The 115343-nt window shown below is 46.4% G+C and carries 98 protein-coding genes and 2 pseudogenes (2 of these 100 running past the window's edge); 18 read left to right on the forward strand and 82 right to left on the reverse strand.

Annotated features, from left to right (window positions below; genetic code table 11):
• The 7 genes from yfcE to WKT10_RS00820 all read right to left on the reverse strand — a co-directional run.
• Positions 1-391, reverse strand: the 5' portion of a protein-coding gene (gene yfcE / locus WKT10_RS00790) for a phosphodiesterase (protein WP_066544546.1). It extends 164 nt beyond the left edge of the window; 391 of the gene's 555 nt are visible here — the first part of the coding sequence; it begins with the start codon at positions 389-391; the stop codon falls past the left edge of the window.
• 189 nt (positions 392-580) lie between these two features.
• On the reverse strand, positions 581-913 hold the full coding sequence (locus WKT10_RS00795; RefSeq protein WP_340274815.1) for a rhodanese-like domain-containing protein: 333 nt from the start codon (positions 911-913) through the stop codon (positions 581-583).
• A 172-nt stretch (positions 914-1085) separates the two neighbouring features.
• Positions 1086-1271, reverse strand: a complete 186-nt coding sequence (locus WKT10_RS00800) for a hypothetical protein (RefSeq protein ID WP_337434315.1) — start codon at positions 1269-1271, stop codon at positions 1086-1088.
• 321 nt (positions 1272-1592) lie between these two features.
• Positions 1593-2315: an NlpC/P60 family protein gene (locus tag WKT10_RS00805; RefSeq protein WP_296036135.1), complete on the reverse strand. Its 723-nt coding sequence runs from the start codon at positions 2313-2315 to the stop codon at positions 1593-1595.
• Positions 2316-2437: 122 nt separating this feature from the next.
• On the reverse strand, positions 2438-3085 hold the full coding sequence (locus WKT10_RS00810; RefSeq protein WP_096807399.1) for a C40 family peptidase: 648 nt from the start codon (positions 3083-3085) through the stop codon (positions 2438-2440).
• Positions 3086-3291: 206 nt separating this feature from the next.
• Positions 3292-3816: a DUF1700 domain-containing protein gene (locus WKT10_RS00815; RefSeq protein ID WP_337434316.1), complete on the reverse strand. Its 525-nt coding sequence runs from the start codon at positions 3814-3816 to the stop codon at positions 3292-3294.
• Entirely contained in the window at positions 3817-5754 is a 1938-nt protein-coding gene (locus tag WKT10_RS00820; protein WP_066544558.1) for a fructose-bisphosphatase class III, read from the reverse strand.
• A gap of 270 nt (positions 5755-6024) precedes the next feature.
• Here WKT10_RS00820 and WKT10_RS00825 point away from each other — a divergent pair, with 270 nt between their 5' ends.
• Positions 6025-6828: an MBL fold metallo-hydrolase gene (locus WKT10_RS00825; RefSeq protein ID WP_066544560.1), complete on the forward strand. Its 804-nt coding sequence runs from the start codon at positions 6025-6027 to the stop codon at positions 6826-6828.
• 100 nt (positions 6829-6928) lie between these two features.
• Here the strand turns inward: WKT10_RS00825 and WKT10_RS00830 are convergent, their stop codons facing one another.
• Positions 6929-8113 carry an iron-containing alcohol dehydrogenase gene (locus WKT10_RS00830; RefSeq protein ID WP_296036162.1) on the reverse strand — a complete coding sequence of 395 codons (1185 nt, stop codon included), beginning with the start codon at positions 8111-8113 and terminating at the stop codon, positions 6929-6931.
• Positions 8114-8293: 180 nt separating this feature from the next.
• Here WKT10_RS00830 and WKT10_RS00835 point away from each other — a divergent pair, with 180 nt between their 5' ends.
• Positions 8294-9511, forward strand: coding sequence for a M23 family metallopeptidase (locus WKT10_RS00835; RefSeq protein ID WP_340274820.1), 1218 nt, complete (start codon positions 8294-8296; stop codon positions 9509-9511).
• Here WKT10_RS00835 and WKT10_RS00840 read toward each other — a convergent pair.
• The 18 genes from WKT10_RS00840 to murC form a co-directional block, all read right to left on the reverse strand.
• The gene (locus WKT10_RS00840; RefSeq protein ID WP_340274822.1) at positions 9492-10730 is read right to left on the reverse strand and encodes a DUF1015 domain-containing protein; all 1239 of its coding nucleotides are present in this window, start codon (positions 10728-10730) and stop codon (positions 9492-9494) included. The two genes, WKT10_RS00835 and WKT10_RS00840, sit on opposite strands and share 20 nt — an antisense overlap.
• A 169-nt stretch (positions 10731-10899) precedes the next feature.
• Positions 10900-12063, reverse strand: coding sequence for a phosphoglycerate dehydrogenase (locus tag WKT10_RS00845; RefSeq protein WP_340274824.1), 1164 nt, complete (start codon positions 12061-12063; stop codon positions 10900-10902).
• Positions 12060-13151, reverse strand: a complete 1092-nt coding sequence (gene serC, locus WKT10_RS00850; protein ID WP_340274826.1) for a 3-phosphoserine/phosphohydroxythreonine transaminase — start codon at positions 13149-13151, stop codon at positions 12060-12062. Before serC ends, WKT10_RS00845 begins: the two co-directional genes overlap by 4 nt.
• A 267-nt stretch (positions 13152-13418) precedes the next feature.
• A complete protein-coding gene (gene ilvB, locus WKT10_RS00855; RefSeq protein ID WP_066544572.1) occupies positions 13419-15101 on the reverse strand; it encodes a biosynthetic-type acetolactate synthase large subunit in 1683 nt (560 codons plus the stop codon).
• Between the two features lie 42 nt (positions 15102-15143).
• Positions 15144-16811 (reverse strand): dihydroxy-acid dehydratase, encoded by a 1668-nt coding sequence (gene ilvD / locus WKT10_RS00860; protein WP_317437762.1) that lies wholly within the window; start codon positions 16809-16811, stop codon positions 15144-15146.
• A gap of 35 nt (positions 16812-16846) precedes the next feature.
• Positions 16847-17944: a 3-isopropylmalate dehydrogenase gene (gene leuB / locus WKT10_RS00865; protein ID WP_296036178.1), complete on the reverse strand. Its 1098-nt coding sequence runs from the start codon at positions 17942-17944 to the stop codon at positions 16847-16849.
• A gap of 178 nt (positions 17945-18122) precedes the next feature.
• Positions 18123-18758 (reverse strand): GNAT family N-acetyltransferase, encoded by a 636-nt coding sequence (locus WKT10_RS00870; protein WP_066544577.1) that lies wholly within the window; start codon positions 18756-18758, stop codon positions 18123-18125.
• Position 18759: 1 nt separating this feature from the next.
• Complete coding sequence (locus WKT10_RS00875) at positions 18760-20883, reverse strand: M28 family peptidase (RefSeq protein WP_337434323.1); 2124 nt, start codon at positions 20881-20883, stop codon at positions 18760-18762.
• A gap of 118 nt (positions 20884-21001) precedes the next feature.
• Complete coding sequence (locus WKT10_RS00880; RefSeq protein WP_066544581.1) at positions 21002-21997, reverse strand: hypothetical protein; 996 nt, start codon at positions 21995-21997, stop codon at positions 21002-21004.
• A 175-nt stretch (positions 21998-22172) separates the two neighbouring features.
• Positions 22173-23732 (reverse strand): ribonuclease Y, encoded by a 1560-nt coding sequence (gene rny / locus WKT10_RS00885; RefSeq protein ID WP_066544583.1) that lies wholly within the window; start codon positions 23730-23732, stop codon positions 22173-22175.
• A gap of 139 nt (positions 23733-23871) precedes the next feature.
• Positions 23872-24489 (reverse strand): regulatory protein RecX, encoded by a 618-nt coding sequence (locus WKT10_RS00890; RefSeq protein WP_337434324.1) that lies wholly within the window; start codon positions 24487-24489, stop codon positions 23872-23874.
• Entirely contained in the window at positions 24486-25640 is a 1155-nt protein-coding gene (gene recA, locus WKT10_RS00895) for a recombinase RecA (protein WP_340274835.1), read from the reverse strand. The genes WKT10_RS00890 and recA overlap by 4 nt, the downstream gene beginning before the upstream one ends.
• Positions 25552-26010: a hypothetical protein gene (locus WKT10_RS00900; RefSeq protein WP_340274837.1), complete on the reverse strand. Its 459-nt coding sequence runs from the start codon at positions 26008-26010 to the stop codon at positions 25552-25554. The genes recA and WKT10_RS00900 overlap by 89 nt, the downstream gene beginning before the upstream one ends.
• Positions 26011-26017: 7 nt before the next feature.
• On the reverse strand, positions 26018-27133 hold the full coding sequence (locus tag WKT10_RS00905) for an acyltransferase family protein (protein ID WP_340274839.1): 1116 nt from the start codon (positions 27131-27133) through the stop codon (positions 26018-26020).
• Between the two features lie 143 nt (positions 27134-27276).
• The gene (locus tag WKT10_RS00910) at positions 27277-28446 is read right to left on the reverse strand and encodes a ribose-phosphate pyrophosphokinase (protein WP_340274841.1); all 1170 of its coding nucleotides are present in this window, start codon (positions 28444-28446) and stop codon (positions 27277-27279) included.
• Between the two features lie 92 nt (positions 28447-28538).
• On the reverse strand, positions 28539-29519 hold the full coding sequence (locus WKT10_RS00915; RefSeq protein ID WP_340274842.1) for an ATP-binding protein: 981 nt from the start codon (positions 29517-29519) through the stop codon (positions 28539-28541).
• A gap of 45 nt (positions 29520-29564) precedes the next feature.
• Positions 29565-30641 (reverse strand): DnaD domain protein, encoded by a 1077-nt coding sequence (locus WKT10_RS00920; protein WP_340274844.1) that lies wholly within the window; start codon positions 30639-30641, stop codon positions 29565-29567.
• Positions 30642-30933: 292 nt separating this feature from the next.
• On the reverse strand, positions 30934-32319 hold the full coding sequence (gene murC / locus WKT10_RS00925) for a UDP-N-acetylmuramate--L-alanine ligase (RefSeq protein ID WP_066544595.1): 1386 nt from the start codon (positions 32317-32319) through the stop codon (positions 30934-30936).
• Between the two features lie 479 nt (positions 32320-32798).
• On the opposite strand from murC, the gene WKT10_RS00930 reads away from it, so the two are divergent.
• Entirely contained in the window at positions 32799-33290 is a 492-nt protein-coding gene (locus WKT10_RS00930) for a QueT transporter family protein (protein WP_066544597.1), read from the forward strand.
• Positions 33291-33349: 59 nt separating this feature from the next.
• On the opposite strand, the gene WKT10_RS00935 is transcribed toward WKT10_RS00930, so the two are convergent.
• Together WKT10_RS00935 and WKT10_RS00940 are read right to left on the reverse strand one after the other, a co-directional pair.
• On the reverse strand, positions 33350-34957 hold the full coding sequence (locus WKT10_RS00935; protein ID WP_419042914.1) for a xylulokinase: 1608 nt from the start codon (positions 34955-34957) through the stop codon (positions 33350-33352).
• A gap of 21 nt (positions 34958-34978) precedes the next feature.
• A pseudogene (locus tag WKT10_RS00940) lies at positions 34979-36300 on the reverse strand (L-arabinose isomerase family protein).
• Between the two features lie 198 nt (positions 36301-36498).
• Here WKT10_RS00940 and WKT10_RS00945 point away from each other — a divergent pair.
• Positions 36499-37542, forward strand: a complete 1044-nt coding sequence (locus WKT10_RS00945) for a helix-turn-helix domain-containing protein (protein ID WP_340274846.1) — start codon at positions 36499-36501, stop codon at positions 37540-37542.
• A gap of 22 nt (positions 37543-37564) precedes the next feature.
• Here the strand turns inward: WKT10_RS00945 and WKT10_RS00950 are convergent, their stop codons facing one another.
• The 11 genes from WKT10_RS00950 to WKT10_RS01000 all read right to left on the reverse strand — a co-directional run bounded on the left by WKT10_RS00950 (position 37565) and on the right by WKT10_RS01000 (position 53682).
• Complete coding sequence (locus tag WKT10_RS00950) at positions 37565-38485, reverse strand: AEC family transporter (RefSeq protein WP_066544603.1); 921 nt, start codon at positions 38483-38485, stop codon at positions 37565-37567.
• Positions 38486-38852: 367 nt separating this feature from the next.
• Positions 38853-39839 (reverse strand): aldo/keto reductase, encoded by a 987-nt coding sequence (locus WKT10_RS00955; protein WP_066544605.1) that lies wholly within the window; start codon positions 39837-39839, stop codon positions 38853-38855.
• A gap of 27 nt (positions 39840-39866) precedes the next feature.
• A complete protein-coding gene (locus WKT10_RS00960) occupies positions 39867-42065 on the reverse strand; it encodes a glycoside hydrolase family 36 protein (protein ID WP_340274849.1) in 2199 nt (732 codons plus the stop codon).
• A gap of 15 nt (positions 42066-42080) precedes the next feature.
• Entirely contained in the window at positions 42081-43523 is a 1443-nt protein-coding gene (locus WKT10_RS00965; RefSeq protein WP_066544609.1) for a serine hydrolase domain-containing protein, read from the reverse strand.
• Between the two features lie 7 nt (positions 43524-43530).
• On the reverse strand, positions 43531-45579 hold the full coding sequence (locus WKT10_RS00970) for a hypothetical protein (protein WP_340274851.1): 2049 nt from the start codon (positions 45577-45579) through the stop codon (positions 43531-43533).
• A gap of 16 nt (positions 45580-45595) precedes the next feature.
• On the reverse strand, positions 45596-46765 hold the full coding sequence (locus WKT10_RS00975; protein ID WP_066544612.1) for an oligogalacturonate lyase family protein: 1170 nt from the start codon (positions 46763-46765) through the stop codon (positions 45596-45598).
• Positions 46766-46889: 124 nt separating this feature from the next.
• Complete coding sequence (locus tag WKT10_RS00980) at positions 46890-48272, reverse strand: ABC transporter substrate-binding protein (protein WP_337932969.1); 1383 nt, start codon at positions 48270-48272, stop codon at positions 46890-46892.
• Between the two features lie 37 nt (positions 48273-48309).
• Positions 48310-49152, reverse strand: a complete 843-nt coding sequence (locus WKT10_RS00985; RefSeq protein ID WP_066544615.1) for a carbohydrate ABC transporter permease — start codon at positions 49150-49152, stop codon at positions 48310-48312.
• A 1-nt stretch (position 49153) separates the two neighbouring features.
• On the reverse strand, positions 49154-50056 hold the full coding sequence (locus tag WKT10_RS00990) for a carbohydrate ABC transporter permease (protein WP_340274856.1): 903 nt from the start codon (positions 50054-50056) through the stop codon (positions 49154-49156).
• A gap of 224 nt (positions 50057-50280) precedes the next feature.
• Positions 50281-51882 carry a response regulator transcription factor gene (locus WKT10_RS00995; RefSeq protein WP_066544619.1) on the reverse strand — a complete coding sequence of 534 codons (1602 nt, stop codon included), beginning with the start codon at positions 51880-51882 and terminating at the stop codon, positions 50281-50283.
• Positions 51883-51897: 15 nt separating this feature from the next.
• Positions 51898-53682 (reverse strand): sensor histidine kinase, encoded by a 1785-nt coding sequence (locus tag WKT10_RS01000; protein ID WP_066544621.1) that lies wholly within the window; start codon positions 53680-53682, stop codon positions 51898-51900.
• A 412-nt stretch (positions 53683-54094) separates the two neighbouring features.
• Between WKT10_RS01000 and WKT10_RS01005 the strand changes: the two are divergent.
• A pseudogene (locus WKT10_RS01005) lies at positions 54095-54259 on the forward strand (IS3-like element ISRgn1 family transposase); the annotation flags it as partial.
• Positions 54260-54417: 158 nt separating this feature from the next.
• Here the strand turns inward: WKT10_RS01005 and WKT10_RS01010 are convergent.
• Complete coding sequence (locus tag WKT10_RS01010) at positions 54418-55779, reverse strand: redoxin domain-containing protein (protein WP_340274859.1); 1362 nt, start codon at positions 55777-55779, stop codon at positions 54418-54420.
• Positions 55780-55957: 178 nt separating this feature from the next.
• Here WKT10_RS01010 and WKT10_RS01015 point away from each other — a divergent pair, with 178 nt between their 5' ends.
• Positions 55958-57223, forward strand: coding sequence for a S8 family peptidase (locus WKT10_RS01015; RefSeq protein ID WP_096807392.1), 1266 nt, complete (start codon positions 55958-55960; stop codon positions 57221-57223).
• Between the two features lie 103 nt (positions 57224-57326).
• On the opposite strand, the gene WKT10_RS01020 is transcribed toward WKT10_RS01015, so the two are convergent.
• The 11 genes from WKT10_RS01020 to WKT10_RS01070 all read right to left on the reverse strand — a co-directional run bounded on the left by WKT10_RS01020 (position 57327) and on the right by WKT10_RS01070 (position 69084).
• Positions 57327-58739 carry an oxaloacetate decarboxylase subunit alpha gene (locus WKT10_RS01020; protein WP_317439079.1) on the reverse strand — a complete coding sequence of 471 codons (1413 nt, stop codon included), beginning with the start codon at positions 58737-58739 and terminating at the stop codon, positions 57327-57329.
• A 40-nt stretch (positions 58740-58779) separates the two neighbouring features.
• The gene (locus WKT10_RS01025; RefSeq protein WP_066544627.1) at positions 58780-59925 is read right to left on the reverse strand and encodes a sodium ion-translocating decarboxylase subunit beta; all 1146 of its coding nucleotides are present in this window, start codon (positions 59923-59925) and stop codon (positions 58780-58782) included.
• Between the two features lie 50 nt (positions 59926-59975).
• The gene (locus tag WKT10_RS01030) at positions 59976-60368 is read right to left on the reverse strand and encodes a biotin/lipoyl-containing protein (RefSeq protein WP_066544629.1); all 393 of its coding nucleotides are present in this window, start codon (positions 60366-60368) and stop codon (positions 59976-59978) included.
• Between the two features lie 32 nt (positions 60369-60400).
• Positions 60401-61228: an OadG family protein gene (locus WKT10_RS01035; RefSeq protein WP_340274863.1), complete on the reverse strand. Its 828-nt coding sequence runs from the start codon at positions 61226-61228 to the stop codon at positions 60401-60403.
• A gap of 17 nt (positions 61229-61245) precedes the next feature.
• Positions 61246-62697: an acyl-CoA carboxylase subunit beta gene (locus WKT10_RS01040; protein WP_066544631.1), complete on the reverse strand. Its 1452-nt coding sequence runs from the start codon at positions 62695-62697 to the stop codon at positions 61246-61248.
• A 331-nt stretch (positions 62698-63028) separates the two neighbouring features.
• Positions 63029-64240 carry an aspartate kinase gene (locus WKT10_RS01045; RefSeq protein ID WP_296036250.1) on the reverse strand — a complete coding sequence of 404 codons (1212 nt, stop codon included), beginning with the start codon at positions 64238-64240 and terminating at the stop codon, positions 63029-63031.
• A gap of 454 nt (positions 64241-64694) precedes the next feature.
• Entirely contained in the window at positions 64695-65519 is an 825-nt protein-coding gene (locus tag WKT10_RS01050; RefSeq protein ID WP_066544635.1) for a carbohydrate ABC transporter permease, read from the reverse strand.
• A 14-nt stretch (positions 65520-65533) separates the two neighbouring features.
• Complete coding sequence (locus WKT10_RS01055; RefSeq protein WP_066544637.1) at positions 65534-66430, reverse strand: carbohydrate ABC transporter permease; 897 nt, start codon at positions 66428-66430, stop codon at positions 65534-65536.
• Positions 66431-66496: 66 nt separating this feature from the next.
• Positions 66497-67888 carry an ABC transporter substrate-binding protein gene (locus tag WKT10_RS01060; protein ID WP_066544639.1) on the reverse strand — a complete coding sequence of 464 codons (1392 nt, stop codon included), beginning with the start codon at positions 67886-67888 and terminating at the stop codon, positions 66497-66499.
• Positions 67885-68085: a hypothetical protein gene (locus WKT10_RS01065; RefSeq protein WP_066544641.1), complete on the reverse strand. Its 201-nt coding sequence runs from the start codon at positions 68083-68085 to the stop codon at positions 67885-67887. Before WKT10_RS01065 ends, WKT10_RS01060 begins: the two co-directional genes overlap by 4 nt.
• A 75-nt stretch (positions 68086-68160) precedes the next feature.
• Complete coding sequence (locus WKT10_RS01070) at positions 68161-69084, reverse strand: dihydrodipicolinate synthase family protein (protein ID WP_340274868.1); 924 nt, start codon at positions 69082-69084, stop codon at positions 68161-68163.
• Positions 69085-69237: 153 nt separating this feature from the next.
• On the opposite strand from WKT10_RS01070, the gene WKT10_RS01075 reads away from it, so the two are divergent.
• Entirely contained in the window at positions 69238-69879 is a 642-nt protein-coding gene (locus WKT10_RS01075) for a GDSL-type esterase/lipase family protein (RefSeq protein WP_296036262.1), read from the forward strand.
• A gap of 79 nt (positions 69880-69958) precedes the next feature.
• Here WKT10_RS01075 and WKT10_RS01080 read toward each other — a convergent pair whose 3' ends face one another.
• From WKT10_RS01080 to WKT10_RS01105, 6 genes are all read right to left on the reverse strand, one after another.
• Complete coding sequence (locus WKT10_RS01080) at positions 69959-70816, reverse strand: MurR/RpiR family transcriptional regulator (protein ID WP_066544647.1); 858 nt, start codon at positions 70814-70816, stop codon at positions 69959-69961.
• A 95-nt stretch (positions 70817-70911) separates the two neighbouring features.
• Complete coding sequence (locus WKT10_RS01085; RefSeq protein ID WP_066544650.1) at positions 70912-71817, reverse strand: ROK family protein; 906 nt, start codon at positions 71815-71817, stop codon at positions 70912-70914.
• A gap of 10 nt (positions 71818-71827) precedes the next feature.
• Entirely contained in the window at positions 71828-72526 is a 699-nt protein-coding gene (locus WKT10_RS01090) for an N-acetylmannosamine-6-phosphate 2-epimerase (RefSeq protein ID WP_337434268.1), read from the reverse strand.
• 217 nt (positions 72527-72743) lie between these two features.
• Entirely contained in the window at positions 72744-73517 is a 774-nt protein-coding gene (locus WKT10_RS01095) for an AIM24 family protein (RefSeq protein ID WP_066544655.1), read from the reverse strand.
• 54 nt (positions 73518-73571) lie between these two features.
• On the reverse strand, positions 73572-75308 hold the full coding sequence (locus tag WKT10_RS01100) for a DUF5722 domain-containing protein (RefSeq protein ID WP_340274873.1): 1737 nt from the start codon (positions 75306-75308) through the stop codon (positions 73572-73574).
• Between the two features lie 120 nt (positions 75309-75428).
• Positions 75429-76307 (reverse strand): YitT family protein, encoded by an 879-nt coding sequence (locus tag WKT10_RS01105; protein WP_066544659.1) that lies wholly within the window; start codon positions 76305-76307, stop codon positions 75429-75431.
• A 397-nt stretch (positions 76308-76704) separates the two neighbouring features.
• On the opposite strand from WKT10_RS01105, the gene thiW reads away from it, so the two are divergent.
• Together thiW and thiM are read left to right on the forward strand one after the other, a co-directional pair.
• Positions 76705-77421 (forward strand): energy coupling factor transporter S component ThiW, encoded by a 717-nt coding sequence (gene thiW / locus WKT10_RS01110; RefSeq protein WP_066544660.1) that lies wholly within the window; start codon positions 76705-76707, stop codon positions 77419-77421.
• Between the two features lie 48 nt (positions 77422-77469).
• Positions 77470-78288 (forward strand): hydroxyethylthiazole kinase, encoded by an 819-nt coding sequence (gene thiM, locus WKT10_RS01115; protein ID WP_340274878.1) that lies wholly within the window; start codon positions 77470-77472, stop codon positions 78286-78288.
• Here the strand turns inward: thiM and WKT10_RS01120 are convergent.
• The 5 genes from WKT10_RS01120 to rpsL form a co-directional block, all read right to left on the reverse strand.
• The gene (locus WKT10_RS01120) at positions 78275-78889 is read right to left on the reverse strand and encodes a thiamine phosphate synthase (protein WP_340274880.1); all 615 of its coding nucleotides are present in this window, start codon (positions 78887-78889) and stop codon (positions 78275-78277) included. The genes thiM and WKT10_RS01120 overlap by 14 nt on opposite strands.
• Before the next feature lie 130 nt (positions 78890-79019).
• Positions 79020-80213: an elongation factor Tu gene (gene tuf, locus WKT10_RS01125; protein ID WP_340274882.1), complete on the reverse strand. Its 1194-nt coding sequence runs from the start codon at positions 80211-80213 to the stop codon at positions 79020-79022.
• Between the two features lie 100 nt (positions 80214-80313).
• On the reverse strand, positions 80314-82431 hold the full coding sequence (gene fusA, locus WKT10_RS01130; protein ID WP_066544667.1) for an elongation factor G: 2118 nt from the start codon (positions 82429-82431) through the stop codon (positions 80314-80316).
• A 42-nt stretch (positions 82432-82473) separates the two neighbouring features.
• Positions 82474-82944, reverse strand: a complete 471-nt coding sequence (gene rpsG, locus WKT10_RS01135; protein ID WP_176255006.1) for a 30S ribosomal protein S7 — start codon at positions 82942-82944, stop codon at positions 82474-82476.
• A gap of 232 nt (positions 82945-83176) precedes the next feature.
• Entirely contained in the window at positions 83177-83596 is a 420-nt protein-coding gene (gene rpsL / locus WKT10_RS01140) for a 30S ribosomal protein S12 (protein WP_066544671.1), read from the reverse strand.
• Positions 83597-83867: 271 nt separating this feature from the next.
• On the opposite strand from rpsL, the gene WKT10_RS01145 reads away from it, so the two are divergent.
• From WKT10_RS01145 to WKT10_RS01165, 5 genes are all read left to right on the forward strand, one after another.
• The gene (locus WKT10_RS01145) at positions 83868-84596 is read left to right on the forward strand and encodes an RNA polymerase subunit sigma (RefSeq protein WP_340274887.1); all 729 of its coding nucleotides are present in this window, start codon (positions 83868-83870) and stop codon (positions 84594-84596) included.
• On the forward strand, positions 84593-85504 hold the full coding sequence (locus WKT10_RS01150) for an anti-sigma-I factor RsgI family protein (protein WP_340274889.1): 912 nt from the start codon (positions 84593-84595) through the stop codon (positions 85502-85504). Before WKT10_RS01145 ends, WKT10_RS01150 begins: the two co-directional genes overlap by 4 nt.
• Positions 85505-85651: 147 nt before the next feature.
• The gene (locus tag WKT10_RS01155) at positions 85652-86104 is read left to right on the forward strand and encodes a PepSY domain-containing protein (protein ID WP_340274891.1); all 453 of its coding nucleotides are present in this window, start codon (positions 85652-85654) and stop codon (positions 86102-86104) included.
• Positions 86105-86322: 218 nt separating this feature from the next.
• Positions 86323-87741, forward strand: a complete 1419-nt coding sequence (locus tag WKT10_RS01160; protein WP_340274893.1) for an MBOAT family O-acyltransferase — start codon at positions 86323-86325, stop codon at positions 87739-87741.
• Positions 87742-87786: 45 nt separating this feature from the next.
• On the forward strand, positions 87787-88704 hold the full coding sequence (locus WKT10_RS01165; RefSeq protein ID WP_340275173.1) for a GDSL-type esterase/lipase family protein: 918 nt from the start codon (positions 87787-87789) through the stop codon (positions 88702-88704).
• A 73-nt stretch (positions 88705-88777) separates the two neighbouring features.
• On the opposite strand, the gene rpoC is transcribed toward WKT10_RS01165, so the two are convergent.
• On the reverse strand, positions 88778-92629 hold the full coding sequence (gene rpoC, locus WKT10_RS01170) for a DNA-directed RNA polymerase subunit beta' (RefSeq protein WP_417045837.1): 3852 nt from the start codon (positions 92627-92629) through the stop codon (positions 88778-88780).
• 19 nt (positions 92630-92648) lie between these two features.
• Entirely contained in the window at positions 92649-96581 is a 3933-nt protein-coding gene (rpoB, locus tag WKT10_RS01175; RefSeq protein ID WP_296036301.1) for a DNA-directed RNA polymerase subunit beta, read from the reverse strand.
• 309 nt (positions 96582-96890) lie between these two features.
• Between rpoB and WKT10_RS01180 the strand changes: the two genes are divergently transcribed.
• Complete coding sequence (locus WKT10_RS01180; RefSeq protein ID WP_337434254.1) at positions 96891-97343, forward strand: hypothetical protein; 453 nt, start codon at positions 96891-96893, stop codon at positions 97341-97343.
• An 84-nt stretch (positions 97344-97427) separates the two neighbouring features.
• Here the strand turns inward: WKT10_RS01180 and WKT10_RS01185 are convergent, their stop codons facing one another.
• Both WKT10_RS01185 and WKT10_RS01190 read right to left on the reverse strand, forming a co-directional pair.
• Complete coding sequence (locus tag WKT10_RS01185; protein ID WP_337434253.1) at positions 97428-97853, reverse strand: DUF1934 domain-containing protein; 426 nt, start codon at positions 97851-97853, stop codon at positions 97428-97430.
• A 36-nt stretch (positions 97854-97889) separates the two neighbouring features.
• A complete protein-coding gene (locus WKT10_RS01190; protein WP_066544691.1) occupies positions 97890-98951 on the reverse strand; it encodes a D-alanine--D-alanine ligase family protein in 1062 nt (353 codons plus the stop codon).
• A 309-nt stretch (positions 98952-99260) separates the two neighbouring features.
• Here WKT10_RS01190 and WKT10_RS01195 point away from each other — a divergent pair, with 309 nt between their 5' ends.
• Complete coding sequence (locus WKT10_RS01195) at positions 99261-99911, forward strand: stage II sporulation protein R (protein WP_081422846.1); 651 nt, start codon at positions 99261-99263, stop codon at positions 99909-99911.
• Positions 99912-99947: 36 nt separating this feature from the next.
• Here the strand turns inward: WKT10_RS01195 and WKT10_RS01200 are convergent, their stop codons facing one another.
• The 7 genes from WKT10_RS01200 to WKT10_RS01230 form a co-directional block, all read right to left on the reverse strand.
• Positions 99948-100151: a hypothetical protein gene (locus WKT10_RS01200; RefSeq protein WP_317439270.1), complete on the reverse strand. Its 204-nt coding sequence runs from the start codon at positions 100149-100151 to the stop codon at positions 99948-99950.
• Positions 100152-100154: 3 nt separating this feature from the next.
• Complete coding sequence (locus tag WKT10_RS01205; RefSeq protein WP_066545276.1) at positions 100155-100859, reverse strand: GntR family transcriptional regulator; 705 nt, start codon at positions 100857-100859, stop codon at positions 100155-100157.
• Between the two features lie 21 nt (positions 100860-100880).
• A complete protein-coding gene (gene ispE / locus WKT10_RS01210) occupies positions 100881-101792 on the reverse strand; it encodes a 4-(cytidine 5'-diphospho)-2-C-methyl-D-erythritol kinase (protein ID WP_066544694.1) in 912 nt (303 codons plus the stop codon).
• A 157-nt stretch (positions 101793-101949) separates the two neighbouring features.
• Entirely contained in the window at positions 101950-102717 is a 768-nt protein-coding gene (locus WKT10_RS01215) for a GntR family transcriptional regulator (protein ID WP_340274901.1), read from the reverse strand.
• A 96-nt stretch (positions 102718-102813) separates the two neighbouring features.
• Positions 102814-104112 carry a uracil-xanthine permease family protein gene (locus WKT10_RS01220; RefSeq protein WP_340274903.1) on the reverse strand — a complete coding sequence of 433 codons (1299 nt, stop codon included), beginning with the start codon at positions 104110-104112 and terminating at the stop codon, positions 102814-102816.
• A gap of 19 nt (positions 104113-104131) precedes the next feature.
• A complete protein-coding gene (locus tag WKT10_RS01225) occupies positions 104132-104611 on the reverse strand; it encodes a nucleoside deaminase (RefSeq protein ID WP_066544700.1) in 480 nt (159 codons plus the stop codon).
• A 142-nt stretch (positions 104612-104753) separates the two neighbouring features.
• A complete protein-coding gene (locus WKT10_RS01230) occupies positions 104754-105488 on the reverse strand; it encodes a YesL family protein (RefSeq protein ID WP_066544701.1) in 735 nt (244 codons plus the stop codon).
• Between the two features lie 173 nt (positions 105489-105661).
• Between WKT10_RS01230 and WKT10_RS01235 the strand changes: the two genes are divergently transcribed.
• Complete coding sequence (locus WKT10_RS01235) at positions 105662-106345, forward strand: hypothetical protein (RefSeq protein ID WP_066544703.1); 684 nt, start codon at positions 105662-105664, stop codon at positions 106343-106345.
• Here WKT10_RS01235 and WKT10_RS01240 read toward each other — a convergent pair.
• From WKT10_RS01240 to WKT10_RS01260, 5 genes are all read right to left on the reverse strand, one after another.
• Positions 106278-107063: a GNAT family N-acetyltransferase gene (locus WKT10_RS01240; RefSeq protein ID WP_066544705.1), complete on the reverse strand. Its 786-nt coding sequence runs from the start codon at positions 107061-107063 to the stop codon at positions 106278-106280. The genes WKT10_RS01235 and WKT10_RS01240 overlap by 68 nt on opposite strands.
• Before the next feature lies 1 nt (position 107064).
• Positions 107065-107583, reverse strand: coding sequence for a peptidylprolyl isomerase (locus tag WKT10_RS01245; protein ID WP_340274907.1), 519 nt, complete (start codon positions 107581-107583; stop codon positions 107065-107067).
• A 117-nt stretch (positions 107584-107700) separates the two neighbouring features.
• Positions 107701-108162, reverse strand: coding sequence for an Hsp20/alpha crystallin family protein (locus WKT10_RS01250; RefSeq protein ID WP_066544708.1), 462 nt, complete (start codon positions 108160-108162; stop codon positions 107701-107703).
• Positions 108163-108510: 348 nt separating this feature from the next.
• Positions 108511-109734, reverse strand: coding sequence for a tyrosine-type recombinase/integrase (locus WKT10_RS01255; protein WP_002578393.1), 1224 nt, complete (start codon positions 109732-109734; stop codon positions 108511-108513).
• A 224-nt stretch (positions 109735-109958) separates the two neighbouring features.
• On the reverse strand, positions 109959-110153 hold the full coding sequence (locus WKT10_RS01260) for a hypothetical protein (RefSeq protein ID WP_066544710.1): 195 nt from the start codon (positions 110151-110153) through the stop codon (positions 109959-109961).
• A 653-nt stretch (positions 110154-110806) separates the two neighbouring features.
• Between WKT10_RS01260 and WKT10_RS01265 the strand changes: the two genes are divergently transcribed.
• Positions 110807-111367, forward strand: a complete 561-nt coding sequence (locus tag WKT10_RS01265) for a helix-turn-helix domain-containing protein (protein ID WP_066544712.1) — start codon at positions 110807-110809, stop codon at positions 111365-111367.
• 167 nt (positions 111368-111534) lie between these two features.
• Here WKT10_RS01265 and WKT10_RS01270 read toward each other — a convergent pair whose 3' ends face one another.
• The 4 genes in view from WKT10_RS01270 to WKT10_RS01285 are tightly spaced (at most 29 nt apart) and all read right to left on the reverse strand, a layout consistent with a single transcriptional unit that may run on beyond the window.
• On the reverse strand, positions 111535-113001 hold the full coding sequence (locus tag WKT10_RS01270) for an RNA-binding domain-containing protein (protein WP_066544714.1): 1467 nt from the start codon (positions 112999-113001) through the stop codon (positions 111535-111537).
• A gap of 29 nt (positions 113002-113030) precedes the next feature.
• Positions 113031-113759: a TatD family hydrolase gene (locus tag WKT10_RS01275; protein WP_055220281.1), complete on the reverse strand. Its 729-nt coding sequence runs from the start codon at positions 113757-113759 to the stop codon at positions 113031-113033.
• A complete protein-coding gene (gene qatC, locus WKT10_RS01280) occupies positions 113756-115126 on the reverse strand; it encodes a Qat anti-phage system QueC-like protein QatC (RefSeq protein ID WP_066544715.1) in 1371 nt (456 codons plus the stop codon). The genes WKT10_RS01275 and qatC overlap by 4 nt, the downstream gene beginning before the upstream one ends.
• 2 nt (positions 115127-115128) lie before the next feature.
• Positions 115129-115343: the 3' portion of a hypothetical protein gene (locus WKT10_RS01285; RefSeq protein WP_066544717.1), read on the reverse strand. 469 nt of this gene lie beyond the right edge of the window; 215 of the gene's 684 nt are visible here — the last part of the coding sequence; the start codon falls outside the window, past its right edge — the gene reads right to left on this strand; its stop codon occupies positions 115129-115131.

Here is a 115343-nt window from a genome sequence, read left to right on the forward strand (position 1 = left end):
TTAACAGATGGGTATGGCCGTGTATGAGAATATCACCTTCCTGCATAGGCGGAAGATTGTCCTGATTAAAAATGTGTCCGTGGGTAGCATAAAGGGTCTTTCCCTCCACAGAAAAAAGGGCATAATCTGCCAGAATGGGGAATTCCAGAACCATCTGATCGACCTCCGTATCACAGTTTCCCCGAACAGCATAGATCTGGTTCTTTAATGGATTCAGCATGGCAATGACTTCTTTGGGAGCATATTCCTTTGGAAGGTCATTTCTTGGGCCATGATACAGAATGTCTCCCAGCAGCACCAGCCGGGAGGCACCGGATTCTTTATAAATATCTAACAGTCTCCTGCAGTAAAAAGCAGAGCCGTGAATATCAGATGCGAACAATAATTTCATGAGATGATGGTTCCTTTCTTTTTTAGTAATAAGGTGAGGCGTTTCAGGATGGGGCTTCTTATCCGGCTGTGGGCCGGACAAGAAGCATCGAATGTTCATCCGATGTGAAAACAGGCGGGAACCCGTGCTTACAAGCAAGCTTGACGCACGGGCTCCCGCCTGTTTTCACGCCGTCCTGAAGTGTTTCCTCTATTTTAAATCCCACATAGGTCTTCTGTCAACGTATTTCCCCCTGTAATCCAACATTCCTCCTGCCAGATCAGACACCTCATATCCCAGGCGCCAGAGGTCTCTGCAGACCACCATGCTCTTGGCGCCGCGGTCGCAGTAACATACGATCATGCCCTGTCTGGGGAACTCTTCCAAACGTTCTCTTACCTCTTCATATGGTATATTCACACTGCCCAAAATGCGGTTCTCACCATACATCCACGGTTCTCTCACATCTGCCAGGAGGCGGACGTTTCCCTGCTCCAGCCATTGATCAAGCTGTTTGTACGAGATCATCGGAAAATCATTCATCACTCCACCCCGCTTTCTGTTTTCCTTCTGTCTGTGGCGTGTCCTACTGTAGTATATGCGTCTGCTCCGGACAGGTTCCTCACGAAGAAGCCTAAAAAAACGGCATCTGCAAAAAGAGTTCTCTCTGCAGATGCCATTTTTATGCGGATGCCTATCTTTCTGATCTCAAAGATCAGTCGTTAGAATCGTTTCTTGCGTTGTTTCTTCCGCAGTTCTCGTACTTATTCTCAGCGGAATTCTTCATGTTATTTTTAGAACGGCCGTTTGATGCGTTGTTTGAAGAGTTATTTCGGCTGTTGTTCTGTGCGTTATTCTGGCTGTTGCTGTAGCTGTTCATGTTGTCATTTCTGCTTGACATGGCAAATACCTCCTGAAATGATTTTCCTGACAGGCGAAACAATTTCCGCCGCCGGGATGGTTTACGATACACCCTCTAGTATGGCGGAAAACTGTGGTTTTATACAAATTCCTCAAAGCGGTTGCTTTTTTGAAATTTTTGTATTATAAATGAGTATGAGGTAATGCAGTTTCCCTTAAGCTGCACCCTCATCCTTATTAATTATTTATACTCCCCTTTGAGAAAAGGCCAGGATAGCTCCCCTATCCCGGCCTTTCTCTCTATCTTTTTATCCTAATCCTTTGCACGGAATCCGAACCGTGCGTGGGTTTCCCCCGTAATCTACTCCATAATACTTCTGATCTTTACCGGATTTCTGTAATTCCAGTTGGAAATCGTAATGCCTGTGCGCTCCGTAGAAGCGTGGACGATCTTTCCTTCTCCAATATACATGGCAACATGGTCAATGTTGCTTTTGCTTCCGTAAAACAAAAGATCTCCCGGACGCATCTGATCTGCACTGATTTCTTTTCCCTGAAGAGCCTGTCCTCTGGAAGAACGGTTTAATGTAATGCCTGCACCGTGCTGATACACATATCTGGTAAAGCCGGAGCAGTCCACACCTGTATGAGGATCGCTCCCTCCGTATTGATAGGGGCCTCCTACAAACTGCAGGGCATAGTCTGCAAGCTGCTGTCTCTTATAGGAAGCGGATGACTCCCTGGCCTCTTTCTGGATCATGGCGATCTCGCCTTCCTCTGCCTCTTCCACCACTGCATTTTCAGAAACCGGAAGATATCCTTCTGTATCGTGAACCCGAACCTTCATCCAGCCGTCTCCGCAGTCCTCTAATACTTCATATGTACTGCCGGCCTTCGCTGTAAAAAGAACCTCCTCGCTGTCGCGGTTCTTATTGATATTTACGCTTTCCGCTGTCACGGTCGCCACATACGTACCTGCTGCAAACCCCGGCCCAATGGCTGCCATAGAAGTAAGAGGAGCCGCAAATACCAGCATCCCGCACACAACACCTGTTCCAACCAGTTTCCTGAAAAAATTATGCATGTTCTTCGTCATCCCCGTTTATTACAAATCCGATTTGAATTGTTACATATTTGTTACGTTCATTACGATTTTATTATAACATACATAAGATTTTCGTCAACCTGTTTATATTTTTTTAAGATTTACTCCAAAACACTTACAATCTTCACAGGCTCCCGGTAATTATAAGGAGACAGCTTAATGCCTGTTTCTTCTGTAGAAGCATGAACAACCTGCCCGTTTCCCGCATACATAGCCACATGATTGATCCTGCCAAAGGGACTGCTGTAAAAGATCAGGTCTCCTGGCTGCATCTCTTCTTCGGAAACTTCCGTTCCGCAGGCAGCCTGTCCTGTGGAAGAATGAGGAATCTCCACAGAAGCGCCATACTTCATGACATATCGTGTAAAACCGGAGCAGTCTACTCCCTTGTTCGGATCGGTTCCGCCGTATTTATATTCGCCTCCCAGAAACTGAAGAGCAAATTCCACTACTTCCCGCCGCTGTCTGGCCCCGCTGTCCACAGTCTGACGGTTCTTTTCTACCAGAGAGGCATTTCCTGCCGCAGAAATGTATCCCTCCCGGTTTCCCATGCGGATCTGTACCCAGCCGTCCTGTTCCTTTTTAAGCACCTCATAAGTCTGTCCTCTTTTTACCTGACCTACGGTTTTGGAATCCTTGCTTTTATATGTATATACATCCACAGATGGAGCCTCAATGGTCACCATATAAGAGGATCGGGTCTGCACCTCTGTCCTGGCCGCCGCCATGCTCTCCTGCGGATCCATCATCATAAGTCCTGCGAAAATAAATACTCCTGCTGCAGCCTTCACTGCAAGCCTGCGAAATACATCCAGCTTCAAATCTTAACTCCCCTGACTTTTAGAATACCTGAATCGGCTGTAATTGTTACAAAATTGTTACACAACGTAATAAAGTATATTCTTTCTGTCAGGATTTGTCAATGGAAAATGGTGGAATTACCTCTATTTTCCATCTATCTCCTCGGCCCTCTGAACATCCATATGATCATAAGTATCACAAGAACCGGCCAGATGTGGGCCAGTATAAAGCCGGCCAGGCCTACGATGCCGAAAAAGACGCTCATTATAAGAAAAATCACACAAAATACTACAAGGCCTGCGCCCAGGCGCACATACCACTTACTGAAATCCAAAAAATGAATATGGCTGTGTCCGGTATAGGGGTTTTCCTGACCGTTTCCCTGACTGCCAAAGGGACTCCGGGAACCGGTGCCTGCTTCCCTTTCCTCTGCCGGACCGGAGCCGTATTCATCATAGCCGTCCGGACGATCCTCCGTATCATATGCCGCATCCACAATGGTTCTGGCAATAATCCTGGGGCCTCCCAGGCTTTCTGTCACTTCCTCTTCCGTACTTCCCTTTAACACCTCCTGAGAAATATAATCATCATAGTATCGGATATTTTCCTGAATGGCTGAATGGGTCACACGTCCCTCAAGCTCTTCCTTTAATCCCTGTAAAAATTCATTTTTGGTCATCTATTCTGCCCTTTCTTTTATTAAGCCTTCCCGGTATGCTGCCACCAGTTCTTTTAAATCCGCAATCTGTGCCTTGAGCTCCCGTCCCTTGTCCGTATCTGCCACCATAATCCGGCGAGGCATCCTCTCAACCATAGATACCTTGGGCGTACTGTCCTTTTTAGGATCAAAGGGCATATGCTCTGCCAGCGACAGCTGATGGGAATTATAAATCAGCGTATAGCCCGCAATGCCTGTGGTGCTCTGATAAGCCTTTGACAGCCCTCCGTCAATGATAAAGAGCTTTCCGCCTGCTTTTACCGGCTTTTCACCGTCCTTCAGCTTTACAGGCACATGGCCGTTGATAATATGGGAGCCCTCCACCGGGAGACCGAACTCCTCTAAAATACGGCAGCAGACCTCTTCGCTCTCGCTGAGCTTATAGTAAGGATTCATATTTTCCTTATGCGCTGCCTTATCTTCTACAAAATAATGTTCAAATGTGGTCATCTTATCCTTACCGAACACAGGAGACTTGGCTCCGCACCAGAGGTACCACATAAGATCCAGTGCTTCCTGCTTTTCCTGCTGTCCGTCCGGCATAAAATAGGCGTTGTGGATCTGACGGCCCAGGTAATCCATCAGTTCTTTTCCCCTGTATTCCTTTCCTCCAAAGGTAAGCCCTTCAAAGGTACCATCCTTTCTCATGGGAATACAGCCATGGTAAAGAAGGTTGGAATTGCAGCAGGTGTAAATGCTCCCGTGGGAATAGAGGAAGCGCACATGACGATGGAGAACCTCGCTGTGGCGGAAGGAGGCGGACAGCACCCGCAGAAGCTCCTTCTCCCCCCTTGTAAGTTCCAGCGGATTTCTTGGATCGATCGTCGGGAAATTGATATCCAGCATGGGATAGGCCCTTCCTCCGATCGTTACGGTTCCCATTTCATAATCCACAGCCGGAAGTAGGAGCCGGTCCTCCATCCCATACTCCGGATGGCGCATGATCATAGCTCCTTCCACCTTGAATTGAATGACAGCGATCGCCTTGTGCATCCTGGCAGCCAGTCCGGAATCCACTGCGTCGTAAAGATTTTCATCCAGGATCCTGGGCATAAAACGCTCGCACGGATCATCCTGATATACCCGCGCCGCAAACATAGAAAGCGGGCGCAGATTGATACCGTAGCCATCCTCCAGCACATCAAAGCTGTTGTAGCTTATAGCGATCCGCAGTACATTGCAGATACAGGCCAGATTGCCCGCAGCAGCCCCCATCCAGGAAATATCGTGATTTCCCCACTGGATATCCACATCATGGAAGCTCATCAGCTCCTGCATAATGATATCCGCCCTGGGGCCTCTGTCAAAAATATCCCCAATAATATGGAGATTATCAATGGTAAGATTCTGGATCAGCCGGCAGAGCGCTGCTATAAACTTATCCGCAATACTGGTGTCTATGATCGAATGGATAATCTCATTGTAATAAAGCTTTTTATTTTCATCATTTCCATCCACATGAAGCAGTTCATCAATGGTATATGCATATTCCTTCGGCATCTTTTTGCGGACCTTGGAACGGGTATACTTGGATGCCACCTCCCGGCAGATCTGTACCAGCCGGTAAATGGTGATACGCTGCCAGTCCTCCGTATATCTGCCCTGCTTCATCATCCTGGGCAGATGGCGCTCCGGATAATAGATCAGGTTTGCCAGCTGCAGCTGCTCCTCCTCCGGGATCACATATCCAAAAGTTTCCTTGATCTTCTCCCTGATAATGCCGGAGGAAGACCGAAGCAGATGAATAAAGGCTTCATATTCTCCATGAAGATCGCTGAAAAAATACTCCGTTCCCTTAGGCAGACTGCAAATTGCCATCAGATTTACGATTTCCCCTGTCGCTTCCTTCACAGAAGGAAATTCCCGCGCCAGAAGCTGCAGATATGCCACGTCTCTCATAATACATTCCCCCGTACGTCGATTGTTTGAGTTTCCGCATTTTGCAGTGTGCCCTGGAGTCTGGTGTGCAGGGTGACTTTGTAGGTCATTAGAAAACCGGAACCCTGCACACCAGACTCCAGGGTGCGGTGCGAAATGCGGAAACTCAAAACTGTACACTTATTGCAATTTCGCTAGGATTATAGTACCATATTTGTAGCATATTTTAAAGTTTTTCCCATAAAACATGATTTAAAAATTTATGACAAACTCTTTTGGAAAGGAAAATCTATGGAAAAATTATATGTATTCGGAACCGGAAACGCCCAGGCAGTGCACTGCTACAATACCTGCTTTGCCTTAAAAGATGAGGATGAATTTTTTATGGTCGACGCCGGAGGCGGAAACGGAATCCTTAAGATTCTGGAAGAAATGAATGTGGATCTTTCTCATATCCACCATATTTTCGTGACCCATGAGCACACGGATCACATTTTGGGGATCGTATGGATGATCCGCATGATTGCTGCTGCCATGAAAAAAGATGCCTATCGGGGACAGCTTCAGATCTACTGCCATCCGGATCTTACCGAAACTATTTCCACCCTCTGCCGCCTGACATTGCAGGGGAAATTTTACAACATGATCGGAGAACGGATTTTCCTTGTTCCTGTAGAGGATGGAGAAACCGTACACATTCTGGATTATGATGTGACATTTTTTGATATTCTCTCTACCAAGGCAAAGCAATTCGGCTTCACCACGGTTTTAAAAAACGGGAAAAAGCTTACATTCGCCGGAGATGAACCATTAAACCGCGAATGCGTATCCATTGTAAAGGGAAGCTCCTGGCTGCTCCACGAAGCCTTCTGCCTCTACAAAGACAGAGACCGCTTTAAACCATATGAAAAGCATCACAGCACCGTAAAGGAGGCCTGTGAACTGGCCGAAGAGCTTAAAATCCCCCATCTGCTTCTGTGGCACACCGAAGATAAACAGATCTCTGAACGCAAGGCGCTCTATACGGCAGAAGGACATACCTATTACCGGGGAGAACTGTATGTGCCGGATGACCGTGAGATCATCGCACTGTAAATCCGGCTGCAGGATCTCCTTGATACAAGTTACAGCAGCGAAAAAATGCTCCGGCAGTCTCATAAACTGCCCGGAGCATTTCCTATATCACTGTACGGTCTCACTCACCCATAGCCATCTCATAGATGCGGATCATGTCTTCCTCATCCAGTTCCCGGATGCCTGTCAGCCTGCGTGCTCCACCTCCGGAGCATTTTTCTGCCATCACCTTAAAGGATGCAGGATCCACGCCCAGTTCCTTTAAGCTCACCGGCATATCCAGGGATTTAAAGTAATCTTCCGTTTCCCGGATACCGGCCTGCGCCGTACGCTCCGGATGTTCAAAATCCATCTCCTGATTCCATACATTCACTGCATACTGCGCAAAACGGTTCACATCATTCTGATATACATATCTGGCCCAGGAAGCCCAGAGCGCCGACAGGCCTGCACCATGGGCGATCCGGTCGTCCATTCCCGACAGTTCATGCTCTAACTGATGAACCGGCATAAATACCTGTCTTCCTGCTCCGGTCAGGTCATTGTGGGAAAGGCTTCCAGCCCACATCAGTGCCGCTCTTGCCTCATAATCCTCCGGATTTTCATGGACAATCCTTCCTGCCTCGATCACAGCCTTTAACAGTCCCTCCGCCATACGGTCTGTAAGGCTTGTATCATGTCCCAGACTGAAATACCGCTCCAGAGTATGCATCATAATATCCACTGTGCCGCAGCCTGTCTGGAAGGCATTTACGGTATAGGTCAGCTCCGGGTTACAGATGGAAAATAAAGGCCTGTGAGTTACACTGTTAAAACCTCTCTTTAGGCCGTTTTCCTCGTTAGTGATCACGCAGGAGGCGCTCATCTCACTGCCTGCGGCAGCCAATGTAAGAATAACACCAACAGGGAGGGCCTTCTTCGGAACAGCTTCCTTCATATGGAATTTCCATACATCCACATCAGGATTCCCTACGCCGTCTGCTATGCACTTGGAGGAATCGATCACGCTTCCTCCGCCTACTGCTAGGATAAAATCTACCTGTTCCCTCCGGCACAGCTCAATACCCTTTCTTGCCATGGAAAGAACCGGATTGGCCTGAACGCCTCCTAGCAGCACATATCCGATCCCTTCTTCCTCCAATGACCTGCAAACCGTATCAAGAAGACCCGTCCGCTTCACGCTTCCTCCGCCAAAATGAATGAGAACCTTCTTAAAGCCATACTCCCGGATCAGCTTTCCCACCTTAAGATGGGTATCCTTTCCAAAAATCATCCGCGTCGGTGCATAAAATTCAAAATTTTCCACGTTTACTCCTCCTTGTCCTATGCCGCCTCATACAACCCCACATGGCTCGCATTCTGTCCTTATTTTACCACATACGCATCATTTTCTCAATTTAATTTGGCCGTCTCTTCCCCACCATCATATTTTCCCATCCCACCCCATAGACTGTTCTCAGGACCTTATTCTAAAGAGGTACTTTTGATGAAGCTTTTCCCTCATTTTATTTCCCATATTTCCAGTTTTTTCCACAAGCACTCCCAGGCGGTCATTTGGGCGGAGCTTGCAGCACTTGTATTTCTGTTCTCCGGCCTTTTTCCGGCCTTTCACCAAAAAGCCTTAAACGTTCTTTCCGGCCGCCCTTTGGCATCTTCCTCCGATGCCTCAAAAGCCCCGGCAAAAAGCAGTATAAAGTGGGTGGATTTTAATGTAACAGCCGAAGCCTTAAATCAGGCCTTCCGCTATGATGTAGATACCGTTCAAAGCCCGATCCATCTAAACTGGGTCGATCTTCTTGCTCTCCTTGGCAGCCGGTACGGCGGAGATTTTTCCTCCTACCGGCCAAAGGATATGGAAGCCATGGCAGAAGCGGTATTAAAGGGTGAAACGACAATGGACACACTGAAAGAAAAATCGAAGAACTTTGACTACTACAGAGAAGCATACGGAGCCGTCCTGGACGGAATGGTAGGAGTATTTAAAGCGGAAATCCCTGTAAGCGAAGCCCCGCCGGAATATGTCTCTGAAAATCAGGATCAGGACTCTGGCACCATCTGGGTCACAAAATACGGCCTGAAAGCCTTTTCTCCCATCGCCAAGGGCTTTCCCTACAATGATTATGATGATTTCGGGGCAGCAAGAAGCTATGGCTTTAAGCGCCAGCACCTGGGCCATGACATGATGGGGCAGGTAGGAACCCCCATTATCGCCGTAGAGTCCGGCTATGTGGAAGCCATTGGCTGGAACCCCTATGGCGGCTGGAGGATTGGGATCCGCAGCCTGGATCAGAAACGTTACTATTACTACGCCCATCTGCGCAAAAACTACCCCTACCAGTCCAATCTCTCTCAGGGTTCCTATGTCCAGGCCGGAGACGTGATCGGCTATCTGGGCCGCACCGGCTACAGCACTACGGAAAATACCAACAACATCGACACACCACACCTCCATTTCGGACTGGAGCTGATCTTTGACGAAGCCCGCCGCCAGGAGGGAAAGGAGGTGTGGATCGACTGCTATGGGCTGATCCAGTTTCTGGAACGCAGCCGCTGTGAAACAGTCAAGGTAGAGGGCACCAAGGAATGGATCCGCGTCTATGGCATGAAGGAAGCGGATCCACAAAGGGGCGGCAATCTCCCCGAAGAAGGCAGTTCCCCGGAAGAAGGCAGTTCTCTGGCTCCTTCTATGACAGGCGGTGGATAAACAGCCCGCTTCTGAGTTTTGGCTCAAACCAGGTGGATTTAGGCGGCATCAGCTGTCCTGCATCCGCCACCGCCAAAAGCTCTGTAATGGAAGTGGGATACATGGAAAATGCAAGCTTCATATCGCTGTCCGCTCTGCGTTCCAACTCCTTTAATCCCCGGATTCCTCCGATAAAATCAATTCTGCAGTCTGTTCTCGGATCACCGATTCCAAGAACAGGTCCTAAAAGCTGATCCTGAAGAATGGATACATCCAGCCCTGCGACCGGATCTTCACTCTCATATTCCGGCCTTATCTTCAGACCGTACCATTCTCCCTCCAGATACATTCCAAAGGTTCCCTTCTGATCCGGGGCAAAGGCCTCCTTTCCCAAAAGATGAATCTCAAATTTTTCTTCTGCCTTCTTTAAAAATCCCTCTTTTTCCAGACCGTTCAAGTCCTTTACCACCCGGTTATAGGGCAGGATCATCAGCTCATCATCGGGGAACAGAACAGACAGAAAATAGTTAAAGGGCTCTTTTCCCGTGTAGTCCGGGTTTTCCTTCCGTCTTTTAAGTCCCGCCTTGACGGCTGAAGCCGCTCTGTGGTGGCCGTCTGCAATATAGGCCGCAGAAAGCTTCTCAAAGGCCTCCTCTACTGCCTTTACCATCCCGGGATCACCTATTTTCCATACCCTGTGGCGGATACCGTCCTCTGATACAAAATCATACAGAGCCTTCTCATTTTTTGCCTGCTCCACTAGGCGTTTTAATTCCTCCTGCCTGCGGTAAGTCAGAAAAATAGGGCCTGTATGGGCGTTGGTGGCATCCACATGGCGGATGCGGTCCTGCTCCTTGTCTTCTCTGGTATTCTCATGCTTTTTGATGACCCCGTTTATATAGTCATCCACTGCGCAGCAGGCCACGATCCCGGTCTGGCTGCGTCCATCCATGGTAAGCTCATACAGATAGTAGGCAGGATCGGGATCTGTTACATATATGCCCTCTTTGATCTGGCTGTCAAGAAGCTCCCTGGCCTTTTCATATACCCGGTCATCATATGTGTCTACCTCTGCCGGAAACTGTGTCTCCGGACGGTCAATATTTAAAAATGAATATGGGTTCCCCTTGACGGCCTCACAGGCCTCCTGCCGATTATATACATCATAGGGGAGGGCCGCTGTACGGGCCGCCATCTCCCCCCTGGGTCTGATACAGATAAATGGTTTTACTGCTGCCATAATTTTTCTCCTCTTTCTATTCTCCCTGTCCGCAGAGGCCAGAGACTCAAAAAGCCCTCACAGCCATCCGGCTGATCGCAGAGACCAAAAAGCCTCCACAGCCGGCCGGCCATGAAGGCTCTTACAATTCACACTGCCGATGCCTTAACATCACAGGCTTCATTATCACTTATTTTACCTTGCGCACCCTGAGCACACCCTCGATGGCTTTTAATTTCTCAATGGTAGCCGCTTCCAGCTTATGCTCCAGATCCAGAAGCGTATAAGCATACTTATCACGGCTCTTATTTGTCATGTCCGTAATATTTACGCCCTGGGCTGCCAGAATTCCCGTAATCTGTCCGATCATATTTGGGATATTCATATGAAGCACCGCGATCCGGCTTTCTGCCTGGCATACACCCATATCGCAGGCCGGGAAATTCACGGAATTGCGGATGTTTCCATTTTCCAGATAATCCGTCAGCTCTTTAACAGCCATCACTGCACAGTTATCCTCAGACTCCTTTGTGGATGCTCCCAGATGAGGCGTCAGGATCACACGATCCATATTGGCTGCTTTGGGATTGGGGAAGTCGCTTACATAGCGGGCCACCTTACCGGATGCCAGCGCCTCTGCCATATCGTCATCATTTACCAGTGTGTCTCTGGCAAAGTTTAATACTACCACGCCATCCTTCATCATGTCCAGCTTTTCTTTATTAATCATGCCCTTTGTAGACTCCATAAGCGGCACATGAACGGTTATGTAATCACACTCCTGGAAAATGGTGTCCACATTGGTAATATGCTTTACATTTCTGGAAAGCCTCCAGGCGGCATTAACAGAGATATAGGGATCATAGCCATATACATCCATTCCCAGATGGGTAGCTGCGTTTGCCACTTCTGCGCCGATGGCTCCAAGACCGATGACACCCAATTTCTTTCCCTTTATTTCACAGCCTGCAAAGGCCTTTTTGCTCTTTTCCGTTGTCTTCGCAATCTGGGGATCTGCGGCATTTTCCTTACACCATGCAAGTCCTCCTGCAATATCTCTGGAAGCCAGGAAGAGCCCTGCCAAAACCAGCTCCTTTACGCCGTTTGCATTGGCTCCCGGAGTATTAAATACCACGATTCCCTTTTTGGCACATTCATCCAGAGGGATATTATTCACACCGGCTCCGGCACGGCCTACGGCCAGAAGTCCTTCCGGAAGCTCCAGCTCATGCATGGAGGCGCTGCGCACCAGAACCGCATCTGCCTCTGCCATCTGATCGGTAAAGGTATAATCTGCCGGGAACAGCTCAGTTCCGCAGGCAGCAATTGGATTTAAGCACTGAATCTTTTTCATTTCCCCTGCCCCCATTTCTTCTCAAACTCATCCATAAAGGCTACCAGCTTCTCCACGCCCTCCATGGGCATTGCATTGTAAATGCTGGCTCTCATGCCTCCTACGGTGCGGTGTCCCTTTAAGTTTTCAAGACCCGCTGCCTTAGACTCCTTTACAAAAAGCGCGTCCATTTCCTCATTTCCCGTGATAAAGGGCACATTCATAAGGGAACGATCCTTCTTTTCCACAGTCCCCTTAAAGAGACGGCTCTGATCCAGGAAATCATAGAGAAGCTTTGCCTTCTTCTCGTTGCACTTTTTCATTTCCTCCAGACCGCCCATTTCCTTTAGCCACTTAAATACCTTGCCGCAGATGTAAATGCCGTAGGTAGGGGGGGTGTTGTACAGGGAGCCTGCATCCGCATGGGTTTTGTAGCGCAGCATGGTGGGTGTTCCATCCAGCACATCCTCTCGGATCAGATCCTCTCTGATAATGGCAATGACCGTTCCTGCAGGTCCTACATTTTTCTGGGCACCTGCAAAAATAAGGCCGTATTTCGTCACATCCACCGGCTCAGATAAGAAGCAGGAAGACTGGTCTGCCACCAGATCCTTGCCCTTTGTATTGGGAAGGGTCCAGAACTTGGTTCCGTAAATGGTGTTGTTCTCACAGATATACACATAGTCCGCATTTTCTGAAATGGGAAGATCGGAACAGTCAGGAATATAGGAAAATGTCTTGTCTGCACTGGATGCAACAACATTTGCCTGTCCGTACATCCCGGCTTCCTTATGGGCCTTTTTCGCCCACTGTCCGGTGATAATGTAATCTGCTACCCGGTTCTTCATCAGGTTCATGGGAACCATGGCGAACTGCTGGGATGCGCCGCCCTGCATGAAAAGCACCCGGTAATTATCAGGAATCTGTAAAAGGTCCCGCAGATCTGATTCCGCAGCCTTGATAATGTCATCGTATGATTTTGAACGGTGGCTCATCTCCATCACTGACATTCCAGTGCCTCTGTAATCCAGCATCTCTGCTGCAGCTTCCTTCAGAACAGCCTCCGGCAGCACAGCCGGACCTGCGGAAAAATTATAAACTCTGCTCATCCTGTCTCCTCCTTATTCTGGGTACCTTTCATTTTTTGCCCTGCACCTGTATTTATATATATGCAGACAGTTTTTCACTATGCAAACTGTCCGCCTATATTCGCTTTATCATGATGTAGTGATAATGCATTGAAAACACTATACTCCTTTTTTACGAAATTTTCAAGCATAAATTTCAGAATATTTTTTCTTTTCTCTTAGTATTTCCAAAAAAATACAGCCAGATCAGGAAGGCGACTTAATACCTTCCTGCCGGCTGTATATTTACTATCCAATTTTCAAATCTGTATCATCAAAGGCATCTGCAATGGGTGCTCCCGGAGATACCATGGGAAATACCTTGTCATCACAGCCGATCTGACAGTCGATCACAACGGGAATATTCAGGCTGATGGCCTCTCTTAAAACCGGCTCCAGCTCCTCCTTCTGGGTCACACGGTACGCCTTTGCGCCCATGGCCTCTGCAATCTTTACAAAGTCCACTGCATCATTGAGCACCGTCTGGGAATAGCGCTTTCCGTAAAAGAGCGTCTGCCACTGACGCACCATTCCCAGCACATGATTATTTAATATCACCTGAATCACAGGGATATTGTAACGGGTGGCAGTAGCGATCTCGTTCATATTCATGCGGAAGCAGCCGTCTCCGGCAATATTGATCACCGTCTTGTCCTTACAGCCCATCTTGGCTCCAATGGCTGCTCCCAGGCCATAGCCCATGGTTCCCAGACCGCCGGAGGTTAAAAGAGATCTGGGATAGCGGTATTCATAATACTGGGCCGCCCACATCTGATGCTGTCCCACCTCAGTGACGATCACAGCGTCTCCCTTTGTCATCTCATTGATGGTCTGTATGATAAACGGCCCTGTAAGCACAGACTTGTCGTAACGCAGAGGATACATATCCTTCATCCGCTCAATATGGGCGATCCATTCGTCATGGTTGATGGGATCCAGCCTGGCATTGAGCTTTCTCAAGATGACCTTGGCGTCTCCGATGATCCGGGCATCCACATGGATATTTTTATTGATTTCCGCACGGTCAATATCAATCTGGAGAATTTTGGCATTTTTTGCAAATTTGGAGGCATTTCCCGTCACGCGGTCGCTGAAGCGTGCTCCCACTACGATCAGCAGATCTGCCTCTGTGATACCGAAATTTGAGGTTTTTGTGCCGTGCATGCCTACCATGCCTGTATAAAGCTCATCGGTGCCGTCATAAGCACCCTTTCCCATCAGGCTGTCCGCCACTGGAGCCTGTATTTTTTTGGCAAATGCCCGCAATTCCTCCGATGCATTGGAGATCACAGCTCCGCCTCCTACAAAAATAAAGGGCTTCTGAGCTTTGCGGATCATGGAAATAGCCTGCTCCACATCCTCCTCTAAAATGGAATCGCTCTGACGCACAATAGGCTCCGGAGCCTGAGGCTCATATTCACATACAGCCGCAGTCACATCTTTTGTGATATCGATCAGCACCGGGCCGGGACGGCCGGTCTGGGCTATCGTGAAAGCACGGCGAATCACCTTTGCCAGCTTATTTATATCTTTTACAATGAAATTGTACTTGGTAATGGGCATGGTAACGCCTGTAATATCAATCTCCTGGAAACTGTCCTTTCCCAGCAGGCTGTTAGCTACGTTGCAGGTAATGGCAACTACGGGAACGGAGTCCATATAGGCGGTGGCGATTCCTGTTACCAGATTGGTCGCACCGGGGCCGGAAGTAGCCAGACACACTCCTACTTTTCCTGTGGCTCTGGCATATCCGTCTGCCGCATGGGAAGCGCCCTGCTCATGAGAGGTAAGAATATGGGTAATCTCATGCTGATGCTGATACAGCGCATCGTATATATTCAGGATGGCTCCGCCCGGATAGCCAAACACCGTATCCACTCCCTGTTCCTTTAAACATTCAATAACGATTTCTGCCCCCGTCAATTTACTCATAGTCCTGTTACTCCTTCTCAAAGGGATTTTGATTTTATCTTCTTACTGCTTTACCTGAAGGATAGCGCCCTTGTCCGCGGAGGTCACAAGGGAGGCATATCTTGCCAGATACCCCGAGGTCACCTTCGGTTCTCTGGGCTGCCATTTTGCCCTTCTTGCTTCCAGCTCCTCATCGGATACAAGGACATTCAGGGAATGATTGTCAATATCAATGGAAATCCGGTCCCCTTCTTCCACCAGTGCAATAGGGCCGCCCACTGCTGCCTCCGGGGATGCATGGCCGATGGAAGCGCCTCTGGAAGCGCCGGAGAACCGTCCGTCCGTGATCAGAGCTACCGTAGAGCCCAGTCCCATTCCTGCAATAGCGGAGGTAGGATTGAGCATCTCTCTCATACCGGGGCCGCCCTTGGGGCCTTCATAGCGGATCACAACTACATCTCCCGCAACGATCTTTCCTCCCTTGATGGCTGCAATAGCATCCTCCTCACAGTCAAAGACTCTGGCCGGACCTTCATGCTTTAACATCTCAGGCGCAACGGCAGAACGCTTTACCACGGCGGAATCCGGGGCCAGATTGCCCTTTAGGATGGCGATGCCGCCGGTCTGGCTGTAGGGATTTTCTACCGGGCGGATCACCTCTGGATTTAAGTTTGGACAATTCTTTATATTTTCTCCCACGGTCTTTCCCGTTACGGTCATGCAGTCCAGATTTAAAAGTCCCTTCTTGCTGATCTCGTTCATCACCGCATAGATGCCTCCGGCCTCGTTTAAGTCCTCCATATAGGTAGGGCCTGCAGGAGCCAGATGGCAGAGATTCGGGGTTCTGGCGCTGATCTCATTGGCAATATCCACGTTTAAATCCACGCCCGCCTCATGAGCAATGGCCGGAAGATGGAGCATACTGTTGGTGGAGCAGCCCAGGGCCATGTCCATAGTCATAGCATTCATAAAGGCTTCTTTTGTCATAATATCCCTTGGTCGGATATTTCTGCGGTACATCTCCATAACCTGCATGCCGGCGTGCTTTGCCAGCTTAATACGTTCGGAGTAAACAGCCGGGATGGTTCCGTTGCCCTTAAGCCCCATTCCCAGAACCTCTGTTAAGCAGTTCATGCTGTTAGCTGTATACATGCCGGAGCAGGAGCCGCAGGTAGGGCAGGTTTTTCTCTCGTATTCTTTTACGTCTTCCTCGGTAATGGTTCCGGCTGTATAGGCACCCACTGCCTCAAACATACTGGAAAGACTGGTCTTGTGTCCCTTTACGTGGCCTGCCAGCATGGGGCCGCCGCTGACAAATACGGTAGGCACATTGATCCTGGCTGCAGCCATCAGAAGCCCCGGCACATTTTTATCGCAGTTGGGAACCATAACAAGGGCGTCAAACTGGTGGGCCAGCGCCATGCACTCTGTAGAATCTGCAATCAGGTCTCTTGTTACCAGAGAATATTTCATGCCGATATGGCCCATGGCAATGCCGTCGCAGACTGCAATAGCCGGAAACACCACCGGAGTACCTCCTGCCATGGCTACGCCCAGTTTTACAGCCTCCACAATTTTATCCAGATTCATATGGCCCGGCACGATCTCATTATAGGAGCTTACAATACCCACCATGGGCTTTTTCATCTCTTCTTCCGTCATTCCAAGGGCATTAAACAGGGAGCGGTGAGGCGCCTGCTGCATACCGGTCTTTACTGCATCACTTTTCATATGTCCGATCTCCTTTTATGGGGTTATTTCTGTATTTAAGCCTCTGTCCGGCAGATGCGCGCTGCAATCTGATCGCCCATTTCTCTGGTACCCACCTTTTTGCAGCCTTCAGCCATAATATCGCCTGTGCGGTATCCGTCCTCCAGTACCTGGCGGACTGCCTCCTCCACTGCATCAGCCTCCTGATCCAGGTCAAAGGAATACCGCAGCATCATTGCGGCAGAAAGTATCGTCGCAATGGGGTTTGCAAGATCCTTTCCCGCAATATCCGGCGCGGAGCCGTGGCTTGGCTCATAAAGGCCGAAGCGGGTTTCATTTAAGCTGGCGGAGGACAGCATACCGATAGAGCCTGTGATCATGCTGGCTTCGTCGGAAAGAATATCGCCAAACATATTTTCCGTAAGGATCACGTCAAACTGCCCCGGATTCATCACCAGCTGCATGGCGCAGTTGTCCACCAGCATATGGGACAGCTCTACCTCCGGGTAGTCCTTTGCCACTTCCTCCACTACCTTTCTCCAGAGCCTGGAGGAATCCAGCACGTTGGCCTTATCCACGCTGGTAACCTTTTTGCGCCGCTTCATGGCGATATCAAAGGCTTTTACCGCAATACGGCGGATTTCCTTCTCATTGTAGGTAAGGGTATCCACGGCTGTCATAACCCCGTCCACCTCTTCTGTATGACGTGCTCCGAAATACAGGCCTCCCGTGAGTTCCCTCACGATCACCATGTCAAAGCCGTCTCCGATGATTTCTTCCTTTAAGGGACAGGCCTTTGCAAGCTGGCTGTAGAGATAGGCCGGACGGATGTTGGCAAAGAGTCCCAGTCCCTTGCGGATGGCTAACAGCCCTGCCTCAGGACGCTTATCCGGTGCCACATCATACCAGCGGGAATTTCCCACATCTCCTCCCACTGCTCCTAAAAGGACTGCGTCACTCTCTCTGGCAGTCTCCATCGCCTCATCTGTAAGGGGCACTCCATATGCGTCAATGGAACAGCCGCCCATCAGGATCTCTTTATATTGAAAGCAATGACCATATACTTCTCCCACACGATCCATCACCTTTTTGGCTTCTCTTACAATCTCAGGACCAATCCCATCTCCGGGAATCAGAGTTACATTATAATCCATTCCAGCATTCCCCCTTTATTACTATTCACTCAGGTTATATCTTTCCTATCGCTGACAATTTCTTTTTATCATATCTCATAAAGGGGTGTATTTCAACCGTTCTGTCTGAATTTTTGTACTTGCAAATATACAATTTTGGAATTGCCTGTATAATCAAAGGTTATACCGCATTTATCTTCTACCTGAATTCCCGGATCATGCAGTACTGCTTAAGGTCAAAGTTTTTCTGTACAATTCCAAAGATCTTAAAGCCGAAATGCTCGTACATGGGAACATTGGCCGGATTATGTGTTTCAAGAGACACCATCAGGTGATGAGACTGAGCATATGCAATCACCTCTTCCATGAGAACAGCCGCCAGCCCGTGGTGCTGCATAGTGGGGCGTACTGCCAGATAGATCACATGAAGGCGTTCCTCCTGATGAAGCTGATCGGTCCAGCGGGAATTTAAATAATCCCGCCCTTTTACAAAATTCCACAGTGTCTTTAAACTGGGATCTTCTTTTATCAGATACTCGTCCGTTCTCAGGCCGGCCCAGGCCTCTGCCAGATAAAAGGTCAGAGGATTATAGGGTTCCGATTCATCTGATACGACCAACAGAGCATTCATATCAGGACTTTCCGCAAAAATTTCACAGGTTTCAAAAAATTCCGTGAGATCGCATTCAAACAGCTCCGGAAGCAGCCTATTTCTTGTTTCCTGATCCGGGATCAGCTGGCAGTACAGAGGATCTCCAGAAAAACATTCCACCAAAAGCTCCTGAAGCCTGGGCAGATCCTCTTTTTTTACCCTGTATAATTTATCACTTTCCATATTACGAAAACTGCACCTCCCTGTCAAAAACCTTCAGGCACTCTTCCATCTGTCCGATCAGCTTTTCCACAGAAGCTTCCATATACCGGATATCATCCCGGTAGCACTGTTCCTGGTTTCCTGCTACCTTAAGAAGTCTCTCATATTCATTCTTCAGATCTGCCCCATGGCCTCCAACTGTTTCCTGAGCGTTCTTCAGATCAGTCACAAGTTCAAACAGATTTTCATGGCGTATGATACGTCCTGCTCCCCATTTCAGCCGGTCTGCCGGCTGATTAAGCACATATTCCGTAAAATACCTGAACACCTCACGGTCAAATTGGAAGGCATAACGATTATTGTCAATCCCATATACGGCATCCAGACTGCCCTGAGCATCTCCCTGGCGCAGACAATCCAGTGCCTTGTAAATAGCTTCCAGATTGCTTCCTGCTGCTTCCTGAGGAAACAGCACTTCGTCATGCCAGTTCAAACGCACAAAATAATCCTGTTCCTTTCTGAATATATAAAGCAGGCGGCGGTTAAACTCCCGGCAGCAGCGCTCTAATTTCCGCAGATCGTTCTCTGTTCCTTCCCCCTGTCCATTCTCCCTATCAGCTTCCAAAAGCTCACCATATCTGTGGTTCACAGCCTTTACTCTGTCGTACAAATCTTCTGCCAGTTTCCCTGCCCGGTTCAGCTTTTTTAAAAGTTCTTCCTCACCGGCTCCGGTTCTGCCGCACATATCCGGGTCTACACTGGCTTTTACTGCCTGAAACAATCGTCCAAAGTCCAGCGGAACCACTGCCGCCCGGTCAATGGCAAGTACCAGTCTGCCATAGAGCTCATGGTGGAAACGGAATACGTCCTCCTGATAATACTGTTCATTGTCAAACTGGGAATGGTAATGGGTCTCCATAAACTCTCCCGCACTAAATTCATTTACCATAGACGGGATTCCCGCAATAGCCATGGAAAAATCATCTGACCAGGTCTGGATGGGATATACCACTTCCAGCCCTTCCGGATAAGCAGTCGGTATGTTGTTAATGCGTTTTACAAATTCTTCCATAAACGAAGCATATTCATATGTACACCTCACTCCGTCTTTCGGGCCGTGAGCATGAGCCGGAAGTTCGAAATTTAAGTCTGCAAACACCTTTCCCTGCCATTCCGGCCGGGCTGTGAAGACCTGCTCATAGGCTCCGGCAGACCAGTCATATTTGGAATTCACTACGCCCCACTCCTCCGCAGCCAGCGCGCAGAACACCAGCGTCTTATTCGGCTTATATCCTGTCTTTAAAATAGCCCTTGCAATGCCAAACATCATGGCAACTGCCGCATTATCATCCTGAAAGCCCGTAAAATAGGAATCGTAATGGGCCGATAGCAGGATCATGGAATCCGTCTCACGCCCTGGGATGCTTCCTACAATATTAAAGGTTTCCTGATCTCTGATGACCGAAGAACAGGCGTCAAACAGCACCGTTGTCTCCCCATATGCCCGGTGTCCTTCCGCTGCCGCCAACGCCAGATCTGCTTTGAGCACAGCTGCGTCCGCCTGAGAAATAGAAAAAGCAGCAGCCTCCTTCGGTCCTGCGATATCCTGCGCATTTAAGGCCGTATTATGTATTTCCCCATATCCGTTATCCTGAACTGCGATCAGAGCCGCCGCTCCCTTTAAATGAGCCTGATAGACCGGAAAATTAATCCACCACTCTTCTCTCTGATTGATATCAATGAGGACCAGTTTGCCTGTGACATCTATATTTTCATACTGTTCTGCCGTTCCTCGGCCCAGATATACCATGGAAAACTTCTGAAAGCCTTCTGTATGAAACTCTGTCTGGTATGCTCCCAGCTGAAATTCATGCTCCTTTCCTTCACGGTCTTTATAGCGCAGCACTGCATGGTGGAAATCCCAGCTGTCCACGCAGATCTTATCCTTATGCACATCCGAAAGCCCCAGACGCTTCATTTCCTCAAACAGAATATCCCCGGTCTCAAGCTCTGCTTTGGATCCGGCAGTCCGGTATCCCAGTACAGGATTGGTTTTTGGTTCCTCCATCCTCTTTGCCAGACGGTAGGAATATTCTGTATCGACTGCTTCGATCAACTTCTGTTCCCAATTCTTCCATTTATCCATTTTCTGTTACCTCACTTGCTTCTTGCCTGTTTTGTAAACGCTTTAAGGAAAAAAGGCGCGGCCGGAGCTTCCTCCTGCTGCACCTGATGTTCCATTTTTGTTGACAGCCGCCTCTCTTCTACTGAGCAATTTTGGCTCCGTCCTCTCCTACCAGATAATGATCCGGAGTAATGCAGTTTGTGAGCATATCTCCATTTTCAGAGCAATAATACTCCTTTTCATTCCAGGGAATCCATCCTGTCTGCATATAGCCCTCTGCGTCAAAGAAATACCACTTATGTCCAATTTCCAGCCAGCCTCCAGCAGGATACGTTCCGTCTCCCTGATCATACCACCATCTTCCGTCTTCTGTCTGTTTCCACTCACCGGCTGCTCCTGATCCTCCCTCTACTCCTGCACCATCCGGATTCTCCCGGAAGGCAGCGGCCTGCCCACCATTTACATAGATGGTGTTGGAGGAAACCCACTCGCCCTTAATGGTCGGATCAAACTTATTCACAGCACGAACCTTTACCATGTAAGATTCATTTGGCTTTAACATGCGCTCCCGGCAGTTGATGCTGTTTGTCTCCGTTGTCAGGGAAGCTCCTACAATTTTATCTCCCCTGTATACTCTCACTTCATAACTTCCCGCTGTGCCGATGACAGGCCATGACGCAATCCCTTCCTGAGAAAGCGTTACGCCTTCCATATCCTTTAAGGAATTCTGCATGGAAGGAAGGGTAACATCCAAAAGCAGTGTTTCACTGGAATCCTGTCTGGTAGCCTTTTTAAACTCAGCTCCACCCTTCAGGGTAATCTTATCCGTTCCAAGAGATGTAAAATAATAATCGTCATTGGCAGTAAGCATAATCCGGATTTCCGGAACCGTATCCTCCGTCCATCCAAACCCTTCGTTCATTACCTCATAACCGTCTACATTGTAACGGCTGCTGCTGCTTTCAATTTCAATCGTCTCATCGCCATAATCTGTATCTGCCTCAATATCCGCCTTGATTGTCAGTGAAATAGATGTGATCTTTTTACGGCTTGCTCCATAAACAGGAACTGTTATACAGGCTGCCAAAAGTCCTGCAGCCAGTCCAAAGGCCAGCCTCTTTTTTAAATGTATCATATGCAAACCTCCCTGTTCTTGTATATATTAGATGCGATCCTATCACTAGAATATAAATTTTCACATGGAGTGTCAATGAATTTTTCCTTACAATTCCATTTGCCTGTCATTCCTTTTTATCGCGTTCCCACACAAAAAAAGCTCCGCCAGCTGTTCTCCTGACGAAGCTTTCTTCCTATTTCGCGTAATCGGTTACTCTGGATTCACGGATCACATTTACCTTGATCTGTCCCGGATATTCCAGTTCGCTTTCAATGCGCTTGGATACTTCCCTTGCCAGCAATACCATATCGTCATCGCTGATCTGCTCAGGAACAACCATAATACGAACCTCACGGCCTGCCTGAATAGCAAAAGATTTGTCTACTCCCTTAAAGGAGTTTGTGATATCTTCTAACTGTTTCAATCTGTTTGTATATGTCTCCAGCGTCTCACGTCTTGCACCGGGTCTTGCAGCAGAAATCGTATCTGCCGCCTGAACGATACAGGAGATAAGGCTGGTAGGTTCAACATCGCCATGATGGGATTCTACCGCATTTAATACAACTGCAGACTCCTTGTACTTTCTGCACAGGTCTGCTCCCAGCTGTACATGGGTGCCTTCCATATCATGGTCAACGGATTTACCAATGTCATGTAACAATCCAGCACGTTTTGCCAAACGCACATCCACCCCAAGTTCTGATGCTAAAAGCCCCGATAACTGCGCTACTTCGATGGAATGCTTTAAGGCATTCTGTCCATAGCTTGTCCTGAATTTCATCCTTCCAAGCAGCTTTACCAGTTCCGGATGAATTCCGTGGATACCAACTTCGAGACAGGCAGCTTCGCCCTCTTCCCGCATATTGTTTTCCACTTCTCTCCGTGCTTTTTCTACCATTTCCTCGATTCTGGCCGGATGGATCCGTCCGTCCACAATCAAACGCTCCAATGCGATTCTTGCTACTTCCCTGCGGATGGGGTCAAACCCGGATAAAACAACCGCTTCGGGAGTATCGTCGATGATCAATTCCACACCTGTCAGTGTTTCCAGAGTACGGATATTCCGTCCCTCACGGCCGATAATGCGGCCCTTCATCTCATCATTGGGAAGCTGTACCACAGATACTGTAGTTTCAGCCACATGGTCTGCCGCACAGCGCTGGATGGCTGTGACAACCAGATTCCTGGCTTTCTTATCAGCTTCTTCTTTTGCCTTGTTTTCAAGTTCCTTGATCAGTTTAGCTGTGTCATGTTTTACGTCTTCTTCAACAGATTTTAAAAGATAATCTTTTGCCTGTTCGGAGGTCAGACCGGATATCCGTTCCAATTCCTGTATTCCCTGCTCATACTGGGCTTCTACCTCAGCCGTTCTTTTGCCGAGTATATTCTCCCTTCTGATCAGATCTGCCTCCTTCTTTTCCATGGCATCTGCCTTCTTTTCAACGTTTTCTTCCTTGCTCAGCACACGCTTTTCATAACGCTGAAGTTCCGCTCTTCTTTCCTTGGTTTCCTTTTCCAGTTCATTCTTTGTCTTTAAAGATTCTTCCTTGGCTTCCAGGAGAGCTTCTCGCTTCTTTGTCTCTGCGGTCTTTAAGGCTTCGTCAATGATCTCTCTGGACTTTTCTTCCGCGCTTCCTACCTTTAATTCATACTGCTTGCGCTCATAGGAACGACCGGCGGAATGGGCAATAAACCAGGTGATCACAGCCGCGATTGCCGCACCGATCATCAAAGTGACCACTATCTGTAACACAGGAGCACCTCCTTATTTAGTTTTCATTGTACAAAATACAACATATTAATTTTATACTTTTTTGTAAAGAGTGTCAAGTCTTGATTTCCCCGGCTTTTGTGCATCCTGTAAAACATTTTTCCTGAAATTACGGCTTCTTCTACTCCTCTTGCCCACTTTGAACCTCTTGCATCACCCTGCGGATCACGTCATAGGAAAAGCCCCGTCTTCCCAAATACGCCCCCAGGCGATTTTTCTCTTTGAGATCAGAAAGATCTGCAGTTCGAAGGCGTTTTTTCAAAAGATTTCTGGCAGCCGCAAGGTCATCCTGAGCGCTTCCTTCCAGAATCCTAGAAATATCCTGGCGGTCCACTCCCTTTTGCTGCAGCTCAAACGCTATCTGGCGGCGGCTTTTTTTCTCCTGATTCATACGGATAAAATTCTCTGTATAGACTCTGTCATCAATCAGACGGTATTCCTTCAGAAATTCCATCACCCTGTTTATAACCTCTTTCGGATATCCGTCACCTGAAAGCTTCGTTTCCATCTGTGCTCCAGTCCTTCCCTGAGCCTGCAGAAGGTAAAGAGCCCGCTCTTTTGCCCTGGGAACCAAAATCTCTTCTAGGATCCGGAGATATACAGTTTCCGGCAGTTCAGAGCCTTCCTGAATATGAAACCGCTCTACCTCCCCTCTGTATAAAGGAAAAGCAAAGTCCTCCTCTTCCAGGAAGACTTTGCACTTTCTCTTATCCACAGGGGTCACCGCTGTGACCCTCATGCTTCTTCATCCGCTGCCGGTTCTGCCGCAGGATCTTCTTTTGCTTCACTTTGAGAGAATGCAGGCCGGACATTCTCTGCCTGCGCTGCCTTTCTGGCCTCTGCCTCAGCCTCCTCTGCTCCCGGAAGCTGATAGCGCACTCTCACCTGTGCCTCGATCTCTGCACAGATCGCAGGATGCTCTGCCAGATACTGCTTGGCATTTTCACGTCCCTGACCGATTTTGGAACCGCCATATGCAAACCATGCACCGCTCTTTTCCACGATATTTTCCTTTACGGCCAAATCCAGGATATCGCCCGTTTTGGAAATCCCCTTTCCAAACATGATATCAAACTCTGCCTCTTTAAAAGGAGGAGCAATCTTATTCTTCACAACCTTTACGCGGACCCGGTTTCCTACAACCTCCCCTCCCTGCTTTAAGGTCTCTATCCTGCGGACGTCCATACGGACAGACGCATAAAACTTCAGAGCGCGTCCACCAGTAGTAACCTCAGGATTTCCAAACATAACGCCGACCTTTTCACGAAGCTGATTGATAAAGATAACCACACAGTTAGACTTGCTGATAATGGCAGTGAGCTTTCGAAGGGCCTGAGACATCAGACGGGCCTGAAGTCCCACATGGGAATCCCCCATCTCTCCGTCAATCTCTGCCTTTGGAACGAGAGCTGCAACAGAGTCCACGATCACGATATCCACAGCACCGGAACGAACCATGGTCTCTGTGATCTCCAGAGCCTGCTCTCCGTTATCCGGCTGAGAAATATAAAGATTATCAATATCTACGCCAATATTCCGGGCATAAACCGGATCCAATGCATGCTCCGCGTCAATAAAGCCCGCAATACCGCCCCGTTTCTGTACTTCTGCCACCATATGGAGCGCAACCGTGGTCTTACCGGAAGACTCCGGACCGTATACCTCGATAATCCTTCCCTTGGGGACACCGCCCAATCCCAGTGCAATATCCAGACTGATCGAACCTGTGGGAACCGTTTCTATATTCATATTCACACCGGATTCCCCCAGCTTCATCACAGAACCCTTGCCATAGGCTTTTTCAATCTGTGTGAGGGCCGCATCCAGGGCCTTTAACTTTTCTTCCTGATTCATATCTCTGTTTACGCTCATCTTTTCTTCCTTGCCCATATTTTCCTCCTAATGAAATCTCTCTTTCCGTCTGAAACCGGAGACGACGCTTCGTTCCGAACAAATGTTCTTTTAATATAATCATAGTATAGAACCATCCAAATGTCAACGGATTTTTAGGGTGTATTATTACGTTCTGGTGCAGAATACCGGGGAGAGTGATCTGATTCTGCACGACAGAATGTACGGCTGCGTGCTGTATGGTAAATCCGGGCGAAGAACCCTGACACGGATGGTTTCTCCATCCAAAGACTGGAAAAGCTGTGAAATGATGCTGCAGCACAGGACAGATGGCCTGTGCTGCAGGTTCAGAATAGCATAGATTTCCTGTTTTTGCAAGGGTCTTCCCGACCGGAAGTTTTCCTTTCATCTCCCTTTCATCTTCCTCTGCCTCCAGAAAGGACAAAATAGGTTCCCGGAAAAATTTTTTTCATTGAGCTGCTTATGATACAGGTGATGATAATGATAAAAACAGGCATCAGGATGAACATAAAAAGAGCGCTGGCAGGTGTGGAGGGCAGAATGAGGGCCGCCGTTTTATTGAGCAGGCGGACCCAGGGAAAATGAACCGCATAAAGAAAGAAGCTGTTTTTTATGAGGTCTGCGGCAGGCGGAAGGGGAATGATGCGGATCAGGCATACCGCCGTGCATACCCCCCACAGGCGTGTAAGAACCGTGTGAAGAGGATGGCCATGGAGAGGAGCAGCCGGAAGGCCTGTAATCTGAAGCAGCCAAAAGAAAAACGACAGAATTGTGATCTGGATGAATAAGTGCTTCCACCGTTCCTTAAGAGACTCCGCAGGACGGCGCTCCAGATAATTTCCCAGCTGTTCCCTTCTCAAAGCAAAAAAAGCTGCCGCAGAATAATAAAAAAGAGCATCCAGATTAAGCCAGGGAAACGACACTCCCTTCCATAGACACAGGATCAAAAAGAGCAGAAAAAGGAGACCTCTTACGTTTTTTTTCAAAAGAACATACAAAACCGGAGCCAGGAGAATAAGCAGGATCAGCTGAAACAGATACCAGAACACAGGATTATAACCATAGTGCAGCAGAGCTTTAAGAAACTCCCCGGCAGTAAGCGGAACCGGCGGCTTTCCAATGATCTGACAGATAGCGGGAATCCTGGTTGCCGCAGCATAAGCCCCATAGTACAAACTATTCCAGAGAAGATAGGGACGCAGGATTGTTCTTGACCGGGATCTCCATTTGGAAAACAGGCTGTTTAGCTGGAAATTTCTGTAAAATAAATACGCAGATATCATAAAAAAACCCGGCACTGCAATCTGAGCCAGCTGACTGGCTGCCAGATGTTCCAGCTGCTGTACCGTTTCCAGTTCCTGTTCCCCCGTTACAAAAAGTTCTCCATTTAAAGAGTGGGCCCATACGACCAGAAGACTGAACAGAAAACTGAGCCAATACACCTTATTTCTGAACCAGTCTTCTTCTGAAATTGTGTTTTGAACCCGTTCCTCCATTTTCCCACCATCCATTTTCCCGCAGCCTCCTAAAGGTGTGTACAAAAGTCGATCAAAGTCAGCTCCTGTATCTGCTTCAAATAGATGAAATTCAGATACAGAACCAAAAAGGGCCGCTTCCCGCAGGAAACAGCCCCTAAACATTGCCGCCTTAGAAATCAGCTTCTATACTGCTCCAGCAGACGGTTAATACGGCTGGTAGGTGTGAGAAGCTCGCTTAAGGAAGCATCATGGTTCAGATTGTCAATGATAAGGGCAATATACTTGCTCATATCTACATTGATATAGTAAGGACGCTGTAAAAGATCCGGCGTCTGATATACCAGATTGGTTGTCAGGATCCGGTCAATAAAGCCCTTTTCATAATATTCGTCAAATCTGGCAAGTCCGTTTGTAAACAGGCCAAAGGTAGAGCAGATAAATACCTTTCTGGCTTTTCTGCGTTTTAATTCCTTGGCTACATCCTGCATGCTCTCGCCGGAGGAGATCATATCGTCAATGATCAGAACATCCTTTCCCTCTACGCTGGAGCCTAAAAACTCATGAGCCACGATGGGATTTCTTCCGTTTACGATCTTCGTGTAGTCGCGGCGCTTGTAGAACATACCCATATCCAGTCCCAGCATATTTGCGAAATAAATAGCGCGGCCAGTACCGCCCTCATCTGGGCTGATTACCATCATATGATCGCTGTCGATCTTTAAATCAGGCTCATTTTTAAGTAGATGCTTTAAGAACTGGTAGATCGGCTGTACCGTCTCAAAGCCCTTTAAATGGATTGCATTCTGAACTCTGGGATCGTGGGCGTCAAAGGTAATAATATTTTCCACGCCCATATTTACAAGCTCCTTCAGTCCCAGAGCACAGTCTAAGGACTCACGGCCAGAACGCTTGTGCTGGCGGCTCTCATAGAGGAATGGCATGATCACATTGATCCTGCGCGCCTTTCCTGCTGCAGCTGCGATGATACGCTTTAAATCCTGAAAATGATCATCCGGAGACATATGGTTTGTCATTCCGAAAAGGGAATAGGTCAGACTGTAATTACATACATCCACCATGATATAAAGGTCATCGCCTCTTACGGATTCCTCAATAATTCCCTTTCCTTCGCCGGAACCAAAGCGGGGGGTAGATGCATTGATAATATAAGAATCTCTCTGATAACCGGTGAAAGCGATGGTAGATTTATGCTCGCTCTCCCGCTCTCTTCTCCAGTCTACCAGATACCTGTCCACCTTATTTCCCAACTCCGTACAGCTCTTTAAGGAAATCAACCCAAGAGGGCCCACCGGAATGGTCTCAATGACTTTCTCTTCATATAACATGATTTCTTTATCCTCCTGTTTGTACTGCGCGCCAAAAACGCACCTGCCGTTCATTATTATCTTTATACCATCTTTGCATGCATTTCGTCAAGCTATCCCCTCTTTAAAACACGGATATCCCTGCCGTAAAGGGGAATGATCCGATAGCGCATGATCCGGGAGGTCACACGATCCGTGTAGGAATCCCGAAGCTGCTTTAAAGACAGATTGGTGGAAATAATGGTGGAACGGCTCATATTCATACGCTCATTGATGCAGTAAAAAAGCTGCGAAGAGGTAAAGCTGTTATTGAGCTCCGTTCCCAGATCGTCAATGATCAGCAGGTCGCAGTCCAGAATATAGCGATATGTGTCTCTCATATCCTCCGGGGTATCATAGTCGAATTTATTTCTGGAAAACACCTCAAACAGATCGCCTGCCGACAGATAGATCACCGAATGGCCTGAATCGATCAGCTCCTTTGCAATACAGTTTGTAAGAAAGGTTTTCCCCACTCCCGTACTGCCTGTAAAGAGTAGATTCTCCTTTTTTCGGTCAAAATCTGCAGCAAATTCCCGACAGCCTGCCACCACCCTGCGCATATAATCTGCATTGGTCAGCCCAAGCTCCGGAATGATTTCACTGCTGTCATAATAGTCATACGATAATCTGGAAAAATTTTCCTGATCCAGCACATGATCCAGATTGGACTGGGCATAGAGCAGCTTCATCTGAGCCCTGAGAAAGCAGTGACATTTGCGGCCCTGGCGCCAGCCTGTATCCTCGCAGTCCGGGCACCTGTAATGAAGCGTAAGATAGTCCTCCGGATATCCTTTGGCCCGAATTAAAATAGCCTTCTGCTCCCTTAAATCTGCCAGTTCTTCTCTAAGCTCCGCTAACGCTCCCGTATCCCCGGCCAAAAGCCGCTTTGCTCCGGCCACAGAACGGCCGGCAATCTCCGCTTCCAGTTCCCGGACTGCCGGAATCACCCGGTAAATTTCATTTCTTCGTGCTTCCAGCTGATGCTGGTTTTCAAGCTGCTGCCTGCCATATTCCCGCATGATTGCGTCGTACTGGGAATTACTCAGTGCCATCTCCTGTTCTCCTTCCAGTCTGTAACGCCCTCCCGGGGCGGTTCCTTATGTACGGGGTCTTCCTCCGCCCACCCATTCCTTTACCTGTTTCAACATCAGGGCATCGTAATCTGTATCCCTCTGTTTAAAATTATGGAACTGGTTTTGAGAGTTCTTTTTCCCTCCCCCATCCTTTGATGCGCTGTTATAGCGCTGAAGCCGCTTTTCCTTATCTCCGCCATTTTCCTGTACCAGAGCCTGACGTCTGGCATCCAAAGCACGGACATCCTCCATTTTCTTTACGCCGGCTTTCTTCCAGTCTCTTAAAATACGGTCTGCATACTGAAAGCTGGGGCTGTGGATGGCGGTAATGGTCCGGCTGCAGGCCTCTAAAACGATTTCTCTGGCAAACCCGTACTCCTTAAACCATTTGTCGATCATGGCCTGCTCAGGAGGCGCTGCCTTGCGGTTGTTAATTCCAAAGGCCCGCATGACCGCAAAGGAATCTTTCGAATAAGCTGCTCCCAGCTCCCGTGCCTCCTGAGATGTTTTAATCCCTTTTTCATGCCAGCTCACTGCTACCGTCTCCAGATACCGAACCGAACTGTGGCCGTTCTGGGCACAGTATTCCACAAGATATTCCAGGAGCTCACTGCTCATTCCAAGGCCCTCATAGAGCCATGCAAATACCTGACAGTCTCTTGGTGTAAAAACTTTATTTAAATATTTCTGCGCAATATAAAGAAGCTGGGAAAACTCCTCATCTCCGCAAAGCCGGTTTACCTGAGCCGCAGAATACACCGGAGCACGGTCTGCGCTGGCAGCCGTTTCCTCCTTAGCCTCTGCGCAGGAAGCAGCCGGATCCGCAGCCCAAGAAAGCTCCCCTTCCTGCTTTTTCTCATTTTCTGCCCCGGAAAGAATCCCCAGTTTTTCCCAATAGCTTACAGCACGCCGCACATCGGATTCCGTATGATCGAGAGCATCCGCTATAGACTCCACGGTAAGCTCTTCGCCCTGATGACGCAGAATATAAAGATATACTTTTACATATTCCCCATTGGCACCGGCCATATATTCATCTATAAACGCATCTGCCACCATGGTAGCCCCTATGCTCCAGCGGTCCTTCCAGTTCATACTCATTTTCACCACTCCTTGCTGCATTTTCCCTTTTTCTGTCCGGGAAATGTTTGCAGACAGTATATCATATCCACTGCTAAAAGAAAATAGGGCCTTCTTTCCACTGCTCATTCTGTGGATAATGTGGATATTGTGGAAAAACCATCTCCCATCTGGTCTCATTCCCCCATAAGCTGTCAATTTTCCGCATAAAACCGTGGTTTTCCAAATCTCCTATCATCCTTTCATATCAGATGATTCATCCACAGTTTTTAGCTCTGTTTCGTGTTGAAAACTATGTGGATATTGTGGATAACTACAGCCCAAGGAGCTTTTCTCCCACTTTTACAATATCTCCGGCGCCCATAGTTATCAACAGATCCCCGTGTATACAATGTTCCAGAATAAATGTTTCAATCTCATCAAAGGACGGAATATAATGGACGCTTGTACCCAGCTTTTCCAGCCGTTCTGCAATATCCCTTGAGCTGACTCCCAGTGTATCCGTCTCTCTGGCTGCAAAGATATCTGCCAGTATCACCTCATCAGCACCTGACAGAGCCTGAGCAAATTCATCCAGAAATGCCTTTGTACGGGTATAGGTATGGGGCTGAAATACTACCCAGAGGCGCTTATGGGGATAATTCTCTGCCGCCTTCAGAGTAGCACTGATCTCCTGTGGATGATGGGCATAATCATCAATCACCGTTACTCCGCCGATCTCTCCCTTTTTCTCAAACCGCCGGTCTGTTCCCGTAAATTTTCTGAGGCCTGCAATTACGCCGTCAAAGCCTACACCTAATTCCAGAGCGACAGCAATGGCTGACAGAGAGTTGTATACGTTATGCTCCCCTGTTACTCCCAGAGAAATCCGGTTTACTACCTCTCCCTGCACAATCAGGTCATAGGACGGTCTGCCAAGTTCGTCATATGTAATGTTTCCGGCTGTATAATCACTGGACGGATCCTTTCCGAAGGTGATTACGCGGCAGTTCAGTCCCCGGGTAATTTCCTCCACCCGGTCAATATCTTTGTTGATCACCAGAAGGCCTCCTGCCGGAAGCTTCTCTGCAAACAGACGGAAGGAATGACGGATATCCGCGATATCCTTAAAGAAATCCAGATGATCCTCTTCAATATTTAAAATCACCTCAATGGTGGGATAAAAGGATAAAAAGCTGTTTGTATATTCACAGGCCTCTGTGACAAAGAATTCAGGCCCGCCTACCCGTATATTTCCGCCGATATCCTTCAGGATACCGCCTACAGAAATCGTAGGGTCTGTGCCGCCGGCTAACAGAATATCTGTCAGCATAGAGGTAGTGGTCGTTTTTCCGTGCGTACCGGCTATGGCTATGGACTGCTTATAATTACGCATCAGTTCCCCTAAAAGCTCCGCTCTGGTAAGCTCCGGAAGCCCCTTTGCCCGCACTGCCATAAGCTCCGGGTTGTCGCCATGGATCGCCGCTGTGTAAACCACGGCCTGAATCCCCGGCTCCTGTTCAATATTGGCGGCCCGCTGGCCGTAATAAATCCGCGCCCCCTTCTCTGTCAGATGTCTGGTAAGCTCCGTTTCATGGGCGTCAGAGCCGGATACGGTAAATCCGGCGTCCAGCAGGATCTCTGCCAGCCCGCTCATACTGATGCCTCCGATCCCAATAAAGTGAATGTGTTCCGGTTTGTCAAAATCTATCTGATACATATATTATTCCCTTTCCCTGTGATACGGTATGTATTTGTCTGCTTTCCTTATAATTATATCAAAGTCCGCCGGAAATGTCATATGAAATTATAAAAGCATTCCATATACCCGATAGCCTTTTTACTGCCGCGTTTTATTTCATACAGCATCTGATCCACCTTATCGGCCAGATCTTTAAATGTCATGCTCCGGCACAGCAGCAATCCCAAAGGATGAAGATACTGCTGCCTTTGTTCATCCTATTTTATCATAAACATATTAAAAAACATAGTTTGCTGTGAGAATACCATAAAACATGTGATGCTGAACTGTTACTAAAACATTCCTCTTGACCTGCTCTGCAACTCATGCTAAACTAGGAGACGCTGTAAAGCCCAAAAATAAGGTCTAAAGGGGCTTTCCGCCGATTTCCGGCGTAAAATGAATCGAGTGTTCGAGACCTTCCACTCGTAAAACAAAACTAAAGGAGACAACTAAATATGAACAGGAAAAAAACAGATTTTCTGGTACACGGTGCATTGATCGCAGCCGTGTATGTGGCGCTGACTATGATGTTCGCTCCCATCAGCTTCGGACCGGTGCAGTTTCGCATCTCTGAAGCGCTGTGCATCCTTCCCTTCTTTACACCGGCAGCCGTTCCGGGACTCTTTTTAGGATGCCTGATCTCTAACCTCTTAGGTACAGCCGTGCTCATGGATGTGATCTGTGGCAGTATTGCCACACTAATCGGTGCAGCAGGCTCCTATGCCCTTCGGCATCACAAGAGGCTGGTATGCCTCCCCCCTATCCTGGCAAATACCCTGATCATCCCCTGGGTGCTGCGGTATGCCTACGGTTCCCCAGATCTGATCCCTTTTATGATGCTCACCGTAGGGATTGGCGAGATTTTGGCCGTTGGGGTTCTGGGAAATGGCCTCTTAGCTATACTGGAGCGTTATAAATATACGATTTTCCGCCAGAGCAGAGCATAAAAGAATGCCGACGCCTTAGCTTGTAATTTTACAGGTTAAGGTGCCGGCATTTTTATTATTTATAATGCATCTACAGCCGCTTTTTCAATCATCAGCCCTTTTTTATAATTTTCCATAAACTGATTAAAGCCCTCTATATCTTCCGGTTCCGGAGCTGCTGTTACGCTCTCTGCCTTTTGAAAAATCCGTTTTTCCAGATAATCCTCTAAAGCTTCCCCTTCTTTTTTATTTATCATATACAGTGCCAGAACTGCAATCCCCCAGGCGCCCCCTTCTCCGGCTGATTTCATAACAGATACGGGAGTGTTCAAAGCGGCCGCAAGGATTTTCTGAGCCGTTCCCTCCGTTTTAAAGATGCCTCCGTGGCCCCATATCACGTCTACCTTCACGCCCTCTTTGTCAAACAGCAGGTCATTTCCGATCTTAAGAGTACCAAAGGCTGCATATAAATGGGTCCTTATAAAATTTGCCAGATTAAACCGGCCGTCCTGCCGGCGCACAAACAACGGACGGCCTTCTGCAAAGCCGGCAACCGGTTCTCCTGAAACATAATTGCAGGCCACCAGTCCTCCGCAGTCCTTATCGCCCTCCAGAGCCTTTCGGAAAAGCCCTCCATACAGCTCATCCCCGCTTATATGAAAGCCAAAGGTATCGCTGAATTCCTTCAGAATATTCACCCAGGCGTTCAGGTCTGAGGTGCAGTTGTTGCAGTGTACCATAGCCGCCGGAGCCCCCTGAGGCGTTGCCACAAGGTCAATTTCAGAATATACATTTGAAAGCTCTTTTTCCAGTACAATCATGGAAAATATGGAGGTTCCTGCGGATACATTGCCTGTGCGCGCCTTTACGCTGTTTGTTGCAACCATCCCTGTTCCCGCATCTCCTTCCGGGGGGCACAGGGGGATTCCGGCCTTCAATGTTCCTTCCGGATCTAAAAGCCCTGCACCCTCCTCTGTAAGAACGCCTGCCTGCTCCCCTGCCAGAAGAGGCCGGGGCAGGATTTCCCTGATTTTCCATGGAAACGACCGGTCTGAAATCTTTTGGTCAAAACAGTCCAGCATATCCGTATAATAGTTTCCTGTTTTTGCGTCAACAGGAAACATTCCCGACGCATCATCCACACCCAGTACCCGTTCTCCGGTAAGCATCCAGTGCACATAGCCTGCCAGCGTGGTGATGTATTTAATATCTTTTACATGAGCTTCTCCGTTCAGCACCGCCTGATACAGATGAGCGATACTCCAGCGCTGGGGGATAGGGTAATTGAAACATTCTGTCAGTTCCCGTGACGCCTGCTCCGTTATGGTATTTCTCCATGTGCGGAATGGTACCAGAAGTTCATCATTTCCATCAAATGCCAGATAACCGTGCATCATGGCGCTGATTCCAATTCCGCCAATGGTTTCTATCTCTGCCCCATATGCTTCTCTTACCTTTGTTTTAAGATCGCCATAGCACTCCTGCATTCCCTTCCAGACTGCTTCCATCGAATAGGTCCATATCCCGTTTTCCAGCCTGTTTTCCCACTGGTGGCTGCCATCCGCTATTAATCCTCCTTCTTCTGTCAGAAGAACGCCCTTGATTCTGGTGGAACCAAGTTCAATTCCCAAAACCGTTTTTCCTGACTGAATCCTTTTTTTTATGTCCTCTATCCTGATTTCTTCCAATTTTCTGCTCTCCTTTAACGGTTATCTGTAAAATAATTCTCCAAGCATAAGATCCCGTTTGAAATTCCTGATTGTAGTATCCTTATCAATATATACTGCCTCTATTCCCATTGCAGCGGCCCAGTCTCCCATCTGCTCTGCTGTGAGGTCATAGGAAAACGCAGTATGATGGGCGCCTCCTTACAGGTAAATACCAGTCTTGCCGGATCTTCCCTGTCTCCCATAGACAGGGGCTGGCAGCGGATGCTGACCGATCCCTCTGCCATGGTGGGGCAAACCTCCAGCATATGAGCCTGCAGAATCCCTTCCTTTCCTTTTACGAAATTGTAGGTGTAATCCTCCAGCATGGACGTGCCCTTTGCGTCCTTCATATCCTCTGTCATAAGCTTCATCAAACGAACCATTCCGGCCACCTTCCAGTCTCCCTCCGCCCCAAAGCCATAGCCCTTCTGCATCAATCTCTGAATCGCCAGTCCCGGCAGCTGCTTTAATGAACCCAGATCTCCAAAATGGGTTGCAATGGCCTGATAGCCCTTTTCCTCCAGAAAACGCTCAAAGCCCAGCTCAATCTGTGCCTGAACGGCTGCATGACGCCTGAATTCCTCCGGATCTCTTCCATCCAGTAAGATATCATAGGTTTCATAATATTCATCCACCAGCATTCTGGTATCTGCCTCAGACACGCTGTCCACACACTCTGCGATTTCATTTACCGGATGTGTATCAATCTCCCAGCCGAATTTCAGCTGTGCCTCTACCTTATCGCCCTCCGTAACCGCTACATTTCTCATATTGTCAGCTACACGCATAATACGGATACGGCTGCTTTCAACAATTCCTACCGCTGTTCTCATCCAGGATGCAATCCGTTTCTGAACTTCTTCATCCTGCCAGTAGCCAGCAATCACCTTCCGTTCTATTCCCATCCTTGTTACAATATGGCCATATTCTCTGCCACCGTGGGCAGACTGGTTTTCATTCATAAAATCCATATCAATGGTATCATAGGGAATTTCTTCATTAAATTGCGTATGTAAATGCAGCAGCGGCTTTCTGTATTCCCGAAGCCCTAAAATCCATGATTTCGCAGGTGAAAACGTATGCATCCACGTAATTACTCCTGCACATTCCTCATCCAGATTGGCCTCGTTCAGCGTTCGCCTGATCTGCTCATTTGTAAGCAGCGTAGGCTTCCAGATCACTTTATACGGAAGGACTCCCGATTCATTTAAGCCCTCAACCATACGCTTTGAATGTGCAGCCACATGCTCCAGGCATTCATCCCCGTACAAATCCTGAGAGCCCGCGCAAAACCAGAAACTATAATTTTTTCTCTTCAGCATACTGTCACCTCATCTGTTTTTTATTATAAAACTCTGATTCTATTTTACAAAACAGGGCAGAAGGGCACAATTCCATAATCTTGCCACTCTTATTTTAAAGTTACCTGCTGCGACTGCTTACTATTGTCATTTTCCAGAAATACGCTATAATTTTATCAGAACCGCAGCATAAAACCTTCAAATTGCGAGGTGAAAATTTTGAATCTGGACGAAATATGCAGACAGCTTATATCCTCTGCCCCAAGACAGTTAGAGCCCGGTCATCCTCTGGGAACCAGACTGCTTTCTGTCGAATATTCCAAATCTGCAAAGGAAATCAAGACATATCCCCTGCTTTCTTCCCAGCGGATCTTCTTTCTGTGCTGGGATTTCTGCGGCAGAAATCAGCTTCGCGCTGCCATGTATCCTGCGCCTGACCGCTTCTGCTACCGCTTTGCCTTCGAAAGCGGAGCTAAAACACAGCGCCATACCCATGACTATATTGAGCTTGGATATGTTGTGAAAGGTAACTTCCGGCAGAATATTTCAGGAAAGGAGATCGTATTTCATGAGGGCGATGTCTGCCTTATTGACAAAAACTGTATCCATCAGGATTATCTCTCCTGCCAGGATTCCCTTGTGCTCTTTTTCGGAATTGAAAACCGTATGTTTGAGGAAGTGATGAATGAGCATATTACCACGGAAAAAATCATCACCTTTCTTCAAACTGCGCTGATGAAGCAAAATGACCTGCAGCAGTATATTCATTTTCACCTCGCTGCGAATGCCCGGAAGAAGATTGAGCCCTGCCTTTCCCTTCTTCTGACGGAGCTGTATGAAAATAAAATCGGAGCCGCCTACATCTGCCGCGGCCTTCTTCTGCGTATTTTTAAAATTTTAAGTACAGACTATGATTTTTCCCTTACCAGAGAACAGCAAAAAAACATCAGCTGGTCCGTCTTTGAAGAGGTATGCAGTTATATCCAGACCCACTATCAATCCGTCACAACCCACGAGCTGATGGAACGGTTCCATTTTCAGAGAGATTACTTCAACCGGCTGATCCGCAGCAAAACAGGGATGACCTATTCGGAGTACCTTCAGAGTATCCGTCTGGAACAGGCAAAACGGATGCTGATTGAAACAGACTTAACCATATCCGAAATTGCCGAACAGACAGGATACCATAATAAAGGATACTTCTACCGGATTTTTACGGAAAAATATAATATGACGCCTGGCGAATACAGAAAATTCATCTGAAATTACTGCCAAACTTTTCATCCTATACTTTCATAGTAATCGTAAGAAGGATAAATATAGCAATCGTAAATACTGAATACAAAGAAATGGTAGTAGATAGGTAAATACCATCCTCTTCCGTTTTTGCATAAGCTGGAATCACAAAGGTCGGCGGAAGGAACAGATACAATATAAGAGCCGTTTTCATTTCAGCCGTGGCAAACATATCCTTTAACAGAATCATAATCACCGCAAGTATAGCACCCTGAATTACCATACGGCCCGCCACGGCCTTTCCGCATTTTTTAAGCACTGCCCGGTCAAAGCTGAGCCCGTATCCCACTACAACCAATATAACGGCTGAAAGGGCTGACGTAATCATATCCTTAGCCGACGTATACAGCGCTCCTGCCATGGTATTTAAAAATGAACCGGCCACTCCCGTCACTCCCACTGCAATTCCCAGAAAAACGCCCCAGAAAACCGGTGAATGAAGTACATTGGAAATCATTTCTGACGGCTGTACCTTCCCGTTTACAGAGGCGGTAAGAAATGCCAGAAATACTGTAAATACAAATATGGTATTGGCAATATCCAGAGTAGCAATATTAGACAGCCGGGCTTCTCCGCATAAAACAGCATACAGGGGATAACCCAACATTCCTCCCTCAAAGCTGGTGACTAAAAAGGGGAAAAATATTCCTGCCGACGGGACAGCTCTTTTTATGAGCATTCCTATGATAAAAGCAGCGGAAAGCGCCAGAAGCATTATTCCTATGACGGCAATAGTAGCTGATGTGTATTCGGTGGTTGCAAGCGTATGAAACAGCAAAACCGGCAGCATCAGGCTGGTTGCCAGTGTCTTTAATCCCTCCATCCCCTCTGTGGTAATCATCTCTGTTTTTCTGCAGAAAAATCCAATTAAAACCATTAAAATAACCGGGGAAATTTTTATTAAAACCATAATGCTTCTCCTTTGATTCTTGATAGATAATAGGCGTTTGCGAAACACCATAAGCTGCATAAATACGGCATTTTTTGTTTCTAAAATAAAATATCTCCTCAAGATTTATGGTAAAATAGAGCTGCGAGAAACTATCAACCAATCCACCTAAAGGAAATATACCTATATGATAGCATATAAACAACTCACTTGGACATAAATTTTTGATTTTTGATAATTGTCAGAATAAATTCGACAATGACAACTATCAGTTTCTTTCACTTTTCGATGAAGCTATTGACGGGAAACAAGATTTCTGCTGTATACATAAATCCAGTAAAACAGGTTAAATTATGTTTTCAGGACAACTTTCATATGTGGCAGATCTTTAGGGAGTAGTTTTCAAAATTATCTCCCACTCTTCATCTGTTAGTTGCTTTTTTCCACAGTTGTATTGTCCCATAATTTCTTTCATCCTCGATTCATTGCTTCCTCCCATGATAAACATTGCGGGAAAAGAAGAACGGAGAACATATTCTGCCATGATCCACGAAAGAGAATACTGCTTTTTTTTCATCAGCTGTTTAAGACGATCTGCACGAATTCTGTTTACAGGCGTATCATATTTTTTTCTTGTATCAGAGCCTAGCGCGCCTGAACCGCCTCTTATATATAAAGGAAAATATCCCTCTGCCTGGGCAGAATAACCATAAACTGGTATTTGCAGCTTTTCGTAGGCCATGTATTCGCTATTATCCATACAGACAATCGTGGAATCTCCCCAATCAGAGGGAGTGCAGATACCTAGACCATACTGGATCTGGGATGCCACAGCTCCTGACAAACCATGGGATGCCGCATATTCATTCGCTTCCATGATACGTTTCGCCGTCCAGTTGGAAACACCAAAATAGCGAATGTATCCCTGACGAATCCACTGGTTCATCCTCTCTACGATTTCTCCCGGAGAAAAGCGAAGATCATCGCGGTGAAGCCAGTAAAGATCAATGTAATCGGTCTGAAGAGCCGTCAAACTGGCTTTCAGATCCTTCTCCAGATTCTCCTGACTCAGATCTCCTCTTGTTGCATTATATCCTCTGGGCTTGATGCCTCCCTTGGTTCCCAGAAAAACAGACTCACGTTTCTTGCCGGAAAGCCATTTTCCAATTGCCTTTTCGCTGGCACCGGCACCGCCTGGAATCCAGTCGGCGTAACATCTGGCAGTATCAATCTGATTTCCTCCCATGGATACAAATGTATCGAGCAGACGTTCGCTTTGCGTCTGAGAAATCCTGCTTCCAAAGTACATGGTTCCTAAAACAATGTTTGATACCGGGACACTGCCCGGAAGTGAAAGTTCATTCGTATCAGCCATAGTCTGTTCCTCGTTTAAATTTTTGTTTCAGGTATTTTTGTGAATTTCCTGAATTGGAATTTCTATCAGAGTTCTCCCTGTTTTGCGGACATGTATCTCAACCTCACGATTATGATCCTTTGTTTCATATCCTTCAGGAAGAAGCACATGATATATACTTTCCGTTTCAAAAAGGTATTGCATCTCAAAGATCAACGTTTCCTTTTCGATCTTTAGAACCTCTGTTTCCCCGCCTATAGAGTAATGTGCCGTACTTTTGACGATAAAAGGCATTGCAGGATCATATTCCTGAATTTTAAATACAGCACTGCCGTGAGGCAGTATTACGCCCATGGATACAGTATCCCCGTATTTTATATCTGTCTGATAACATCCAGAATAGAATTCTGCCACAAGATAAACGCGATCCTTTTTTAAACCGGATATCGTTTTTTCTGTCAGCTGAAATGCGGCAGGTATTTCTGTTTCATCATTCCAGTTTATGAGTACGAAGCTATGCCACTTTTTTTCCGGCAAATAGATATCAGCCATATTCGGAAAACGGCATTCGCCAAAAAGATTTCTCACCTCTACCTTCCGTTCCATAACAGGGAGTATATGCTCCAGCTGATAAAGCCGGTCATTATCAATGGATGCCAAAGGCTCTGTGGAACATATGAGACCACCTCCCAGGTACTGGTTAACTACAGTTGTCTTTACTTCTTCCTCATTCAGCAGTCCCAGAGTCAGTCTCAGCCCCCGCGTCATTTGCTTTTGTCTGCGTACCATCAGGGCGTCAGGATCATTATTCCACCAGCTGTTCATATAATAACGGAGCATATTTTGTTTTACGGTAAAGGGTTGGGCCTTACCATCCCGGTTGATGTTCGATTGCCACATAGACAGAACATCGGCGCTCATTCTCTGTCCATCAACCAGTCCAATAATAGGATCGTAAAGACCTCCGCACATCAGAAAATAAGAATCATTGCCCATCCCTTTGCGTACAGCCTCTGTCGCCCGGAAATATGCCTGTACCAGTGTAACTGTTTTATCAAAGAAATCTGCATCTTCATATAAAACGGCAGCTCTGGTAAAATCCAGTTTATGATAGGTATAACCCCAGTCAAAGGTTAGTTTTTTGTAAAGTTCTGTAAAATACGAATAAACCTCAGGGTTGGTAATATCAAAGACCTGATATACGGTATCATTCATATGGAACAGACAGGGAACTCCTGTTTTGTCACGTAAAATCCACTTTGGATGTTTCTTCCATACAGATGCCGTTTCATGTGCAATAAAAGGACTGGTCCAGATACCCGCCGTCAGGCCTGCATTACGGATTTCCTGTGCCACTTCTTTCATGGAGCGGGGAAATTTTTCATTTGGTTCCCATTCTCCCAAAGTAATTTCCCAGCCTTCATCTACCTGAAACACATCAAAGGGCAGCTGCTTTTTCTTTATTTCTGAAAGAGAAAGAGCCACATCTTCATAGGTCACTGTCAGTCCATAGTAATACCAGGTGCAAAATACAGAAGGTGCTTTTGAATGATATCTGGCATTGTATCGTTCTGCTTTTTCCATAGAAAAATCCCGGATGAGCCGGTTTTCATCTTTTCCGGAAGCGATAAGAAGCTCCTCTCCCTCAAAATTCTTTCCTGGTTCCAGCACAATATTGATAGAAGAACATCCGCAGACTATAAGACCTTCGTCAGCCTGCTGTTTATATTCTGCTGCAATACAACAGTCTACAAAACAGTTTCTTCCTGTCATAAACCCCCAGAGCATTGTTGTATCCTGATAATGAAATAAAGTCAGAGAATCGCTATGAATGATCTGCGATGCATTATTTTTCTGGTCTCCCGTTTCTGTCATACCGCCTGTTCCGTCTGCCAGCCGTCCATCCCGTATTCCAGGACAAAATACAGTGGGAACATCATTTTTGTGACGTCCCTGACGGTATACAAGAAAATTCTCAAGGTTCTGTTCGAAGAGTGTAAAATCCTTTTGATCCTGCACCCGAATGTAATTCATCTCTCTGAGAATAACAGGATGTGTTCCTGTGTTTTTCACTTTCATGCGCAGCCGCATATTTCCGTTCTTCTCACGTTCTGTCATACAAACTGCAAGAAGATCTTCATTCTGTCCGATCCCTTTCTCCAATGAAAGCTGTCTTTTCAATCCATCTTTTTCATACACTATATCCTGAGAAAAAATAAGCTTTATATTTTCGCTTTTATACTCCATATTAAATTTCTCCAGTTAAAGGGATGCTGTCAGCACACCCTGAAATTCGTTAAATTGGGTTTCCTCTGTTTTTTTCATCATAAGGGTAAGAGTCCCATTTTCAGAGAATACAAGTTTAAAATGAATGGCCGCCACTAATTCATCGGTTAGTTGGGAGCAGATGTAAAGGGTATCCCTGTCACACCAGGTGGCTGATGATACGCACAGCTGTCTGTATTCAGGAAACAGGCAATTCCTGTGTTTTCCTATGCCAAAAAAAATCTGATGAGTTCCACGCTCATTTTCATATTCCAGAATTCCCTGTTGCTTATTTTCAAAAATGACCCGCAGTCGCTTAAATCCGTTTTTGTTAGGATAAAAAAAGTAATTTTTTCTATCTATAGTTTCCTGAAGATTTTCTTTGTTTTGTACGTTCAATACCGGCAGTGTCAGATTTGCCAGCCTGTTTTTCATCATTTTCTGCAATCCGTCATCTTCAGGAAGCATATCATCTGATAATGTTTCAAAGATCTCTGTGCGGATACTATGAATAATCATATCATCACCGTTTGGAATTCCCTGGGTGTCAGAGGTCATTACAATAACCATATCCTGCTTGGGGAAACACAAGGTGTTCTGGCTTCCCATTCCCAACATGGCGAAACCATTATCCGGCATCTTCCAGAACTGATATCCGTATCCCCAATCTCTGGTGGAACTCATAATGGTAGGTGTCTGAAAAGCCAGAGCCTGATCCAGATATTCCTTCGGATACACCTGTTTTCCTTTTGACTGTCCATAATCATCCGGGTGTTTTCCTCCATTCAGGATCATCAGTCCCACCCGCATCATATCTATTGGTTTTGCCATTAGTCCTGTGCCACCCATAGAAACGCCAAATGGATCTGGCATAATATAGCTTTCTTCGGAAAAGCCGATCTGACGCAATAGCCTGTCCTTCAGAAAATCCAGCAGTTTCTGACCGGTTAGTTTTTCTACCAGAGCGCAAAGCGTATGGGAAGAAGATGTATCGTACATAAAAACAGTTCCTGGGCGATGAGTTGGAACGGTCTGGAAAAAACTTCTGACCCAGTTTTCCGTAGAGCTGGTTTTATTATAGGTTGTCATGTTATGGCAGGTTTCCATTTTCAGCATATCTTCTATCGTCATTTCAGTCATCCAGGGATGTACCTTTCCCGGAAGATATTCCGGGAAATAATTGCAAATTTTATCCTGAAGGCAAATTCGTCCCTCAGATACCAAAAGGCCAATAGCCAGAGAGGTATAGCTTTTGGTCTGTGAAAACATACGATGCAGCGTATGTCTTTCATAGGGCTTATAGTAGGCTTCCAATACTAAATATCCGTGTCTTGCAATGAGGATACTGTGAACGGGTATTTTCTGTTCTTCTAATCGGTCAATAAAACGGAGCAGGGAACGGGAAGAGATTCCCTGCTTTTCTGGTGTACTAATTTTCATGATACGTTCACTCTCCTTTTTGACGCTCTTTTTTACTGAAATCCAGATAGAAGTTATCTGGATAAGCATATTCGCCTCGATAATTAGACGCATTGTAAATCGGGAATTTTACAGGGTGGTAACTTTGGGGCCTGGGGCTGTCTTCCTGTGTATAGATATACATACTGTGGTAATCCCATACTACCAGTTCATCCCGTTCGTCACCGGTCAGATTGATTGCTTCACAGCACAAAGTCGGATGTCCATCATCAGGGAAGGAGACAGATCGAATACCCTTCCCATTCATCAATCCGCCATTGAAGGGATCTGCATTGATCAGGATTAGTTCCTGTCCGCTGCCGTCCCAATTTACAGGACACAGAATATTGCCGTTCATTTTATTTTCTATCTCCCATAATTCTTTCCCATCTGAATCATAAAGGTAAATTACACCCTGATGTCCCCAGAAATTTACCACCGCAAGCTCAAATCCAGGTCTTTCCGGACAATAATTGGCTACGCTGACTCTTTGGGCGTGGCCAATCAGATCTCTGGTTACTATATTTCCATAAAAATCACCAATAAAAAAACCCTGGGTTCCGGATACACAGGCAAAATATCCCGTTCCATCTCCGCGAAATTTTCCGGCTACTATTTCATCGGTATGATCTTCTGTGATGGGATAGGTCCAAAGCTCACATCCGTCTGCATCCAACATGGTATAACCCACCATCACTTCATCCCGTCCGTCTCCGTTAATATCCACTGGCAGCGGACAATGCCCCGTGTTTTTATGACTTCGGTATTTCCATAGAAGATTTAAATTTTCATCGAGAGCGTAGACACGGCAGTATCGATCCTTGATCAGAATATCTGCCGGTCGGTCTTTTCCTCTGAAATTGCAGATACGAATGCCATCCGGGTTGATTCTGTCAAAGGCGTAGATTTGATAGGGCACTCCGATTAGTTCACTGTCATTGTCATCAGAACAGGGGGTTTTTACTGATTTTTTTATTTTTCCGGTGGTTCCTTCCAGAATCTGAATTTCAAAATTTCTCCCTACAATTACCTCATCTTTTCCATCTCCGTCGATATCATATATCTGAAATGGCATATCAGCAGAAACCTTTCCCAAGATATTCGCATTAATCGAAGGCTCTCCCAGCTGCCACAGAACACGGCCTTCCAAGTCAATAGCTGTCAGACAGCTTATAAAACCGTAGGCATCCCGGCTGATACGCTTCTGCATCTGTGCCAATACCACAAACCATTCGTCTGTTCCTGTCAGATGGCCGAAACGAACCTGTCGGCTGGTGCCGAAATCCTGAAGGTCAATGGTTTTCCACAGTTTCATGGCCGGATGAGAAGACATCTCGTTTTCTTCCAATTCCTTTGCCTGTCTTGTACGTTCTTGGATTGCCTGAAATTCTTCCGTTGATACCAAAGTTTCAAAATCAGTAAATTGAGAAGGACAATCTGCGGTAATTCCTACCCTTCCGCCTCTTAAAGCCTGTTGTACAGAAACAGAAAACAGCAGATGTCCATTGATACGGCAATCCACATATCCTTCATGACAGATTGCCTCCAAAAGGTAAAATTCATCGCAGCCATGAGGAAATTCTGCTTCTGCCAAAGTCATTATATCTTCTTTGTGACGATAAGAAAGAACAGCCCTGTCTCTGTTTTCCAGACAGAACGCCAGTGTATCGATACTGTCTCTCATACAGAAAACGATTCCTGCTGTACCTTTCGTAGAAAGACGTCTCAATTTTACGGATACCGTATATTCCCCCCACTCTTTTTCTCCTGTTTCCAGAGTTGGAAATATTCTGTGAGGCCTGTTTTTTTCGATCCTCATAGATTCCATATAATGAACCCCCTGATATTCGGTAATAATCCAGGTGGGGCCCGTACCATTATAGGTATAATTGCAGACCGGATCATACCAGACTCCTCGGTACCCCTCTTCTACAATATAATGATATTCACCGGCAGCAGTATGATCTCTGTCATACGGAAATTCACCAATAGGAAAATCGTGAAAGTCTTCCTTTCTCAGTATTATATCTCGTTTCATTGTATTTCTCCGTCAGTTAAATGGATTCCGGTACATCTACCAGAAACAGGTTGTCATGCCATTCATCTGTATCTGCTGCATACAAAAGCTTCTTTCCATCCCAACTGAACGTAGGGTGACAGTGTGAACGCTGATAATGCCAAGTAGTATTATGATGTGCCAATATCTTCATTTTTGCCGTCCCATCTTCTGCTGGCTGGATCAGAAGAATGTCATCCACTGCATCCCCTGCAAACATGGACAAATCTCCATTGGCAAAATAATGGTTGCAGTAGAAGGGCATATTGATTTTCCGGTATACCTTACCGTCCTTATGGGCAAAACCAAAATAAGGTATCTCTGCGCTTACATGTTCCGACGCATAAACCTGGCTTTTTGAGTTTGAGATAGTTCCATCATGGCCGCCCCGCCGATTGTCAAAGATCACATCTCCGTTTTGCGCCCAGAATTCATGTCCCACACAGTCATCCTCTGTCTGTCGGAAACAAGGCCAGATATCACCTGTATTCATATTGATCATCCAGATTCTCTGCTGTACATAATTCCATGGGCCTTCGTGACAGAACATGGCAATATCTGGATTATCTGGAGAAAACTGAAAATGGCTTAACCAGTGCGTATCCCGGAATACATCATGAAATTCACTTCCATCCAAACGGATAACAGAAACACGTCCATCCTTTGTAGCAAACATTTTCTCTTTAAAACCGGCATAATTAGGACCACCGTCCGGCAGTGCATCCACATCTTCATTTCTGTTGAAGCCGATCCATTGCTTGTCACAGCTGAAGGAAAGATTCTGCAGCAGCATATGATTTTTTTCTTCGTACAGAAGTTTATTTTCTCCGGTCTTTGTATTGTAAAGACGCAGTTGGGAGCCGGTAACATAAGCCACATATTCTCCGTCAGGCGTCTTGGTGATTCTTCCTACCTCTACCCCCAGTGGGTCATCTGTCAGTTGTACCATTTCCCCGCTGTCCAGATCCATTTTAAACAGATTGCATATTTCTGTACCCTCGTGTTCTCTGTTGGACAGAAAATATATGGTTTTTCCATCTAGGTCAAAAGAATTTTCCGTAAAATAAAAATGATAATTTATCCCCTGATTTGTAAGCTGTGTAATCTGTGCACCGCTTTTTTCATCTGTATAAGTCCTCTTTTCGGATGGGTATACTGTTCCGATCATAGCTGTTCCTCCTATTTTTTCCTTTTGCCTTTTTATTTTTTGCGTAAAAGCGGGCGTGCCGGTATAACCGCCGGCGCGCCCGCTTTTTATATTTTGGGTAAAAATTTAAATCTGCTGCAATTTTTTAGTTTGCCATATAATTTGCATAAGCCTCATTTAAGTGCTCTGCCCACAAATCAAGCAGTTCCTTTGCTGTCATATCGCCGGACATTACAGACTGGATACCTGGCTCAATATAGGTAGAATTGATGTTGCCCCATTCAGGCAGATATGCCGGAGAGGTATATGTCAGGCAATTATCCTGACTGGTAGTTTCGATGGCGCACTGGATGTGCTGCATTTCGCTCATCCATTCATCTTCATAGCAGGCAGTATTGGTTGGAAGCTGTCCGATGGACTGATTCCAGAAGCTGTTTGCATAATGATCACACATAAATGTAATCCATTTCCATGCCGCTTCCTGATTCTCGCAGGTATCAAACATACAAAGACCAGTTAAAGCACCGCCGTAATTGATGTATTTGCCGTTGTCTGCTGTAGGAAGCGGATTGGCGGTAAAGCCTTCGGTTCCGCCGAATGCTGTTACATGGCTGCCATAAGATCCAAGGTTGTGTGTAAACATTGCACATACGCCAGAGTCAAAATTTGCAGAAATTTCCTTGTAACCTGCGGTAATATCACTTTCAGGCGTATATTTCCCATACAGTCCAAGATATTTTTCAAGGAAAGCAACTGCCTCATCGCAATTAATAGTTGTCTTTCCATTCGCGTCAAATACTTCATTTGTTCCCAGATAAGAATAAATAAAGTCAATTAATACCGCAGGTGAAGCCGCACCGCCGCGGATAGTATAGCCATACTGGTCATTATCCTTATCGGTTAGCTTCTCGGCTGCCTCAAAGAAATCATCCCAGGTCTTAGGGGCTTCTACTCCAGCTTCTGCAAGCATCTCATCATTTGTCCATAAAGTAATAAAATTGGCAGATGTAGGCATCATGTACAGCTTACCGTCCTTGTTATAGGTGCGGCAGGTTTCCATATACCCCTCTTCCATATCCTTGGAGCCTTCCCAGGAAGTGAACATATCATCCAGAGCTACGCAGTGACCCTGTCCGATTACTGTCGATGCCCAGGAGTTATTTAAACCGCCTACGTCAGGTGTTTCACCGGCTGCGATTGCTGTCTGGTATTTGGAAAGAGCATCGCTGGAGGAAAGTCCCAGATATTCGATATGGATATCCGGATTTTCTTCTTCAAATTTTTCAATAATTTCCATATAAAACTCGGTACGCTGATCACCTGCATTTTCGTCCCAGAAGGTAACAGTTACCTTATCACCGGAAGCTTCTGATTTTGCCTCTTCTGTCTTTGCTTCAGCAGCCTCTGATTTTGATTCGGATGATGCTGCCGCAGGCGTCTCACTGTCTCCGGAACCACCGCAGGCTGTCAGCGCTGCTGCCATAGCTGCTGCCATTGTGCATGCCAATACTTTTTTCATTTTTTTCATAGTCATCTACACTCCTTTTTATAAATCTGGGATGTCATTATCCCTTAACTGCTCCTGAACTGAGTCCGCCCACCAGATTTTTCTGAACATAGCTGAAAAGGATCAGAGTAGGTACAACAGCGATTACAGCACCAGCCGCCAGCTGTCCATAATTAATACTGAACTCGCCTACCAGATTTTTTAAACCTACAGGAAGGGTCAGCTTATTTTGCTTGCTGATAAACATAAATGAGAAGAGAAATTCATTCCAACAGGAAATAAATCCGTATGCAGCAATGGTAGCGATACCAGGTTTTAATACCGGAAGCAGTACATGCCAGATTGCCCCCAAACGGCTGCATCCATCAATCTGTGCGGCCTCCTCAATGGTATAATCAATTCCTCCTACAAATCCCCGCATCAGTATGGAATTAAATGGGAAATGGAAGGTAGTATTTACAAGCACCAGTGCAAACAGGCTGTTTAACATACCCAGATTCTTAAAAATAATGAAAATCGGTGTAATCAGCATGGCCCCAGGAATGAACTGCGTACAAAGAAGGATCAGCATAAATATATTTTTTCCTTTGAATTTAAAACGGGACAGTGCGTATCCCGTCAGTACGGAGATCACAACAATAAACATTACACCAAATGCTGAAATGAACAAACTGTTTTTAAAATATGTACTGAATCCGCTTTTCGTCCATGCTTCCGAATAATTTTTCAGGGTAAATGCTGCCGGCCAGTATGTAACGGTCTTGGAGGTAATCTCTGCAGAAGGTTTAAACGACGTGGCCAGACACCAGTAAATTGGAAACAGGATAAAAAGCAGTATAACAATAAGAGCTGCGGAAAATGCAAGTTTGAACCATATTTTTTTTGCTTTATGAGTTCCCATTTTATGCATCCTCCTTTCCGTAACCGGACATTTTCAGATAAACTCCAGCAAAGATCAGCAAAATGAAAAAAGCAATCACTGCTAAAGTAGAACCATATCCGTAATTTCCATTTTTTACAGACATATTAGTCATATACATTGTCAATGTGGTCGTTCGGTAAGAAGGACCGCCGCCTGTCAAAGTAAAGATCAGGTCTACATTGTTGAATTCCCACACTGCCCGAAGCAGGGTAGTCAAAATGATAGTATCCTTTAAAATTGGCAGCTTAACCAGAAAAATCTCCTGAAGGGTAGTTGCTCCATCTACAACGCAGGCCTCATGAAGATCGGATGGAATATTCTGCAGTGCTGCGAGAATGGTGATTGCAAAGAAAGGAATACCCCTCCAGATCTCAGCAACTGCTGTTGCCTTAAATACGGTTTTCATATTTCCCAGCCAGGCCATATTTTTAGAGATCACCCCCAGATCCCGGCAGATGGAATTTAAAAGTCCGATATTTTCATTATAGATCAGTGACCAAAGCATAGAAGTTAAAACACCGGATACTGCCCACGGAAAGAATACGATACAACGATAGATGCCTCTTCCTTTAAATTTCTTATCGAGGAGCAGAGCAAGCAATATTCCAAAAACAAGCTGGGAACAAACCTCTACCAGAACCCATTTGACAGATACGCCCAGAGAACGATAAAAAATCTTGTCTCCAAATAAGTTTTCGAAGTTTTCAAGTCCCACAAATCCTTTATCAGCAATTTTGGTTACATCATAGCTCTGCAGGCTGTAGAAAAACACAGTTACCAGCGGATATGCAAGAAATGCCAAGATAAAAAACATTGCCGGCATCAGAAATAAATAAGGCATCATGTCCTTTTTGGCAATGCCGGTCTTTACTTTTAGTCTCATGATTGTTCCTCCCTTCTGATGATTTTATTATATAAAACAGGACATCCTGTTTACAGATTCTTTTCTATATAAAATGTTTAATTTTTTATACTGTATGAGTGTTTTTTGTATTGTTTTTTATATTGTATAAAGTTGATTTGCACAAAATAGAGGCAATAAAAAGGGATGTATTTGGCAAAAAAAGAAGAGCCTTCCTGATCGGAAGGCAAGGTTGCCGAATATTTTTATATCTGATCCCGGTAGACTCCGGGAGAAATGCCCGTATATTTTTTAAAACATACAGCAAAATACTGAGAACTGTTATAGCCCACCTGCTCTGCGATTTCATTAACTGTGTATCCGGTTGTACGCAGAAGCTCCTTCGCCTTTTCCATTCGAACCTCCAACAAATGAGCGCTGAAATTCTGTTTCGTTTCCTGTTTAAACAGAACAGCCAAATACGGAACACTGATATTCAAAAAGGCTGCAATATCATTCAGGCTCAGATCCTCCTTATTATAATTGCGTTTTAAATATTCCAGAGCCTGTTCTGCAATTTTCTTTTTGTGATTCCCTCCTTTTTTGCGCTTTTCTGCGATGCTGACTGCAAAACGCAGGATATCATCCTCCATTTCATCCAGGGTATTCAGCTGTTGAATATGGTTTAAATAATATAGATAACTGACAGATTCATCTCCAGAAGAAGCTTCTCCCTTAAAGGCCGTGATTGCCAGTTCTGTTGTTACCATTTTAGCTGATTCCAGAGATATGTATTTTTTGTGGCGGAAGGGTTCATAAATATTTTTAATATCTGCCTCCACCTCTTCTGTCATTCCCATGCGGATGTGATGCAGAAAAGTATCTGTTGGAAGAACGATTTGTATTTCTTCTTTTCTTTCCTGAACGGAATCAGAGGCATAAATCACCTTCCAGCCTTTTCCTTTTAACATATGGCGATTATCTACAGCATGGCGAACTCTTTTGAAGGATTCGGGTAATTCTTCTATATATCTGCGGCTTCTTCCCACTGCCAAAGTAATGCGGCACCACAGTTCTTCTTTTTCCAGCTCCAAAATTCTGTCTATAAACATACGTATAAAAGCAGGATTAAACACATCTTTTTTCTGAGCTGCCAGTACCATCTGAATGTGTGTGCTTACATTTCTGGCAAAATATAATTCAAAATGCTCCCCTGTTTCTTCCGTTAACATATCTTTTTTCTGTAAAATTTTCATCTGAAGCTGTCGTTTTGACTCTCCTATCTCGCCCTCCAAAACCTTTTGGCTCTTCAATACATCTACAGCCGCCATCATTACCAGATAACATCCTACTTCTGTTGGAATTCCCACCCCCATAGCCTCTTTATTTATATCTTCCTTTTTTATTTTTCCATACAGCATCCGATTAATAAAATTGCTGCGGGAAAGCTCCTGGCTTTTTCCCACAGCTTCCGCTGCTGCCTCCTCCTTTTCAATATCGAAGGCTGCACGTTCTACTGCACTTAAAAGCTTTTCTGTTGTTATCGGTTTTAAAAGAAAATCAAAGGCCTGAAGCTGTACTGCCTTATGGGCATATTCAAAATATTCATATCCAGTAAGAAACAGTACTCTGGTTTTTAATTTTTCCATTCGAATATGTTCCAACAGATTGATTCCATTCATAAAAGGCATATTGATATCCGTAATAATAATATCTACCGGATGGGACTTTAGATATTCCCAGGCTGTTTCTCCATTTTTAAACGTTCCTGCAACATCAAATTGATGAGCCTCCCAGTCAACCAGCTGTAAAAAACTTTCTCTTATAAGCTCCTCATCATCAATAAACAGGATGCTATATCTTCTCATTATTTTTCTTCTCCTTTAGACTTGGACAGATTCCTTTTTCATGTTCTTCATGGCAAAACAGATTCTTACACAGGTATTCTGAGGCAGGGATTCGATTTCAAGACCATATTGTGTGCCAAATTCAAATTTGATTCGGGAATCTACATTTTTCAGTCCGAAGCTTACCGTATCCTCCCCAGAAATTCCATCGCGAAGGCAGGATTGGATCTTTTTCAGATGCGCCTCATCCATACCTGGGCCATCATCATGCACCTCCAAATAAGCGTTTTCTCCGTCGTAGGTTCCGCCTAAAATACATATATTTCCGAAGTCATGCTTTTGTTTGATCCCGTGGTAGATGGCATTCTCTACCAGAGGCTGCAGGGACATTTTCGGAATACGGCATTTTAAAATTTCCGTGTCACAGTCAATGGTATAATCAAAGAGATCCGAATACCTGAAATGCTGGATAAAGAGATAATTTTTCACATGCCTCAGTTCTTCTTCTACCGTAATAATATTTTCTCCTCTGTTCAGACCAATGCGATAAAAGGTAGCCAGAGCCGTAAGCATCTCACTGGCTTTCTCTGTTTTTTTCAATTCGCACAGTTGGATAATAGAATACAGTGTATTATACAGAAAATGTGGATGGATCTGTTCCTGCAGCAAAGCAACCTCAATCTGCCGTTTAGCCTCCTGTTCCAGTTCCACCTGTTTTAACAGATGGTTAATACGCTGGCGCATTTTCTCCAGACTGTTGCTCAGAGTAGTAATCTCTGCATAAGAATGAAGAGATATCTCATGATCCAGAATATCTGTATCCTCTACTTTTTTTGTCAATGCCCGAAGCGAATAACTGACTGCATTAGACAGAAGCCCCAAAAGTCCTGCCATGACTGCAATCATGGTTATCGTAATAATCATTACATCGCGCATAATATAATGGGCGTTGGAAATACTGCTTTCTTTGACATTATAAACAAGCTTCCATCCGGTCAGATCAATATTCTCATACATAAAATAATAATTATCCAAAAGCTCTGTTTGAATACCGCCGTTTCGCTCTGCATTTTCAATCAGATAATCCCTGTTGTCCTGCACCACATTCCATGCAGCCTGTTGTCCGAAATGCATACTTCCGTAATCAGTCAGTATGCTCAGGCTGGCCTCCTGATCCAGTGCAGTTACATCCAGTATATTTTCAAAAAAATCCTGTTTCAGTGCAATGAGGATGATTCCATTCTGCTTTCCTTCATATAGATGAAACAGTACAGCGCCAACCTCTTCATCTGGTATCAGATCTCTGCAGGAATCCGCATCTACCCAGTAATACTTATTTTCAGGAAATCGTTCTTTCCACGTCTGGTATGTATAATGAATTTTCAACAAATTTTTGTTATATGCCTGAGTCAATACCTTTCCATCCCCGAAATTCAGATATACATTATGGACGCAGGCAGAATTGACATTTAGAAACTGATTTAGGAGCTTATTCAGATAAATATAGCTGGCTGCCGCATGGGACAGCCGATATCTGTCAGATTTCATACTGCGCAGCCAAAGCAGGTTTTGATCGGATTCCAAGGCCAGAAAGCCCTTATATACGTTAGATATATAATTATCCAGATATACATCAAACTGTTTTACTACAATTGACATATTATCCTTTACATTCTGTCTTATTTTCGCTTCCGACAGATTTGTCACTATCATACTGAAACTTATAAATACGATACTGACAAGAGACACCATGGACAATGTCAGAAGCCGGTGGAAGGTGATTTTTTCATACCACTTTCGTAATCCTTCGTATTTTTTCATTTCTTCTCTCCCAAATATTTTATTATTTTGCTTTTGCCACAGTATTTTTGATTCAAATAAAATGACAGATATTTTTGACTATAGTTTAGATGATGGAAATCGAAAATGCAATCTGTATTTATTAATTTCTAACTATTCAGAACACCCCTTATTCAAAGGTGAACTCCGGATAACCCGATATTGCATGTTTGATTGCTATGAATGCATTGTATCCCTGCTTATGTGCTATACCAATGTAGGACATGATTTTCAGAACAGGAAAAACAATCAAATTCAGTTCAAAAAGCAGCTTGCAGAACTCCGGAAGGAAAGTGATTTCTAAAAAAAGCAACGGCATTCTTTGCGAAGGAAATCTATCAGAGGATCATCAATTTCCTTCAGAAATACAACAATTATTGGGGGCTCAGATGATTTCAACACATTGAAAAATGATCTTATTTACCAACATTATTATCGCACAGAGAAAGAACTCTACACAGCAATCAAAGAATTTGCATATGTACAATATAATCATGTACATCCGCATTCTTATAATGACTACAAAACGCCTTATGAGACTCGCTACGGGGTCGTATAAACCCTGTGATAGAAATTAGAGTGTTACAAACAACTTGACCATAACACCGATAACTGATTGATATAAGTTGTAACATAATATAAAAAATTACCGCAAAAGCAATTTCCCTTTAAAAACAGGATTTCATTGCTTTTGCGGCAATCTTATTTTATGCTGTTTTATCTTCCTTCCATCTTCCCGTCCAACGTCTGACGCACAATGCTGTCCATCATATCCGCTGACAGCATACCGCTCACATATCCAAATACATTTCCATCTCTGTCAATCATAAAGGTGGTTGGGAAGGACATGATACCATAGGAGGCAAACAGCTCTCCCTCTGTATCCATCAGTACCGGGTAAGTATACCCTTTTTCTTCCATGAATGCGGCAATTTCTTCCTCAGAGCCTTCCTGTCCCATATTGGGCGCAGCAACGCCCAGAACAATTACCGCATCCTCTCCCTCTGTGGCAGACTTTTCATACAGCTTCTGAATATCCGGCATCTCAGCCTTACAGGGCGGACACCAGGTTGCCCAAAAGTTCAGAAAAATCGTCTTTCCTCTGTAATCCTCCAGTCTGTGAATATTTCCGTACTGATCCTCCAGTTCAAAATCAACTGCCGGAATCACGGGACGCGCATCGGCTGCCGTTTCTGCAGGCGCTGTTTCACCGGAAGCCTCCTCTGAAGCAGCTGTGCTTTCAGGCCCGCCTGTCCCGGACTCTGTACTTTCTCCTTCGTTATCTGCTTCTGCTTTCTCCGCCACAGTGCCTTCTTCCATACGCTCCGTCCGGGGAACCTGTGTGCCGGAAATGCGTGATAAATATCCGGTCACATCATTCATTTTCCCGGTAAACATCAGAATACCCATAAGCACCATAAGGATACCGCCGATCTTTACCGTATACCGTACCACTCCCCTGTATTTCCTAAACAGTTCCAGAAGCCGGGTGGTAAAAAGCCCCACAAACAGAAACGGCAGCACAAAGCCCAGCGTATAAACGCCAATCAGGCCAAAGCCCTGTGATCTGGTCGCCGCGGAAGCGGCCATCAGAAGGACGCTTGTAAGAGCCGGTCCCACACAGGGCGTCCAGGCAAAGCTGAAGGTAAAGCCCATGAGCAGGGCAGTAACCGGAGACATGGCAAGGCGGTCCAGCTGAAACGGAAGACGGTGCTCCCTTCCCAGAACCGAGGATGTTCCAAATATCCCCAGCTGATACAGGCCAAACAGCATCACGAGAATACCGCCCACCCGTGCAAACATAGCCTGGTGGCTGTGAAAAAATCCTCCTACAGCCGATACGCCAAGCCCCAGAAGAAAAAAGGCAAAGCTGACTCCTGCCACAAAGAAAAGGGTATGAACCAACACTTTGCTTTGTTTATAATGAATCTTTCCGTCTTCGCCCTTTACGGCTGTTCCGCCGGAAAGATAGCCGATATAAAGGGGCAGCAAAGGCAGCACACAAGGGGAGAAGAAGCTTAGAAGACCCTGTAAAAATACGGTTACTGCAGATATACTTACATCCAATGTAAATCCCATAAATAACCTCCAATTCTAAAATGTACTCTTTTTATACCCTGATATCTGCCCTTTTGTCAAGTGAGCTTGTCACAGACAAATATTATTTCAAAAGTTCATAAAAAGTTCATCTGCGCCAATATTGGCATATATTTTAAAAATATGATATAATACAGCCTCAGGAAAGGAGTTTTCAGATATGAACCATTTTATGGCAGCAGCCCTTTCAGCGGCGCTTTCCATTTCTATGACAGCATCATCTTCCCCGCTTACGGCTTTAGGCGCAAAGAACGGCAGCCGGGATTTTTCACTTTTTTTCAGCGGACCCGGAGTAGAAGCTGTTTCTTCCGGCGACGAATATTCCGAATATCAATGGGCCCTGCGCAATATGGGTAACCTGCAGAGAACGGAACGAAAGCTGAATATCCGCACATTAGACAGTATCTATGTTCACTATGGAGAAAGCGGCATTGACGGCATTTCCCTGCCGCCTCTCGGTCCCAGCAATTACGACGCCATTCAGACGGACGCCGTATTGGGTATTGATATCAATATTAAGGAAGCCTGGCAGCTCTATGGGCAGCAGCCCGATAAACGCCCTGTCACTGTGGCTGTGATCGACACAGGAATCGACACCTCCCATAAGGATTTAAAGGACGCCATCTGGATCAATGAGGATGAAATCCCCGGAGATTCCATTGACAATGACGGAAACGGCTATGTTGATGATGTAAACGGCTGGAATTTCATTTCAAATACCAATCAGCTCTTTGCAGGCGATGAAGATACCCACGGCACCCACGGAGCAGGAACCATCGCAGCTGTAAAGGGAAACGGCGGCATAGCCGGCATCGGAGACAGCCATTATATAAAAATCATGGTATTAAAAGCCCTGGGAGGAGAAGAAGGAAAGGGATCTCCTGAAAGCGTAATCGAGGCAATCCGCTACGCAGAAGCCAATGGAGCGCAAATCTGCAATTTAAGCTTTGGCTCCGGACAAACCTCCCCTGAATTTGAGGCCGCCATCCGGGATTCCCATATGCTCTTTGTGGCTGCTGCCGGAAACGGCAACCAGTATGAAATCGGCTATGACATTGACAGACATCCGGTTTATCCTGCCAGCTTCCCCTATGATAATATTATTACCACGGGAAATCTTCTGTTTAACGGTCATCTGGATGAAAGCTCCAACTACGGACAGATAAACGTAGATCTGGCTGCTCCCGGAACCTATATCCTGAGCACCGTACCAGCCGATACCTACGCCTATATGACCGGTACCTCCATGGCTGCTCCCATGGTCACAGGCGCAGCGGCTCTTCTCTACTCCGGTCGTCCGGATCTCAGCCTTTCAGATGTAAAAACTGCCCTTCTTTCCACAGTTCATAAGCTGGCCCCCTTAAAGGGAAAAACCGCTTCCAGCGGTATGCTGGATGTGGCGGCGGCTATGAAGTGGGAAAAATAATCATTTATTTCCAAAAAAACAGCCTGCCGGCTGCCGGGACTCATCAAAAGCACCGTCAGCCAGAAGGCTGTTTTATTTTACATATGCAGTTTTATCCCGTCATTTACACAGGGTAAGCCTTATTTTCCTTATCAGCTACAGTCACATCTACCTTTTTCTGCTGTGCTTCTCTGTACTGGAAGAACTCCTTGGCTACAGCCGGGAACAGAGCGTAGCTTAATACGTCCTCATCCTGCTGCTTCCACTGAGCGCATTCCTTCTCAAACTGAGGAAGCTGAGGCTGGATCAGATCTGCCGGACGGCAGGTGATCGGCGTCTCGTCACCGATGATCTTCTTCTGTACTTCCGGATTAAATGGCTTTACAGTCTGTCCGAACTCACCAAGCATGATCTTCTTGGACTCCTTCGGAACCATCTTATAGCGCTCACCCATAAGCACGTTGAGAACTGCCTGTGTACCAACGATCTGAGAAGAAGGAGTTACCAGAGGTGGCTCTCCGAAGTCTTTTCTTACTCTTGGAATCTCCTCTAATACCTGCTGATACTTGTCTTCCTGTCCTGCTTCCTTTAACTGGCTTACAAGGTTGGAAAGCATACCGCCAGGTACCTGATACTGCAAGGTCTTGATATTTACACCCAGAACCTTCGGATTTAAGAGGCCGCTCTTTAAAGCTTCCTCACGAATCGGCTGGAAGTATGCCGCAATTTCCGCCAGAAGATTCTGATCATAGCCTGTATCATATGGAGTGCCTCTGAAGGTCTCAACCATAACCTCAGTTGCCGGCTGGCTGGTTCCCAGAGCCAGAGGTGACATAGCACAGTCGATAATCTCACAGCCTGCCTCTACGGCCTTCATATAGGTCATGGAAGCAACGCCGGATGTATAATGGGTATGCAGGTCAATCGGAAGCTTTGTGCCTTCCTTTAATGCCTGTACCAGCTCTGCCGCCTGATATGGAGTCAGAAGACCTGCCATATCCTTGATACACAGGGAGTCAGCACCCATATCCTCGATCTTTCTTGCAATGTCTCTCCAGTAATCCAGAGTATAGGCGTCGCCCAGGGTATAGCACAGAGCAATCTGAGCATGTCCCTTTTCCTTCTTGGTAGCCTTTACGGCTGTCTCCAGATTGCGGATATCATTTAAACAGTCAAAAATACGGATAATATCAATACCATTTGCAATGGACTTCTGTACGAAATACTCTACTACATCATCTGCATAATGGTTGTAGCCCAGGATATTCTGTCCGCGGAACAGCATCTGCAGCTTTGTATTCTTAAAGCCGTCTCTTAATTTTCTTAAACGCTCCCATGGATCTTCCTTTAAGAAACGCAGGCAGGCATCAAAGGTAGCGCCTCCCCAGCACTCTACTGCATGGTAGCCTACTTTGTCCATCTTATCGATGATGGGAAGCATCTGCTCTGTTGACATTCTGGTCGCAAGCAAAGACTGATGGGCGTCACGCAGGACGGTTTCCACGATCTTTACCGGCTTCTTCTCTATCTCTGCCATAGTTAAAAATCCTCCTTAAATACTGTGATAAAATTCCCTTTTATACGCCAAAGATTGCCATAAAAGTACCGGCTGCTACAGCCGTGCCGATCACGCCTGCAACGTTTGGTCCCATTGCGTGCATCAGCAGGAAGTTGGTAGGATCATACTCGGAACCAACCTTCTGGGATACGCGGGCTGCCATAGGTACGGCAGACACGCCTGCGGAACCGATAAGAGGATTGATCTTTCCTCCGGTCAGCTTGCACAGAAGCTTTCCTAACAGGATACCGCCTACGGTACCGAAAATAAATGCAACCAGACCTAAAAGAACGATCTTGATGGTAGTTACATTTAAGAATGCCTCTGCACTGGTAGTAGCACCTACGGATGTACCCAGCAGGATAACGACAATGTACATCAGGGCATTGGATGCTGTCTCTGCCAGCTGTTTTACAACACCGCTCTCACGGAACAGGTTTCCTAACATCAGCATACCTACTAATGGAGCAGTAGACGGCAGAATCAGGCAGACTACAATTGTTACAATGATCGGGAATAAAATCTTTTCCAGCTTGGATACGGAACGGAGCTGTTCCATCTTGATCTTGCGCTCCTTATCCGTAGTGAGCAGCTTCATAAACGGCGGCTGGATAATAGGAACCAGAGCCATATAGGAATAAGCTGCAACTGCGATTGGACCCATGATCTGGGTCTGTCCCAGCTTACTGCAAAGGAACAGAGAGGTAGGGCCGTCAGCACCGCCGATGATGGAAATAGCAGCCGCTTCCTTTCCTGAGAATCCCAGGAAAATTGCCAGGAAATATGCGGCATAGATACCCAGCTGAGCAGCAGCACCCATAAGGAAGCTGATGGGGTTTGCGATCAGCGGACCGAAGTCTGTCATGGCTCCTACGCCAAGGAAGATCAGGGACGGAAGGATACTCCACTCATCCAGAGTAAAGAAATACCACAAAAGACCGCCGATGCCGTTGGACGTTTCTTCCGGAGAATACATGATTTCCGGATAGATATTTACAAGCAGCATGCCAAATGCGATGGGGATCAGCAGCAGAGGCTCAAATCCCCGGCGGATTGCCAGGTATAAGAAGACCAGCGCCACACCGATCATCACATAGTTCCCAATGGTCAGATGGAAAAACGCCATCTGTCCCAAAAGGTTTGTTACTAAATTGCCAAAATCCATAATGTTACCTCCATAATGGAATCCAACTTACTGCGGATCCGTGTTTCTGCTTAGTTCAGAGTGGCTAAAACTGCGCCGGACTCAACGGAATCGCCTGTGGATACATTTATGCTGGCAACGGTACCGTCCTGAGGAGCAACGATGTCATTTTCCATCTTCATAGCCTCAAGAACAAGAACAGTTTCGCCTTTCTTTACTGCCTGGCCTGCTGCAGCCTTTACAGCTACGATTTTTCCAGGCATAGGAGCCGTTACCTTAACGGAGCCTGCTGCGCCTGCAGGTGCAGCAGGAGCTGGTGCCGGTGCGGCAGCGGGAGCTGGTGCCGGTGCAGGTACGGGGGCTGCGGGAGCCGGTGCGGCTGCAAAAGCGGCTGGTGCGGCTGCGCCTTCTTCAACGGTTACTGCATATGCTTTTCCATTTACTGTAATGGTATATGTCTTCATGATCTGTTTCCTCCTTGATTTGAAATGAGTCTTTATCTTCTTCTGGAACTGCTTACGCGGCGGATGGAGCGTACCACCAGACCGTTGGGTGAAGTTCCCTCATAGGCCGCAATCGCTGCTGCCATCACTGCTACAAGCTCTGCATCATCTGCCAGCTCCGGTCCTGTTGTCTGTACAGCAGAAACTGCCGGTGCAGCAGAAACAGCCGGTACAGGAGCTTTCGCAGGTTCTGCCTTCTTATCAGCCGCTTTATTCTTCTGTCCTTCTTCCCATGCATGGATGAACTTAAAGCAGAAAATCAGAAGACTGATAAATACCAGTACACAGAATACGGTTCCAAGACCGATGAGCGTATATACGCTGGCCGTCCTTAACAGGCCTCCGATGGAGCTGTCCTCCTCAACGCCTGCAGACATATCGGTAAACTGAGCCTGGATCTGCTGTGTTGCCATATTCAGGTTCATAACATACTTTTTGGTTCCCTCTGCAAACTCTACAGGAAGGATCACCGTATAGCTTCCGTCCTCCAGAAGCACCACAGAGCCATCCTCAATATCAACACTGCGGAGAGCGCCCATCTCTTCCCGCACATCAAGCTGGGCCTGATAAAGCTCTGCAGAAACGGTATCTCCCTGAGACTGGGCCAGCTTGCCCTGGACTACCAGCTGTTCATCGGAAGCGCCCAGAGTCTGAGCTGCGGATAAAAGAAGGGACTGTCCCATGGCGTCTTCCACAGGCGTACCGTCCATGCTGATGGATAAGCTTTCTGTTTCCTCCTCTGTTTTAGAGCAGGCAGACAGACTTACCAGGCAGGCAGATACTAAAACTGCTGCTGCCATCCTTTTAAATAATCGTCTCATATACATGTCACCCCTCTTTAAACCGTGCCATGCTTCTTTGAAGGACGGTCCTCACTTTTTGTATAAAGCATATCAAATGCAGCTGCCAGCCTCTGGCGGGTTTCCTCTGCCTTGATGATATCGTCTGCATAGCCTCTTCTTGCGGCAGCCACTGCTCCGGACTGAGTCTTTGTATACTCGGCAGTCTTTTCGCTGATCAGAGCCACTGCATCATCAGAAGCCTCGATTTCCTTTGCATACATGATCTTAACCGCAGCCTCAGGCTCCATAGTGCCGATCACTGCATTTGGCCATGCATATACCAGGTCGGTTCCCAGGCTCTTGCTTCCCATGGTAAGGCCTGCGCTTCCCAGTGCCTTTCCGGTTACTACAGTCACCTTTGGAACAGTAGCGTCTGCATAAGCGTAGGTTAAGCGGGCTGCTGCTCTGGCGATTCGTCTTTCGCTGCACATCTTTGCTTTATAGCCGTTTACATTTGTGAGGGTCAGCAGAGGAATACTGAATGCGTCGCAGAAGCTGATCAGCTCCACTGCCTTGTCACAGCCCTTGCCGGATAAAGCAGCCTCAAACTCATCTGCCTTCTTTCCATCCTCATAACGCTCTGTGCGGTTTGCCACACAGCCCACAGTCACGCCATTTAAACGGATGAATGCAGTTACCATAGAAGGTTCATAATCCTTCTTTACTTCCATTACAAAATGATTATCAGAAATCATGGATAATACCTGGATAGGATCTCCCGCCAGACCTTCAATGCCGCTGCACATACGGTTTAAATCATCCTGGCAGTCCTCCTCGGAAAGATCCTCTTCGTTATTAGCAGGAAGAATGGATACCAGAGTACGGATCTGAGACAGAATGGATGCTTCATCACCGGTAAAATCAACAACGCCGGACTCCTTGCTCTGGAATGCAGCTGCCGCTGTATCACATTTTGCCTTATAATTGCCCTCTAATGCATTGGGAGCATTTACAAAGAGCTGCGCGGACTTCTCTTCCATAAAGGTAAAATCTGCCATTCCGGCTGCCACAGCCATTCCGCCGCCGCAGGTACCGAATACTGCCATGATCTGAGGGATCACACCAGATGCCATTGCCTGGCTTAAATACAGCTTTCCAAAGCCATCCAGCGCATCTGTTGCCTCCTGCAGACGCAGTCCGGCACAGTCTACCAGACCGATCACAGGTGCTCCCATCTTCATAGCCATGGAATAAATGCTGCAGATCTTCTTTGCATGCATCTCACCCATGGAGCCTCCCAGTACGGATGCATCCTGGCTGTATACATAAACCAGGCATCCTCCGATGGTGCCGTAGCCTGTAATCACACCGTCAGCCGGTGTTTCCTGCTCAGCCATGTTAAAGTCCGTGTTTCTGGCGGTGATATACGCGCCGACTTCAACAAAACTGTTCTCATCAAGCAGGGATGCAATACGGCTGCTTGCTGAAGTTTGTGCTGAATTACTCATTTTCCAGTCCTCCATCATTCTAAAGTTTACAATACTGGCTGGAACTGCAAAAAAATCCCCTTACAGTTCCGCATAAAAACAAAAATATTGCCATATATGATTATAATAAGATTTTTGTCAAATGACAAGACCCCAGAACCATGAAATTGCCTGTTTTCGATAAATTATTAACAAATTTTTTCAAAAAAACGGGCGCAGTCCCCATGCCTGCATCCAGAGAGTTCCTCTCGCTTTATGCAGGTACATGAAACAGCGCCCATTTTTTATCTTTCATACTGTATATTTTGACATTTTTCAGCAAAACACATCTGCATTTTCCATAAAAATACAATTACACCGTGAAAAACCGGTCATGAATGGCCTGTACCGCCTGATCTGCATCCCTACGGTCTACCAGCACAGAAATTTTGATCTCGCTGGTGGAAATCATATTGATATTGATCCCCGCATCATACAGCGCCTCAAAGAGCTTTGCAGCTACTCCCGGATTATTGATCATGCCTGCTCCTACAACAGAAACCTTAGCCACATCGCAGTTCGTCTCCAGACGGCTGTAGCGCAGCTCCTCTTTATGCTCCGTCAAAAGCTCTGCCGTTTTATTCAGATCCTTTTCTGCCACTGTAAAGCAGATATCCTTCCCTTCCTCATGGCCAATGCCCTGGAGAATAATATCCACATTTACATGATTTCTTGCCAACAGAGAGAACACCTTAAATGAGGTTCCGATCTCATTTGGCACGCCAATAAGGGCAATCCTCGCAATATCCTTATCCTTTGCCACGCTGCTGATATATGAACGCTCCATACGCTTTGCAACTCCCTTCACTTTTGTTCCCGGATGGCCTGTAAAGCTTGACAGAACCTCCATTTTTACATTGTACTTTCTTGCCAGCTCCACCGAACGGTTATGGAGCACCTGCGCTCCCAGCGTCGCCAGCTCCAGCATCTCATTATACGTCACCTCATCCAGCTTTCTGGCTCCTGCAACCTTTCTGGGATCTGCCGTGTAAACACCGTCCACATCCGTATAAATCTGGCACAGGTCGGCCCCCAGAACCGCAGCCAGAGCTACCGCAGAGGTATCCGAACCGCCCCGTCCCAAAGTGGTAATATTCTTGTTCCGGTCGATTCCCTGAAATCCTGTAACAATCACTATTTTCTTCTGATTCAGCTCCGCCTCAATGCGCTCCGTATCCACCTTTCGGATACGCGCATCTCCCGAAACCGTATTCGTGCTGATGCCGGACTGCCAGCCGGTAAGAGAAATCACCGGATATCCCAAAGCCTCAATCGCCATCGCACAGAGCGATACCGAAATCTGCTCTCCTGTAGACAAAAGCATATCCATCTCTCTGGCCGAAGCCTTTGGGTTAATCTCCTCTGCCTTCTGAATCAGATCATCTGTCGTATCCCCCTGGGCAGACAATACTGCCACCACCTGATTTCCCGCCTTATATGTCTCTGTAATGATCCTTGCAACATTGCGCAGCCGCTCCGTGTCAGCCACAGAGGTCCCGCCGAATTTCTGTACGATCAAACTCATATCTGTTTTCCTTCCTTAACCCCAAACCAGGGTAAATATAAAGAGCCATGGCCAAACGGCCACCGCCCCAACCTATACCATATTTTACTCATATGAACCCTTTTGTCAACTTGTTTCCTCTTTGAGTTTCCGCACTTTACACTGTGTTCTGGTGTCTGCAAAATACAGAAACTCAAGTTTTCCTCCCCGGAACACCTCCGCCGGGGATTGCGCCCCCTGTGCCAGCCTTCCCATGCCGATCTGCCAGGGCGACTTTGGAGGCCATTTAGAAAGACTTAGAGGCTGGAATTTTTCGTTAAGCTCCATATCAAACCTGTCTGAGCACGGCGAGTTTTTGATATGGAGCTTGCTTTTAGAAAAATTTCAGCCTCTTAGACTTTCTTATGACCGGAAACCGGAGCCATGGAAGACCGGCATGAGAAGGATGGTGCAGGGGGTGCAATCCCCTCTCCCATCACCCCTTGACCGCTCCCATGGTAATACCCTGAGTAAAGTAATTCTGGAACATCAGGAACACCGCAACAATGGGAACCGCCGCCAGAGCCGCACCCGCCATGATGACTCCGTAGTTGGTGGAGAACTCCTGCTGGAGTGTCGCCACGCCCAGAGAAATCGTCAGGTTCGTTCTGGAATTTAACATTACTAACTGCATGAAATAGTCATTCCATGTATTAATAAAGGTAAAGATCGCAAGCGCTCCCAGACCCGGCTTTACGATCGGCATAACAATGCTTGTAAAGGTACGGATTTCACCGCTTCCGTCGATCTTTGCAGCCTCCAAAAGCTCTGTAGGAACATTTTCACTGAACTGCTTCATGAGGAAGATACCAAAGGGCCAGCCGCACAAAGGAAGGATAACGGCCCATGGAGTATCATGGATCCCCATAAAGGAAACCAGCTTCATCAGCGGCACCAGGATTACCTGCTTTGGAAGGGCCATTGCGAATACAAAAATACTGAACAGCAGCTTATCGCCGTAAAAGCGCTTCTTTGCCAGCACATAACCGGCCATAGAGGCTGCCACACAGACGATGATCAGCGTTACACCGGCGATAAAGATACTGTTGATCAGCCACTGGAGCGCCGGGTTCTGAAACAGCTTCTCAAAGTTTTCCAAGGTCGGGTGGAGAGGGAACCATTCCGGAGGCAGCTTGATCGTAACCTTCTGGGATTTAAAGGCTCCCGTCAAAATCCAGTAGAAGGGGAAAATAAATACCACACTGAGAAGGAGCAGAAGCACCATAGAGGCGGCATCCAGAATTTTCACTTTATTTTTCATCTTCTCATCCCCCTTTAATATTCAACGTCGCTGCCCAATGCCTTAAACTGGACAAAGCTGATAAAACCAATGATCAATGCAAGTATTACGCCCATGGCATTGGCGTAGCCATATTCGAACTTCTTAAATGCTGTCTCATACAGATAGTACATGATAGTAGTCGTTCTGTAATTGGGTCCGCCGGAAGTAAGCAGCTGGATCAAAGAGAAGCACTGGAAGGAGTTAATGGTAGTGATCACCACGATATACAGTGTGGTGGGCAGAAGGCTGGGCCATTTGATCTTCCAGAATACCTGAAAATCATTGGCGCCGTCTACCTGAGCTGCTTCTACATAATCCTTGGGAACATTTCCCAGAGAAGCGATATAGAGAATAATGGGCTGTCCTACGCTGGTAGTGATCAGTATAATCAGAATGGCCCAGAGAGCATATCTTTTATCTCCCGTCCACATAATGTTCTTTTCAATCAGATCCAGTGATTTTAAGATCCAGTTTAAAATACCGTTTAAAGGGTCGTAGATCCATTTCCAGACAACTGTTACCGCTACAGTACCCGTAACCACAGGCAGGAAGAACACACATCGGAAGAAGGATCTTGTAAATGGATTCTTCTCGTAAGTCATGGCTGCTACAAAAAGCGCAAACAGTACAGTAATGGGAACGGAGCCTACTACCAGAAGCAGGGTGTTCACCAGGGATTTCTGCCATACAGGATCTGCAAACATAGTCATGTAATTAGACAGTCCTGTAAAGGTCATTCCCTTCATATTATAACGGAAAAAACTGGTAACTACGCCCATTCCCATGGGAACCAGCACAAACAGCACAAAAAACAGCATGGCCGGCAGCAGGAATGCATAGGAAACCAGCGTTTCCCTCATTCTGATCTTATTGATTTTCCTTGACTTCATGGCAGTTCTCTCCTTCTAAAAATGACTCCCCATACTACAGGCTGTAATATGGGGAGAATACCTGTCTTATTGTGCGTTTACGATAGACTGGTTTGCCTTTGCTACAAAGTCGTCCAGAGCAGCCTTTGGCTCGGAATCGCCGTTGATCACTGCCTGGAGCATCGGGAACCAGTAGGTTCTCATCTCTGCAAAGCCCGGAATGGTGTTGTAGTATGGAGAATAGTATTTTGTAAGAGAAGCGTAGAAGGACATATCCTCATTTCCTTCATACAGATCGCCCATGGACTGGCGAACCGGGAATACGCTGGTCTTTACTACGTTCTTTGGTCCCCACTCTTCATCATTGCAGATGAAATCAATAAACTTCTTGGATGCCTCTGCTCTTGCCTCGTCGCCGTTGTCAAATACGCAGAAGCCGTTTACAAGATACTCTAATGCAGGTGTTCCGTCCTCAGATGGGAATGGAAGTGCGATTGCCTCGATTCCGTTCTCCTTTAATGTCTCTGCTCTCTGGCTTGCAAGTCCTGGAGACCAGAGGGTTGTAAATGCGGTATTTCCTGCTACAAACTGATCTACGTCCTCACCGCCGTTATACGCGGAGCCGTTTAACATATATCCGTTGTCTACCCACTCTTTGATCTTTGTCATGGCCTTTACGCCGCCTTCGTCATTGAGGGTGTATGTAGTAATCTCAGGATCTGTTACAGAACTGTCATACAGGTTTGTAACGAATGCGCGGATACCCTGGTCGCCTCCCTGTCCGGAGCAGTATACGGTGCCGCCCATAAAGCCTGCTTCAGAAAGCTTTTTCATCATTTCCTCAAACTGCTCTGTGGTCCAGGTGCGGTCGCCTTCCAGGTTGATGCAGTCCATAGCGCCTGCTTCCTCTAATGCATTCTTGCTCACTGCCATACAGAATGCTGCGCTGCTGATGGGATACATATAATAGCTGTCGCCGGACTTGCAGGAGTTGATCAGAGCCTCATTGTCTACGTCCTTTACAAATTCCTCTGTGAACATATCGTCCAAAGCTACCAGCTTGCCGTTCTGTGCGTAGGAAATGATACGTCCGGGAGCATCAAAGAGCACATCGCATACAGTGCCTGCCTCGATGGCTGCCGTGATCTTCTCCGGTCCTGATGTAAAATCGATGGTCTCCAGCTTCACCTTGATATCCGGGTTCTTTGCCTCAAATGCATCGATGATCTCCTGCTCATAGGTTCCTGCCGGATTGTCACCGTCCTGTGTAAAGGTCGGGAATGCCCACCATGTGATCTCTGTCATGCCTTCTGCCGTGGCAGTTCCCTCTGCCTTATCAGAAGCAGCTTCGCTTCCCTTTGCTTCCTCGGTCTTAGCATCTGCCTTTGTATCTGCTGTCTGCGCACTTCCCCCGCCGCAGCCTGTAAGTACGGATGCCGCCATAGCTGCCGCCAGTCCCAAAGATACTATTTTCTTCATACGAAAGTTCCTCCTTCTTGTTTCTCCCCGTTCCGTCTCTTACCCCCGGCGGAAACATTTTTTATTGTTAAACACATCATAGCATAATATTTTCTTTTTGTCAATTTGCCCGAAAAAAATTTCTTTTCTTTTTTTATTCCGTTTTTTTTCAGCAAAATAAATAAATTAAGGAGCTTCGTTTTTGCATTTTTATGCATCTAACGAAGCTCCTGTCTGATGTACTGCTCTATTTTATACAAATACTGATGCCGCCATCCTTTGGAAACGTCATTTTAAATCTCCTGCAGCGCGGCTATGGCAGCATCGATCATGGCAGCGCACTTCTTTACCTGCTCCATATCCTCAGGGATCAAACCGGGCATGGGTTTTCTCACGCTTCCCAGATCAAGTCCCTCACGAAGCTTTAAAATCTCCTTCATCACTGCATAAAGATTTCCATGGCAGGCGCACATGGCATAAATAATGGCATCCGCATCATACTGGATCTTTCTCGCCGCCTCATACTTTCCTTTCCTGCACAGCTCAAATATTTTTAAATACAGCTCAGGCATTACCCCGTAAGTACCGCCAATGCCTCCGTCGGCTCCCATGGCCAGGCCGGATACCAGCTGCTCATCCGGTCCGTTAAATACAACGAAATCCTTTCCGCCCTCCATCTTAAACATCTGGATATCCTGTACGGGCATGGAACTGTTTTTCACAGCAGCCACTCTTGGATTTTTGCACATTTCTCTGAACAGAGGCATGGTAAGAGCTACGCCTGCCAGCTGCGGAATGTTGTAAATCACAAAATCCGTATTGGGAGCTACGGCAGAAATGTCATTCCAATACTGAGCAATGGCATGCTCCGGTAAATGGAAATAAATGGGCGGAATAGACGCTACCGCATCCACGCCCAGGCTCTCTGCATGAGCTGCCAGCTCACAGCTGTCCTCCGTATTGTTGCAGGCCACATGGGCGATAACGGTCATCTTTCCCTTTACGGTTTCCATCACAGCTTCCAGAACTGCCTTGCGTTCCTCCTTGCTCTGGTAAATACATTCGCCGGAGGAACCGCCCACATAGACGCCCTTTACTCCTTTTTTCAACAGATGCTCTGCCAGGGCTTTGGTCCGCTCTGTGCTGATGCTTCCATCCTCCTCGTAGCAGGCATAAAATGCCGGAATAATCCCCTGATACTTTGTAATATCTCTCATAATGCTCCACCTTTCTTTCCTACCGGATATCTCCAGTATAACACTTTAATTATTTTTTTCAACAAAAATATAATGGTAAAAATTTTTTCTTTGGTCATTGTGTTTAAACCGTTCCAATGGTATGATAGGCGTAAGAAAAGGAGGAAATGCTTTATGAAAAAACATATTGTGTGCTTTGGAGACTCCAATACCCACGGATACTGCGCAGAAACCGGCGGACGCTTCTCTGAAAAGGAACGGTGGACTTGTCTTTTGCAGGAGCTTTTAGGAACGGAATATCTGGTTCTGGAGGAAGGCCTGTCCGGAAGAACCTGCTGTTTTCCCGATCCTCTCTATGAAGGGCTTAACGGCCTTGATTCCATCTATCCCTGCCTGATGAGCCACGAGCCTGTAGATCTGTTGGTCATCATGCTTGGCACCAATGATACCAAGGAACGCTTTGGCGCATCCTCTGCATGTATCGCACTTGGATTAAAACGTCTGATCGAAAAGGCCCGGTCCATTTCTGACTGTTGGAGAAACGGCCCCAATATTCTGATCGTAACACCCAAAAATATCGATCCTGAATACGCCGGTTCCAGTGTAGGAAATACAATGGGGCGGGGCTGTGCAGAAAAATCTGCCGGACTGGGTTCAGAATATGAAAAAATTGCCCTTCTTACAGGGTGCCGCTATTTTGATGCCAACACGGTTGTGACGGAAAACAATCACATCGATTTCATGCATCTCACTGCTCAGGGGCATCGGGAACTGGCAGAAGCTTTGGCAAAACAGATTCCCTGTCTGATTCCATAAACATTAAAACGCAGTAACGTACCTGTCTCCACAAATATTGTGCGAAAGGCAGATAGGTTGCTGCGTTTTTGTTCATTTACTAGCAGAGCTTTTCCAATACCGACCCTGATGTCTTTTCATTGTTCACACTGCACTGTTCAAAGTAACGGCGGTAATATTCCGTATAGATCAGATCCACCAGAAACAGCTGGCTGATCTCTGCCGAGGTAGACCCGCCCTGAAGAGGCCCCTCATTGGCTCCGGATAAAAGGGTGACATCCGAATAGGCGCTCAGAGGTGATTTCACAAAACGGGTAATACAAATAATCTTGGCGCCGGACCGCTTCGCTACCTCTGCCACATGGATGGTATCCTTGGTTGCTCCGGAATAAGAAAAAATAACCGCTGTATCCCGCTCATCCATAGTAGCCGCAGCCATGGCCTGCATATGGCTGTCCTGTATACAAAATACCTTGTTTTCAATACGCATAAACTTATTCATTGCCTTCATGGCGGTAAGCATACTGGCTCCTACGCCAAAGAAAAACACTCTTCTGGCCCGGTGGATCAGTGTGATGGCCCGGTCAATATCCTCCTCCTTTATCATGGAAAAAGTTTCATTCAGGGCATTGATATTGGTATTTAATACCTTTCTGGCCAGTTCCCCAAAGGAATCCTCCATAGAAATATTGTTCCCTGTAAACTGGTCTACCTGCTCCTGTCCCTTACTGATGCTTAAGGACAGCATCATCTTAAATTCCTGGTATCCCTTTAAATCCATAGTCTTGCAGAATCGGAACACACTGGTGTCTCCCACCTCACAGGCCTCCGCCAGATCTGTAATGGACATAAACAGAACGTCCCTTGGATTTGCCAGAATATAATCTGCCACTTTCTTTTCTGCCTTGGTAAACTGATTATATGCGGATTTGATACTCGTTATAAAATCTCCCTGCATACGATCCATTCCTCTCAATCTGTATAATTTCTTCCATTTTATCCAGTTTCTTTTGCCTTGTCCATACTTTTTCAGGCTTTTATCTGATTTTTCATTTATTGTAACTTTCCGTTTTCTTTTCTTTTTTCCTCTCTCCCCAGCCAGGCAGCTCCCAAAAGACCGGCTCTGTTTCCCAACTCGGCAGGAAGAATATTCACATCCCTGAAGCTTGGCATAATGCGCTCCATAGTACGCACTCTTACCTGCTCTGTTACATAAGGCTGGGCCATGACGCCGCCGCCTAAGATCACACAGGACGGATTAAAAATATGGATCAGCGTCTGCAGTCCGTTCACAATCTCATCGATCCACTCATCCACAGCCGCCTGCACCCCCGGCTGGTCGATAGCCGCAAATATCTTCCTCCCGTCTGTAAGCGCTGGATCAATGACCATGGCTCTGGCTGCAAGTGCTGTGGCTGAAGCGTATTTCTCATAGCAGCCGCTGAAAAACTCTCCCTCTTTCCGATCCTCAGGATGAATCAGAAGACCGCCAAATTCTCCTGCGGAAAAGGCGCAGCCATGGTACACCTTCTGATCCATCACAATCGCTCCGCCCACACCGGTGCCGTAGGTCAGACAGAGAAAATCCCTCTCTCCCCTTCCTGCGCCGAAGATTCCTTCACCCAGTGCGGCTGCATTTACATCATTTTCTACGGCTACAGGCACATGAAAACGCTCTCTCAACATGCGGCCGATCTCCATTCCCGTATAACCGGGAATGTTTTCATTGGCATAGCGTATCATTCCTCTTTGGGAATCTACCTGTCCGGCGGTGCTGATCCCAATGGCATCAAAACCATGATAGCTTTCCAGAATCTTTACAGCCTGTTCCACTACATGGGCACCTCCAAGCCGGGCATTGGTCGGAGTCTCCCTTACTTCTTTTATTTCGTCCTTTATTCCCGTCCATATCCCTGACTTAATGGCGGTTCCTCCGATATCCAGTGCTGCTGTCCCCATCGTGCTCCTCCTATCGGTTCTTCACTGCATCCATAAAACGGTTTGCAATCTCTAACGGTCTTGTGATCGCTCCGCCTACCACAATGGCAAACGCTCCCGCATCCAGCATTTTTACCGCCTGATCTGGGTAATGGATTTTCCCCTCTCCGATAACCGGAACGTCCACAGTCTTTGACAAACGGCTTACCAGCTCATAATCCGGGCCGTCCATATGAGGAGAATCTGCCGTATAGCCGCTCATGGTAGTTCCCACAATATCCATTCCCAGCTTCCAGGCATTGACTCCCTCCTCATAGTTTGATATATCTGCCATAAGAATGGCATCCGGATATTTCTGGCGCACCTCTTTTATAAACTCATTTACTGTCTTTCCGTCTCCCCGTGCGCGCAGCGTACAGTCTAACGCGATCACATCGCTTCCAACAGCGACAAGCTCATCGACCTCCTTCATGGTAGGAGTAATGTAGCTTTCAAAGCCGGGATACTGGATCTTTACCAGTCCGATAACCGGAAGTCCTGTCTCCTCCTTGATCGCAGCTACGTCCCGGATGCTGCTGGTGCGGATCGCCGGAGTCCCCGCCATCTTTGCCGCTCTCGCCATCAGGTACATCACAGATTTTTCCTCCACATACAGAGGTTCTCCCGGAATAGCCTGGCATGAGATGATCATCTGCCCCTTGATCTGCTCAAATAGTTCCTGCTTGTTCATGTATCTCCTCCTGTTCTGCAACCACCCTTACAGACATTCCCCATTTTGCCCAAAAGGTCGATGCCATGAAATATTTCTTTTATAACTATATCATAAAGAAATATTTTTTTCAATTATAAATGTGTTGAAATATTTTTTTATTACTCATTTTAAAAACAGGACTGCCCTGAGAATGGCATCTCACAGACAATCCTGTTTCCATTTCAAACGTGTTCCATCAGATATTCGGCATCTTTGCCGTTGGCATCATCAGCACCTTTCCTGTGCCGCGGTATACATTTACCAGGCCTTCGCCCGAAGCTGCGGAGCCGATCAGGCTCTTTCCGGAGCGCTCTACCGTAAAGTCCAGGCTCTTGCTCCAGGCAATGGCATAATTGCCGTCCACCTTGAGCACATCGTTCTGAAGCTCAATCTCGATCAACTCCTCTTTCGGGCATTCAGATTCGATACAGAACACTCCGTTCCCATTCAGGCTCAGGTTAAACAGTCCCTCTCCTCCGGCCACTGCAGAAGAGAAATTGGAACGCATCACTGCTTTGTGCTGCAGGGTAGATTCACAGGCTAAAAACAGACCGTCATCCAGCACCACTCCGCCGCCCCACTGGGCTGCATCCATCAGGATCAGATACTTATAGGTAGGTTCCAGCACCAAAACGCCGCTTCCCGTATACTCCGGCTTTATGGCGGATTCTCCGGTTGCCTTGCCCCGGACCGCTTTGCCGAGGAAATCTCCCACGCCCTTAATGCCGGTGGTTGCCTTTACATCTCCTAACATCCACTGCATGGCGCCTGCCTGAATGGTCACATTAGACTGATCCAGACTGCATACCAGCTGGCGCTTTCTCACATTCATCTGCGCGCAGTAATAAGCGGTTACTGCCGATCCGGGAGTCACGCTTAAGTCGCGCTGATATTCGATTACCTCAAAGGCTCCCAGCTTTGCAAGGACTTTTACATCATCATTGTCGGTGAAATTAGAAATACGGTACATAGATTTCCTCCTGTTCTCTCTGATATCGCAGCCTGCGGCAGATATCGTTTGATTTTATTTTTCCAGATTCTTCCACTTGAAGTTTGGAATCACATCAGACCACTTTTCAATTCCGATAATAGACTTGGCAAACTCTGAGGTTTCCAGAGTCGAATTTTTCTTGTCAATATCCCGGAATACCTGCCAGATCTTCTTGCGTTTCGTTGCTACGATCTTATCCGGCTGATTCATATCGCACTCCCACAGGCCGAACTTCAGTCCCTGCTTTGCCTCGCTGGGAGCATCCACCTGGCGGCTTACCGTATATGCGTCAATATATGGATTACTGTCTACAAGGTAGTAGGAGTACGCATAGGCAGCTGCCTGGATCTCAGGAATATCGCCTCTGGTGGGACTATAGGAGGTAAAGCCCTGCTCGGTCAGAATAATATGACGCACATTTCCCGAAGGAGCCTTCAGTGCCTCCTGGTTAAAGTAATCGGTAAGTACGTTCAGATTGGCAAAATTTATAACTGGTGAGTTAAAATCATTTGTAAAGAGCCCGGTAGCTTTGGGATCATCCCAGAATTCCGGCTCAATCATGGGACAGGGATACGGATGATAGGCCAGTCCCCAGTCCATCTGCCCCTGAACATTAGCAATGGAATTGAAGCTGTCTACGATCTCCTTGCCGCCGTATTTCAGTTTTCCGTCAATCTCATTCATCCAGTTGTAATCCAGTGAGAAATACACCCGGTCATTGGCATTGGTACTCTTGATGGCCGTGTAGAAAATACGGAACGCCTGCTGGTATACTTTTACATAATTTGTAAGATCCATAGAACCCATATAGTTCCACTGCTGATTATTGATCTCATTTCCAATGATCCAGTTGGAAACCTTTCCATGGTTGGAATCTTTTCCGCTGTAGTGGTCAGCCAAAAAGGCTGCAATGGCTCTGGTCTGCTCAAAACCGGCTTCGTTTGCCCCGTTGAACATATAATAAAAGGCATTGGAAGACTTCTTCGTACCCGGATAGATCAGATCCGGACGGTTGGGGTTCCAGTCATTTAAAATGATCACCGTGACGGTCATTCCCTTATTGGAAAGAGCGCTGATGGTCCTGTCATAATCATCCATGATGGCCTTGTTAAAATGATAGATCTTGCCGTCATATTCATATTCAATGCCTGTACCCATGATCTGTGAAAACGCAATATTGGTGGTTACATGCTTTACACCCAGGTCAAAGGCATCCTCCAGCATATCAATTTCGATGTTCAGTCCCTTTTTAGTCAGAGGATCCTTGAATGCTTCCGTATTTTTGGCCACTGCCTCAGGATTGGTAATGTAATGAGGCTCGCTGATGGCTTTATACTCTGTGCCGTCATAAGCAGCCAGTACAAATTTGCTGTACAGGCGGTCTGCTGTGCTTCCGAAATTTAACGGCACCTGAGCAGAGGATGATATAAGGGCGTCTGCCGAAGCAATATAATCGGTTCTTCCATCCAGACTGTTCTCATAGGTCTGCTGTTCAAATATATAGACCTTTCCATCGGTGCCGGCTGTATCGCCGCTGGTGGAAAAGGCGATTTCCACATTCTGCTTGTCTGCCGTCACCTTACAGGAACGGATCTGGCCTGTGAGCGCAATATCCTCTTTTGCTGCCTCCTGTGCAGCTTCACCTGAAGCCTGTGTTTCCTCCGCGGATACAGACCTGGAAAAAGCACCCAGGCTTACTGCTGTCACTCCAAAAAACAGCGCGGCTGCCAGAGCCATGCCTCTGCTTCTTTTAAACAGTTTATGCTTCATTTTGAGATCACCTCCAGAATTGATGTGTGTACTTACGGATGACCCGTTTTGATGTCAACCTCTATGATACATAATCTATCTTACAAATTCAATTACGATTTTATTACATTATCTTAAGTCTTACTTGTATACCTTCTTTAAAGTAAATCCCCGCCCCTGAACCTCATTGATCTGATTGATGATCATAAACGCTTCCGGATCCTCATCCAGCACCAGCTGGTTCAGCCTTGGCAGATCCCGCTTGGAAATCACAGCCAGCACCATATCCTGTTCCCGGTGAAGGTAACCGGTTTCCATGTGGAGAAGGCTGGTTCCGCAGTCCAGCCGCTGGCTGATCAGGGCATTAATCTGTTCATGGCGTCGGCTTACTATCTTCACCTGCATCTTTGTCATGCCGGCCATGAGAACCTTATCCAGCACCAGGGTATAAGTCACGATCAGAAGAATGCCGTAAAGCACTGCCTCTGCGGATGAAGTAATGAGCTGCATTGCCAGGATCACGCAGTCCAGTACATAAAGAGACAGGGATACATTGATGCCGCACTTCTTGCGCAGGATCAGACAGGGGATGTCCACACCTCCGGTAGAAGCGCCTGCCTTTATGACGATCCCGATTCCCGCTCCAATGAGAATACCGGCATAAATTACGGCTACCAGCCGTTCTTCCATGTAAAAGCCATGTATTCCCGTGCGCTCCATTACTGCCAGGGCAGCGGGATAAAACACGGTGCTTAAGGCCGTGGTAAGGGCAAATTCCTTTCCTAACTGCCACAGCCCCAGACCAAAGACCGCAATATTAAAGATACTTACAAAAAGGCTCACAGGGATTCCCCAGAGCCGGTTAAAAAACAGGCCCATGCCCGTAGTACCTCCGGTTACAAGCCCATTCGGCATGATAAACAGCACTACGGCCATGGCATAAATCGCATTTCCAAATAAAATGGCTCCCACCCGTGCGGTCATACGAAGCCATTTTTGTCTGTCATTCTTCTGTTCCATTACAAGATTCTCCCTTATTTTATTTCCTATCACCGAGGGTATCATTTTTCATGGGAGCTGTCAAGAAACTTGCACTTGACAATCTGCTTCCTGCGTTTATAATACATTTAGAACTTTTGTATCTGTTTCCTTTTTCGGATGCTGAGCCGGTGTGAGGGGGAGCGCCCTGATGCTGCGTACAAAAGGATAGCGATGGGAGTCCGTGTTTCGGATTGAGAGGATGCAATCGAGCATCGACCGCAGAGCGCATATTCTGCGCCCTATTACAGCTGTCTGGAAGTTGCCGTCGCTATGCCTGTATTCCGGGAACATAGACTTGACGCACGCAGGTGCGTTTTTTTGTACCCTGAAATGCTCCCTGCCGGCATTTCCCGCAGCAGAAAAGAGGAAGGAATCTATGAACAAAAACAAACACGCTGCAAAACTGGTCTTTCTTGCCATGATGACAGCCCTGGGAGTGGTCATTTCCCCCATTCTCCGGGTAGAGGGAATGTGTCCCATGGCACATTTTATCAATGTCACCTGTGCGGTCATGCTTGGCCCCTGGTATGCCTTTGTGTGCGCCCTTGCCATTGGCATCATCCGCATGACCTGTATGGGGATCCCGCCTTTAGCACTCACAGGAGCTATATTCGGAGCCTTTCTATCCGGTATGCTCTACCGAATGTCCCGTGGCAGGCTGGTATGGGCCTTTGCAGGGGAGGTCATCGGCACAGGCATCATCGGAGCCATACTCTCCTATCCTGTCATGACCTTTGTCTGGGGAAAAACCGGCCTTACCTGGTTCTTTTATGTGCCTTCCTTCATTGCAGGCACGCTCATTGGAGGAACCATTGCATTTCTGTTTTTAAAGCATCTGCAGAAAGCCAGACTCTTATCCATGTTCCAGGAAACTCTGGGTTCCCGGACGTATGATTCCGGAGAGGACGTGGTAAATGATGCGCTGGGAATCGCATTTTCAGGCTTTATCGGCTATCTGGCTGTGACGGTAGCTGTCCATCAGCTTGTACCTCAGGGCGGTTCTGTGATAAACAGTCTCCGCTATATAGTTCTGGTCGGCTTTCTGGCAGCCGCCCTGATATACTGGAGCATCAAACGGCCCAAAGCAGCCTGAAACGCGCATTTTCCCATTTCCATACTTACATCAAAGGAGGATCTCATCATGAATCCTATCTCCCTCTTGCATAAAGAAGCACCTTTAATTCACTGCATCACCCACCCCATTGTAGTCAATGACTGTGCAAATGCAGTTCTGGCTCTGGGCGCACGTCCTATCATGGCCGAGCATCCCGAAGAAGCAGCCTCGATTGCCCAAATAGCCCGTTCCCTTACTGTCAGCCTAGGAAATATCACCGATGCCAGGGCCGAATCCATTTTTCTGGCAGGAAATGTGCGTCCGGCTGTCATAGATCTGGTAGGCATCACCTGCAGTGATTTCCGTATGAAGCTTGCCAGACGGTTTCTGGAAGAATGCCGTCCCGCTGTGATCAAGGGAAATGTTTCCGAGATACGCGCCATTGCCGGCGCAGGCTTCCACAACCAGGGGATCGACGTAAGCCAAGAAGACGCTGTCACTAAGAATGACCCAATGGCACAGTTTCGTCTGGCCCGGCTGATGAAGGAGATTGCAGACCGCACACAGGCCGTCGTAGCTGCCAGCGGTGAGGTGGATATTATTGTATCTCCTCAGGATGATAAAGCCTATTTTCTTGAAAACGGTTCTCCATCCATGGCCCGCATCACGGGAACCGGCTGTATGCTTACCTGCATCATGGGAACCTTTATGGCAGTAGTATCCCCCCTTGAGGCAGCGGTCTGCGGAGCTGCTGTCCTGGGAATTGCCGGAGAACGGGCCGATGCTTCAAAGGGACTTGGAACATATCACATAAGCCTGTTGGATCAGCTTTCCCTGATGACAGATGAAACGCTGAAATCCGAAATCCGTCTGCATTCTGTTGATCTTTCTTCTACAGCTTCATAAAACCGGACATCATACATCCGCCTGCCGCTCCTGTACTCAGGATCTCCGGCAGGCGTTCTTCATTTACTCCGCCAATGGCATAAACAGGAACACTGCTTTCCATACAAACCTGTCTTAAGAAGTCCAGTCCTCTCCCCGGAAGCCCTTTCTTACAATCTGTCTCATAGATATTGCCTGCAAACAGATAATCTGCGCCCAGCCGGACAGCCTCTTTTACCTCTTCCACCGAGTGAATGGATGTTCCCACACACTCTGCATCCAGCGGTCTCCCTTCCCTTCTCAATATACTCATCGGAAGATGAAGCTTCCTCATGCCCAGCTGTGCGGCTGCTGCAGGAGCTGTGTTTAAAATCAGCATCTGATCCTGTTCCCGGCAGATCTGATCCACTTCCTCTGCCAGCTTCCTGTAAATCTCAGGGCTTAAGTCCTTTTCCCTGAGCACTACTGCTCTGGGTTTGACACTTACAATCTTCCGAATCTGATCCAGATAGCTCTCCCAGAGTCCCGTTCCCGGTTCAAAACAGCCATCTTCTGTCTGATCCGCCCCCTCCGGCATTCTGCAGAGCCTGTGATTGGTTACTGCTACCATACGTTCATACATAAGCTGCATTTCCCTTTCTGTATTATAAAAAGCCCCCGGAAACTCCGGGGGCCAACTCGTTTGGGCACAATATCCATTCAGATATATCATTTATCACGTTCGTACGGCCTGATGGCCTGTAACGATTTAATTACTCTACGATAGATACAACTCTACCGGAACCTACTGTACGTCCACCCTCACGGATAGCGAAACGCAGACCCTGCTCCATAGCTACTGGATGAATCAGCTCTACGGACATCTCTACGTTATCACCAGGCATACACATCTCTGTACCTGCTGGCAGCTCGCAAACGCCGGTAACGTCAGTTGTTCTGAAGTAGAACTGTGGACGGTAGTTGTTGAAGAAAGGTGTATGACGGCCACCCTCGTCCTTGGTCAGAACGTAAACCTGAGCGGTAAACTTGTTGTGGCACTTTACAGAACCTGGCTTGCACAGACACTGTCCACGCTCGATCTCTGTTCTCTGAACACCACGCAGCAGAGCACCGATGTTATCACCAGCCTCAGCGCTGTCAAGAAGCTTACGGAACATCTCGATACCAGTTACAACGGTCTTACGAACGTCCTCATGGATACCGATGATCTCAACTTCGTCGTTCAGGTTCAGAGTACCACGCTCTACTCTACCAGTAGCAACAGTACCACGGCCAGTAATGGTGAATACGTCCTCTACAGGCATAAGGAATGGCTTCTCTGTCTCACGTACAGGATCTGGAATGTAGCTGTCAACAGCCTCCATCAGCTCCATAACCTTGTCGCCCCATGGACCCATCGGATCCTCAAGAGCCTTCAGAGCAGAACCCTGGATGATAGGTGTATCATCGCCCGGGAACTCGTACTCATTTAACAGCTCACGGATCTCCATGTCAACCAGCTCAAGCAGCTCAGCGTCGTCTACCATATCGCACTTGTTCATGAATACTACGATATAAGGAACGCCTACCTGACGGGACAGAAGGATGTGCTCTCTTGTCTGAGCCATAACACCATCAGTTGCAGCTACAACCAGGATAGCGCCGTCCATCTGAGCAGCACCAGTGATCATGTTCTTAACGTAGTCAGCATGTCCTGGGCAGTCAACGTGTGCATAGTGTCTCTTCTCTGTCTGATACTCAACGTGAGAAGTAGAGATGGTGATACCACGCTCTCTCTCCTCTGGAGCCTTATCGATGTTCTCGAAATCTACCTTTGCGTTGCCTGCAACTCTCTCTGAAAGAACCTTTGTGATAGCTGCGGTCAGAGTAGTTTTGCCGTGGTCAACGTGTCCAATGGTACCGATGTTACAATGTGGTTTAGTTCTGTCAAACTTAGCTTTAGCCATTTTATAACGTCCTCCTTAATTTGCGCCCCTTTTAGGGCTGATATAGTTAGTCAGGCTATCAATCATTATATTCTATTTTACTTTGATTTACAAGCCTTTTTTACTTTTTGTGGTCAGCAAGAACCTTCTCCTGAACGTTCTTTGGAACTGGCTCATACTTCTCGAAGAACATGGAGTAGTTGCCGCGTCCCTGTGTTCTGGAACGAAGGTCTGTAGAGTAGCCGAACATCTCAGACAGCGGAACGTAAGCCTTAACCATCTTACCGCCGCCAATGTCCTCCATACCCTCGATACGTCCACGGCGTGAATTGATATCACCGATAACATCACCCATGTACTCCTCAGGCATGGTAACCTCTACCTTCATGATCGGCTCAAGCAGGATTGGATTACCCTTCTGCATAGCATCCTTGAATGCCATGGAACCTGCGATGTGGAATGCCATTTCAGAAGAGTCAACCTCATGGTAAGAACCGTCGTATACATCTGCCCAAACGCCCAGTACAGGGAATCCGCCCAGAACACCAGTCTTAGCTGCTTCCTCAATACCTGCGCCGACTGCCGGGATGTACTCCTTAGGAATAGCACCGCCAACAACGGATGAAGTAAACTTGAAGGTCTCTTCTGCGTTTGCTTCCATTGGTGTGAAGTGAACCTTACAGTGACCGTACTGTCCACGACCACCAGACTGCTTTGCATACTTGCTGTCAACGTCAACGGCCTTGGTAAAGGTCTCCTTGTAAGCAACCTGAGGAGCGCCTACGTTAGCCTCTACGTTGAACTCACGCAGCAGACGGTCTACGATAATATCCAGATGAAGCTCGCCCATACCGGAGATAATGGTCTGGCCGGTCTCTTCGTCTGTACGAACCTTGAAAGTAGGATCTTCTTCTGCCAGCTTGACTAAAGCGTCGCCCATCTTGTCCTGGCTTGCCTTTGTCTTTGGCTCGATCGCGATATCGATAACCGGCTCTGGGAACTCCATAGACTCCAGGATAACAGGGTTCTTCTCATCACAGATGGTATCGCCTGTACCGGTTGTCTTAAAGCCTACTGCTGCAGCGATATCGCCGGAGTAAACCTTATCAAGTTCATTTCTCTTATTAGCATGCATCTGAAGGATACGTCCTACACGCTCCTTCTTGCCCTTTGTAGCATTCAGTACGTAAGAACCGGAGTTCAAAGTACCGGAATATACACGGAAGAATGCAAGCTTGCCCACGAATGGGTCAGTCATAATCTTGAATGCAAGCGCTGCGAACGGCTCTTCATCAGAAGAATGACGAACAATCTCATTTCCGTCCAGGTCAACACCCTTGATCGCAGGGATGTCTAATGGAGATGGCATGAATTCGATAATAGCATCCAGAAGCTTCTGAACGCCCTTGTTTCTGTAAGCGGTACCGCAGCATACAGGAACTGCTGTACACTCGCAGGTAGCCTTTCTTAATACCTTCTTCAGCTCATCATTGGAAGGCTCCTCGCCCTCAAGATACATCATCATCAGGTCATCGTCCAGCTCGCAGATTTTCTCTACTAGCTCGGTACGGTATAACTCTGCATCGTCCTGCATATCTTCAGGAATGTCAACGATAGAAATGTCATCGCCCTTATCATCATTATAGATGTAGGCCTTCATCTCAAACAGATCGACGATTCCCTTGAAATCCTCTTCCTTGCCGATTGGCAGCTGAATGCAGATAGCGTTCTTGCCCAGACGGGTCTTGATCTGCTCTACAGCGCCGTAGAAGTTTGCACCCAGGATATCCATCTTGTTAATGAATGCCATACGGGGTACATTGTAAGTGTCAGCCTGACGCCATACGTTCTCAGACTGTGGCTCAACGCCGCCCTTTGCACAGAACACACCTACAGCGCCATCCAATACACGCAGGGAACGCTCAACCTCAACAGTGAAGTCTACGTGTCCAGGTGTATCGATGATGTTGATACGGTGCTCTAATGCGCCTGGCTTCGGCTTGCAGTTTTCCTGCAGAGTCCAGTGGCAGGTTGTAGCAGCGGAAGTAATGGTAATACCTCTTTCCTGCTCCTGAGCCATCCAGTCCATGGTAGCAGTACCTTCGTGAGTATCACCGATCTTATAATTTACACCAGTGTAATACAGAATACGCTCGGTTGTGGTAGTCTTACCAGCATCGATATGAGCCATGATTCCGATATTTCTGGTTCTTTCCAACGGATATTCTCTTCCAGCCAAGGGATTTTCCTCCTTAATTTAACGAAAAAAGCCGGTCTGCAATTAGAAACGGTAGTGAGCAAACGCCTTGTTTGCCTCTGCCATCTTGTGCATATCCTCTTTCTTCTTTACAGATGCGCCGGTGTTGTTGGCTGCGTCCATAATCTCATTTGCCAGTCTCTCTTCCTGAGTCTTCTCGCCTCTCTTACGGGAGTACAGAGTGATCCAGCGCAGAGCCAGAGCCTGTCTTCTCTCAGGCTTAACCTCGATGGGCACCTGATAGGTAGCGCCGCCGATACGCTTTGCCTTAACCTCAAGTACAGGCATAATGTTGTTCATTGCTTCTTCAAATACTTCGATTGCATCCTTACCGGTGCTTTCAGCTACACGATTGAATGCGCCGTATACGATTTTCTGTGCAACACCCTTCTTGCCGTCTAACATGATATTGTTGATCAGCTTTGTCACAACCTTATTGTTGTAGATCGGGTCTGCCAGAACGTCTCTTTTCTGAGTATGTCCTTTACGTGGCACGTTACTTCCCTCCTTAATATGCTGCCTTTTATCTGAAATGATACAGGCAGTTTCCATTAACTCAACGGTACTCACATGTTTCCATAAAATGTGTTCGTGCTCGGTCTATATATTTCCTGCAACCACAGGTACAATATCACGGATCCGGCACTAACAAATGCGGAAATATCTTCCGCCGTCACTTTACTGCTGTTAGTGGTACTAATCTGGTTTGTTCCAAACTGCTTTGAAATTACTTCTTGTCTTTCGGTCTCTTAGCGCCGTACTTGGAACGAGCCTGCTTTCTGTTTGCTACGCCTGCTGTATCCAGTGTACCTCTAACGATGTGGTATCTGGTACCTGGCAGGTCCTTAACTCTTCCTCCACGGATCAGAACAACGCTGTGCTCCTGAAGGTTGTGTCCCTCTCCTGGGATGTAGCTTGTTACTTCGATACCATTGGAAAGACGTACTCTGGCGATCTTTCTAAGTGCAGAGTTAGGCTTCTTAGGGGTAGCAGTCTTAACAGCGGTACATACGCCGCGCTTCTGTGGTGCAGATACGTCTGTTGCCTTCTTCTGTAAAGAGTTGTAACCCTTCTGCAGAGCTGGTGCAGTAGACTTCTTTGCGCTGCTCTGTCTTCCCTTTCTAACTAACTGGTTAAATGTTGGCATCCTTTTCACCTCCTGTGATATTGACTGTTGGTTGCTGTGTCTTTCAGCTTTTGTGCACCAAAACATAAGTGTTTTGAACACACTTTTTCATTATAGCATAAGGCGTAAATCTGTCAAGTATTTTTTGAGGGTGCTCTTTTGCATTTTTCTATAAAACATTTACGCAATTTTTATTGCATCATCTGGTATTTTCATGGATAATCAAATATACGCAGCCCCTGCCCCGTTTTTCATTTCTTTGTCTGCGTATTCTATCTTTGGGAGGATTACTATGAAATTCGAGGAACATAAAATCGTTCAGCAGGTCATGCGCTCCAGGCAGGATCCTGAGGCAGCGGATCAGCTGATCCGATCCTATATGCCATTTATCAAAGCAGAAACCGCACGCTTTATCCACCGTCCTCCGGTTGAGGGACGGGATGATGAGCTGTCTGTGGCCATGTTTGCTTTTTATGAAACAATGACGGTTTATAATCCGGACAGAGGTCCTTTTCTGCCTCTTGCAGCAGCCGGAATCCGAAACCGCCTGATCGACTATTTCCGGAAGGAGCAAAAGCACAGTGGGCAGCTCTCCTTAGACCAGCCTGCGGAGGAGGACGGCTGCACTCTTTTGGAAAAAACCGATCCGGGAGTTGATGATATTTCCGATTATCAGGATCTGGCTGCCGCTCAGTCAGAAATCGAAACATTTTCCGCAGAGCTTGCAGGTTTTGGACTTTCGCTCACTGATGTGGCAGACAGCTGCCCCCGCCAGGAGCGCACCCTGGACGCCTGCATGAAGGTTCTGGATTATGCAAAAAAACATCCGGAGCTTCTGGAACAGATGATCCGCAGCCGTAAACTCCCCTTAAGCCGGCTGGTTCTGGGCTCAGGGGCAGAAAAAAAGACGCTGGAACGTCACCGGAAATATCTCATTGCCATTCTTCTTGCTTTTACAAACGGATTTGAAATCATACGCGGTCATCTCTCACAGATGAAAAAAGGAGGCGCAGCAGAATGAAATATCTGATCATGGAATGTCATATGGCTTATGCAGTGGTGCTGGATGAGGACGGGCGTTTTCTGAAGGCCGCCAATATGGATTATGAGGTAGGACAGACGGTAGATACCATTATGGAAATCGTAGAACCCGGAGCCGCCTTTTCGGAAGCGGACTGCCAGTCTGATTCTTTTTACGATACAGTATTTGAGGAAGCGGTGGAAGTACAGCCTGCCGTCCGAAGGATCAGCCGCCTTTCCCGCTGGTTAAAGTCTGCTCTTCCCGCAGCCGCAGCCCTTTGCCTTCTGCTGTCTGGAGGCCACTATTTTATTATGAGCCCTTACGGAACAGTACGGCTGTCCATCAACCCGGAAGTAGAACTGTCTGTAAACCGGCTGGATTATGTGCTTTCATTATCCGGCATCAACCGGGATGGAGAGGACTTGATCCGGGGATATGACTATAAAAGGAAGAAAGTCGAAGAAGCTGCGGCAGATCTGGCCGAGCGGGCCATAGATATGGACTATCTGGCTCCAGGCGGGACGATCTATGTAGGCGTTTCCTCTGCTCATGAGGACTGGGTGGATGAGATGAAAAGAGATCTCACCTGGGAGCTTGACGGTCGCCTTGGATCGGATATCCATATAAGTGCTGATCCCAAACCTGATGAGAGTCCGGAATCTGGTACGGCGCGTGAAGCCGAAACCGCATTTCCTGCTGCTCCCCCCGTTTCCGAAACAGTGCCTGCCGCTGTGCAGACTGCCCCGGCGGCACATCAAACTGTCCCGACAGCCCACCCGAATGATAATTGGAATGAGGATTCAGATGAACAGCGGGATGAGGATTGGGATGATACCACCAATCATGGCTCAGACGATAATCAGGAGGACGACTGGGATGACGCAGCAGATGATGACAGCAATGATTAAAATCGACCTGATATCAGGGACATATTAAACTTTTAAAAAATTATATTTTTTCATTTCGACCCCGTTTTTTTCAAATGCACTCCGTATTCTGTCTATGTAAAGAAAAAACAATCCAAGCACAGGTGATAGATCAAGGAGGAAACTATAATGAGAAAGATGAACCTGAAAAAATCTATGATGGCAGCAGTTGTTGCAGCAATGGCACTTGTAACTGTAATCGGCAGCACGATTACCGCATCAGCATCCCCCAGAACTGCCAAAAAGATAATCGGCATTGAGCAGGCAAAGGAAGCCGCTTTAAAGGCTATGAAAATTAAAGAAGCGGATGCTGTGTTCACAGAACAGGAATGCGAACTGGACGACGGCGTATATGAGCTGGAATTCACTGCCGGAAAGTTTGAGTATGATGTGGAAGTAAACGCTTATACCGGTAAAGTGATCAAGGCTGATTACGAAAACAACCGTGACTGGGATAATCTGCGGGATGACTGTTGGGATGACGACCGCGATAACAGCTGGGATGATGACGACCGCTGGGATGACGACAGATTCGACGATGACGACAGATTCGACGATGATGATGACCACTGGGACGACTAATCCATTCTCTGTAAGACAGTGACCATCCCCGGCTCAAAGCCGCATGGCAAATGCTGACGCAGAAGCCTGCGGCTTTTTTCATGTGTTCCCACTTTCTTAAATTTTTTCTGTTTCTATGAAACTTTTATATGCTTCCGTTCGTCTAATTTATATTATATGAGGTGCAGAAGCCATTTGCATCCTAAACTTAAATATGATTTAGACAGGATGGACTACTAATGATATTTTCCAGCTTTGACTTTTTATTTCGTTTTCTTCCTTTATTTCTGATTCTTTATTTCATATGTCCGGAGAAATGGCGGAATCAGTGCCTTTTTGCCGGAAGCCTGATCTTCTATTTTTATGGAGCCAGACACTCCCCTCTTTATTTTGTCCTGTTTCTTCTTTCAATACCTGTAAACTTTTTCATCGGACAGCTTATTGGAAGAAAACGGGATGCAAAAGAACGCAGCTTCTGGCTGAATGCCGGGATCTTCTATAACCTGTTCTGGCTGATCCTTTTTAAATACAGCACATTTATAACGGAAAACTTAAACCTGCTCCTATCATATACAAAAACAGGTCTGCAGTTTCCCGTCATCCGCCTGTCCCTCCCCCTTGGAATCAGCTTTTACACCTTTCAGGCCATCGCCTATCTGGCCGATGTATATAGGAAGGAGATCCGCAGTGAACATTCCCTCCTTCGCTTCTGTACCTGGTTTTCCATGTTTACCCAGGTAACCTCCGGCCCCATTACCCGTTATCAGGAAATCCGCTCTCAGCTGATCCGGCGCCGTTTTTCCATGGACCGTCTGGAAACCGGTCTTAGAGAGTTTACTATTGGCTTAAGCCTTAAGGTGCTGCTTGCCAATCAGCTCGGCAGGCTGTGGAGCCAGGTCGGAGCCATTGGATACGAAAGCATCTCCACGCCGCTTGCCTGGATGGGAATTATTGCATTCAGCCTTCAGCTTTACTTTGACTTTTACGGCTACTCCCTCATGGCCCAGGGAATCGGCTGGATCCTGGGATTTCAGATTCCCAGAAACTTTGCCTATCCCTACCAGTCTCTGACAATGACGGAGTTCTGGCGTCGGTGGCATATAACCCTTGGAAAATGGTTCCGCGACTATGTATATATTCCTCTTGGTGGCAATCAAAAAGGCTTTGTCATTATGGTGCGCAATCTACTGACCGTGTGGCTTCTGACTGGTTTCTGGCATGGCGCTGACTGGAATTTTCTTCTCTGGGGTCTTCTGCTTTTTGCTCTGATCTCTATTGAAAAAATGGGACTGGGACGTATCTTAAACCGTTTTCCAGCCGCGGGGCACCTGTATATGGCTCTTGTGATTCCTTTAAACTGGCTGGTCTTTGCCATTTCACAGCCGCCACAGATCCTTATTTATTTACAGAGGCTCTTTCCGTTTTTCACAGCCCCCGGAACCTACACCTGGTTTGAGGGAGACTATCTGAAATACGGCCGCATCTATGGGTTGTCTCTTCTTGCAGGCCTGATTTTTATGACCGATCTGCCAAGGCGGATCTACAGCCGGCACCGCCGCAGTTTTCTGACTGCCGTTATACTTATAGTTCTGTTCTGGCTCTGTGTTTACTGTATTAAAATGGGAATGGATGACCCGTTTTTATACTTCCGGTTCTAAGGAAAGTTCTAAGAAACAGATAGAAAGAGAAATTGTGTGAATAAAATGAAAAAATACTGGTATACTATGATGCTTATTGGAAGTTTGATTGCCGTAAAAGGAAGTTCCCTTATTCCCCGGATATGGGAACTAGAAACGTTTTCAGGTGAACATAAAATCGAGCGGCTGGCAGAAACTGAGGATAAACAGCCATCTAACATCCCCCTATCCTCTGATTCCATTTCCGAAAGTGCTGCCTCCAAAGGCAGCACCGAAACTCCTACAGCAAAGTTCCCCGCTCCAGAGTCCTCCCCTGCGGAGCCGCCCACTGACGGGTCTGCCCCTGAAGCTCCCCCTGTCACAGAGTCCTCCACAGAAGCGCCTCCGGCGGAGACTTTGCCGCCTGCTGACACCTCTGTTCCCGTTGACCTAAGCACCTCCCTTTTTATCGGAGATTCACGGACAGAAGGCTTAAAGGAATACGGAGGTCTGGAAGAAGCAGAGTTTTTTGCCAATTCCGGCATGAGCAGCTTTAACCTTCTCTCAACCAATCTTACCGTAAAGGATGGAAGCAAAAAAACACTGGAAGAACTTCTCTCCCAACACAGCTATGAGCGGATTTACCTCATGCTGGGCATCAATGAACTGGGATACCCTCCTTCCTCCGTAACAAAGAAGTACGCCTCTATCGTAGACTGGATCCACCAGCTTCAGCCCCAGGCCAGAATCATTCTGGAGGCTAATCTCCATGTAACAAAAAAGAAGTCCGATTCCGACCCGGTCTATGGAAATGGAAAAATTGATTCTTTAAATCAAGCTATTTACCAGATGGCTGTAGAAAAAGGCTGCGGCTATATAGATGTAAACAGTCTTTTTGACGACGGCCAGGGAAACCTTGATTCCAAATATTCTGTAGACAATGCCCACATTATGGGAAAGTATTATACGGTCTGGGCCGAATGGCTCAAAACACAAAATGCATAAAAAACACCGGATGGCCAGTTTTCCCTGTCCGTCCGGTGTTTTTATGATTCAATCTGTCATTCAGACCTGTATTTTATTCTTCTGCATCCTCAGAGCTTTCTTCTTCCTCTGCATCCTCGTCCTCGATTACAGTATCGTCCAGATCCAGAACCTCTTCTGCTACATTATCTTCTGTAAGCTCGCTGCTTTCCTCAGCTGTCAGCTCTTCCTCTTCAGAAAGAAGGATCTCTTCCTCAGCTGCCGCTGCGATCTTATCATCCGTATCCAGCTTTACAGTTCTGTAGCGCTTCATACCGGTACCTGCCGGGATTGGCTTACCGATAATAACATTCTCCTTCAGACCAATCAGGTGATCTACCTTACCGTTGATAGCGGCCTCGGTCAGAACCTTGGTGGTCTCCTGGAAGGATGCGGCTGACAGGAAGGAATCTGTAGCAAGAGATGCCTTTGTAATACCCAGCATAACCTGCTTGCCCTCTGCGGGACGCTTGCCCTCTGCGATCAGAGCCTCATTCATCTCATTGAAATCCAGAACATCCATGGATACGCCCGGCAGTACATCACTGTCGCCGCTTTCCTCGATGCGGATCTTCTTTAACATCTGATGAACGATCATTTCAACGTGCTTATCGTTGATTTCTACACCCTGAAGACGGTATACACGCTGTACTTCCTGGATCATGTAATCCTGTACGGCACGAACGCCCTTGATCTTTAAGATATCGTGAGGATTTACGCTACCTTCGGTCAGCTCATCACCGGCCTCAAGAACCTGTCCGTCCATAACCTTGATTCTGGAACCGTAAGGAATCAGATAGGTCTTGGAATTTCCGGTTTCATTGTCAGTAACTGTGATCTCACGCTTCTTCTTTGTATCCTTGATAGTTACAACGCCGCCAAACTCAGTGATAATGGCAAGACCCTTTGGCTTACGGGCCTCAAAAAGCTCCTCAACTCGAGGAAGACCCTGTGTAATATCGCCGCCGGCAACGCCGCCCGTATGGAAAGTACGCATGGTAAGCTGTGTACCGGGCTCACCGATGGACTGTGCCGCGATGATTCCGACTGCCTCACCAACCTGTACCGGCTGGCCGGTTGCCATGTTGGCTCCGTAGCACTTGGCGCACACACCGATATGGGACTTACAGCTTAATACGGTACGGATCTTCACAGACTTGCGTCCCTGCTTATCCAATACCTTCATAACAGCTGCAGCACGCTTAGGCGTACACATATGGTTTGCCTTCATTACCAGCTCTCCCGTATCGGGATCAACGATATCTTCGGCAATATAACGGCCTGTAATTCTCTCCTGCAGATCCTCGATTACTTCATTTCCGTCTGTGAATGCCTTAATCTCCATAAATGGAATATCCTTGCCCTCACAGCAGTCTACCTCACGGATGATCAGATCCTGAGATACGTCTACCAGACGTCTGGTCAGGTAACCGGAGTCAGCCGTACGAAGAGCCGTATCAGACAGACCCTTACGTGCACCATGAGCGGAAATGAAGTACTCCAGTACGTCAAGACCTTCACGGAAGTTAGACTTGATAGGAAGTTCGATGGTGTGACCAGTTGTATCGGCCATCAGTCCTCGCATACCTGCCAGCTGCTTGATCTGCTTATCAGATCCTCGCGCACCGGAGTCAGCCATCATGAAAATGTTGTTGTACTTATCCAGTCCGGTCAGCAGATCGTGGGTCAGCTGATCATCGGTGGTCTTCCAGGTTTCGATTACTTCTTTATAGCGCTCCTCCTCGGTGATCAGACCGCGGCGGTAGTTCTTTGCAATGTGGTCTACAGTAGCCTGTGCATTTGCGATCAGTTCCGGTTTGCTTGCAGGCACGGTCATATCGGAAACGGATACGGTCATGGCTGCTCTGGTAGAGAACTTGTAGCCGATTGCCTTGATGTCATCCAGAGTAACGGCCGTCTGGGTAGCGCCGTGTACGTTGATAACCTTCTCAAGGATCTGCTTTAACTGCTTTTTAGCTACCAGGAAGTCAACCTCCAGCTTTAACTCATTTTCAGGAATGGAACGGTCTACAAAGCCAAGATCCTGAGGAATGATCTCGTTGAAGATCAGACGGCCGATGGTAGACTCGATAATACCAGTTTTTACCGTGCCGTCAGGCAGAGTCTTTGATACTCTTACCTTTACCCTGGAGTGCAGAGTAGCTTCATGGTTTTCATAAGCCAGAATTGCCTCATTTACACTCTTGAAAATCATTCCCTCGCCCTTTGCACCGGGACGCTCCTGGGTCAGGTAGTAAATACCGAGAACCATATCCTGAGACGGAACAGCCACAGGGCCGCCGTCAGAAGGCTTTAACAGGTTGTTCGGGCTTAAAAGCAGGAAGCGGCACTCAGCCTGTGCTTCTACAGACAGAGGAAGATGAACTGCCATCTGGTCGCCGTCGAAGTCAGCGTTGAACGCGGTACAAACAAGAGGATGAAGCTTAATGGCCTTACCTTCTACCAGGATCGGTTCAAAAGCCTGGATACCCAGCCTGTGCAGCGTAGGAGCACGGTTCAGCATAACAGGATGCTCTTTAATTACATCCTCCAGTACATCCCAAACCTCCGTCTGGAGCTTCTCCACCATCTTCTTTGCGTTCTTGATATTGTGAGCGGTGCCATTGGATACAAGCTCCTTCATAACGAAAGGCTTAAACAGCTCAATAGCCATTTCCTTTGGCAGACCACACTGATAAATCTTTAATTCAGGGCCTACTACGATAACGGAACGTCCGGAGTAGTCAACACGCTTACCTAACAGGTTCTGACGGAAGCGTCCCTGCTTACCCTTTAACATATCAGAAAGGGACTTAAGCGCACGATTTCCAGGTCCTGTTACAGGGCGGCCCCGGCGGCCATTGTCGATCAAGGCGTCTACTGCCTCCTGGAGCATACGCTTCTCGTTGCGGACGATGATATCCGGAGCGCCCAGTTCCAGAAGTCTGGCAAGACGGTTGTTACGGTTGATGATCCTTCTGTACAGGTCATTTAAGTCAGAGGTAGCAAAACGTCCGCCATCCAGCTGTACCATAGGACGTATATCCGGCGGAATCACGGGGATTACGTCCATGATCATCCACTCTGGACGGTTTCCAGAGTTTAAAAATGCCTCTACCACTTCCAGGCGCTTAATGATTCTTGCGCGCTTCTGTCCGGTAGCGTCTACCAGCTGCTTTCTTAAATCAGCTGAATCCTTCTCCAGATCAATGGACATCAGAAGCTCCTGAATCGCCTCAGCACCCATTCCCACACGGAAGGCAGTTGAGCCGCCGTACTTCTCTACTTCCTCACGGTACTCCTTCTCAGACAGAACCTGCTTATACTGAAGGCTGGTAACACCTGGATCCAGTACAACATAGGAAGCAAAGTAGAGCACCTTCTCCAGGGTTCTGGGGGAAATATCCAGAATCAGTCCCATACGGCTGGGAATTCCCTTAAAGTACCAGATATGGGAAACAGGAGCTGCAAGCTCGATACGTCCCATACGCTCTCTTCTTACACTGGCCTTTGTCACCTCAACGCCGCAGCGGTCGCAGATCACGCCCTTATAGCGGATCTTCTTGTACTTGCCGCAGTGGCACTCCCAGTCCTTGCTTGGACCAAAAATCCTCTCGCAGAACAGACCGTCCTTCTCCGGCTTTAAAGTTCTATAGTTGATGGTCTCTGGCTTCTTTACAACGCCGTGCTCCCACCACTCTCTCCACTCTCTGGAGGGAGCGCCTGAAGGCTCAGGCATACGGTTGCGCATGGCACCCTGCTCCCACCATTCTCTCCACTGCTTGCTGGGCTTGTCAGCAGGTTCAGGTGTCCTGTGGGTCCAGGATCTAATCTTTTCAGGGGAAGCCAGACCAATCTTAATGGCATCAAATGTCATTGGATGATAAGTTTCATTTGTTTCCGGCATGAGCTCTTACTCCCTTCTATTATTCGTCTTCACCATCATCTGTATAAGCGTCATACAGATCATCTGTGTCATTTCCAGCAGACTCGGAAGCCGATTCTACGCTTACAAATTCATTATCCTTGATCTCCTGCTCCTGATAACCGTAGGAAGCAAGGGATTCCTGATCGTTAAAGCGGCGGTCGCCCTCTAACATGGCGCGCAGCTCGGTATCACCGTAGTCGATATTTTCGGTCATCTCAACTTCGGTTCCATCCTCTCTCTGTACCTGTACATCCAGGCCCAGAGACTGCATTTCCTTAAGAAGTACCTTAAAGGATTCGGGGATACCCGGCTCAGGAATATTCTCGCCCTTGATGATAGCTTCGTAGGTCTTCACACGGCCTACTACATCATCGGACTTTACAGTCATGATTTCCTGCAGGGTGTAGGATGCACCATATGCCTCCAGAGCCCAAACCTCCATCTCTCCGAAACGCTGTCCGCCGAACTGAGCTTTACCGCCCAGAGGCTGCTGTGTAACCAGGGAGTATGGGCCAGTAGAACGTGCATGGATCTTATCGTCTACCAGGTGATGCAGCTTCAGGTAATGCATGTGTCCAATGGTAACGGCTCCATCAAAATACTCTCCGGTACGTCCATCTCTTAAGCGGACCTTTCCGTCTCTGCCAATGGGTACGCCCTTCCACAGCTCTCTGTGCGCTCTGTTCTCAGACAGATACCCGATTGCCTCCGGAACAAGCTGTTCTTTATAAAGCTGCTCAAAGGTTTCTCCATTCCATGGCTGTCCGGAAGGCGTCTCTGTGACACCGTCCTTTTCCCATTCTGCTTTCTCTGCCTCGTCAAAGGGCAGGTTTACATAGTGGTTTGCCAGCTCCAGGGTATCCTGTATATCATTCTCGTTTGCGCCGTCGAAGATCGGTGTGGAAACGTTAAAGCCAAGTGCTCTTGCGGCAAGGCTTAAGTGGATCTCAAGCACCTGTCCGATGTTCATACGGGAAGGCACGCCCAGAGGATTCAGTACAATATCAAGAGGACGGCCATTTGGCAGGAAAGGCATATCCTCTACAGGAAGCACGCGGGAAACAACACCCTTATTACCATGACGTCCAGCCATCTTATCACCTACAGAAATCTTACGTTTCTGAGCGATATAGATACGTACCGTCTGATTTACTCCCGGTGAAAGCTCATCGCCGTTTTCTCTTGTAAATACCTTTGCATCTACAATAATTCCATATGCTCCGTGAGGTACCTTTAAGGAGGTATCACGGACTTCTCTTGCCTTCTCACCGAAGATCGCACGCAGGAGACGTTCTTCTGCTGTCAGTTCAGTTTCTCCCTTTGGAGTAACCTTTCCTACCAGAATATCTCCGGCACGAACCTCAGCACCGATACGGATAATACCACGTTCATCCAGATCCTTTAATGCATCCTCGCCTACACCGGGAACATCTCTGGTGATTTCTTCCGGTCCCAGCTTGGTGTCACGGGCCTCCGCCTCATACTCTTCGATATGAATAGAGGTATATACGTCATCCTGAACCAGACGCTCGGAAAGCAGAACCGCATCCTCGTAGTTGTAGCCTTCCCAGGTCATAAAACCGATCAGCGGGTTCTTTCCAAGGGCAATCTCGCCGTTGGAAGTAGAAGGACCATCTGCGATCACCTCGCCGGCCTCTACATGATCATTCTTATATACGATCGGCTTCTGGTTGTAGCAGTTGCTCTGGTTACTTCTCTTGAACTTTGTCAAATGGTATACATCTCTGTTTCCATCGGAATCTCTCTTGATAATGATCTCGTTGGAAGCGGAGCGTTCTACCACACCGGCATTCTTTGCCACTACGCAGACACCGGAGTCAACGGCAGCCTTTGCCTCAATACCGGTACCTACTACAGGAGCCTCTGTACTCAACAGCGGCACGGCCTGACGCTGCATGTTGGATCCCATCAGAGCACGGTTTGCGTCATCGTTCTGAAGGAATGGGATCATAGCAGTAGCCACGGAGAATACCATCTTCGGGGATACGTCCATCAGGTCAATGGTTCGCTTCTGGAACTCGGAGGTTTCTGTCTGGAAACGTCCGGATACGTTATTGTGAACGAAATGTCCCTCTTCATCCAGAGCCTCGTTCGCCTGTGCCACGATAAAGTTGTCCTCTTCATCTGCAGTCAGGTATACTACATCATCGGTGACTCTTGGATTGGCAGGATCAGCGGTCTTATCTACTACGCGGTAAGGCGCTTCGATAAAGCCGTACTGGTTTACTCTCGCATAGCTTGCCAGAGAGTTGATCAGACCGATGTTGGGACCCTCAGGAGTCTCGATGGGGCACATACGGCCATAGTGTGTATAGTGAACATCTCGCACCTCGAATCCGGCACGGTCTCTTGACAAACCGCCAGGACCCAGGGCGGAAAGACGTCTCTTATGGGTCAGTTCAGCCAGAGGGTTGTTCTGATCCATAAACTGTGACAGCTGGGAGCTTCCAAAGAACTCCTTTACAGCAGCCGTTACAGGCTTGATATTGATCAGGGACTGCGGTGTGATGCCGTCTACGTCCTGAGTAGTCATACGCTCTCTTACCACACGCTCCATACGTGACAGACCAATGCGATACTGGTTCTGGAGCAGCTCGCCTACGGCACGGATACGGCGGTTGCCAAGATGGTCGATATCATCAGCCGTTCCCACTTCCTCTTCCAGATGCATATTGTAGTTGATGGAAGCAATGATATCTTCCTTTGTGATATGCTTTGGAATCAGATCGTGGATATTCTTTCGAATTTCTTCCTTTAAAAGCTCCTCATCCGAACCTGCTTTTTCCAGAATAGCAGACAGCACAGGGTAGTATACTAATTCTGTAACGCCAACCTCCTCCGGATCGAAGGAAACATGAGCGTCAAGCTCAACCATCATATTGGAAAGAACCTTCTGCTTTCTGTTTGGTCCTTCTACCCATACGAAGGGAACGCCGGAGTTCTGCAGACGCATCGCAGACTCCTTATCAAGCTTTGTGCCTGCCTCGGCTAAAATCTCACCTGTCTCCTCATTCACCACATCCTCAGCCAGAACCTGGCCATTGAGGCGGAACTTAAAGGACAGCTTCTTATTAAATTTATAACGTCCCACCTTTGCCAGATCATATCTTCTGGGATCAAAGAACATACTGTTGAGCAGGCTCTCCGCGCTGTCAACGGATAACGGCTCACCGGGACGGATCTTCTTGTACAGCTCTAACAGACCGTCCTGATAGTTATCGGAGGTATCCTTTCCGAAGCTGGCAAGAAGCTTTGGCTCTTCGCCGAACAGTTCTAAAATCTCTGCATTGGTGCCGAAGCCCAGAGCACGGATCAGCACGGTAACAGGAACCTTACGGGTTCTGTCCACGCGGACATAAAATACATCGTTGGAGTCTGTCTCGTACTCCAGCCATGCGCCGCGGTTGGGGATCACAGTACATGTATATAACTCCTTACCCACCTTATCGTGACCAATGCCATAGTAGATACCAGGGGAACGCACAAGCTGGCTGACAATAACACGTTCTGCACCGTTGATAACGAAGGAGCCCGTGTCTGTCATCAGAGGCAGATCTCCCATGAATATCTCATGTTCGTTCATCTCATCTTTATCTTTATTGTACAGTCTAACCTTTACCTTAAGTGGTGCCGCGTAAGTGGCATCGCGTTCCTTACACTCTTCGATGGTGTACTTGACATCATCCTTACATAATGTAAAGTCAACGAATTCCAGGCTCAGATGTCCTGCGAAGTCAGTGATCGGAGAGATGTCATCAAATGCTTCCTTCAGTCCTTCGTCTAAGAACCACTGATAGGAGTCTTTCTGAATCTCGATCAGGTTTGGCATCTGAAGGACTTCCTTCTGCCTTGAATAGCTCATTCTTACGCTTTTCCCGGCCGGTACCGGACGTATTCTGCTTTTCTCCATTGACGTTTCACCCCTGTTTTCTAATTTGGTTGCAATATCCCGTCCGGCTGGAGAATGCGCATCTCTTCCAGCACTCCGGGCCATTACTGTCGTTCTCGGTAATCGGGCGCCGCAGAATGGGCGCAAAAAGCCCACGTCGCCACAATAGTGCACACTCCATAATAACATAGGGACGTCAAGGTGTCAAGAATTTTTTCTTGCTTTTTTCTTACAAAAATGATATACTGTTATAGAATGTCTTCTGGCAGGTATGACAGGTTTTTACTGCAAAGGAGAAGGAAATTATTTACAGTCTGGAGGTATACCGATATGGTACAAACCATTCTAAATGTATTGCTGATACTTCTGGCGATCGCTGCAATCGTACTTGTGATCCTCTATTTTCTGGGAAGCAAGCTGCAGAAGCGTCAGGCAGAGCAGCAGCAGATGTTGGATGCTGCTGCACAGACCGTATCCATCCTGGTCATTGATAAAAAGAAGCTCAAGCTCACACAGTCCGGGCTTCCCAAGATGGTAGTGGACCAGACGCCCAAGTATATGCGCTGGGCCAAAGTTCCCGTTGTAAAAGCAAAGATCGGTCCCAAGGTGATGACTCTGATCGCCGACGCAGGAGTATTTGAGTCTCTTCCTGTAAAGACAGAGGCAAAAGTAGTCTTAAGCGGTATCTACATTACACAGATCAAAAGCGTTCGGGGAGGTGCCATCCCTGCTCCTCCAAAGAAAAAGGGATTTTTTGCAAGATTTAAAAAGAACAAGCAGTAATTCAAAAGCAGCCGGTATCTGAAGGTTTCAGACGCCGGCTGCTTTTATATTTCTTTTTTATGTTTCTGTTTTATCCAGACAGAACTATGCTGTACATGACTGCACATCCACGCAGATACGGCAGTCCGACATATGCTCATAGTTAATGTCCAGGGAATAATCTACATTGACCTTTATGCTGTTCTCCTGCTCTTCCACATAAAAGTGATTGGCCTGAATGCCGATCACCAGATTGCCCACAGGAGTGCTGTAGCAGGAAAGGTTCTTTTTATTCTTTTCAAACAGCATACGGCTGTTCGTAACACCCTTTTTTATAATATCCATGGAAGAAGGGGAAATTTTAATGACATTTTTCACCCGCTCCTCCGCTCCTTCCAGTATCTCTTCATAAAGGATATAATGCTTTCCGTTTTTCTGATAATAATCCCCGCGGATAATCATTTCCACATCGTTATCCTCATGATCCAGAGTATGAACACCACGGATGGTAATCAGTACATCTTTTGTCATGCCGTTCTCCTCCTTCTTTTATACCGGCTGTATCGTTTAAGCAAACCGTTTCAGGCCGTGCTCCAGAAGCATGTCTACCAGCTGCTCCTTGCCGATTCCTCTGGCCTCCCACAGCATGGGGTACATACTGATAGCAGTGAATCCGGGCATGGTGTTGATTTCATTAAATACCACTTCTCCATCTTCTTTTACGAAAAAGTCCACTCTGGACAAGCCGTAGCCGTCTACCGCCTTAAAAATGGCCGCCGCCGCCCTGCGGATCTTCTCCGCAGCGTCTCCCGGAAGCTCAGGGTCTGTCACTGTCTTTGATTCTGCGTTGTAATACTTTGCGTCAAAATCATAAAAATCTGCCGCAGCCAGGATTTCACCCACGCCGGAAGCCTTCACTTCCTCGCTTCCTCCTCCGAATACAGCACACTCCACTTCACGGCCCACGATCATCTCTTCTACCAGGATCTTGCGGTCATGGCAGGCTGCCTCTGTAAGTCCGGCCTCCAGCTCCTCCCGGTTATCCGCCTTGCTCACTCCCTTGGAAGAGCCTGCGTTGGAGGGTTTGATAAATACAGGATAGGCGAAGCGGCCTTCAATGCGGTTTACCACCTTGTTCATATCCTCAAGCTGCTCCTTCATCACCGGCACATAGGCCGCCTGCCTGATCCCCAGCTCATCTACAATGATCTTTGTATAAAGCTTATCCATGGAAACAGCGGATGCCAGTACTCCGCAGCCCACATACGGTATCTTTGCCAGCTCCAAAAGTCCCTGGATCGTGCCGTCCTCTCCGCAAAGGCCATGAAGAACCGGGAATACCACATCCAGCTTCACCTCTGTCATTGTCCCATTCTCCATAAACAGGGCGCACTTCTTCTCTGCATCCGGAAGGATTGCAGCAGAAACCGTTCCCTTTCTCCAGGACTCATCCCTGATTGCCTGGACAGAGTCCACCTTCAACCACTTTCCCTCCTGTGTAATTCCGATCAGAATCAGGTTATATTTATCTGTATTGATACGGTCAATCACATTGGCAGCCGACATACAGGACACAACGTGCTCCGAAGACTGCCCGCCGAAAATAACCGCTGCTGTTTTCTTTTCCATCGTCATTTTCACTCCTATTCCATCTTTCTGCCCCACAGGGCGTATACAGTATAGCATATGTGGAGATAAATAGAAATACCCCAAAACAATCAGGACGGCGGGAAACCAGAACCAAAAACCTGCGTCAAGCTCGCTTGTAAGCAGGTTTTCGGTTCTGGTCTCCCATCGGAGGGATCTCCGATGCTTCTTGTCCGGCCCAGCCGGACAAGAAGACCCCGCCGTCCGCAGCTTTCGCGACCTAAATCAGCTTTCGCGACCCAAATCAGCGATCGCGACCCAAAAATCCAAGAAAGGAGCCCCCAACGCCCTATGAAAAAACACCCTTCCTATTTTTTCCCATTCCCAATCTTCCACATCCTCCCCATCCTCCTTCTAACCCCCTTCCTGCTCCTGGCCTCCGCCCGCACCATCTCCCAGGAAACCATGGCCGCCAGAATCGCCCCGGACATCCTCCGTTTCCATGTTCTGGCCGAAAGCAACTCTCCAAAAGACCAATCCCTTAAGCTTGGCGTCCGCGATATCCTTTTAAGCCACATCCAGACACACGCCCCCAAAAACGCCACCAAGCCCCAACTGGCCCACTGGATCCTCCAGCAAAAAAACACCCTCACCCAGACCGCCGAAAGCTGGCTTACATCCCAGGGCTCCCCAGCCCCTGTATCCCTTACTCTGACCAAAGACTATTTCCCCACAAAAACCTACGGCGAAGCCTCCTTCCCCTGCGGCGTCTATGATGCCGTCCGGATTACCATAGGAAATGGAAAAGGACGCAACTGGTGGTGCGTCCTCTATCCCAGTCTCTGCCTTACCGATTCTTCCGCAAAAACTGTTCCCGAATCCTCGAAAAAAGAACTGGCAGAACATATGGCCCCTGATGATTACGAAACCATTTTCAATGAGCCTCCCAAAGTAGAGATCCGTTTCCGTCTCCTGGAACTTCTCACCCCAAAAAAGGACTGACCATCTCCCGGTCAGTCCCTCCCTGCATACAAAATCCTACTTTTTCTGATGATCCAGCATCTCCCTGAGCGCCTCGTCGCTCTCATCGATCCAGACGTCCTCTTCCTCTTCATTCAGCCCCAGATACTTTGCCAGCGTCCGCTCGTCATCACTGTTGTTCCAACGGCTGATGTACCGGTCGATTTCTTCAAACTCGATTTCCCCTGCCAGATAACGCTCCTTAAAATTCTTCTCTTCCATATTTTACCTTCTCCCGCGGACAGGAAGAACATTTTCCTCCTGCTCCTTAATATTTTTCGAAACAGTAATCTCCTGATTATCAATATGCTCTCTGGCAGCCATCCTGGCCTCAGCCAGATTTCTCACCTTTAAGGCGCTTAAAATATGCTCATGCTCCACCATCAGCACCTGGCGCTTATCTGCATCCTTTATATATTCCAGACGGTAGCGGTACATCTGCTCTCTCAGGTTATTTAACATCTGCACCAGCTTTTCATTTCCCGTACTCTGGTAGATCACATCATGAAATGCTTCATCACTCTCTGCCATCTCCATAGGACTTCCGCTGCGGATCGCCCTGCAGAAATTCTCCTGGCACTGCTCCAGCCTGCGCAGATCCTCCGCTTCCATACGCTCGCAGGCCAGTTCAATCGCCAGCTCCTCCAGAGAACGGCGCACCTCCAGTACATCCCTCAGACTTTTTTCCGAGATTTTAGCCACTTCCGCTCCCTTTCGCGGGATCATAAGCACTAGTCCCTCAAGCTCCAGCTTCCGGATGGCTTCACGGATCGGAGTACGGCTCACCCCCAGCTTCTCAGCCAGCTGGATCTCCATAAGCCTCTCTCCCGGAGCCAGTTCCCCCTTTAAGATCGCCTGGCGCAGCGTATTAAACACCACGTCCCGAAGCGGAAGATACTCGTTCATATTTACCTTAAAATTATTGTCCATCATAATACTCTCCCCTGTGTTTTACCGCAGTCTGCCGGCTGCGCCTTGATTCATGTTATAAAAATTGGTAAGGTAAACCTGCTTTGCCAGATCTATCCCTTCCCCATACCGAAGCGCCTCGTATGCCTTTCTGGCTGAAGACGGATTGGAAAACAGACCGAATACAGTAGGCCCGCTTCCGCTCATCATAGCATTGATGGCCCCATATTCCTTCATCAGTTCCTCAATCTGTCCGATCACCGGATAGCGGCCCGCCGTTACCAGTTCAAGAACATTTCCAAACCTTCCTGCCACCTCATAGAGATCCCTTTTTCGGATTGCCTCCACCATTCCGTCAATATCAGGATGATCCTCAGGCCTCAGCGTCCTGGCATCCAGCATTTCATATACGGTTTTTGTGGAAACGCTGATCCCCGGCTTTGCGATCAGCACCTGGCACTGAGGCATGGATGGCAGACGGGTAAGTTTTTCACCGATTCCTTCCGAAAGGGCCGTTCCCCTCATGATGCAGTAAGGTATATCTGCTCCCAGCTTCACCCCCCGCTCCATCAGCTGTGAGGTTGTAAGCCCCAGTCCAAACATCCGGTTTACGCCGTAAAGCACGGATGCAGCATCAGTACTTCCTCCTGCCATCCCCGCTGATACAGGGATAAACTTTCTTAAGCGGATCGAAAGTCCTTCCTCAATACCAAATTCATCAAACAGCAGAGCCGCGGCCCGGTAAGCCAGATTCTGCTCATTGGACGGCAGATAAAAAAGATTAGTTTCCAAACGGATTCCCGGCTCCGCTGTCCGGTACAGGTCAATCCTGTCATGGAGGCCCACTGTCTGCATGATCATGCGCACCTCATGGTATCCGTCCGGCTTTCTGCCCAGCACATCCAGAGCCAGATTGATCTTTCCGAATGCTTTTAAGCGTAAATGCGAAATCATTCTCCCCGCTCCCCTTTTTCTCTTTCTCGTTTATATGTCTGTTTTTATAATACATAACATTGTATACATGAAAATGCAAGGATTTTCAATATAAAAAATAAACAAAAAGTAATACTTACGAAAAAAGAGACGCCCATTTTCCAGACGTCTCCCATTTTTAATACTGTATATTCTTCTGCCGTATCAGATTAAACTGTATAATCCCTGTATTAAAATACTCATTTGCATATACAAGCGGCCTGTCCCGATCACTGTAATTTAATGTTTTAAGATACAGATAAGGTCTGGAACCCAGCTCCTTGACGGAAACGTATCCTTTCAGGCCCGGAATATCCGCCGGGTCTGCCGTATCGATCTCCACCTTGTCCCACTGGGCCTTTTCCCCGGAAAGGTCATAAATGTATCTGTAAATGGAATCCTCATAATGTGAAAACATCTCAAAGGATTCCTCTCCCCCGATCAGATCCATGCTAAAATAATCACGGCAGTAGGCGCAGATCTGATCATCTGCCAGAAACAGCTTTTCAGCAACAACGAGCTGTTTATCTGGCTGCATCTGTAAAAGAGAGCAGATTTCTTCCTCTCTTTTTATTTTCCGGATCTTCAAAAGACGGACTGAAGGCGTATATCCGCTTTTTTGGATCATCTGCGTAAGCTCCATACAGGGGCTGAAGGTAACCTTGATATCCAGAGAATCCACATTTACAAAGGTTCCCCGCCCCTGACGCCTGAAAATGATTCCCTCTGAGGCCAGGTCATTTAAGGCCTGGCGGATGGTGATCCGGCTTACGCCCAGCATTTCTGACAGAGCCTCCTCTCTTGGAAGCTTATTGTCCCTTTTCAGATCCATTTCTTCTATATATTGAAGGATCGCCTCCTTCGCCTGCCCTGACAATGGTTTTATGCGTAATTTCTGAGTCGCCAAGGTGATTCCTCTCTTTCCTGTTTCCGATGTGCTTAAACATACATTCTAACTAAGATGATAGAAGAATCACTTTTTTTTGTCAAGAAATACAGTATATCATTTACGAAAGGCTTTTTTTCCATTGAGAAGCAGATTTAAAAGAATCGCGCTGATGCTTACCATAAATAAGCCGTTGCTGAGGATCATCTGAAGTGTTCCGAGAATATTTACAAACGCATCGGATGCGAATGCTGCACCTACGCCGATGGCAATACTGGTTCCCACGATTTTAAAATTATTATCCTTTGAGAAATCCAGTCTGGAAAGCATGGAAATTCCCGATGAAGTGATCACTCCGAACAAGGCCAGGGTAGCTCCTCCCAGCACACACTTGGGAACCGCTGTAAATACCGCAGAAATCTTTGGGAAAATTCCTGCCAGTATGATCATGATCCCTGCGGTCGTTATGACCGAACGGCTCTTTATCTTTGTTAAACCGATCAAACTCACATTTTCATTAAACATGGTAGATGGGACGGAATTAAATGCTCCTGTGATCATCTGAGCTACTGCCTGCCCGCGGATCCCCCGCTCCTTAATCTCATTTTCTGTTTCCACATCTGCAATTTCATCCATCACGGAAAATACGCCGATGCACTGGATCATATTGATAATGCAGAAAATCGTCATAAGGAAAATAGGCCACAGCTTAAATTCCGGCACTCCGTAAGCAAAAGGCTGAACCGGCTGGAATATCTCTGCCTGCGCAATGGAAGCAATATCCACCATATGTAAAAAACATCCTGCAGCCGTTCCTGCGGTAATACCAAGAAGCAATGACATACTTTTCCAGATGCCTTTTCCATACTTGTCCACCAGCAGTATAAATATAAGCACTGCCAGACCCAGGATGAGATTTTCGACGGAGCCAAAGCCTGCGTTTCCCTCTCCCCCCGCCAGATCCCTCAGCGCGGTAGGCGCCAAAGTAATTCCAATCAGTGTTACAAAGGTTCCCACAACTACCTGCGGGAAAAGCTTTAAAATCTTATCCATGAAAAAGGATAAAAGAAAAATCACCGCACCGGAGGCAATTACTGAACCAAACAAAGCCGCCATCCCATATTCCTTACCGATCAGGATCATGGGACTTAAGGGTGCAAAGGACGACCCCAGAACAATCGGGTATCTGGATCCTGCCAGCTTTCCGATCCCCAGCACCTGGATCAGGATCGCAATGCCGCTTGTAAAGAAATTGGCTGAGACAAGAAAGGCTGTTTCCTTTTCATTCAATCCCAAAGCTCCTGCCAGTATCAGCGGAACTGCAATGGTTCCAGGGCACATGGTAAGCACATGCTGAAACCCCACTAACAGCATCCTGCCCCATCCCACTTTTTCGTCAAAACTCTCCTTTTTCATACCCACTCCTTACTGAATACTAATTCCAGTATCCCTCATGTACCTTTGCCGCTTCTACCTCTACTGCCTCTACCGGTCCGATGACCTTTATATCCTTCTGTCCTCTGGCGAACACCTCGCGGCACGGAAGATCAAAGGTGGGATTCTGTTCATTGCTTCCCGTAAGCTCCAACAGCCTTCTTTCTGTCATGCCGTAAACAACCCTTCCGATATTAGCCCAGTAAATCGCTCCCGCACACATCGCACAGGGCTCCGCAGTGGTATATAAGGTACAGTCCCATAAAAACTCTCTGGAATACTCATGGGAAGCCCTGGCTGCAAGGGTTGCCTCTGCATGGCCGGTGCAGATTTTTTCTGTAATCTCAATATTCCCCTGCTCCATGATGATTTCCCCATCCTTGTTTACCAGCAGCGCTCCAAAGGGAGTATTACCGGCCGCTCTTGCCTCCTTTGAAATCTCGATCGCTCTCCTTAAATAAAATTCATGGCTCTGATACATCGTTCCCTCTCCTTTTCAAAGTATTAAGTAATAGGTATTACCTTTTGTGTTTTTACTATAGCACACAATCATTTTTTTGTAAAGAGTTCACAGCAAAAAAAAGCTGTCGGATCATTTTCCGACAGCTTTCACAACATGTGAATCAATTTCCTTTTAAATTGTTAATGGCTTCTTCTACTTCTTTATTATCGTCATCCATAAGAGGAACCATGTCTGTTTCCTTATGCTCCTCTTTCTTTGGCATATATTTCTGGAAAATTGCCGTAAAGAAATAGGAATTGATAAAGGCAATCAGGGGAAATCCAAACAGAATTAACAGCATGGCTACCTGAGGCAGGAAAAACACACCGAAATAAGCAGCCGCAGCTGTAAGCACATCCAAAGCAATGATACCAATGGTCTGAAGCAGATGGCGCACGGACATGAAGAAGGCATTAAACAGCGTCCGCTTCACCGGATTATAAAACCGGGACTGAAGGGCAAACACATAGGTGCTGATAAAGATATACAGCATCAGAAAGCCTCCGAATACAGCCGTCATCAAAAGCTTGGGAACACCTGTAAGACTGTTCATCTGGCCTGTAAGAAAGAACCAGAAGTCAAATGCCAAAAGCGCGCCTGCAGCCAGCAGAATCACCCATATAATCGTAGACTGCACAAAATTCTCCTTAAAGGAATGGAAAAAGTTTTTGATCGTACCGTCATTTTCATCTCGGACCAGTTTCAAAGTCACATAGTACACAGCCGTTGTAGCAGCTCCCGCAGTGACAATTGGAATGGAACACACAATCCACAGAATGTTCAAAAGAATCAAATCTCCCAGCTTTCCGATAAAGCGCCAGACGGGATTGTCATAATTAAACAGGCCTTGAAGCATAATATACCCTCTTCTTTCTTAAAATAAAAATATCACAGAATATTGTACCATATCAGCCCCAAATGCGCAAACTCAAAATAGTTGCAGGAGGATGTGAAATAGCCTATAATAAATGGTATCATCAGCAACAGCCTGCTGACAGTAAAAATCTGCAAACGGAGGAAGCGACACGAATGACTTTACGGCAAGAAGCTCAGGAAGAAAAAGAAAAACTCAAACATATGTCCTGGAAGGACAGGATCTGGTATATCTGGGAATACTACAAATTCCATATGCTGTTAGCATTCATTGCTATGGTAATCCTCTGGGTGATCGGCACCTCTTTGTACCGGCAGTCATTTACCACCCGGCTTTCCATGGCGGTTATCAATGACCGTTCCGGCGGAAATTCCAGTACCGAGCCTTTGATGGCAGGACTGAGGGAAGCCCTGGACTGTGGGAAAAAGGATATTATCGAGATCAATGAAGGCCTGTTTCTGGATACAAATGAGGAAACCATGTCCCAGTATTCATATGCCAGCATGGCAAAAATCGCCGCTCTTGTATCCGGAGGAATGCTGGATATTATGATCGCTGATGAGGCTACCATCCGCCATTACGAAACTCTGGATGCTTACCTGGATCTTAGTGAGCTTTTGCCGAAGGAGCTTTGCAGCCAGCTGGAGGATCAGTTTCTCTATACGACAACCACAGACGGTGAAAAAATCCCCGCTGCCGTTTCTCTGGAAAAATCCTCTTTAAAGGATGATACGGGTATTATCATGGAGCCGCCCTATCTGGCTGTGATCTCTAACACTCAGCATAAAGAAGATATCCTTGGGGCCATTTCCTATCTGTTCCGTTCCCTTGAGCCGTAACATCCCTATGGCTTAATTTTCTTTCTTCAACCACTCTCATACCCAGGCATTCCGCCACTGCGCGGGAGGCCTGGTTTTTTTCATGGATCACCGCCAGAAGTTCTGCTGACAGTACCTCATGGGCGTACTCTGCAATGGCTGTCACTGCCTCCCTTGCATATCCCAATTTCCGGTAAGGTTCAAAAATATGATATCCCAGCTCCAGCCACTGGCTTTTTTCGGGAAGTTTCCTCAAAGCATACTGCTCAAATATTTCCGCCCCCGGCGATGATACTCCTGCCATCCCCACAAGCTCATTTGTTTCCCTGCGCACAAGCGCCCAGGTACCGTATTCATAAAAAGCATACTGACTGCGGATATACTGCTCCATAGTCTCTTCCGACCGGAAAACCGCCTCTTCCCCGGCGTATTCCTCCTCAGGAATCTGCTTAACATCCCCTTTTACAAACTCCCGTATCATCAGCCGTTCAGTGAGATCGATCATCCAGGGAAGCCCCAGATGACGCCGAAGGATCAGCTCCTCCAACTCTTCTGTATCATACTCCCAGCCAGGAACCACATAGGGGATCCCTCTCAGACTCCAATCGCCCTGCACAGCATTCTCTACACCCAAAACAGCCCTTCCGGCAGCTTTCGCCGCCAGAAGGGCCTGTGGTTCATCTGATATCAGAAGCCTGTGATCCGTTCCATCAATACGGATTCTGCGCTCCTTTGTCATCTCAGTACTTCTCCGGTTCCGGATATGTCTCTCCAAATGTATCAACTGTCATGGACTTGATCTTCTGCTCGTTTAACGGGCGGTCGCTGTAATCGGTGCGCTCATCTGCAATCCGGTTTACGACCTCCATGCCCTCTGTGATCTTTCCAAATGCCGCATATGCGCCGTCCAGATGAGGAGATGTTTTATGCATGATAAAGAACTGAGAGCCTGCAGAATCAGGATGCATTGCCCTTGCCATGGACAGAACGCCCTCTGTATGCTTTAAGTCATTTTTAAAGCCGTTCTGGGAAAACTCACCCTTAATGCAGTAGCCGGGGCCGCCCATGCCTGTTCCCTGAGGGCAGCCGCCCTGGATCATAAATCCGCTGATCACGCGGTGAAAGATCAGTCCGTCATAGTATCCTTTCGATACAAGGCTGATAAAATTATTAACTGTGTTGGGAGCAATCTCAGGATATAACTCTGCCTTCATCACATCGCCATTTTCCATGGTAATAGTAATAACTGGATTTGCCATTCTCATAATCTCCTTTTCATTTAATCTTGTTCCACTATACCAAATCACAGGGAATTTGTCCAGCAAAAGGAAGGCCGCCCGGCGTCTTCTCCGGACGGCCTTCCCACTGGAAAACCATTATTCAATCATAATATATTTCTTCTGCTCTATAGCAGGCTTTTCTTCCTTTTTCGGGATAAACAGCTTTAAAATACCGTGCTTAAACTCACCCTTTATATCTTCCTCAACCATGTTCTCTCCTACATAGAAGGAACGCTCACAGGCTCCTGCATACCGCTCCCTGCGGATATAGCGTCCAGTATCCTTTTCCTGCTCATCCTGATCCAGCCCTTTGGCTGCCTGAATGGTCAAATAGCCATTTTCCAGAGAAACCTTAACCTCATCTTTTGTAAATCCGGGCAGATCCATTTCCAGCTCATACCCCTGGTCTGTCTCTTTCACATCGGTCTTCATCAGATTTTTGCCTCTGCGTCCGTACAGCTTTTTTTCAGCTCTTCTTTCATCTCTTTCATCAAAAAACGGAAAATCTCTCATAAACTCGTCAAACATATCTTCTCCAAAAATACTAGGCATCAACATAAATCATCTCTCCTTTTCGTGAAACCTTTTTGGATCTGTGATCTGCGATCTTATATCTTCCAATCCGTCTGCCGATCCACTATGGGAACCTCCGGAATCAAGTTCCTGCTTCTGAACTCTTTCCCTTTGTTCTAGCTGTAATATAACACTTATTATTAGCAATGTCAAGAGGTGAGTGCTAATTATTTTGTGAAGATTTTGTGAAGCCTTGATTTTACGGGCTTCACAGGGATTTTTCACTTACTTTCGCACTCGATTTTCTTGATTTGACCACATTTTTACCACAAATTCTTGGAAAAATATATTCGTCTGATTTTCTTACCACATTTTACGACAACGACTTCTGGTTTATACCACAGCAGGTACGGTTTCTGGCAGATTCATTTTAGACATCTCGTTCTCCACATGAGACTTCTCTGCAATATGATTGTAGACATTCATTGTGATCTGTGCATCCGAATGGCCCATGACATACTGCATAACTTTAGGATTGACATTGTTCTCACCCAATCTGGTACATCCCGTATGACGAAGGGTATGCGATGAAATGGGAGGCATCAGCTCCGGCTCTCGTTTCTCTTCTTCTGCCAGTTTGCTTTCTTTCTTATTATAGGCATTGACAATATTTTTCAGAAAGCTGTTCACTCCCGCTGGCATAATCGGACGTCCATGCTTTGTATTGAAGATGAATCCACTGCGTCCACCAATCTCTACATTACTCTGCAAACCAAGCATCAGGTTCAGCTCTCTCTGTTTACGGAACGCATCATATACCATCTGTGTCATAGGAATGTCTCTGATTCCTGCATCCGTTTTGGTTTCTGAATCATGGAAACAATATCCTTCATCACCTTCATAATATACAAGCTGTCCACCTACATGGATCTCCCGATTCTTCATATCCACATCCGACCAGGTTAAGCCGATGGTTTCACTCACTCTCAGGCAAGCCCCAAACATAACCTGCATCATTGGAAGATGAGGCTTATACACATTACTCTGTTCAACAAACTTCAGAAGTTTTTCCTGCTGTTCCAGTGTCAGTGCTTCTTTCTCCTTTGCTGGAGCCCCATAATCTCCAAGTGTTCCTGTTACCGGATTCTTGCGGATAATCCCATCATCCACTGCCAGTTCAAAACTGGGATTCAATAAGCCATAAAGACCTTTGATCGTACTGTGTGCCAGTCCTTCATCTGACAATGCGGAAAAGAACATCCTTACGTGAGATGTCTTAAAATCTACAACACGAATGTTTCCCAAAGTATTTCGTATCCGGTAGTCCCACATACGGATATAATTCTTTTTCGTTCTTTCCTTGATATTCTTTGTTGCCATGTATCGCTCAAACAACGTATTTACAGTCAGCTTCTTGACTGATGCGTCTGTAATAAGCAGATCCTCCATATCCTTATTGATCTTCTTTTCCATTTCTCGCAGACTCGCCAGATCAGCTGCATAAACCGAATTACGCTTTCCAGTAATTTCATCCTTGTAGCGATACTCATAACGTCCATCCGGACGCTGGTATTCACCTGTTTTTAAATTTCTTCCTTTATTATCTTTTCTTGCCATATCAATCATTCCTTTCACTTCATTTTTCGTTATTCGGAATGATTTTTGTCCTGTCGGTATCAGTCATTTACTGTCTGATATCTGCTCACAGATTAACATAATATTTTATGATTTCCAAGGGTGGATTCCTGCAAAATGCTAATTTTTATTTGCCTTTTTTACAGGAATACTTTTCACTTTTCATTCCGAAGGAAAGTTGTTGTATTTTATCTTCTTATCTTTCATTACACTGCCATTGCATCAAGATATTTTTTTATCTTATCCACGTTATAGAGAACACGTCTTCCAACAATCACTCTTGCTTCTGCATAATCTGCAATTTTCTTTGCAGTTACTTCTCCGCAGGATAACATTGCCATTAATCCTTCAATATCTACCGCCAGACGATTCTCAATCTTATACTCTGTTGTTTTTCTCATGATGCACATACCTCCTTTCCTCCGTATTCTTCTGCATCACCTCCCAGACAGCGGTTATGCCCGTTGTCAGTACACTCTACTTTTTGTTTAGACTTCTTACAATGATTTTCCATTCCGTTCGGCGTGTTGGCTTCCATTTGTACACCTGCTGTCAATGTTACAATCAACCTCTATCAGAATTATTCTGAATGTCGGCAGCTTCTTTCCAAACATACCGACCGTTTCCGGAGTATCTTCAACGCTCCCCATAAAAAGCTATGGATCTTGGCATCTGTGTTAGCTACATTTTCTATAAAGGAAAATATGGTGTACAGCTCATTCAATTTTCAAGGTACAAGAAGGATTTTAAATATCCCCTCATCTATACAGCCCTGTGAGGATAAAATGTTATTCGATTTTTGGAATTTTAAAAAATCCTTTCACTAATAAAGTCCGACAGAAGCGATTTACCAACCTGCTTTTGCGATAATTCACAAAATATTTACATTTCAGCTTTCACTTTCGCTTTAATGCGAACTTTATTGTTCTGTCATTATAATTCGCTTTAATGTTAATGTCAAGTATTTCATTCGCTTAGTTGCGAATGTTTCTGTTTACATTCTGAGATTTTGATAGTAAAATGGAATTATCAAATAGAAAGCAGGAAATCTGATATGACAATTGGTGATAAAATAAAAAAAATCCGGACATTCCGGAATATGACACAGGCAGAACTCGGTGCAGCTCTTGGCTGGGGCGATAAAGGTGCAAACCGCCTTGCCCAATATGAAACTAATTACCGGGTTCCCCGTAAAGATCTGGTTACTGAAATGGCTAAGATTTTGGATGTGAATCCACTGACACTGCATGAGCCAACTACGATGAATGCTTCTGAACTGATGGAAATCCTGTTCTGGATTGACGAATTTAATCCTGGCATGATTAATCTCTTTCAATTAGAGACTTATCCAAGCGAAAAATCAAATTCCAGTGGCGATACCGCTATCCGCTACCATGATTCTGATAGTTGGCCTGCTCATCCGCCTATTGGTATGTGGTTTAATTATGGGATTCTCAATGATTTTCTAAAAGAATGGACACTTAGAAAAGAAGAACTGACATCTGGTGCGATTACCAGAGATGAATATTTTGAATGGAAAATCAACTGGCCACAGACCTGTGATGATTGTGGTAAACGGGAACCGTCGAAACAGTGGCTGAAATCAAGCGAGTAGAGCTTAGTGAAACTTAGCAAAACTTAAATTTATTATATTTTTTTCTTTTTACTCAAGGAAAAGGCACTGAAAAACCGATAATCCATTGTTTTCAGTGCCTTTTTTGCATATTTTTCTATTAAGATTCTCTCACATGCTTATATAAGTGAAACTTAGCGAAACTTAAATTATGCCCAATATGGAATGTACTTTTTATATCTTGGTGCTGTATCCGGGTCCATTACTTTAATATATCCACCTTCGACAGCACTGGTAAGAAGTCTTGATGCCTTGGCCTTCTCTTTTTCTCCCAGACCAAATATTTTTCGAATATCTGAATTAGAAATACCTTCAAAATTGACATATGCTAGACACGCCTGCATATAGCAAGTCCGCATCCGATCTTCTTTGGTAGTTAATTCAAATGGTACTTTTGCAAACAATATTGCTTTTGTGAATTGGTTATTCTGATTTTCAATTCTCGGAGCAAGCAGCTCATTTTTACCGGTTGCTTCAACAATCTTATCATAACCACTGCCACGCTCCTCACAAATACCACATTTGTGCATAAATCCGGCAATGTTTTCATTTCTGGATACTGGCACCGAATCTACAATTCTTTCGATTGCCACCAATGGTGCTCCGGCATTTGAAAACTCGATTCGATTTTTAAACACCTCCACCATTGGATTCGTTCCCCTTTGCTGAAGATCCTGATGTATCATAGCATTTGCCAGCAACTCACGGATAGCGATTTCTGGAAAACTGACAACAGATTTTCTCGTAGTTTCCACAATGACTTCTTCTTGCGGAATAATTGTCATAATATACTGCACGATTTCTTCATGTGAAAATGCATAACCTGCACAAAATTCCTTTTCTCTTATAGCATCCAATCTGGAATTTTCCTTGTACCAAATAACTCGAACCGATCTCCTATGCAAAGATTCGAATTTTTTCAAATCTTTTGCAATCATCAAAGCACCCATATTCGTGATATCCCATGTCCCGGCATCATTTTTCATAATAAATTTTTCATGTTGCAGGTCTTCTAGTACCTTATCTCGATTTCTCGGAATCGGCATTTCAAGTTTGTCATAATATTTAGAATAATCCAGTAATGACACCATTTCATCCTCATTCAGATTTCCCATCGCAATTCGCAATTCATATGGTGTGGAATCAAATGTTCTCCACAATTCTCTTTCTTTATCCGGATACTCTTTTAAGTTCTTTTTATTTGTTCCAATTCTTATATACTCCCCACCAGCGAACTGTACCGGCTGTTTTTCTGCACAAGGAATCTCCATCAGCACAACCATTCCTTCATCCATCGGAACCTCAAAAAATCGGAAATTAATTCTTGGTGAAAGCATCCTGGAAAGCCATGCTTCCAATTCTTCATTTCCCTTTTTCATTTTGCGATACTGAAATTCAGTGCCTACAATTTTGTGCGTTGCATCATCCATACCCCAAACAAGATATGCTTTTGGTCGTTCGCATAATGCTGCTGAATTGCTCAAAGCAGAAATATATTCACCAATCATCTGTGGCTGTTTATTATTACATTTAAATTCTACCCACTCAGTCTCATCCGGAAGTTTTGCAAGTTCCCGGACAAGGCTTTGCAGATATTCTATTGATCGTATTGCCATAAAATCACCCTCTAACTTTGCAATTAACACTATTTTGAAAGAATATCTCGAAAATTAGCATAAACCATCTTAATAATGTCTGGTTCATTATAATATCGTGCAACTAACTCGTATATTTTTATTAAGTTGTTAAATGTGTACTTTTTTCCATCAATTTTTGTAAACGGTCCATCACTTTCAATTAATACTCTTGTTTTTGGTATCAAATACAATTTTTCTTTATTCTTTTCATTTGTTACCATGTTAGAATTAAGTGAAAAATAACATCCTATATCCACTAATTGTTGCAATTGCTCTCCGTTTCCATTAAACCAATGAATAATGCACCTACGAGGACGATATTTTTTCAAAATAGATATTGCTTCTTCCTCCGCTCTTCTAAGATGCACAGACATTAATTTATCCTTTTCTGCACACACTCTTACAATTTGCTCAAAATACATACATTGTTTATTACGCGAAATATAACTTTGTCTTGAAAAATCAAGTCCTATTTCTCCTACATAATTAGTTGTATTTACCAATTGCATAAAATCATAAAAATCCGCATCTTTCAGTGATACATCCTGTGGATGGAATCCAAGTGCAAATTTCAAATATTTTGTTTCCGGATATATGCGTTTACAGGATATATATACTCCAGGCGAATTCGTCATGCACAATGTATATTGTTTTCTTTCATTTATTCCGTCATATATTTTCTGATGCTCTTTGTAATAATCCAGATGAAAGTGTGTATCAATAAGGTGTTGAATCATAATCCCAGATACTCCTTCATTCTCTGATCTGCGGAAAAAAGTTGTACTAAATCCTCTATACTTTTCTTGTATAATGATAAAAATTTTTCAACTTCCTCTTCTGTTAATTCTCCTACGCATCTAATATATCTTTTTAATTCTTTATCCGAAGAATGTTTACAACGATAGATACTTCCAAGCACCGCTCTTAAATCTGCACTCTTCTCACTTTCTTCATATTCTATCAAAAAATCATAAGCTTCTCCCTGATAAGAATATTTTTTTATCTCATCTATGTCCAAAAGTGAACTTTTGCGTATCAAACACGGATAACAGTATCCACAGTTTACAGGATATTCTTTAGAGCCCTTTTTATTATATCTTGCTAAACAAGGATGTGAGCATGAAATTGTATCTGCATAACAGCTTTTAAATGCATCTGTATCTTTAACTTGTCCTACAATCTCTCTCTTTGTATTGTACGCGAAAAAATTGGTAATAGTATTCTTTATTCCTACCTTTTCTAAGATATCATTAAATTGTCTTAAAAAGTACGGATGAGTAGTTCTTGTGCTGCAAGTCCCTTTTCTTCCTCCCGTTAATGGAATATTGAGTCCGATAAATCCATTTTCTGGAATATAAACCGGTACATTTTCTCCCAAAATACCAGCCACACTAAGTGCTGCACATAAAAACAGTAATGATCTGCCACGAGAGGTATTTTCACTCCCCTTTAATATTCCTTCTTTTTCACTTATAGGAGCTCTGGAATTTGCTGTAAAACTAATAAATTTAACGAATTGTTCTGGATAAAGATCCTGAAAAGTCCTGGCAAATAAATTCTGTCTTTTTGCAAGTTTAGGATATTCATTGTGTCCGATTAGACAAGGAGACTCCCCTTGTTCTAACAGTTTAATCGCACCACAAAAAGAATCCAATCCTCCAGAAAACAAGCATACACAATTACAGTTTTGAACATTCAAATGAATTCTATTTGCATGTTCCCTATAACTATATATTATCTCACTTTTTCTAAATGTAATATGCCAATGATCCCCTGTCAAAAATCCCAGTATGTTTTCCCATTGCAATTCCGTACGCTTCCATTTCTCATATTCTAATACTGGAATAGATACGCTTATCTCTCTAGTCCAACAGTCTTTAAATTTTCTTCTGGACACTCTTTTATCCAAAGCAAAAATACTCAAACCTATTATGAACAAATCTTCGTATATTGTAGAAATCTGCAGTTGATCCATTCGGTACCAGCTATCCGTTATGTTGGTAAAAATCGTACTATATTTTTTTCGGTTAATTGAAAAGACATATGCATCTTTCCATTCAGCATCTGGTTTTTTCTCTTGTTCTTTATCAATCCAAAACTGCATCCTTAATCCTCCCCATAATACTTTTCAAATACAGATAAGGCATCGCTTAATGCATCCTCCACAATTTGTGATGTTCCCATGTTAGAAAAATCAACCGATTTCAAATTATCCAAGTTCAAATCACCGTCAATACTGTTTTCTATATATTCATGCATGTCATTTAAAATTGCAGATGTTTGTGCAGGTGTTTTCCCTTTGGATATTTTTTCTTCATATC

This window comes from Enterocloster sp. HCN-30185 (assembly GCF_037890305.1).
Lineage (GTDB): Bacteria > Bacillota > Clostridia > Lachnospirales > Lachnospiraceae > Enterocloster.

Excerpts from the sequence above, each read along its gene's own strand:
- WKT10_RS00965 (WP_066544609.1), bottom strand. The coding sequence starts at position 43,523 with ATGAAAATTAGTACACCAGAAAAGCAGGGAATCTCTTCCCGTTCCCTG.
- WKT10_RS00815 (WP_337434316.1), bottom strand. The coding sequence starts at position 3,816 with ATGACCAAAAATGAATTTTTACAGGGATTAAAGGAAGAGCTTGAGGGA.
- recA (WP_340274835.1), bottom strand. The coding sequence starts at position 25,640 with ATGGGCAAGGAAGAAAAGATGAGCGTAAACAGAGATATGAATCAGGAA.
- WKT10_RS01180 (WP_337434254.1), top strand. The coding sequence starts at position 96,891 with ATGGTACAAACCATTCTAAATGTATTGCTGATACTTCTGGCGATCGCT.
- WKT10_RS01165 (WP_340275173.1), top strand. The coding sequence starts at position 87,787 with ATGAAAAAATACTGGTATACTATGATGCTTATTGGAAGTTTGATTGCC.
- thiW (WP_066544660.1), top strand. The coding sequence starts at position 76,705 with ATGAACAAAAACAAACACGCTGCAAAACTGGTCTTTCTTGCCATGATG.
- WKT10_RS01070 (WP_340274868.1), bottom strand. The coding sequence starts at position 69,084 with ATGAGAGATATTACAAAGTATCAGGGGATTATTCCGGCATTTTATGCC.
- WKT10_RS01060 (WP_066544639.1), bottom strand. The coding sequence starts at position 67,888 with ATGAAGAAAATAGTATCTTTGGGACTGGCGGCAGCTATGGCGGCATCC.
- qatC (WP_066544715.1), bottom strand. The coding sequence starts at position 115,126 with ATGCAGTTTTGGATTGATAAAGAACAAGAGAAAAAACCAGATGCTGAA.
- WKT10_RS01245 (WP_340274907.1), bottom strand. The coding sequence starts at position 107,583 with ATGGCAAATCCAGTTATTACTATTACCATGGAAAATGGCGATGTGATG.
- WKT10_RS01225 (WP_066544700.1), bottom strand. The coding sequence starts at position 104,611 with ATGTATCAGAGCCATGAATTTTATTTAAGGAGAGCGATCGAGATTTCA.
- serC (WP_340274826.1), bottom strand. The coding sequence starts at position 13,151 with ATGAGCAGAGTTTATAATTTTTCCGCAGGTCCGGCTGTGCTGCCGGAG.
- WKT10_RS01205 (WP_066545276.1), bottom strand. The coding sequence starts at position 100,859 with ATGGACAATAATTTTAAGGTAAATATGAACGAGTATCTTCCGCTTCGG.
- WKT10_RS01185 (WP_337434253.1), bottom strand. The coding sequence starts at position 97,853 with ATGACAAAAGATGTACTGATTACCATCCGTGGTGTTCATACTCTGGAT.
- rpoC (WP_417045837.1), bottom strand. The coding sequence starts at position 92,629 with ATGCCGGAAACAAATGAAACTTATCATCCAATGACATTTGATGCCATT.
- WKT10_RS01065 (WP_066544641.1), bottom strand. The coding sequence starts at position 68,085 with ATGCATAAAAATGCAAAAACGAAGCTCCTTAATTTATTTATTTTGCTG.
- WKT10_RS00975 (WP_066544612.1), bottom strand. The coding sequence starts at position 46,765 with ATGATCGGAACAGTATACCCATCCGAAAAGAGGACTTATACAGATGAA.
- WKT10_RS00875 (WP_337434323.1), bottom strand. The coding sequence starts at position 20,883 with ATGGATAAATGGAAGAATTGGGAACAGAAGTTGATCGAAGCAGTCGAT.
- WKT10_RS01265 (WP_066544712.1), top strand. The coding sequence starts at position 110,807 with ATGACAATTGGTGATAAAATAAAAAAAATCCGGACATTCCGGAATATG.
- WKT10_RS00995 (WP_066544619.1), bottom strand. The coding sequence starts at position 51,882 with ATGAGAAGATATAGCATCCTGTTTATTGATGATGAGGAGCTTATAAGA.
- WKT10_RS01150 (WP_340274889.1), top strand. The coding sequence starts at position 84,593 with ATGAAATATCTGATCATGGAATGTCATATGGCTTATGCAGTGGTGCTG.
- WKT10_RS00955 (WP_066544605.1), bottom strand. The coding sequence starts at position 39,839 with ATGGCTGATACGAATGAACTTTCACTTCCGGGCAGTGTCCCGGTATCA.
- WKT10_RS00920 (WP_340274844.1), bottom strand. The coding sequence starts at position 30,641 with ATGAGTATGAACTGGAAGGACCGCTGGAGCATAGGGGCTACCATGGTG.
- murC (WP_066544595.1), bottom strand. The coding sequence starts at position 32,319 with ATGTATCAGATAGATTTTGACAAACCGGAACACATTCACTTTATTGGG.
- WKT10_RS00810 (WP_096807399.1), bottom strand. The coding sequence starts at position 3,085 with ATGATGGATCCGCAGGAGAGCATGGCGGCGGCCAGGACAGAGGTGCAG.
- WKT10_RS01220 (WP_340274903.1), bottom strand. The coding sequence starts at position 104,112 with ATGAAAAAGGAGAGTTTTGACGAAAAAGTGGGATGGGGCAGGATGCTG.
- WKT10_RS00805 (WP_296036135.1), bottom strand. The coding sequence starts at position 2,315 with ATGCATAATTTTTTCAGGAAACTGGTTGGAACAGGTGTTGTGTGCGGG.
- WKT10_RS01270 (WP_066544714.1), bottom strand. The coding sequence starts at position 113,001 with ATGGCAATACGATCAATAGAATATCTGCAAAGCCTTGTCCGGGAACTT.
- WKT10_RS01190 (WP_066544691.1), bottom strand. The coding sequence starts at position 98,951 with ATGGAAAAGAAAACAGCAGCGGTTATTTTCGGCGGGCAGTCTTCGGAG.
- WKT10_RS01255 (WP_002578393.1), bottom strand. The coding sequence starts at position 109,734 with ATGGCAAGAAAAGATAATAAAGGAAGAAATTTAAAAACAGGTGAATAC.
- WKT10_RS00960 (WP_340274849.1), bottom strand. The coding sequence starts at position 42,065 with ATGGAGTATAAAAGCGAAAATATAAAGCTTATTTTTTCTCAGGATATA.
- WKT10_RS00825 (WP_066544560.1), top strand. The coding sequence starts at position 6,025 with ATGGAAAAATTATATGTATTCGGAACCGGAAACGCCCAGGCAGTGCAC.
- WKT10_RS01155 (WP_340274891.1), top strand. The coding sequence starts at position 85,652 with ATGAGAAAGATGAACCTGAAAAAATCTATGATGGCAGCAGTTGTTGCA.
- WKT10_RS00900 (WP_340274837.1), bottom strand. The coding sequence starts at position 26,010 with ATGAAAGGAAAACTTCCGGTCGGGAAGACCCTTGCAAAAACAGGAAAT.
- WKT10_RS01145 (WP_340274887.1), top strand. The coding sequence starts at position 83,868 with ATGAAATTCGAGGAACATAAAATCGTTCAGCAGGTCATGCGCTCCAGG.
- WKT10_RS01010 (WP_340274859.1), bottom strand. The coding sequence starts at position 55,779 with ATGGGATTTACATTGGATGTAAGTATATCTGCAGTAACCGTATTTTTA.
- WKT10_RS00870 (WP_066544577.1), bottom strand. The coding sequence starts at position 18,758 with ATGGAAAGTGATAAATTATACAGGGTAAAAAAAGAGGATCTGCCCAGG.
- rpoB (WP_296036301.1), bottom strand. The coding sequence starts at position 96,581 with ATGGAGAAAAGCAGAATACGTCCGGTACCGGCCGGGAAAAGCGTAAGA.
- WKT10_RS01055 (WP_066544637.1), bottom strand. The coding sequence starts at position 66,430 with ATGAAGTCAAGGAAAATCAATAAGATCAGAATGAGGGAAACGCTGGTT.
- WKT10_RS01090 (WP_337434268.1), bottom strand. The coding sequence starts at position 72,526 with ATGAACAAGCAGGAACTATTTGAGCAGATCAAGGGGCAGATGATCATC.
- WKT10_RS00890 (WP_337434324.1), bottom strand. The coding sequence starts at position 24,489 with ATGAGGGTCACAGCGGTGACCCCTGTGGATAAGAGAAAGTGCAAAGTC.
- WKT10_RS01020 (WP_317439079.1), bottom strand. The coding sequence starts at position 58,739 with ATGGCAGAGATAGAGAAGAAGCCGGTAAAGATCGTGGAAACCGTCCTG.
- WKT10_RS01035 (WP_340274863.1), bottom strand. The coding sequence starts at position 61,228 with ATGAGACGATTATTTAAAAGGATGGCAGCAGCAGTTTTAGTATCTGCC.
- WKT10_RS01160 (WP_340274893.1), top strand. The coding sequence starts at position 86,323 with ATGATATTTTCCAGCTTTGACTTTTTATTTCGTTTTCTTCCTTTATTT.
- WKT10_RS01015 (WP_096807392.1), top strand. The coding sequence starts at position 55,958 with ATGAACCATTTTATGGCAGCAGCCCTTTCAGCGGCGCTTTCCATTTCT.
- WKT10_RS01120 (WP_340274880.1), bottom strand. The coding sequence starts at position 78,889 with ATGTATGAACGTATGGTAGCAGTAACCAATCACAGGCTCTGCAGAATG.
- WKT10_RS00950 (WP_066544603.1), bottom strand. The coding sequence starts at position 38,485 with ATGGTTTTAATAAAAATTTCCCCGGTTATTTTAATGGTTTTAATTGGA.
- WKT10_RS00835 (WP_340274820.1), top strand. The coding sequence starts at position 8,294 with ATGAAGCTTTTCCCTCATTTTATTTCCCATATTTCCAGTTTTTTCCAC.
- WKT10_RS01030 (WP_066544629.1), bottom strand. The coding sequence starts at position 60,368 with ATGAAGACATATACCATTACAGTAAATGGAAAAGCATATGCAGTAACC.
- WKT10_RS01085 (WP_066544650.1), bottom strand. The coding sequence starts at position 71,817 with ATGGGGACAGCAGCACTGGATATCGGAGGAACCGCCATTAAGTCAGGG.
- WKT10_RS01045 (WP_296036250.1), bottom strand. The coding sequence starts at position 64,240 with ATGAGTTTGATCGTACAGAAATTCGGCGGGACCTCTGTGGCTGACACG.
- WKT10_RS00800 (WP_337434315.1), bottom strand. The coding sequence starts at position 1,271 with ATGTCAAGCAGAAATGACAACATGAACAGCTACAGCAACAGCCAGAAT.
- WKT10_RS00970 (WP_340274851.1), bottom strand. The coding sequence starts at position 45,579 with ATGAAACGAGATATAATACTGAGAAAGGAAGACTTTCACGATTTTCCT.
- WKT10_RS01200 (WP_317439270.1), bottom strand. The coding sequence starts at position 100,151 with ATGGAAGAGAAGAATTTTAAGGAGCGTTATCTGGCAGGGGAAATCGAG.
- WKT10_RS00910 (WP_340274841.1), bottom strand. The coding sequence starts at position 28,446 with ATGTTATATGAAGAGAAAGTCATTGAGACCATTCCGGTGGGCCCTCTT.
- WKT10_RS01275 (WP_055220281.1), bottom strand. The coding sequence starts at position 113,759 with ATGATTCAACACCTTATTGATACACACTTTCATCTGGATTATTACAAA.
- leuB (WP_296036178.1), bottom strand. The coding sequence starts at position 17,944 with ATGGATTATAATGTAACTCTGATTCCCGGAGATGGGATTGGTCCTGAG.
- tuf (WP_340274882.1), bottom strand. The coding sequence starts at position 80,213 with ATGGCTAAAGCTAAGTTTGACAGAACTAAACCACATTGTAACATCGGT.
- WKT10_RS01040 (WP_066544631.1), bottom strand. The coding sequence starts at position 62,697 with ATGAGTAATTCAGCACAAACTTCAGCAAGCAGCCGTATTGCATCCCTG.
- WKT10_RS01050 (WP_066544635.1), bottom strand. The coding sequence starts at position 65,519 with ATGAAAAATAAAGTGAAAATTCTGGATGCCGCCTCTATGGTGCTTCTG.
- WKT10_RS01240 (WP_066544705.1), bottom strand. The coding sequence starts at position 107,063 with ATGACAAAGGAGCGCAGAATCCGTATTGATGGAACGGATCACAGGCTT.
- WKT10_RS01075 (WP_296036262.1), top strand. The coding sequence starts at position 69,238 with ATGAAAAAACATATTGTGTGCTTTGGAGACTCCAATACCCACGGATAC.
- WKT10_RS01080 (WP_066544647.1), bottom strand. The coding sequence starts at position 70,816 with ATGCAGGGAGATTTTATAACGAGTATCAAATCCGCATATAATCAGTTT.
- WKT10_RS01230 (WP_066544701.1), bottom strand. The coding sequence starts at position 105,488 with ATGCTTCAAGGCCTGTTTAATTATGACAATCCCGTCTGGCGCTTTATC.
- WKT10_RS01105 (WP_066544659.1), bottom strand. The coding sequence starts at position 76,307 with ATGGAACAGAAGAATGACAGACAAAAATGGCTTCGTATGACCGCACGG.
- WKT10_RS01100 (WP_340274873.1), bottom strand. The coding sequence starts at position 75,308 with ATGAAGCATAAACTGTTTAAAAGAAGCAGAGGCATGGCTCTGGCAGCC.
- WKT10_RS00980 (WP_337932969.1), bottom strand. The coding sequence starts at position 48,272 with ATGAAAAAAATGAAAAAAGTATTGGCATGCACAATGGCAGCAGCTATG.
- WKT10_RS01000 (WP_066544621.1), bottom strand. The coding sequence starts at position 53,682 with ATGAAAAAATACGAAGGATTACGAAAGTGGTATGAAAAAATCACCTTC.
- WKT10_RS00985 (WP_066544615.1), bottom strand. The coding sequence starts at position 49,152 with ATGGGAACTCATAAAGCAAAAAAAATATGGTTCAAACTTGCATTTTCC.
- WKT10_RS01235 (WP_066544703.1), top strand. The coding sequence starts at position 105,662 with ATGACTTTACGGCAAGAAGCTCAGGAAGAAAAAGAAAAACTCAAACAT.
- WKT10_RS00905 (WP_340274839.1), bottom strand. The coding sequence starts at position 27,133 with ATGGATGGTGGGAAAATGGAGGAACGGGTTCAAAACACAATTTCAGAA.
- WKT10_RS00915 (WP_340274842.1), bottom strand. The coding sequence starts at position 29,519 with ATGGCACTGAGTAATTCCCAGTACGACGCAATCATGCGGGAATATGGC.
- WKT10_RS01025 (WP_066544627.1), bottom strand. The coding sequence starts at position 59,925 with ATGGATTTTGGCAATTTAGTAACAAACCTTTTGGGACAGATGGCGTTT.
- ilvB (WP_066544572.1), bottom strand. The coding sequence starts at position 15,101 with ATGAGTAAATTGACGGGGGCAGAAATCGTTATTGAATGTTTAAAGGAA.
- WKT10_RS00880 (WP_066544581.1), bottom strand. The coding sequence starts at position 21,997 with ATGATACATTTAAAAAAGAGGCTGGCCTTTGGACTGGCTGCAGGACTT.
- WKT10_RS00990 (WP_340274856.1), bottom strand. The coding sequence starts at position 50,056 with ATGAGACTAAAAGTAAAGACCGGCATTGCCAAAAAGGACATGATGCCT.
- WKT10_RS00845 (WP_340274824.1), bottom strand. The coding sequence starts at position 12,063 with ATGAAAAAGATTCAGTGCTTAAATCCAATTGCTGCCTGCGGAACTGAG.
- WKT10_RS00930 (WP_066544597.1), top strand. The coding sequence starts at position 32,799 with ATGAACAGGAAAAAAACAGATTTTCTGGTACACGGTGCATTGATCGCA.
- rpsL (WP_066544671.1), bottom strand. The coding sequence starts at position 83,596 with ATGCCAACATTTAACCAGTTAGTTAGAAAGGGAAGACAGAGCAGCGCA.
- ilvD (WP_317437762.1), bottom strand. The coding sequence starts at position 16,811 with ATGAAAAGTGATGCAGTAAAGACCGGTATGCAGCAGGCGCCTCACCGC.
- WKT10_RS00795 (WP_340274815.1), bottom strand. The coding sequence starts at position 913 with ATGAATGATTTTCCGATGATCTCGTACAAACAGCTTGATCAATGGCTG.
- WKT10_RS01260 (WP_066544710.1), bottom strand. The coding sequence starts at position 110,153 with ATGAGAAAAACAACAGAGTATAAGATTGAGAATCGTCTGGCGGTAGAT.
- WKT10_RS01195 (WP_081422846.1), top strand. The coding sequence starts at position 99,261 with ATGAAAAAACACCCTTCCTATTTTTTCCCATTCCCAATCTTCCACATC.
- WKT10_RS00820 (WP_066544558.1), bottom strand. The coding sequence starts at position 5,754 with ATGAGAGACGTGGCATATCTGCAGCTTCTGGCGCGGGAATTTCCTTCT.
- WKT10_RS01095 (WP_066544655.1), bottom strand. The coding sequence starts at position 73,517 with ATGTACCGTATTTCTAATTTCACCGACAATGATGATGTAAAAGTCCTT.
- WKT10_RS00840 (WP_340274822.1), bottom strand. The coding sequence starts at position 10,730 with ATGGCAGCAGTAAAACCATTTATCTGTATCAGACCCAGGGGGGAGATG.
- ispE (WP_066544694.1), bottom strand. The coding sequence starts at position 101,792 with ATGATTTCGCATTTACGCTTAAAAGCATTCGGAAAGATCAATCTGGCT.
- thiM (WP_340274878.1), top strand. The coding sequence starts at position 77,470 with ATGAATCCTATCTCCCTCTTGCATAAAGAAGCACCTTTAATTCACTGC.
- WKT10_RS01250 (WP_066544708.1), bottom strand. The coding sequence starts at position 108,162 with ATGTTGATGCCTAGTATTTTTGGAGAAGATATGTTTGACGAGTTTATG.